This window comes from Paenibacillus sp. SC116, from assembly GCF_024733555.1.
Lineage (GTDB): Bacteria > Bacillota > Bacilli > Paenibacillales > Paenibacillaceae > Paenibacillus_B.
In genome coordinates this window covers 57,672-173,014 of the sequence record NZ_JANIOF010000002.1, presented here as the reverse complement: position 1 = coordinate 173,014, position 115,343 = coordinate 57,672, and the positions used below count along the sequence as shown (strand labels likewise).

Genomic DNA, 115,343 nt, shown 5'->3' with positions numbered 1-115,343 from the left:
CTCATTCAATACCACTTCAGGATTAAACGTTAGACCCTGTTGAACGATCTGTTCGATGAGTTTCTCACCTGTAGTAGGCACAAGCCCACCTACATCCCAAATCATTTTCTCCGGATACACATGTACTTTACCGCCTAAGCGCGGCTGGAATTCAATAAGCTTCGTCTTCAACTCACGCAATCCACTATAGAAGGCAGAAAATAACCCCGCTGGCCCACCACCTATAATCGTTACATCAAAAACATCCATCTCTTCCATCTCCACACGCTCCTAAATTGATATCCTCCGCAAGTTTGCCATACATGCGAAACGTGATTAAATCCGTTATATACTAACTACCATTATTTGTTTAATTGACAATCTACATAGATACTCTTATATTAATTACGTATTGTTAATGATAATCATTATCAGTATAAAAGGCAAGACGATTTCTCATTCTATTTGTATCGTTATTGTGAATCCATGCAAGTCTCAACTATATTCATCAAGAAACTACCTAAAAGGAGCTACATATTTTATGAAAAAACTATTCATTCCAATGCTTCTCTGTTTGCTTGTCCTTAGTGCATGCGGCAATCAAGCACCAACTAACAAGGAAGCTGAAGCTCCTAAAGAAGCAAAACCGAGCACGATTACGTACCAATCCGAGAACGGTCCTGTTCAGGTTCCTGCTGATCCGCAACGCGTCGTTGTTCTATCTTCGTTCGCAGGTAATGTAGCATCCTTGGGCGTTAACCTAGTTGGCGTAGATTCTTGGACGAAGAAGAACCCGAAGTTTGAGGAAAAAATGAAAGATGCTGCAGAAGTTTCCGATGAGAATTTGGAGAAAATTATTGAGCTTCAGCCAGATCTAATCATTGGTTTGTCTAATATTAAAAATGTTGAGAACCTAAATAAAATCGCACCGACTGTCACGTACACATACGGCAAAGTCGATTACTTAACACAGCATATCGAGATCGGTAAGCTGCTCAATAAAGAGCAAGAAGCACGCGCTTGGGTTGATGACTTCAAGAAGCGCGCGCAGGAAGCTGGAAAAGAAATCAAAGCTAAAATTGGTGAAAATGCTACGGTATCTGTCATTGAAAACTATGATAAGCAGCTGTACGTCTACGGCGACAACTGGGGTCGCGGCACAGAAATTTTGTACCAAGAAATGAAGCTTAACATGCCTGAGAAAGTTAAAGAAATGACGAAAGAAGGCTACTATGCCCTTTCCACAGAAGTTATGTCGCAATACGCGGGTGACTACGTCATTCTCAGCAAGAATAAGGAAGGCGACAACTCCTTCCAACAAACCCAAACCTATAAGAACATTCCTGCGGTGAAAAACAATCGCGTATTTGAAGTAGATATGATGGAGTTCTACTTCAATGATGCACTTACGCTTGAGCTGCAGTTAGACTTCTTTAAAAAGAGCTTCCTCGGCCAATAAGTAAGTAAAAAGAAGTACGTTCTTGTACGATCAGGATAACAAAGAACCTTTTCCTCCACGATCTCATGTGGTTTGGAAGGTTCTTTTGTCCTTTTATTCTATGACATATTCTATGACAGAAAAGATGAGCGACTTATGATAAATCAAAACCTAAATCGACGAACGATTCCTTATCCACTGAAGTTAGCTTTAGGCTTTATCACTTTGCTGGTAACCTTTGCAGCCTCGCTTGTACTGGGAGCAGCCGATACAACTTTATCAGATGTATGGCTTGCCCTGACTTCCCAAGCTACAGGCGAAGGAATTACGACGATACGCGAGTTACGCCTTCCGCGAGAACTCGGCGCGATGTTCGTCGGAGCTGCACTAGCAGTCTCAGGCGCCATCATGCAAGGCATAACACGCAACCCTTTGGCCGATCCGGGCCTACTTGGCTTAACCGCAGGGGCGAATGCGGCATTAGCGATTACGCTTGCCTTTATTCCGACTGCCAATTATTTTGGCATCACGATTGCGTGCTTTATCGGTGCAGCCGTCGGAGCATTGATGGTATTTGGTATCTCTTCCTTAAAGAAAGGCAATCTTTCGCCCCTCCGTCTCGTACTTGCTGGAGCAGCAATGACAGCATTTCTAAATGCGATTGCACAAGGAGTAGGCATTTATTTTAAAGTATCCAAAGACTTATCCATGTGGACGGCTGGTGGACTGATAGGAACAACTTGGGGACAGCTGCAAATCATTATTCCGTTTATTTGTATCGGGCTCATTTTGGCAATGATATTCTCAAAGCAGCTGACGATTTTAAGCCTAAGCGAGGAAGTTTCGATTGGACTAGGGCAGCATATTAAAATGATTAAAGCTTTGCTATTCGTGGTCACTACACTTCTTGCTGGAGTATCGGTTGCGCTTGTCGGTAATATCGCCTTCCTGGGGCTTATGATTCCTCATATCGTCCGCGGTATCGTGGGAACCGACTATCGCTATATTGTACCGATGTGCGCACTAGTGGGCGCTTCATTTATGATGTTTGCAGATACAATGGCACGCATTATTGGTGCTCCATATGAGACGCCTGTGGCCGCCCTTATTGCAGCACTAGGCTTGCCGTTCTTCTTGTATATCGTGCTTAAAGGAGGGAAAACACTGTCATGATACCTCCATCACTCATTCGCAAACAGCGAATACTGCTTCTTACCTTTCTAGCACTTATTTTAGTAACCATTGTCGTTAGCTTAGGTTTGGGCTACTCTTCCGTTTCGTATGACCGAATACTACCGACGCTGTTCGGAAACGCTACGTTCAAAGAAGAGTTCGTATTATTCACACTTCGCCTGCCTCGGATTGTCATTACAGTGCTTGCTGGTATGGCACTAGCACTGTCAGGCGCTATTTTACAAAGCATTACACGCAATGAGCTGGCGGAACCGGGCATTATCGGCATTAATGCAGGCGCTGGTGTAGCCATATCGGTATTCTATCTATTTGCACCGATTGATGTGGGTTCGTTCGCATACGCCCTGCCTGCCGTAGCATTTGTAGGTGCATTGCTTACAGCAGCTCTCATCTATGCATTCTCTTATAATAGGCACACAGGTTTGCAGCCTGTTCGGCTCGTTCTCGTTGGTATTGGGTTCTCCATGGCATTGTCAGGCCTGATGATCGTGCTTATTTCTGCCGCGGATCGTAATAAAGTCGATTTTATTTCGAAATGGATGTCAGGTAACATTTGGGGTGCAGATTGGCCTTTCGTATGGGCATTGCTTCCTTGGCTCCTCATCCTCATCCCATTTACGCTTTATAAAGCGAATCGGATGAATGTGCTTATGCTGAGCGAGCCTGTCGTTGTTGGCCTTGGCGTTTCTGTGCAAAAAGAGAGGATCGTACTGCTGCTAGCGGCTGTTGCCTTGGCGGCATCCGCGGTGTCCGTAACTGGAGGCATTGCCTTTATCGGCCTGATTGCACCTCATCTCGCAAAAGCCTTGATCGGCCCGCGGCATCAGCTGTTTATCCCGTTGGCCGTACTGCTCGGCGGCTGGCTGCTGCTAGTCGCTGATACGATTGGCCGCAATATAGCCGATCCCGATGGGATCGCAGCAGGCATTGTATTTGCGATTATTGGCGCGCCATACTTCATCTACCTGCTGTGGAAAAAGTAAAGACAGCAGCATACGCGGAAATGGGGATAACTGTTCCCAGATAAATTGCAGTAAAAAAGGGACCACCCTTTACGCTATGTTGTATATCGATACATAACGTAAGGATGGTCCCTTGTTCCATGATTTAAAAACACAAATTATTTATGATGATTAACGAATCATCGGTTCTTGCTCATCTTACATTAGGCACTTGGCCATGTATCAAGCTGAATGGTATTAATGGAGCAAATCCGATCACGCGTGAGGGCAAACGTAATCGCCTCCACCACATGCCGATTGGAAATGCTCTGATCGTTACGAGTATCACGAGGTTGAGACCACTCCGGATCAATCGGCGAGACATCATCGAAGTCAGGCGGGTATACCCCGATAACACGAATCCCTTCAGGCTTCAAGCGATGGCGCAGACGATCCGTGAATCCCGCTTGCGCGAACTTCGCAGCATGGAACGCTTCATGCGCCGACTCATGCTGGACGTTCAACAAACCGCATACGGATATCATATTAACGATATCGGCACCCTTGGAACGGCGCAGTAGGGGTAAGAAATGTCGTGTACTCAAGGTTGTGCCTACAGCAGCAGAATTGATCGTGTCGCTAATCTCTTCATCGCTCACGCTATCAAAATCTCCAGCCAGCCACATCGCACCATTGTTGATAAGGATATCTATCTCAGTGCTCTCGTTCTGCACCGCTTCAGCAAAGGATCGGATCTGCTCCGAATTACGTAAATCTACTGCGTATCTTAATGGCACCTGACCCGTTGTATCCTCTACTAGTCGGCATGTTTCGTTAAGGCTATCCGTTGTCCGTGCAGACAGAAACAACTGAGCTCCCATTTTAGCTAAACTGATTGCCAATGCCTGCCCTAATCCACGGCTCGCTCCTGTAATAACCACTTTCTTTCCTGCTAACTCCATCAGTCTCCCTCCTTAATTTGAAACATTTTACCACTCAAGCATAATAGACACGACAAACTTTGTAAACAAAAAGGTATAAAAAGTAGTCAGAAATGCCTCATTCTAAATGACGAATATATTCTCGTCTATAAATATAAAACAGCCCTAGTCCAGTAAAATACCGAACTAAGGCTGTTGTTAGCTTCCGCTTGCTCTATCTTATTGCGCTGTATATCCGCCATCTACAAGCAAGCTAGCTCCCACCATAAAGGAGGAATCATCGCTAGATAGGAACAAGATTGCTTTTGCAATTTCATCAGCACGGCCTAGACGACCGATTGGATGACCAGCAATCAACTTATTGCGCGTTTCTTCGCTAGCTTGGCTAATAAGGGGGGTATCAATATAGCCCGGGCATACTGCATTTACACGTATACCTTGTTTCGCATACGTCACACCCAAGGTTCTCGTTAAGTTAACAACGCCCGCCTTTGCCGCTGTATAAGCTGTTCCATTTACTTGACCAATATGCCCAAGCATAGAGGCCATATTTACGACAACACCGCCCGTATCTTGTTGTAACATTTGTTCAATCGCGTATTTATCGCTAAGGAACACACCTGTTAAGTTAATATCGATCATCTTCTGCCAACGATCAAGGCCCAGCTCATGGATAGGTGCGGAATCGCCGATCCCCGCATTGGCAACCATAATGTCGAGCTTTCCAAAATGACGAACCGTTTCAGTAACCAAGTGCTGAATATCTGCTTCTTTCGAAACATCCGTTTTTACAAAGAGTGCTTCTCCGCCCATATCTTTCAGCGCTTGAACGATTTGTGCACCCTCGTCAGAAAAATCAGCGACTACTACTTTGGCACCCTGCTCGATAAATAGTTTAGCAGTTGCTTCCCCAATTCCTTTTGCCCCACCTGTAACGATAGCCACTTTTCCTGTAAGTTTCATAAGACATCCTCCTTTTTATCCGTTATAACGTATAGTCAAATTATCGAGCGGAAGATCCTCCATCAACGACCATTTCCGTACCTGTAATAAAAGTAGACTCGTCAGAAGCTAGAAATACGATCAGGTGAGCGATATCATCAGGTGTACCCAATCGCTTCAGTGGGATACTACTTGCGATTTGTTCTGTCGTTGCTTTAACGCCGGTAGCCACAGCTTCCCCCATCGACGTTTGAATGACACCAGGATGGATTGAATTAACACGAATTTGGTACTGAGCTACTTCCAACGCAACATCCTTCGTCATAATGCGAACAGCGCCTTTGCTTGCACCGTATAGAGCATGATTCGCTGCGCCCTTCAAGCCAGCGATTGAAGAAGCGTTAATAATGGAACCGCTTTCTTGATTGCGCATAATAGGAATAACATGCTTCATACCAAGGAATACTCCTGTAACGTTGACTCCCATCAGTCGATTCCATTCTTCAACCGTGTAATCCTCAATCGGCTTGCTACTGAATATGCCTGCATTGTTAAACAATACATCAACGCGCCCATATTTATCGTTAGCCTCACTTACAACGTGAGCCCAATCTTCTTCGGATTGAACATCATGCTTAATAAACATTACGTTATCGCTAACCTTCTTAAGTTCATCGCATGTTTTGCGGCCATTCTCTTCATTTATATCTGTAAAAATAACGTTTGCGCCCTGCTCCAGAAATTTTTGAACCGTTGCTCTGCCAATTCCCGTCGCTCCACCCGTTATAATCGCTGTTTTTCCTTGTAGTCTCATCACATGTAACTCCTTTCGAGTAAGCTATGATTCTGATTACATATTAACACCTTGGTATGTTAAATTAAATTTTAGAAAACTTAATATAGGTTAAGCAAAATTAATATAAGCAAGGGGAGATAACATGAACCTTGATCAGATGCACTATATTGTTGAAGTAGCCAAGACGAAATCACTATTATCCGCTGCAAACAATCTGCACGTCACTCAATCTGCTATTAGCCAATCGATCACGAACCTGGAAGAAGAGCTGGGCATTAAAATATTCAATCGTTCCCGGATGGGAAGCATTCCTACTCCGGAAGGAAAGAGCATCATCAAGAAAGCATTAGAAGTGATTAGGACGATACAAGATATTAAGGATGAGGCAAAATATTTTACGGAAGTCTCAGTAAGCAAGCTGCGTATCGCAACCATTCCCGGCGTGATGTTTCCTCTAGTGCGAACCGTAGCAAGTTTGAAAAAAGAATATCCAAGCGTTCATTTTGGCATATCGGAAAGAGACCCCGAAGAGATTTTAGCTCAAATCAGAAAGGATGAAGTCGACTTAGGGCTAATAAGCATGTATCAGGATATGGCCTATAATGGACTGGCTGGCTTGCATTTTGAACCGATATGGAAGGGCAACATCGTCCTTGGCGTATGGAGAAACTCTCCCCTGGCTTCCAAAAAGCAAATTTCACCTGAGGAAATGGTACAGTATCCTTTTGCTTTGTTGGATATCGAATATACACATAAATTCATCAATGATTTGGATGAAACGGTGGGTCCCGTTAATGTGTTATTTTCAAGCAATAATGCTCAAGCGCTAACCTATGCCTTGAAGGAAGAACTGGCGATTACAGTTGGATATGACTTTTCCATTATTGATCACCCTCTTGTTAAGAGCGGAGATCTTGTGCTGCTTGAAATCACCGGCCTGGAGCAGAAGCCTCTGCTGCTTGGCTGGGTACGAGCCGAGAACAGTAAAACATCATTGATTTCGAAACAATTTATGAATCGTTTTGAACAGGAAATTGGACTAGGTTATTTGTGAATAAATAAAAAAGCACAGCAAATAGAGGATAGCCCTCACATAGCTGTGCTTTTCCTATTCTATTATTCCCGCTGTATCATTTAGTTCCATCCATCCTCAATCGTAGAAAGCATTTCGTAAGCCCCACCGGACCGATTGGAACATACCACAATGCTGAGCGCTCGATCTGGATAAAACACCGTTCTAAAATTAACGCCTGGATCGTATCCCATCAGCACATAATGCAGTGAGCCCTCAGCATTCTTCTGAAGCCACACCCCATAACCGTAAGAGAAATCCTTTTCTGCTTCTGTGTGCACACTTAGCAAAAGATCGGTTGTCTCTTTACTCAGTAATTGGTGATTCATAAGAGCTTCCCATAATCGTGCCATATCAGCGACTGTTACATACGCTCCACCATCCGAGCCGCCTTTAGCCGGTAACGCATATATATTCGTTCTCCAACCGCCATCTGGTAAATCGATATATCCCAACGCCGTTCGTCCTGGCAATCGATCTGATTCAAAGTAACCTGAGTCCATCATACCAGCTTTATCAAATATATTTTTCTGGACATAATCACTAAATGACATGCCACTTGCTTGCTCCACAATCAATCCTAATAAAATAAAGCCTGTATTATTGTAGTGGAAGCGGCTGCCTACCGGAAATTTCATTGGCTTATGCTGAAACAGCGGTAAGAAATCGTGCAGTCTCCTAACATGATACATCGGCGTAGTGATCCACAATTGCTCAAAGTCATCCATTTCTTCTTCATCAAAATAATCCGGTACACCTGAAGTATGTGTTAGCAAATGATGGACCGTAATGTTATCTTCGAAATAAGGAAACGATACTTGTAAACATTGTTTCAGTGTGGCGTCAAAAGATAACTTTCCTTGATCAACAAGTTGAGCTATAGCAATGGCAGTGAATATTTTACAGCCCGAAGCAATCCCCAAGCGAGTATTCACCTTATTTGGAATTTCATCCGAACGATTGGCATAGCCGTAGCTGCGATGAGCTAGGATAGAATCTCCCTGTTTTACAAATACGGCTCCAGAGAAATTCAATTTGGTTTGCGCTGCTTCTATACGTTCAAGTAGGTTATTCATACTCATATTCATGCACTCCCCCTCAATTATCTTTTTGCTCATAAGTGTGGAACTTAGCAAAAGAACCTTCTCTTCCGCATATACCGCGTGTAATTGAAGGTTCTGTCGCTTCTATATATTTAGGAGCCTGGTTAGCTGCTATCTGTCTCTTTATAAATTCATTTTCTAGCTATCAGGAAAAATCGATGTTCCATCGACTCCACATAGCCCTTCTCCTCCACTTGCTCTTGAAGATGGCAGAGCTTATCAAAGCAATTCTCAACCGTGAAATCAGGAAACTCCCATTCAATGATTTTCGCAAAATACACAAGTGCGCCTACATCGAAGAACTTCAACTTCGGGAAATATTCCCCCGAATCGATGATTGTAAACCCAGCCTTGGCAAGCTCTTCACTGCTGTTGGCAAGATTGAACGTCCGGTCCACAATCTCAGGTGTTCTTCCTAATAAAAAGGTGGAAAGCTCCTTGTTATTCTGTCCTCCTACCTGCTGCGTAACGAAGATGCCATTCGGCTTGAGAATACGGTGTACTTCTTCTACAGAGAACGCTTCGTGTCGGTTGATCACTAGATCAAAGAAGTTGTCTTCAAACGGCAGCTCATTGTCATCTACAACCCGCCTAACCTCAATCCCATGAGCAGGCAACGTGCGCTTGCACAATTCATAGTTCGGTAGGTAAGCTTCCGTCGCGTACGTACTGCCTTTCGGCGGTGACAGGGATAATAGAAATTCTCCTCCACCTGTGCCCATGTCCAGCAACGTCGTGGACGAATGTATATAAGATAAGGCTGTGGCTTTGTAATCCCAAGGTTCATCCTGAAACTCAGATCGCCCATCAATATAGGAGAAATCCCAGCCTGCAAATGTCTTTTCCTCTTCCGATTTCCATAGGTTCTTCCATTTATTTGTCTTCATCATAACTGTACCCCTCTCGCATCATTAATTATAATTGTTCATGTGCGGATGCGGTGCAGCTGACTGATAACAGTCCTTATAAAGCTCGGCGCAATCTGTTATCAGATTAGCTCAACTGCACCGAGCAGTTACCCATTTTCATCATAAAAATGACCTCTCTTGAACGTGACGTATACATATATTGTATTATAAATAGTTATTATATGTAAATATAAACATTTATAATTTATAATTAGTTAATGGTTTACATTTCCAGTTTAACACCATATACTTTTTCATAAGTAAGTACGCACTCTCTCGTTCGATACTTACCAGAAGGGAAGTGATCGTTATCAATACCTCTGGTTCCTCGTACAAATTCAACGGCAAGACCTATCAATGTCCCATTGAACTCTCCATTGCTTTATTCGCTGGAAGATGGAAACCTACAATTATTTATAAGCTGCTCGATGGCAAGAAACGATATGGCGAGCTTAAGAAGCTAATTGAAGGCATCAATCATAAAGTACTCGCTGAACAACTGCGCGATCTCGAAGCGAACGGCATTATTACTAGACGTGTCTTTCCCACCAACCCTCCAAAAGTAGAGTATGAGTTAACTCCCCTCGGCGAAGGTCTGCGACCTGCGATTGACCATTTGCAGCAATGGGGCTTGCAATTTCAAGCAGAACATTCGAAGACTGAACCCGCTACAAACGGGTGCCCTGAACTTGCTCAGGAACAAAAATAAGAACCGTCACAGCAACCTGCATCTGTATGTGCATAAGCGCTAGACGGTTTTTTGTTTTCTATTCACATAAGATGGGAGATGCATCCGTTGTTACATAGCTTACCTGGAGGTAAGTATCTTCCGAAAAAGTGCGTACTTATTTTTTGTACGCAGTTGATTTATGATGGGTACTATTAAGTCATACATTCAAATTGGAAAAGTAGGAGTGGTAATGATGAGCGTGTTAGTTATTGCGGTTCACCCGAATTTAGAAGATTCTACGATTAATAAAGCATGGCTGGAGGAACTGAAAAAGCATGATCAGGTTACAGTTCATTCCCTCTATGAAGCCTATCCTGACGAAGTCATCGACGTTGCTCGTGAGCAGCAGTTGCTCCAAGCGCATGATCGCATTATTTTTCAATTCCCACTTTATTGGTACAGCAGTCCACCGCTCTTGAAAAAATGGTTCGACTTGGTGCTGCAATTTGGCTGGGCCTTCGGGCCAGATGGGGATCACTTGAAAGACAAAGAAATAGGTGTAGCAACATCTACTCACGCTGCAGCAGAGGAATTTCTATCAACGGGTACGAACCGTTTTACAATCGAGGAACTCCTTAGGCCGATTGAGGCAACGATCCATTTTATTGGCGCTACTTACCTACCCCCTTATGCACTTCATGATGTAGGCAACTTAAGTGAAGAACAGCTGGAGCAAAGCAAGGCTGAGTATGTGAAGCGCATTACATCTACAAATCTCTCTCATACAGGATAAATGCGAATACGGCGGCAACTATAATCTTACACATAACATACGAAGACCCCCAACCATTAACGGATTGGGGGTCTTATTATTTCCTATTTTACGAGTGATCTTTACGATACAGCTCACGGCTCTTGTAGCCTGCTTGAAGAATCATTTTCATTTCATCGCGGCGTTTTGCTCTTGTTGCTTCTTGCTTCGCGCTGTACACATAACGCGCCCAGTCTTTACGATACCCAGGAGTAAGCTCCTGATAAATTACAAGTAGCTCAGGCGTCTCCTCCAAGTCCTGCTCCACATTTGGAATGAGCGCAATGTAGTCATCTACGCATTGACTAGATGCAGAGGATGTCTGACCTTTGCCCTTCGCGTCTTCTTTAAATCCGACGACGGTAAACACCTCATCGAGCCCGACCATACGCGCAAATTTAACCGTGCTTATTCCTACATAGCCCTGCTCGTCACTGCCTAGGCTAGACAGCAAGTCATCACGGTGAATGTATGTATCGTAAACTTTATTACCCTTTTTCGGATATGCGGCAAAGAGGTAGCCGTTTTTGTTAAGATGCTGCTTCTCGATAACGCGATTCACAAGCTCCTTCAAGGACTCCATATCTAGCGTGAAGGCGAAGATGAGATCATACGATGTACCTTCAGTTAGAGTTGTTTCATAACCTGACAGCTCTGTAAAATAATCAGACCCTTCAGGCTGATTCAAGATAGCCACTTGCTTATATTTTTGTAGATTCAGTTTCTCTACGATAGTTTTAGACATTAGTGCTTCATCTCCTGCCCTGCATTTGATCGAAAACGCTTTTGTAGATTAAGTATAGCCCACAGCATGGCTCAAAATAAAATATCGGATGGCTCTGGCTTAGAAAGCGATGTGTTCCGCCAACCAACTGGTACATCACTAAACTGTCCTTCGCTGGTTAGCAGCATGCGTTATAGAAGTAATTTGTCGTACAAATGCATGGATCGCTATGGTTGATTGCTAAATAAAAAACGCCCAGAAGGGCGTTTTTTACAAGAGCTATTTTCAATAATAATGGTTACGTTGTTGGAACAAGATCCTTGAGTACGAAATGCTCTACTGCTTTCGCTACCCCATCGTTCATATTTGTATCGGTCACATAGTCAGCAATCTGCTTGATTTCATCTGGCGCATTGCCCATTGCAACAGCAAGACCTGCAAACTCAAGCATCGCCACATCATTATAGCCATCGCCCATTGCAATAACCTCAGAGCGCTCAATGCCAAGCTGCTGGATCAGATGGTTCAAGCTTGTCCCTTTGTTCACACCGTCTTCCGTAAACTCTAGGAAAAATGGCTTCGAACGCATCACGTTCAATTGGCCTGCCATTTTCGCTTTTAGCTTCTCCTCAACAAGGACAAGCTTCTCAGGCTCTGCCACCATAAGTACCTTCACAACAGGCACTTGAACCGCTTCAGCGAAGCTCGGCACCTCAACTACTTTCATCCCTGTAATCTGAGATTCAATATGGGTATATTCCGTTGCAGCTTCCGTGATAATATCATCGCCCACATACGTCAAAGCGGATACGCCCTCTTCAAGGCTCATCCCATGAAGCGCGTGCGCCATCTCTGGCTTCAACGTACTGCTGAACGACTCTTCTTGTGTCTTCCAGTTAATAATTTTTGCACCGTTGAACGACAGAATGTAGCTGCCGTAACGCTCAAGATGCAGTTCATCCGCCAAAGCTCTCATTGCATATGTTGGGCGACCTGAAGCCAATACAACCTTAACGCCAGCTTCCTGCGCAGTCATAAGCGCCTGCTTATTGCCAGCCGAAATCGTTCCGTCATCACGCAGCAATGTATCATCAAGATCGAGTACAATCATTTTATATTTCATATGGCAACATCCCTTTATCTATGACCTAGTAAAAGTTAAGTAACTCATTCTACTATACCATTTCTCTGGATACTGAGGCTCACCAATATCTGTTGCGGATGCTGCTTAATGGGCATCTCCCCCTTAATGTACAACCTATAAATAAGTAGTTCTTCACAGAACCTCTTACTTGCTGAATGAAGAGGAAAAAGAGATAGGAATTATGAATGGAATCCCCTTAGTGGAATAACGTGGAAAAAACCTGCTATAATCAATATAATTTCTTTCCGAATTAGCAAAGGAGTGTGTTCTATAGATGTCTATTAAAGCTGTGCTTTTTGATTTTGATGGAACGCTTGCTGATACACTGCCGTTATCGTTCAATGCTTTTAAATCCGTATTCAAACAATACGATAATCGAGAGGTTACGAACGAGGAGCTCGTTGCGATGTTTGGCCCAACAGAAGAAGGCATCATTGATGCCAACTTCGCCAACAAGCCATCCGTGCAAGACGCCATTCAAGACTACTACTCCTACTATGAACAAAAGCATCATAACGAGTGCCAGTGTGAGGAAGAGATCATCCACATTCTTCATTTTTTAAAGGAGAACGGGGTAAAGATTGGCGTCGTTACAGGCAAAAGCAGACGCTCTTTTGACATTTCCACTACGGCATTGCAGCTCGACTCCTATTTTGATGTATCCATCACGGGTGATGATGTGGTCCAGCCTAAACCCCATCCAGAAGGCATTCATAAAGCGCTCCATACATTAGGAATTGATCCGGAAAATGCAATCTTTATAGGTGATAGCAACGCGGACATTCTCGCCGGAAAAGCTGCCGGATTACGTACATACGCTGTCCAATGGCTGTCTACTTGCCAAAGCTTGACCTATGATCTGGAACCAGATGGACTTTTCACGAATGTGGCGCACTTCCGCGAGCTTCTTGAGAAAGAGGTCGTTATCCATGGACCTAAGTGGCTGGAATGGGCGAAACAAATCCAAGCAATTGCACAAACAGGGCTCACCTATACACAAAATGAGTATGATATCGAGCGGTACGAGGCTTTAAGGGATCTTAGTGTCGATATTCTAGCTAACTATACGTTTACGGATAAAGAGAAAATTGCACTTACCTTCGCGAGCGATCTTGGCTACGCTACCCCAAAAGTAGATATTCGCGGCGTGGTGTTCAGAGACAACAAGATTCTTCTTATTCGTGAAAAAATAGATGGCGCATGGGCGCTGCCTGGCGGTTGGGCAGATATTGGCTTCTCACCCTCCGAAATCGCGGTGAAAGAAGTTAAAGAGGAATCGGGCTTCGACGTTGTGCCCGTCCGCTTGCTAGCGGTCATGGACAAAAAGTTTCATAACCATCCGCCTGAACCTTACCATGTCTATAAGCTGTTTATTCGCTGTGAAATTGTTGGCGGTGCAGCGGCAGCAGGCTTAGAGACAAGCGCAGTTGAGTTTTTTGATGCTGATCATTTGCCAGAGCTATCACTTGAGCGAAATACAGCCAAACAGATTAGGACGATGTTCGAATTTCTTGAACATCCTGATAAGCCTGTTATTTTGGATTAAAAAATGGATAGTAGAAAAAGAACCAATTGCTCGGATATGGGATAATCGCTACCCCGTGCTCCAAGTGATTGGTTCTTTTTGCTTCCTTACGATTAAGCAATGACAATAATGAGGTTAGTCGATCGTAATCCCTGCACTTGCTAATCCAGTAAGAACAGAACCAAAGTTAGCGCCTAAGATGTTAGGAATCACGATTAGGAGCAGCTTATCCCCCGCTACTACAGGGATGTTTTGTGGGCTCACACCACTCGCATTGTCCCCTGGACTTACCGTCGTGAAGTTGGGGGCTAATGCTAGCGGCGTTCCAACTGGATTAAAAATATTACTAGCAGCCGGCGCAAGGTAGAGCTGCATATTCACTTGCACTGGACCTGGTAAAGTGCCCTCGTTTAAGATAAAGAAGAAACCAGCTAAAGACGTAATAATCCCCGTCCGGGGGACACTAAAGCTAAAGTTTGGCACATTCGGTAAGCCTAGTGTTATGGGACCACCTGGAGTCACACTAATTTGCGAAGCAACGCCAAATGTAAACATCCCTCCATCTACAATCGGATCATCGACACCTGTAATTAGTGAAATGGTATCATCACCAGTACTATATGGAATGATGGCCCCAATTCCAACAGCTGTCGCCCCTGGAGGGCCCGTAACTCCGGTTGCCCCCGTTGCACCTGTAGCTCCTGGAACACCAGCGAGCCCTGCGGCTCCGGTTACACCCGTGGCGCCCGTAGCACCAACGGCTCCTGCAGATCCTGGTATGCCCGCAGCACCGGTAATTCCGATTCCCGCAGGGCCTGTGGGGCCAGTAACTCCAGTACCTCCCGCTAGACCTGTTGCTCCGGGAGCTCCTGCTATTCCTGCTGGGCCCTGGGGACCTTGGGAACCTGTAGGACCTCGCGGTCCAGGAGGTCCTGGAATTCGTTTTACTACTTTAATGATCACTTTTTTACATGCTTTATGCCTTTTAATTTTAACTTTGCGATGAGCACCTTTCTTTAAGGTGTTCCGGCGCTTTTTGTGATTAAACATCGTATCGTCCCCCCTTCTTCGTTTTCCTTACCAGCATTTTATTGGGTAAGGAGACAATTCGGTTGGACATCTGTACCTTTCGCTAAGATTTTTCTGTGTCACTTGTCCATGCTCATAGACAAAGGCCGCCCCCATCAGGGCGACCTCTTCTAGATGATTTCCTTAAATTATTGTTTTTTTACAACAGGAATCCACAGTTCATTTTTATTTTCTTCTGGCGGCAAATAACTCTCAATCGCAGGTAAGTTGGCAAAATCGTAGGAAGATACCGGCAGCCACTCCGTATATAATCGTTTCCAACTTTCTTGGATATTTTGTGGTGCCCCAGTCGATTCAAATTCAGCCCACGTTGCCGCTGGAATATCAATTTTAACTAACCCGTCAGGGAGCTCTTGATCAGATGCAATCGCCATATAATAGTCGAAACCGTCATTTTGACCCCAGTTCCCATTTGCACAAACACCTAGAATACCATTAATTTTGTTCGACTCATTTCGAATAGATAACAGCGTTTCAAATAGCCCTTTCCCTTGTGCCTCCACCCACAACTGCGGAATAACTTGATACGAATCTTTATGGCTCACATGCTCTTTCTGCCCAACAATGGTGAAGCTCCCCACTTCTTCAATGCGGTAATCCATAGCGACGACTCCTTTAATCGAAATTTGAAAGGACAAGCGTGGATAGGCTTTGAGCTGCGTTCCTACACTACGTGCTGCCGTTGGTGTAGTGCCATGTAATTGTTGAAAAGCTCGCGTAAACGCCTCTGGCGAGTCGTATCCGTACTTGAGCGCAAGATCAATCACCTTCTCCTGGCTATTTTGCAGCTCAAAAGCAGCCAGAGTCAAACGGCGGCGTCTTATATATTCCGATAAAGGAACTTCGGTAATAAACGAGAACATCCTTTGAAAATGATACGTAGAACAACATGCCACTTTCGCTACTTCTGAATAAGAAATGTCTTCCGTAATGTGTTCCTCGATATAATTGATGGCTTCATTCATTCTCGCAACCCAATCCATCCACATGACCTTCCTTTCGAAACTTACTATATCGTGCTTTAAAGCTTGCAGCCGTGCATTTGATGCACCAAAATGCAAGGATATGTTTTTTCAAAAATGGGTGAAACGCAACAACGAAAGCAAATAACTCGCAGCATCTGCGATTTAGTATGTATTTCGTTCACGACCGTAAAAAACCTTTATCCCCTTCACATTGCTGCGATGACGCAATAAGTTGAAAACGAATGAAGGAAAATGAGACAATAACAACAATAACGTGGACAAGCAAACGCAGCTTTTCCTACAAATCACAATCATGTAGGCATCCTTTGGACACATCATATGTATCACATCATTGACATCTTGGGATAAAGGGGAACATACGTATGACGGAAATGAACAACTGGAGAAATGGAGCCGCTGGGCGAAAGTTTATCGCTTCGTTCAGTGGAGGAAAAGATAGCGTCTTAGCGCTTTATAAGGCGATGAAAGTAGGAGAACCATTGGGACTCATCGTTATGCTTGAGGAGGAAGGTAAACGATCTCGTTCCCATGGAATGCCGCCAGAACTCATCCATGCACAAGCTGAATCCATTGGCTTACCAGCCTTTACAGCTGCCGCAAGTTGGGCAGATTATGAAGCTGTCTTTATCGATCTTCTCGAGCAGGCAAAGCAGCAAGGTGCCGAAGTGTTAGTAACTGGCGACTTGGACATGCCCGCTACTGGCTGTTGGCAGGATGGAATTACGCAACGGGTTGGATTAAAGCTTGGCATGCCTCTGTGGGAAATGGATCATCGTGAAGCCGTCGATGAATTTATCCATTTAGGGTTTGTTACAGTCGTCGTGACGGTGAATCTATCGTTGGGGATGACAGAAGACGATCTCGGGCGGACGCTAACGCACGAATACGTCAAAGAGCTTGAAGCACGTGGCATCGACCCTTGTGGAGAAGGCGGTGAGTTCCATACAACGGTCATCGACGGACCTATTTTTAAACATCCTATTCCCGTTCGTAAATGTGAGATTTTAAGGCATGAGAACTATGCCTTCTTGCCGTTGGAGCTGGATGACATCTGATGAGATAGCACACAAGCCATCCCTCATGGGATGGCTTAGTTGGCTTCCTATTGCTAACGATTGCATCTCTCATTTCTTGCCTATTTATCTTCTAATGGAAATTGGTATAGCCACTAACACTTAGGCAAGTAAAAATAAAATAGAACACCATCTTCTGTATTCTCAGCGCCATACCGTACATGGTGAAGCTCAAGAATATTTTTGGAGATCGCAAGTCCGAGTCCGGTGCCCCCGTGGGTGCGTTGACGAGACGTATCACCCCGATAGAAGCGGTCCCACACTTTGTCCAATTGAGAAGCTGGAATATGAACCCCTTTGTTCTCGATATTCACCTTTACAAACTCACCTTCTTCAACAGTGGAGATGTACAGTTCTTCTTCTTCAGGTGTATAACGAATCGCATTTGTCATAAAGTTGGTGATGACCTGCTCTATGCGTAGTTGATTTGCTTCGACGGTTACAGGAACAAGCTGCACATGGACACGTAACTGCTTCTTTTCCATTTCAGGTGAAAGCTGTTCGCAAATATAGGCTACAATCGTATCGAGCTGGAACACGTCCATCTCCATCTTGTAGGTGCCGGATTCAAACTTAGCCAACTCCAACATATCCACGATCATCAAGTCCATTTTATCGACTTCTTTCACCATCGCCTCGAAGTAATGTTCCCGTTTATGCTGGGCAACACCATCCCTCAGAATAGAGATACAGCTTTTCATAATGCTTAAAGGCGTCTTCAATTCATGCGATACGCCAGCAATAAATTCTTTCCTTGTATTCTCCAACCGCTTCTCCTTCTCAATATCTCGCTGCAACTGCTCAATATAAGAATGTAACGTCTGCGATAGCTGATTGATATTGGACGACAAGTCACCAATCTCGTCTTTGGATGTGATAGACAACTGTTCGGAGAAGTCTAAATTAGCAATTTTTTCGGTAGTACTATTGATTCGCAAGAGCGGTCTAGCTATCTTTTTCGAATAATAAAAGGAAACGAGAGATACCAGCAGTAGTGCAAACGCGATAACATATCCATAGTACTCCTCTAGCATCTGCACTGCTTCATCGACGGGCTGCAAGGATGCCATTGCGAATAAATAAACCATGGAGTCATCGCTGCTGCGAATCGGGTTAATAAAAAGTTTGTACTTCACATTGTTGTGCACCATATCCAGCATTTTCATGGAATCGATATGCTGACTATCCTCGTCCCGCATTAAGTTTGCTTGGAATTGTTTAATCTGCCCCATGAATAGGGTATCGTCATACATCAGGCTCGAAACGTTGTTCTCACTAGGAAGCCGGATCTCGATGATCGTTCCCCTCATGAATGTAATCGAACCATTTACTATGCCCGCTTTGAGAAAACTATCGCCCAAAGACTTCTCGGCTAGGGATTTCACAATCTGCTCATTACCCCAATAGTAATCACCCAGATCTTGCTTAACCTGAAATGGGACATACTTCTTATCCTTATTTACTGCCGTCATAGTAACCCCAGATCCTACCTTTATAAGTGACGAATCATCAGCTACCTCCTGTATGCTGATCAGATTGTACAAAGGAATACGAATATTCGAATCCGTGTGGACACTTTCATTAGAGGAATAACTCACCTTCATTTCTGCATAAAAGTCATCCACACTCCGCAAGTTACCGTGGCGATCGAGCGTCGTAATCCATGTATTATTGTCTCGATAGAACTCTTGCTCCAGCCTTTGTATGGCAGCCGTGTTCCCTTTGGCATTCCTATAATCACTCTCGAACAATTGTAGGTTGGCCTGAATGTCATCCAGTTTACGATTCTCATAATACTGCTTGAAGAAAAACGATTGCCCTACATAAACCGTTGCTAAAATAAGCATGCATAACGCTGTCGTTAATAAGAACAGCTTCCAGACTACGCCGATTCTCATACGCTAGCCTCGAACTTGTAACCAATTCGCACAACCGTCCTAATAAGCTTGCCCTTGCTGCCCAGCTTCCCCCGTATGTTTCGAATATGTGTATTTACCGTGCGATCATCGCCTGAGCTCTCGTACCCCCAGATCTTCGTAATCAATTGCTCCCTTGTAATCACAATTCCTTCGTTCACCATCAAATACGACAAAATCTCAAATTCAGTATAGGTGAAGCTAATGCTTGCACCGTCAATCATCACCATCCGTGAAGCATAATCGATACACACACCACCATGTATCAGCGTATCTGCTGTCGCTCCGGAAGTTCGAGCTCGACTGTCGAGCAGACGCTTAGCCCGAGCTAACAGCACAGGTGGACTATATGGCTTCGTCACATAATCGTCCGCACCTAGATCGAAGCCGAGCAGTGTATCATCTTCGTCTACCCGCGCAGTCAGCATAATGATCGGAACGTCCGATGTCTTGCGAATACGCCGGCATACAGACCAACCATCAAGTTCTGGCAGCATAATATCTAGCACGATCAAGTCCACCGGATGCTCCTGAAACAAAGCCAATCCTACCTTGCCATCGGCAGCTTCCAGCACGTCATAGCCTTCACTTATAAAATAATCTTTTGCAATTTCCCTCAAAATCGGTTCATCTTCAACGATTAGAATGGTCCTTGGCATCATGATAACTCCTAACCTAGGTTCTGATAGTTATATTATATCAGCACATAGAGGCTATCTCCCTGCCTGATCTTGATACAAGGATACTACTTCATCTGGATAGAATCGATTATCTTATTGGCTAGTACGCTCCATTCCTCTTTCTTCCCAATCGGACTAGAAATTTCAATTTCCAGCAGCCCGTTGTTTAAACTTGACCAGGATAGAAGGACATACTGATCCTTACTAGCAATCTCGCTCACCGCAATATGCTTACCGCCAACTTCCCTAACTTCCTCACTTATTACCTCAGCACCTTGGTAATTTTGCTTGAGAATAGCCGTCATCTTTTTCCCACTGTTCTCATCCTTAGCAGCCTGCTCATCCACCCTTTGCTCCGGATCATGTTTGATGTTGATCGTAACTTGAGCTGCCTTATCATGATACTTGATCTCCTGATCGTTGGTGGATTCCTCCTTAAATCCTTTCGGGATTAGAATCTCTAGTTGATTAGAGAGAATACGCTGTCTTTCTAATCGTTCATCTGTTTGAGAAGTGAGTACACTCTTCGTTTCTAATTCTTTATCTGTTGTATCAGCAGGGATAATTTTAATGACATTTTCGTTGGTAGACTCATCTATTGACTGTGAACCTTGCTCTACAATGGAATCTTTACTTGCACTCAAATTGGATGCAGCCTGAGTACAGCCCATGATTAGGCTCGTGAATACAATGAACATAAGAAGGACAGCTATATTTTTCATGTTCAATCTCCTCTCGTATTCTACCGTTTATTCATTAAGGTACGTGGTGACACGGTTCTGGATCAAATTTGCGACGTCTTCCGCCGACTTCTGACCGCTGAAGTAAGCTGTTGCTTCTTCATTTATAATAGAGTGAATCTTATCATCTTCCTTAACAAAGATATTCGCTTCCGCAATCATCTGCTTCAACATTTCCATATCCGCAGCGGTTACTGGAACGTCCACTCCCGTATGAGAGCCAACCTTCCCCTTCTCCAGCAATTGCTTCATCACTTTCTCATTGGCCGATTTATTCACTGCAAACCCTTGTTGATTAGGTTTAGATTGAAACTGATCTGACAAGAGAAAGGTAAGGAACTTCCATGCCTCAGGCTTGACCTTTGAATTGGCATTTATTGCGATGGGATTAGCCCCTTTAAAAGAAACACCGGAAAGCTGCTCACTCGTATGAGGCTTGCGATACACCTTTCCTTGTTTGAAGAAACCAACCGTTTCCGTAAAATAGTCACTCGGTGATAACAGTAAAAGGGGGTAGAAGTACGCCTCTCCTACACCTAGAGGGTCGGCCGTAATGACTTTATTGTCGTACATGGCCTTCACTTGGCCCAGCATATCAATAAAGAAGGGAGACTGGAACTTCGCGTTCGAAGTGGACGAATCGACCAGTTGCGAATAGTTATCCGTGACAAGATAGCTTAACATTTGTGCTGGAGGCGTATTGGCTATTGCATAACGACCACTCTTCTCATGCAGCTGCTTACCCGCCTGTGCAAATTGGCTCCATGTCCATTGCTTATCATCTATTTGGAGCTGTGCAGCTGTGATTGCTTCACTATCCCCGATTAATGTATCCAAGAAGAATCTTGTTGGCAGTACGTAGAGACCGCCATTCATTTTGGCATGTTCAAAAATATTCATATAGTAATGATCTTTATTAAACGATTTATCCTGCTCCATCAATTCCGTAAGATTGACGAGCGCATTCTTATTTACGTACTTTCCAACCTGAAGCCCGGCAACGTTTAGATCGATTAAGTCCGCACCCTTGCCAGAAAGGATTTGGGTATTGGTTGTTTGCACATACTTTTCGAAATCTGCCTCAGCGTTTCCCCCCTCGGATTTGTACTCCTTAATCTCGATGACTGTATTTGGATGCAATGCCTCAAACTCGGCCTTTGCTGACTTATAGTAATCACTCGCCGTATGTACGGAGAGAACTACTTTCTTAGGCCCGCCCTCTTTCTGCTGCTCATCCCCACTTGCACAACCTGTAAGGGAAATAGCTAGTATTCCAACCATCAACATCAACCATTTTTTCATAACAATTTGTCTCCTCTCCTAAATGAATGGTGAATCCTACATATCCGAATTCTATTGCGGCCTTACTCTGCTTCCTTCCACTAATGGCTCCGTACTCTCGACGACGATCTGTTCATTTATATAAGCACCCGAAAGAATAACGGTTTCGCTGTCATTGGCAGCTCCAACTTCAACCTTCGTCTTTCGGATGTGGTACGTATTGCCGAGAGGACCTTTGGCTTCCTCTACTACATGGACATAGTGGCTCGCACCTTCTTTATGAATCGCCTTATTCGAGAGGAGCATACCTCCCCCTTCCCCAGATATAACGGTCACGTTTACTCTGACCTGCTCACCTGTTCGAACGGTTTGATCCGATATTTTCACAACAAGGCGATTCCAAGCCACTGCATCCACAGGTTGCTGGATACCTGTTTCTACTTCACCTACTGATTGGGAGGGAGAGGAAGGCGCTCTAGCATCCACATGTTCTATGATTGTGATCGTTCCATTCAGCGGTCTGGTAGCCCCGCCACCATAGCTTTGCAAGTCCAACTTATCGCCTATCTTCAACTGCTCCGTAGCAGCTGCGGGAAGCGAAAGTTCCGCCTGATAGCCCAAGCTTACGTTCGATAGCCGCACATCGAAACCTTCATTGCCCGACGCTGCACCTTTGACCGCATTCAACTGTGTTACGACTCCATCGAACGGTGCCACAATAGTTGAATAGCGTCGCATGTTCTGCTGTGCATTTTGAATCTTTCGTTCTTGGGCATCTATTTGCAACTGGGCCAGCTTCATATCTCGTTTTGATGTGCGCATACTCGCCTCATCATCGTTTCTTACGGCTTCAACATAGCTTTCTTGAGGCACTTCCAACTGCAGTTTCACCTGTGCAAGCATGGCTTGCTCATCTCGCAGCTGATTGTCAGCATCCGGGTTCTCATATGTGACCAACGTCTGTCCTCCTTTCACTCGATCTCCTGCTTTTATTGCTACACTTTTTACAGTCCATCCAGCAGAGCTTGATAGTTCGATTTCACTTACTGGCCGCAGCGTTCCAATCGCACTAAACTCTTGTGCGAGCTGCCCTTGTCTCCCTACCTCTGCCCATACTTTAGGCAAATCCATCGTTCTCAGCGTATTGCTATACAAAGTAACAATTAACAGCGCTATCGTACTTCCAATGAGGAGGGACCGGAGCGTTTTTTTTCGTTTTTGAATGGAATGTTCCTCTGCGCTTGCACTTGCATCCATACGACAACCTCCTTACCCTTTAATACCTGACAACTGAACCCCTTGCACGAAGTAAGACTCTGCATATAGGAATAAGAGAACCATTGGCGACATATACAGCAACGAAGCGGCAAAGCTGACTCCTTTCGCTGCTTCCTGAATCCGAGATAAGTACAGCGACAACGGCTGTTTAAAGGCATCATCAAGGAAGATCAATGGTTGCTCGACCATATTCCAGTAATCGACGAACAACAAGACGACGAGTGCCGCAATACCAGGCTTCATGAGCGGAACGATAATCCTCCAGAAAACATACCAATGTCCTGCGCCGTCCATAACGGCTGCCTCCACATATGCGTACGGGATAGAAAGCATGAACTGCCGCATCATGAATACACCAAACGCTGAAAATATGCCGGGTAAAATGATGGCACTCGCACTATTCCCGATCCCTAACAGGTCGACGATAATGTAATTGGGCACCAAGGTTACTTGAAAGGGCATCAGCATCGCCATCAAGTACACAAAGAATAAAGCTTCCCTTCCTCGGAACTTCAGTTTTGAGAAAGCGTAAGCGGCCAAGGCCCCGACGATTGTCTGCCCGACGATAATCGGAACGACGAGAAACACGGAGTTCCAGAACATATTTAAAAAGATGGGTGTTTCCAGCAATACCTTTTCATACTGCTCGAAGGAAACCCAGTCCGGAATAATTTTCAGATTAACAAAAGCATCCGTTGCCCCAGACCCTGCATCTGGCATCTTGCCAAGCAGTTCATAATTACGGTTAATCTCCTTTTCCTTCATGAGTGAATTCGTTAGTGGTATGCCAAGTGGTAGGAGTGCAATCACCGCACATGCAGTGAGAAATAGAGACATAATGCATTTGTACAACACAGCTGACTTCTTCATCTTCATCCCTCCTTTATTCCATAGAGCGGTTGAATCGCCGCTCTAGTGCTAATAAGCTTGAGACGATGATCAGTATGCATACAACCATCATGACCGCGGCCGCCGTTAACTTCTGCACGTCTAACGAAGCAAACATGTTATTCATATAGTGCTGCAGCATGTAAATGCTATCGTGCGGGTAATCTCCAGCAATCAAGTACGTCGCTCGGAAAATATGGAACGAGTTAATGATGGAGATGAGAACAACGAAGAACATTGTAGGCGTCAAATATACGAGCGTAATATGGAACAACTTATGTATCGGGCTAGCACCCTCTATATCGGCCGTCTCGTAATAATCCTTCGGAACACTTTGCAGACCCGCAAGGAACAGAATCATGTTATAGCCTAGGTTCTTCCACACATATACAAGTGTCAGCACACCGATTGCCCAATCCGACTTCATCCAATCGATCCGTTCCCAACCGAGGTAGGCCATCCAAGCATTAAGCGACCCGTTCCAATCAAATACAATCTGCCATACCATAACAATCGAAGCGACCGGTACGACTAAGGGTAAGACAAATGCCGTTCGAAGCCAGCGCTTCACATAGACATTCCCATTCAATATGAGAGCTAGCAGCAGCGACAATAGGATGAGTATCGGTACGCTAACAGCTGTGAACTGCAACGTGTTCATGGCCGCTTTGCGAAACGAAGCGCTGGCCAGCACATTCTCATAATTCGTTGCCCCAACAAACTCGCCGCCGCTCGTCTGATCCATCACTGAATACAGGATGCCTACACCGAAAGGGATCACGTAGAACATCGCAAATCCAACTATGCTTGGCGCCAAAAATCCAATCGCTATGAAACCTTGTTTGCGAACCAATCGCCGCAGCATGGCAATGTACACCTCCTTCGTTCAGGTCGAAATGAGCTAGGCTTTGCATGCATCCGTTATGTGAATACCGAGCAAAATGGATGCATGAAGGCATTATCGTCATTTAACGTTTATGAAAATAATCGATCACACCATCAACAATTGCCTCCGATGCTTCCTGATGGAAGTACAATGATCTCATTCGAGTCTCGTCTTTTTCATTTGAAATGTAGCCAAGCTCAAGCAGCAGCGACGGAACCGTATTTTCACGAAGGACATAGTAATCCCCTGCTCTTACTCCACGATCTCTCGTATCAAAGTTCTTCTCAATCAAACGATCATGAACCGCTTGCGCGATCGGTTGATCATTACTATTTCTATGGTAAGTCGTCATCCCTTCCACATCGTTCGTTGTAAACGCATCGAAGTGAATGCTGAGGAAAAGATCAGCACTTTCTTTCTCAGCCATATCGATACGTTGCTGCAGGTCAACGGACTCGTCCTGCTCTCGTGTTAATAGGACTGTCGCTCCTGTTTTCTCCAGCAGCTCTTGCTCGATTTCTTTTGCCAGTTGCAGCGTCATATCTCGCTCGATCGTTCCTTGCTGACCGATAGAGCCCGGATCTTTTCCTCCGTGACCTGGATCAATAACGATCGTCTTTCCTTCCAACAGTTGCCCAGGAGCCCCCATCAGTGCCTGAACCTCTACATCTACACGAATATCATTGATGTTGTAGTAGAAGACTAGCCCTACTACGAGTAAACTCAACGCACCTAGCAGCGCTAGTTTGGGGGCTTTTTTCAATTTTTTTAATTTTTTTGATCTATAGGTTGGCTCATTGTTTGTCATATTCGTTCGTTTATTGTGTCGTCTCATCATTGCCCTTCTCCCCTGTCTCTCCATCAGATAACCTTAGTCTACTGACGCTATATGAAGATGAGATGAAGATGCTATGAAGATGAATCAAAATATACTTTTTAATTTGGTAGAATACTGAATCCAGAATGGAGAGTATAATAGAGGAGTATACGGAAGATGAACGGTGGAACTCTGTATGTATAGGTATAGTTCGAATAAAGTGTAGAAGAGGTTTAATATGAGTGAGAAGCAGTTTACAGATTATCCATTAAGTGAAGAGATCGTTAGAGCACTAAGCAGCTTGGGTTATGAAAAGCCAACAGAGGTTCAATCGAAAGTCATCCCTGTTGCGCTTGAGCAGAAAGATCTTGTTGTTAAATCGCAGACAGGCAGCGGCAAAACAGCTGCTTACGGTATTCCGCTCTGTGAGCTAGTGGAGTGGAACGAGAATAAGCCGCAGGCGCTAATTCTAACGCCAACTCGTGAACTTGCGTTGCAGGTCAACGAAGACATCATGAATATAGGCCGCTTTAAACGGATTAAGGCAACAGCTCTGTATGGGAGACATCCATTTTATGAGCAAAAGGCTGAATTGAAGCAGCGGACACATATCGCTGTAGGTACACCTGGCCGTGTGTTCGACCATATTCAGCGTGGTACCTTATCCTTAGACCGTATTGCCTATCTCGTTATTGATGAAGCAGACGAAATGTTGAATATGGGCTTTATTGAACAAGTTCAGGCAATCATTCAAGAGCTGCCTCGCAACCGAGTTACGATGTTGTTCTCCGCTACATTCCCTGAGGATGTAGCCAAACTATCGCGCAAATATATGGACAACCCTGTTGAGATCGAGATTAAAGCTAGCGGTGTTACGACAGCTACGATTGAACATGCTCTTATTCAGGTAAAAGAGGCAGATAAGCTGGATGTGATTCAAAATCTACTTATTGTTGAGAGCCCTGAAAGCTGTATTATTTTCTGCCGTACACAGGAACATGTGGATCGCCTGTTCAGAGAAATGGATGACCTCGATTATCCATGTGATCGCATTCACGGCGGAATGGAGCAAGAAGAGCGATTCGAGGTCATGAACGCGTTCCGTAAAGGGCAGTTCCGTTACTTGATTGCAACAGATGTAGCTGCGAGAGGGATCGATATCACGAACATCACCCATGTTATTAACTACGATATTCCGCTAGAGAAAGAAAGCTATGTGCATCGTGTGGGACGCACGGGACGTGCAGGTAACACAGGCAAAGCGATTACATTCGTTACGCCTAAAGATAGCCATCGCCTAGCTGATATCGAAGCGTACATTGGGTTCGAGATTCCGAAAGTAAAAGCTCCATCCGCAGAAGCGGTAGAGCTCCGTAGAGAACATTTCGAACAAAGCCTGCACGTCGGACAGGCTCCGAAGGTGGATAAGCGCGAGCAATTGAACAAGCAGATTATGAAGCTGAACTTCAATGGTGGCAAGAAGAAGAAATTTAGAGCCGTAGACTTTGTGGGTACCATTGCTAAGCTTGATGGAGTAACCGCAGACGATATCGGAATTATTACGATTTTTGATCATGTAACAGATGTAGAGATTCTGAACGGAAAAGGGCCTCTTGTGCTTGATATGATGCAGGACATTACGATAAAAGGGAAACTTTTAAAAGTACGCAAAGGCAAGAAGTAATCCAAATCGATCCGCAATGAACATGAAATAAGCTGCCTTCGATAAGCTATAAGCTATCGAGGCAGCCTTTTACTTTTTACCTAGGGATTATTTCGATGAGCAAAAAACAAGCTGAAGATTACCCTTACACTTATTGTTGAAACTCGCTGTACCACTTCGGCACCATGAGCTCAAAGTTGTTATGGTCATCCATGCATCTTTGAATTCTTCTCATCATATCATCAAGCTCATCAGCGTTTACTTTCAGTATCCATACAACCGATGAGATCAAGGTCATCGCAAGATACAAGGCATACAATCGCCAGAACTCTTCACTAGGTTCTTCACCGTCGCCATGATGATAGCCCTGAATTTGTCCTGCTGAAAATGGAATACTTACTTCCGTGCTGAACAAGCCGATTTTCACAAACTCATGTATCGGATCTCCCCAGTCATCTCGATCGAAATCAATGACGCCGGAGAACTTGCCGTCCTTAATGACCAGATTTCGAGGATGGAAGTCATCATGCTGGTACCTATTGGGTCGATCTTTCATCAAATGCAGATTGCTATCGATAAAGGATAATAACGCTGTATCGTTAGGGATGATGACACCGCATTCCGCATACTGAGTTCGATACCATTGGTGTTTTCTAGACATGAGCTCATGCCAAGGTTCCTTATGATCAGGTGCAGCAATCTGATTCATTTTCAACAGCTCTATGCCTGCTTCAAAACCAACATGAAACTGCTCCATTTCAGTTAACTGTGGCAATTCTTCTGAAGCTTCATTGCCCTCCATATATGTAAGGATGGTGTAACCTAGTTCTTGCTCAGAAAGTATACCAATCTCAATCGGTCTCGTGCATCGCACATCCTGTTGTTCCATCATCTGAAGATGTTTGAATTTGATTTGCTTGTTGTCATTTTCAGTAATGCTATAGGTTCTTAGTATGTACTGCGGGTGTTCATTACTGTCATAGACGATGTACTTCTTATCACTAGAGTATCCTTTATGGATTTGCTCCAGCCTCAAGCTGTTACGTAGGGATGGAATTGAATTGCGCAGCATTTCAAGTTGTCTCATGATGACACTTCTGGTTATCCTTTCAGCTGTTAATTTTGGTGAACCCAAATTATCGGGCTAATAAACATACCATATTCTTCATATGTAGAAAACACATTTTTAACACGCATAGTCATATAGGTTTCCGATTACCAAATGGAAAGGAGTCTAACCCGTATTTTAGGTAGACTCCTTTTTCTATACTCTCACAACTCACACTTCCGGGAATTACGTACTCACCCTTACTTATATTCATTGATCAATTTTATATATTTCTCATACCATATCTTCCACTCGTTCATACGTGATTCAATCGCCCTTCCATCTAACAATGCGTGGATAACATCCAGACATACATGCCAGCCAGCAAGGTCCTTTGGAGTGTGGTCTGTAATCGTACGAATGGTTTCAAATAAGACCAATCCACATCCATTGGTTGTTGGGTGCAGCTCGAAACGGACACGGTCTTCCCACCAAGTATATTCCAACACAGAATACGTCTTAAGATCAGTGATCGCAAGCTCCTCAAACGTTCCGTCTTGCATATTAAATTTAATAACTCCTCCTTTTCGGAGGTCTCCTACTTGTAACTCAGAGAACCATTGTGCTAATTTTTCATTCTCCGTCAACATAGACCATACTTCCTCAACGGAGTGCTGTAGATGACGCTCGAAACGAGCTAGATGCCCGCCTTCAACTTGTTGCAGAACAGCTAACATGGATATACCTCCTTATATAGCAAGTCTCTATACTGCACCTCCTTATTATGTACGATTTGTATATAAGAACACAGCATCGGAGATTTATGCAGCACGTTAGTCAACTAATCCTTATTTGTTTTTATACTTCCACTACTTGTAAAATGAAGTAAACTCAAACTTAGAAGCTCTAGACGCAGCCTATCACCATATTCGAGAGGAGAATTGTCGTGGCACAAATAAAAGTATACGGATTGCATGACTTTTTAACACCTATTCAAGCCCAGGTATCTGACATCATCCATTCTTGTATCGTTGATTCCCTACAACTGCCCCCTGATAAACGATTCCATCGCTTTTTCCGTCTGCAACCTGAAGATTTCATATATCCTTCTGATCGGACGGAAAAGTATACGATCATCGAAATTAGTATGTTTGAGGGGCGCTCGATTGAAGTAAAGAAAAACCTCATACGCCTGCTATTCGATAGAATCGGTACATTAGGCATAGAGTCAAATGATATTGAAATAACGATTTTTGAAACACCGAAGAGTAGTTGGGGAATAAGAGGATTGCCTGGTGATGAGTTGCAGCTTAACTATAAAGTGAATCTTTAGCCGTTTCGTTTAATCAGAGAGGGGTGTATCTAATGAACGAATATATCATTGAGAAACAAACAGGAATGGCCTTCCCACTTAAAAAAGGAGATCTCATTTCTATAATTGATATCAAAGGAAAGCAAGTTGCTGATTTTTTTGCCGTCAACGCCATCGATCATAGGGAGTACTTTTCAGCAGAAGTAACGATAGATTGCAAAGAGTCCCTCCTTATAACGAAGGATGATATTCTATACACCAACTTATATCGGCCGATGTTCACTTTAATCGAAGATGATGTAGGCATCCATGATGTCATGATTCCTTGCTGTAGGAAGGAAATGTACGATCATTTCTTCCATAATGGTGATGGGCATAGCAACTGCTTTGACAATATCAATCAAAATTTGAGTGAGTTCGGTGTCCCTCCTTTTACAACGATACGACCACTGAACGTGTTTATGAATACAAGCGTTACTTCAGACAAGAAGATTGTGATAGACCCTCCTCTATCAAAGCCCGGAGATCGAGTTATATTAAGAGCTGAAATGGATGCTGTCGTTTGTATATCGGCGTGCAGCGTTAGCGAAGGGCCATGCAATGATTGGAAATGCAAACCGATCAAAGTAATGATAGCAAGCGGTAAATAGAATGTCGACATACTGTCACATTGAACATGTGACTATTTGTCATGCCGTAAATGTGATTGTACCAAGCATCATGTCATCTATAAATAGAACGTTTTTGTCACTGTCTGACTTAACAATGTAAGAATTACAGTAAAGGGGTGATAAGCAGAAGAATAACAGGAGTGATGAAAATGAAACTTTCTAATATGAAAACAGGGTTAGCGCTTACTCTATCTACTACTTTATTAATGGGGGCGCTCGCACTCCCTGCTTTTGGTTCTAAGCAAACCCACCATACATCAACACGATATGCGATAGATACGGTGGCTGAATTTAAGAAACAGGGCCCACGGGACCAAGTCAAATCCTTTATCGATCAGTCCGTACAAAGTAAGTTTATTCCGGGAATAATCGCAGGCGGTATGGAGAATGGGAAACGTTGGTCCTATGCTGCAGGTTTAGCTAACTTAGAAGATTCCCTTCCGATGAAGCCCCATTTCACGTTCCGAATCGGCAGTATTACAAAGACATTTGTCGCAGCTGTTATCCTGCAGCTCGCCCAGGAAAATAAGCTAAGTTTGGATGACACAGTAGAAAAGTGGCTGCCAGGGGTCGTTCAGGGCAATGGGTATGACGGCAATAAGGTTAAAATCCGCCAGTTGTTAAACCATACAAGTGGAATTGCAAATTACACAGATAATGATATGCGAGACATTATTATTCCACAAAACCCTTATCGCTACTATACGACTAAAGAGCTTATAGATAGAGGGCTTGCAAAAGAACCTGTATCTGCACCAGGAACGAGTTTTCACTATTCAAATACAAATACCATACTAGCTGGTCTTATTATCGAGAAAGTCACTGGTGAGACTTACGCTGAACAAATAAAGAAACGGTTCATCAAGCCGCTCAAGCTGACAGGAACATCCGTACGTGGCAGTAATCCAAAAATCCCTGGGGAGCATGCCAGAAGTTATAACATGGATCGACTTATGAAGCTATATGACTTGACTGAGTTTAATCCTTCATGGGGAAATGCAGCTGGAGACATGGTTTCAACAGGAGAAGACCTGATCACCTTTATGAGTGCCTTACTAGGTGGGAAACTACTGAATGACGAGATGATGAAGCAGATGCTGACTACTTATGATTCGCCTTTTGGTAAATTTGGACTCGGCATTATTGAGAAGAAACTTTCAAACGGAAAAACGTATTGGATGGCTAGTGGAGGAACACTTGGGTCCACAACAACGGTGGGTGGTCCTCTAGGCGGGGATCATATTTTGGTACTGAACACCAATGCAGTAGGTCCTGAAGTTGATCCGAACCAAGCAACCATTTTTGATAAGGAATTTAGTAATTGATATAGATGGACATTCACACCTTGTTCGTGGGGCTACGACCATTTCTATGAGGAAAACTATATTTCTAACGTTGATCTGAAAGTTGCATTTGCTCTTACTTATTTGAGAAAGAAGAGTATAGCAAATGTAAAGAAGAGGACGGAATGAAAACCGTCCTCTTCTTTTATGTGTTCCCTATGAACATTGGGCTCTCTGAACCACATCCAATAAGGGCTTATTCGGAATATAGTGCAGCGATTTAATATGGCGGATCGTTCGCGTAGCGGCACGCATAACCATAGAGTGAGTCTCTACACGATTACCCGGTAAATAGCGGACTCCCTCTAGAAACTCCCCAGGTGTAATGCCCGTTGCCGCAAAGATAACATCCTCCGTGCCAACCATATCATCCATCGTCAGCACTTTCAGCGGATCATCCATGCCCATAAACTTGCAGCGCTCATAATCCACAGTAGTGGCCGGCATTAAGCGACCTTGAATCTGGCCGCCGAGACACTTGAGCGCAGCAGCTGCAAGTACACCTTCCGGTGCACCGCCTGATCCTACGTACATATCAATGCCTGTCTCAGGAAAGGCAGGCGCCATCGCACCCGCTACGTCTCCATCGCTCAACAGCTTAATACGAGCTCCCATATGGCGCAGCGTCTGAATCATCTCTGCATGTCGCTCACGATCAAGGATCATGACGGTTATTTCTGAAATAGGCTTATTCAAATGCTTTGACGCTTTTTGAAGCGTAACATCGATAGGATCGTCTAATTTTACTTTGTCTACGAGTGCAGGGCCGACAGCCAGCTTCTCCATATAAATATCAGGCGCATGCAGCAAGCAGCCTTTGTTCGCGATGGCGATGACAGATAACGCATTGTTTAGCCCTTTAGCAACGATCTCGGTGCCCTCCAAAGGATCGACAGCCACATCAACCTCTGGACCATCCATGCTTCCGACTCGCTCACCAATATAGAGCATCGGTGCTTCATCCATTTCCCCTTCACCGATAACGACGGTTCCTTGGATCGAGACCGAATCAAACATGGCTCGCATCGCTTGCGTCGCTGCATCATCCGCAGCGTTCTTGTTGCCTCGACCTGTCCATGGAGCGGAAGCCAATGCTGCCAACTCCGTTACTCGCACAATCTCCAAAGATAATTCGCGCTCCATATCGATGCCCCCATTTTAGTCACGATTCATAATCATGCCTGCGGTTTCTTCAATCGCTTTGCCTGTTACATCAATGACCCGACATTCCAGCTTGTTCATTAACTGCTGAGCATAATCTAGTTCTTCTTGGATTCGGTTCAACTGCGCATATTGCGCACCTTCAGGCAAGCCTAACCACTTCAGATGCTCACTGCGTACTCGCTGCAATATGCTCGCGTCCATCATTAGACCAACGATCCGATCGGATGGAATACGGAACAATTCCTCCGGAGGCTTTGCCTCAGGTGCGATAGGAAAATTGGCAACACGCAGCCCTTTATGGGCAAGAACCATACTCAGTGGTGTCTTGGACGTACGAGAAACACCAAGCAGTACGACATCTGCTTCCTCATAGCCTTTGACATACTTGCCATCGTCACAGCGGATAGCAAATTCAATCGCTTCGATTCGACGATAATATTCATCATCGATTTGATACATAAGTCCAGGTTGTCGATGAGGCGAATCATGAAACGTATCGACGAAGGCCTGCATCATAGGCCCAAGGATATCGACGGTTCGCACACCTGCACGAACCCCTTCCATCTTCATCGTTTCTCTTAATTCAGGCTGTACCAACGTGTATGCAATAAATCCACCGGCTTCAGCCGCTTCATCGGCAATACGCCGTATATCGTCTTCGTGCTTAATTTGACCGTATCGAACAATGTTAACTTTTCCATCACCAAACTGCCTTGCTGTCGCCTTCGTCACCGCTTCAGCCGTTTCCCCCGTTGCATCTGAGCAGATGTAGACGACTTGCTTTCGTTGCATTGTCATATGCGAACCCCCATAGTCGTCATATCATTCCGTCCCCGCCATTGACTCCAGCAGATCCGCAAAGATCATCGTCAAATGCTTCCTCGTTAATCTGCCTACCACTTCCGAACGAAGATCACCCTTGCTGTCTTTAACAGCCTTCACAACAGGAACTCCGTCAATATGGTGACGGTTCAACGTCCGCGATGCTTCCAACAAGCTAGCCTCTGGATCTAACGTAATGATGCTGGCTTGTCGCGTCATCGCTGTCACGATAGGCAGTTGGGCTGCCGTCGTTCCACCTGCAAGAAGTACCTTCAACAGATCTTTCCGCGACACAACGCCTGTAAGCAAATCCTCCTCGTCAAGCACGGCAAGACTACCAACATCCTGCATAAAGATCATGACCGCAGCATCTGAGACGGTAGCTGAGTTGCGCACAACTTGCGGCAAGCTCATCACATCTTTTACCCGCAAATCGAGCACTTTCGCGAATTGCGGCATTTCTCGCTGAAGCTTCTTACCAGGGAAGTAGCCGACTTTAGGCTTCGCTTCAACCAAACCCAGCATCGCCAATATCGCTAAGTCTGACCGCAAAGTCGGTCGCGATACACCTAGCATTTCAGCCAACATTTCCCCTGTAATCGGCGCATTGCGCTGGATTAGGGTCAACAACTCATTTTGTCTCGCTGTTAGTTCGATATAAGCTCCTCCTCCACTCTCTATTTTTCACAGCTAGTATCTATATAATCTACATAATTTCATAAATCGTGTCATACTTCAACGCTTCCTTGTTAAATACATCCATTTATATATCTACATGAGAGCCTGATACCATCCATGGTACATTGGTGTATCTCCTGCATGCTTGCTATCAGCCTACAGGAATAGCTTCCTTCTCAACAGCATGCGCAAAGCAAATAAAGTCGTACACACGTGAGGCGTAGGCCCATTCATTGTCATACCACGCCATTAGCTTCACTTGATCGCCCCTGCTCATTATGCTCAAGCCATCAACAATAGCGGACTTATCGTCGCCAATGTAATCGGATGACACCAAAGGAAGCTCCGTATAGCCAAGCACGCTCCCCATCTTCCCTCGCGATTTTATGCGGAAGCTGTCCCGTACCTCGTCAGTTGTCGCTTCTCGACCAAGTTGAACCGTCAGGTCAATCAACGAGACATTCGGTGTAGGAACACGTAACGACACGCCATCAATCGCGTGAGCGAGGTGTGGCAATACTTCTTTGAGAGCCTTACCTACGCCAGTAGAAGTAGGAATAATAGAACTGGTGCAGCTTCTAGCACGTCTTAAATCTTTATGGGGATTATCCAGATGATTCTGGTCGCTCGTATAAGCATGAACCGTCGTCATCCAGCCTTGTTTGACGCCATACTCCGTATCTAATACAGAAAGAACAGGTGCAAGACAATTGGTCGTACAGGAAGCGGTTGAAACAAATACATGCTGGTCTGGATCGTAGCTCTCCTCGTTGACGCCCATTACAATCGTAGCGTCTGCGCCTTTGCCCGGAGCAGTAACAAGTACTCGCTTTGCACCGGCGGCCATATGTTTCTCTGCACCGGCACGGTCGTTAAACTTTCCTGTCGCATCAACGACGAGATCAATATGGTAAGACGCCCAAGGAAGCTTCTCAGGATTACGCTCCGAGATAACGGGAATATAACGCCCATTTACGATCAAACCTAGTTCGTCAGCGTGAACTTCTGCTGCCCATTTGCCATGGACCGAATCATACTGCAGTAAATGCGAAAGAGTTGCTGGTGGAGTCGTCGAGTTGATAACTGCTACTTCTAAAGACTGTGAAGACATCAAAAGTGCTTTCCTGAGAAACAATCGTCCAATTCGGCCCGTACCGCTAACCGCTACACGCATCGCAGATCACTCTTTTCTGTATATTGTACGTATAATGTATAATATATCTTACCATTAATCAATATATAATCATCATAAATAATTATTTAATGTACAATATTTAAAATAAATCGCCTATTAAAGTAGTATAAAAGTCGTATCCATCTTGCATTATTGTTATTGTGATACACAAAAAGGACCCATATTAGCTGCAAACGAAGCTAATTGGACCTGTAATGTGTACTTACCTGCAATCTTTCTTGCGTAACCGTAACTTCTGCACTGTATATTGCCCTTATAACAATAAAAGTGAACGATTAATATTTTTTTCGTATTACAACATATATAATCCAATATTTCACCTATTAGTGATGGCTCGTTATAATCATATTGTTTCTCAAACTAACAGTAAGAAGCGGAGGGAGTAGATAAAAATGAATCATCGAAGAGTAGGTAACAGCGGATTATCCGTAAGCGAGATTGCTTTCGGAAATTGGATTACCCATGGTGCTCAAGTGGACAATGATACGGCTCATGCTTGTGTACGTGCTGCGCTAGATGCAGGCATTACTACATTTGATACCGCAGACGTGTATTCGGATACGAAAGCAGAAGTGGTGCTAAGCCAAGCGCTACAAGGAGTTCGTCGAGAAAGTATCGAGCTGTGTACGAAGGTATATCATCCAACAGGGACTGGTCACAACGATAGAGGACTCTCCCGCAAGCATATTATCGAAGCCTGCCATGCTTCACTAAATAGATTGCAGACCGATTATATCGATGTCTATTATGCTCATCGCTTTGATCCGACAGTGCCCCTTGAAGAAACGTTTTTGGCGTTCTCCGATCTCGTGCGACAAGGCAAAATTTTATATGTCGGAGTAAGCGAGTGGACGGCAGAACAAATATCACAGGGAGCTGCATTGGCACGTGAGTTGAAAGTTCCCCTCATAGCCAGTCAACCACAATATTCGATGTTATGGCGTGTTATTGATGCAGAGGTCGTTCCCGTCTGCGAACGAGAGGGAATCGGGCAAGTAGTCTGGTCACCGCTTGCACAAGGAATTCTATCCGGTAAATATGCACCGGACCAACCGGTACCACAAGGATCGCGTGCATCCACTTCGGCGGGAGCTCCATTTTTCGATCGATTGGTCGGCCAATGGATGCGAACTGAGGTATTACATGCTGTGTCGAGGCTCTCCTCCCTTGCACAGGAGGCTGGATTGACGCTACCGCAACTAGCGATAGCATGGGTACTTCAAAACCCACACGTATCATCCGCTATTATTGGAGCGTCCAAGCCTGAACAAGTCGAGGAAAACGTCAAGGCCGCAGGGGTTCGTCTTGACCCCGACATGTTGATACAAATCGATGATATATTAGATGGTCTAGTTGAACGCGATCCCACTAAAACGGGTTGATAAACGAGTTAATTACAGAGAATTACGTTCAGTACTACTATCGACATTACGATCGATTGCCCGAGAACATATAGCTTCCATGGTCTCAAGAAAGGCCGATAATACAATCTTATCCGTGTCCGTTCTCCAAGCTGCATAAAGCGGAACTGGCGGCGTAGTTTCTACAAACGGACGGAATACAACACCACTACGCTGGAATACGGAAACAGAAGAAGGAACGATGGAAACACCCAGGTTGGCTGCTACCAAGTTTACAATGGTATACATTTGTATAGCTTCTTGTACAACATTAGGGTACACCTCATGTTGTGCGCAAAAACGAATAATGAGATTATGCAGCGGAACCCCCAGATGACGTGGAGATAAGATAAATGGCTCACCTTCCAACGACTTAACGGATAGGTCACGCCGTCTGGCTAACGGATGCTGTTCGGGTAATACAGCAACAAGGGTTTCACTTGTAAACGTACGATATTCAATATTTCTGGCTGGCTCGATGGAACGGAGAAAGCCTACATGAATCGTTCCGTCGAGCAAGGCCTGCTCTTGATGGGCAGAAGTCATTTCTCGTAAAGTAAGCTGTATTTGTGGAAAACGCTCCCGAAAAGCTTTCAGAATATCAACCATTGAATCTCCAGCAGCTGAGTCTACAAACGCAATAATTAGATGTCCCATTATTCCTCTGCTAGCCTGTTGTGTCGCTTTAACCGACCACTCCAATTGCGATAATATCATTTTAGCCTCTTCTAAAAACACAGCTCCCGCAGGTGTAAGACGAACTTGCCTCTTGTTCCGTTCCAACAGCTTTACGCCAAGCTCTGCTTCCAAAGCTTGAATTTGTTGACTAAGAGGTGGCTGTGTCATATTCAATTTTACGGCGGCACGGTTGAAATGAAGTTCTTCTGCCACTGCGATAAAGTACTTTAGTTGTCGTATATCCATCCGCTTACTTCCTTTATCCATAGGATTGTTTCTCTCCCATAAGTATACGAATGCCCCAAGTGAAATGATAGTAAGTATAATAGGGTCTCACGTGCATTATAAAATAACACCAAAACGCGAGATTGCGTTTCGGTGTCAGCTCACACAGCTATCAACTATTTCATATACAATTGCGCCATTTCCACTAACTCTTCTTTCGTTGTCTTGCCTGAAACCGCACTAATCTCATACACATATTGATGTTCAGAATCAGAAGTATCATCAACCCATATAAGTGATGAACCGCTCTGTTCAAACTTGATGTAAAGAAGTTCTACTCCGTTTACCGTCAACACTTCCTGTTTCATTTTGATATCTTCATCCCAATAAGTTGCAGGGATTACATCATCATCTTTATTGTGTTCCCTGATCGTAACCTCTATGACTTTGTCTCTATGTGAGAATGTTGTGCGCATATGAAGTAACTGATCAGAGAACTTTAATGGCATCATGGCATAGTCTTTCTTTGCTAGCTCCGCTTGCTTAAGCAGCCTCTCCGCTATCTCAGCCTTTTCTTCCGGAGTAGGAGGATTCGACAATACTTCTGGCGCATAGAACACTTCCGCAATTCGAAATTTTAACGTTTCATTCAAACTATCTACAATCGGAATGGATTTGTCCTTCATACCAGCTCGAAGATCCGCTATATCGGTATAAGTAAACGGCGTGAACTTCAAATCCAACTCCTTATTCGGATTATGAGGAACGACATAGAAGTAGGCAGCTGAACCTTTCGGCAGTAGCTCCTGCTTTAGCCTCTCACTCGTCCCTGTGCGCATACTCTCTTCTTTACTAGGAATTTGAAAATCAGATTCACTCAATGGCTTAGTCTGATAGACGACTTCACCCTGCTTATTTTTAATAAAATTATATTGAACCATCGCGACAGCCGTTGATGCCGTCAGCAATAATGCTGCTACAATGACAAAGCTTATTCTGTACTTCACCATAAACCGTCGTTTGGGCTGCTGCTCTGCATAAATTCGCTTCATTACTTTTTCAGTCAAGTCGATATCAGGTAGCTGTGGGTTATGAAAAAGTCTTTTCAAGTCTTGATTGTTGTTCCGCGTCAACCGCTCCCACTCCCTTCACTTGCGCATAGTACTTTCGAAATTTTTCAGCCGTACGCTCATATTTTTTTCGAAGACTTGTACTATTCTGATTCAAAATAAAGCTTATCTCCTGATAGTTCTTATCCTCGACACAGCGCAAAATTAATAAGTTCCGCTCTTCCACAGACAATTTCATCATGGCCTTATGTACGAACTCATCAAAATAGTGGGCTTCAATCTGTTGATCCACAGGTTTGTTTTCCTTCTCATCACGATAGAAGAAGGGCAAATACTTCACTAGCTTCCGTTTGCGAATCGCATCAATGCATTGATGGTAAGCAATCTTGTAGATCCATGCACCGAATGGGATTTCCTCGTTGTATTTCTCCAACTTACGGAACGCCTTCAAAAATACCTCTTGTGCAATGTCTTCCGCTTCCGAGTAATTACCTAGCATATGATAACAATAGTGGAAAATCGACTTTTGATAGTGCTTCATAATGAGCTCGAAGTTTTCGATATCACCACTCCGCACATCTGCTATAGCCTGCCGTAACTCAGCATCATCCACGTGCTCATCCCCTTTCACCCTGTACAACGAACGATCCCTACCACAATGTGACATTCAAACGAGAAATTTATAATAAATTTTACGCGAGTAACAAAATAAAGGACATGATTTCAATATAGTTTGTAAATTGGTACTATTTATGTATAAGAGACGGGGGTGAAACGATGAAATTCGATATAGAGCAACTCTACTGGCTGCATAAACCCAATCGATTTACAATCGAAGAAGATAGAATTGAAATGATAACAGAGCCGTATATGCATGCAGCCCTGAGAACTCATCCTTTACTGCCGTCTTTACAGAAATGGAGCTTACGGATTGTAAATGGCTAGCACATAAATAAGTGAGGTGTGTCTTATGAAAGTTACGATTAACGGTACTGCATATGATTATGTTACGAACGTCAAAGACAATGAGCAAATGAGATTGAGCTTCTTTCAACTTGCTAAAGAAACATTCGACCTCAATTTTGAACCGTGGTACCAGAAGGGATATTGGGGAGATCGATACATTACATATGCACTGTTGTCTGGAAATACGGTTGTCTCCAACGTATCTGTTAACGTGATTGATACAACATGGCAAGGGCAGAAACGACGATATATCGGGATCGGAACCGTTATGACTGCGGCTGCCTATCGTCAGAAAGGCTTAAACGGTTGGATAATGAACGAAGTGTTAGATGAGTGGACAGACAAATGCGACGCCATTTTCTTACTGGCTAACGACAGTGTTGTTGATTTTTATCCGAAGTTCGGATTTGAAAGAGCTGATGAATACGAATACAAGATGATGAACATTCAGCCTTCCAGTACCACTGTAAGAAAGCTGGATATGGATTCTGCGCAGGATGTTGATTTGCTGCTTGATTGTTATAAATACGGCAATCCGTTTTCCGCACTGCCGATCGAAAACAACACAGAACTTCTTATGTTTTATTGTACGGAGCTGCTGAACAACAATATCTATTATGTAGATTCGTACGATGCCATTGTCATCGCGGGACAAGAGGACGAGCAGTTGATTTGCTACGATATTTTCTCTAAGGGAAATGAGAACATAGAAAATATAGTAAGCGCAGTTGCTGAGGAACATACGAAGCTAGCTGTCCTTAGATTTACGCCAAAGCAAACGGAGCAATGTACGATTGAACCTTTACATGAAGAAGATACAACCCTCTTTGTGTTAAGCAGCAAAGAAAACCCATTTGCTAGTAACAAACTAATGATTCCTATGCTAGCTCGTGCGTAATAGCGGCATACAAAAGGCCGATCAAGAAGCACCACGCTGCCTTGACCGGCCTTGCCTAATTGTTTATTCTGCTTCCGATACAACCGTGAAGCGTGCATTTTCATGCTGCGGCTGCTCGCTTTCATCTACGATCGCAATCGCATAGTCCGCGTAGCTGACGTAGCTATCGCCTTTTGCATTTACAAGCAAGTTGTCCTTACCTGCTTGGTAAGCGCCTGTACGCTTGCCGTCTGGATTAAAGAACGCCGATGGGCTTACAAATGTCCAACGAATACCGGAAGCATTCTTCAAGTCTTCTAAGTTCTTCGCTTGGTTAAACGCTGTTGCCTTATACTCTTCCGGGAAATTGGGCGTATCAACGACACGCAACGTCTTTGCTTCATCTACGTAAAGACTGCCCGCTCCACCGACCACGATTAAACGAGTATTTGGCGCCCCTTTCATTGCTGCGATTAGCACTTGTCCTGCTTCTACATGAAGATGCTCTTCTCCTGGAACAGCCCCAAATGCATTCACGACTACGTCAAACTGGCTAAGATCTTGTGCGGTTAATTCAAATATATCTCGCTCCAGCACAGCCAATTGTGTATCTACTACTTTGCTCGCATTGCGGACGATAGCCGTCACCTGATGTCCTCTAGATACAGCCTCTTTTGCAATAAATGCACCTGCTTTGCCGCTTGCTCCGATAATTGCTATTTTCATTTCTCTTACCTCCTGAGTAGAATAATTAAAATCCATAACCTATAAAAATCAGATCCATACGAAAGGGATGTTCGTGTTTCATTCGTTTTGTTGTAACTATAATAGTTACAACATGTTTGTAAAAAAAGCGCCATTACTCCACTGCGCTCTTTGTCTTGATTTCATTTGCCAGCACTTCGACGAGTTCTTTCATCGTTACAGCTGCCAAGACACCTTCCATTGCATCCTGTGCCTTTAGCAGCATAAGCTGCAGCACCGTCTGAATGTTAGCGCCAACGGGGCAGGATGGATTCGGTTGATCGTGTACATGAAATAGCTTTCCCTCTTCAACGACATCGACCGCTCGATATACATCCAGCAGTGTAATCTCATTTAGCTCTCGCGCCAGTGTAGCTCCGCCGCTGCCAGCACGAACGTTCACAAGTCCAGCTTTCTTCAAATAGCCGAGTATTCTGCGAATAATAACCGGATTCGTTCCGACGCTGCCAGCGATCCACTCCGACGTATGGTGCTCATTAGGATTAATAGCCAGCAAGGACAGGATGTGTACCCCGACTGAGAACCTGCTGCTAATTTGCATTGCGTAACACCCTTTCGTTGTAACCATTATAGTTACATCTTGATTCGTTTGTCAACTCTACTACGATCATCTTACCATATCCATCATTCAGCATACCGCTCTATGTATGAATTGTCGTCAAGACAACTAGCTTACCCACATGTATGAAAATAAAAAAGGAATGAACAAAGTACACTTCTTCATACTCCGTTCATTCCCTGTATTCGATATTACTCAGCTATATCTCACTTTCCCTACACTCTGCTTATATCGCTTATTTCTTCGTTAAACCCTCATAAATCGTCTTAATATTCCACTCCATCATCTTGATGTACGTGTCACCATCTTCACCTGGCTTGCCAAGTGAATCCGTAAATACTTTGCCGACGATTGGCACATCCGTTTCACGCGACACCATTTCCATACTGCGCGGATCGATGCTCGTCTCCACGAACAATGCCGGAATCTTTTGCTCTCTAATCAAGTCAACGATTGCACTTACTTGATCCGGTGTCCCTTGATTTTCCGAGTTAATTTCCCAGATGTAGCCTGCATGGAAATCGTAAGCTTCACTAAAGTATTTAAACGCGCCTTCACTTGTAACAAGTACACGTTTTTCTTTTGGAATTTGATTGTACTGCTTTACCGCATCCTCATGAAGCATGTTAAGCTTGTCAATATAATCTTTAGCGTTCTTCTCATACGCTGCCTTGTGAGCAGGATCAACCTTGATCAAAGCATCGCGAGCGTTCTCCGCATACTTGATGCCATTACGGACATCGAGCCATGCATGCGGATCTTCTTCGCTTTCTTTGCCTTTGGTCGTCAAATGCTTAGCCGCTACCCCTTCACTAAGGCGGAACACAGGAGCATTTTCACCTGACTTCCCAGCCGTTTGCAGTAAATTCTCGAACCAAGAGTTACCCGCTTCTAGATTAAGCCCGTTATAGAACACGGCATCAGCATCCGTTGTTTTTTGAACATCGGCAGGCAACGGATCATATTCATGCGGATTCGAACCGATAGGCGCAAGACTATGTATCTCTACACGTTCACCCCCGACTTGTTGAACGATGTCATACAAGATGGAGTACGTCGTGATGACTTGCAGCTTACCGTTATCCGGTTTTTCCCCAGATGTCTTATCGTTTGTATTACCACAGGCTGCCAGCATTACCATGGTAAGAAGAAGGACAAGTACTAAATTCCACTTTTTCATAACTAAACTCCTCTACTATGAAAGTTGAGCCCGCTTTTGACGCGCCCGTACTGATTTCCACACAATTCCGTGTTTGCGAGAGAACAGAAAAGCTAGTATAAAGAAAGCCGTTGCGACCATAACAATCGTAGCACCAGACGCCAAATTGTAAGTAAAGCTAAAGTAAAGACCTACAATGGAAGACATCATTCCGAAGAATCCAGCCAAGCACAGCATCATCCATAGCCGATCCGTGAGCAGATAAGCCGTTGCCGCAGGTGTAATGAGCATCGCCACAACGAGAATAATGCCTACCGTTTGCAAAGAAGCTACTGTAACCAGCGTCAACAGTGTCATAAGCAAATAATGAATGAGCTTATTCGGCAATCCATATGCCGCCGCGATCGTTGGATCGAATGACGTGAGCAACAGCTCTTTGAAAAAGGCATATACCGTAATGAGCACAACGACTCCAATGCCCACTGTTAACCACATGTCAGAAGGACGTACCGCTAGCACATTACCGAATAAAATGTGATACAAATCCGTGCTGCTCTTTAGCATCGTGACGAGAATGATACCAAGTGCAAAAGCAGACGTGAACAAAATGCCGATTGCCGTATCATTCTTGATTCGACTATTTTGACTAACAAATCCAATGCCCACCGCTGTAAGAACACCCGTAGCAACCGCACCGATAAAGAAGTGGATCCCGAACGCATAAGAGAGTGCGACCCCAGGCAGTACCGCGTGAGAAATGGCATCTCCCATGAGGGACATTCCCCGCAAAATAATAAAGCTACCGATTACGCCGCAAATAATGCCCACGACAACAGATGTAAACAATGCCTTTTGCAAAAACTCATATTGTTGAATCGCTTGTAGAAAATCAATCATAATGCCACCTCCGCTTCCTGCAAGAATCTGAGTTGATGCGCGTACGCTCTGGACATGACCTCTTGATTAAGAACCGACTCGACATCGCCGTACTTCACTAGCTCCTTGTTCAGCAAGAGCAGCTGATCAAAGTAATCTTTCGCCTTGCTCAAATCATGATGAACAACAACGATGGTCTTCCCTTGCTGCTGTAATTCCTTCAGGATATTTACAATCGTTTCTTCGCTGGCTACATCAATCCCGACAAAAGGCTCGTCTAGCAGCAACAATTCTGGCTGTTGAACTAACGCGCGCGCTAGAAATACACGTTGTTGCTGCCCACCTGATAACTCCCCAATTTGACGGTCCCGATAGTCCTCAAGTCCAACCTTCCTCAAGCATTCCAGTGCTAATGCTTTCTCCTTCTTCCGAGGAAACTTGAACAGTCCAAGGCTAGGGTAAGTTCCGATTAGAACGGTATCCATCACCGTAATCGGAAATGTCCAGTCTATATTGCTGCGCTGTGGAACATAAGCAATCTTCTTTCTTATTTCCTCTGGATCTTTGCCAAAAAATCGAACCGATCCCTTGTCTTTCGGAAGCAGCCCAAGTAAAGCTTTGACTAACGTGGATTTCCCCGCACCGTTCGGACCAATGATCCCCACCATACTGCCCTGCTCGATGGAGAACGATACATCTCGTACAGCTTCATTACCGTGGTAAGAGACATGAAGTTCTTTTACTGTGATAGCCTTTTCCATACCTGTTTCTCCTCTCGAAAATTTCTCGCTAACATCCGCTCTACACCATAAATCGAGTACCGTCATAACCTGTTTTGCAACGTTCTATATGAATGTGGTTAACAACAAAATAGTTTGTTCTAGTTAAATAATATGCATTGATTTAAAAATGTTTCCCTTGTACAACAAATTAAACGAAGAACCCCCTTCTGTCAATCCTATTTTTCCACTTCTTGCTTTCTCAAAGCTGACAATTCTCCCCTTAAACGCATTACATTCCTAGCTTTATAGGCTTTTTCGCATACAAAAAAGACACTTGAGCCATTCAGCCCTCGTGTCTTCATGAACCTAGTTTACAAGCACTTGTATTGATCGTACTATCAAATTAATAGGTAAGCATGTCTTTTAAAATTATGTAATCCCATTCTCGTGAAATGAGGTGCTAACTATGAGTGAACAGTTGCAGCAAGTGAATGGAATAACCATATGTACGGAAGGGTTCGGCGATCCGACTAATCCTGCCGTATTGCTCATTATGGGTTCGATGTGTTCGATGGTGTATTGGGACGAACAATTCTGCCAAGGCCTAGCGGATTCAGGCCGATTTGTTATTCGATACGATAATCGAGACGTGGGGCGATCCACTACCTATGAGCCTGGCACCTCCAATTATAGTTTGACCGATTTAGCCGATGATGCGATTGGCGTACTCGATGCTTATGGTATCAAGCAATCGCATATCGTTGGACTATCTATGGGGGGATTAATAGCACAGATCATTGCAGTAAGACATCCTCAAAGAGCATTGACGATAACCCCGATCGCATCTTGCACTATTTTTGAATCTAATGATACTAGCAAAGAATACCCTCCAATAGACGAGAACATTATTGCCTATCATGCTAATAGTGCAACCTTAGACTGGTCTGATGAACAAGCTGTTGCAGATTACTTAGTTGGGGGATCTGCGTTGCTCTGCGGTTCCAAGCATGTCTTTGAGAAGGAGCGTGCTTACAAGCAAGTTACTCAAGAAATTAAACGCGCCAACCATTTGCTCAGCATGTTTAACCATGCTTTGCTCGCTAGCAATTCCTATGAAGGAAGCTTAAGTGATATCCATATCCCTACTCTGGTTATCCACGGTGACGAGGATCAAGTGAACCATTATGATTATGCGTTAATGCTTGTTAATGAAATCCCAAATGCTGCATTACTGACATTGAAAGGCACCGGCCATGAGCTACATGCCGGCGATTGGGAAGAGGTCATTCATGCGATTGTAGAGCATACCTCAACCATAGAGGCATGATAATGGCATAACTACTCCAGCTGATATAAGGGTTACATTCGAACTTAGAGGCGGAACGTAACCCTTTTGATACAAAAGACTAACCATGAAGTAACAGCAATTATTGCGATTGCTACGTCTGCCGCTGCTTCGCCAGTTGCTGCTCTGCGAGACGAATCAATTCACGCACCATCGAGCCGCCAATCTTCCCACCAATTTGTCCGGCCGACTCAGTCGTTAATTCACCATTCGCACCTTGCTGCAACGGAATACCCAACTCTTTTGCCACTTCAAACTTCACATCATCCGGTCGATTCGGATCAACCGCATAACCTTCATTCCGCATCACTTCCGCTTTGAAGGTTTGTAACGCTTGTCCCACTCCTGGCACTGCATACTTTCGGTTCCGTCTTCTTGCCATTGTAGTCCACTCCTTCAACTTCAACATGCCTTTCAATAACTTGCCCGAGTACAACCTAATCATCCCTTGGCTACGCAGACAGATTCTGAAAATGAGCACTCCTAAAGGAATAACACGGAATTATAGCGAAGTTCTTTGTATGATAAAAAAACGGATAGAAAATAAAACCACCTATAAAAATATCGTCATCATTTTTATCTTTTTGGGCATTATGCTCGGTCTACGTTGGGTTTGGTCTGAACTTTTTTTCCCTGATACCGATCACCCTCGTCCTGTTAATGGAATACTGGATATGCGTGGCTTGGATTTAGAGAAATATGACACGATCCCTTTGGATGGAGAGTGGCAGTTCTACCCTGAAACCTTTATTTCTTATCAGGATATATCGAGGGTGAAAACAAAGCCCCATTCTATTCAAGTACCGGGAGATTGGAGCAGCCTACTTGCTAACGAGTCAGCGTCTTCGTTAGGGTACGGTACTTATCGGATGCGGATTTTAATCGATCCGTTGAAGGAGCCCATTTCTTTTTGGATGCAGGGCATACAAGCGTCATCTACTGCGGAGATAAATGGTGTAGTCGCCGCGCAAGTGGGACAACCATCCGCTCAGGCCAATGAATATATACCTGAAAGCACTTCCTATACAGCCACTTATGCGGTTAAAGGTGCGGATGAAATCGAACTGCTCATTCGCGTAGCCAATTATGATAATCCATATAAAGGCGGGATCGTACGCTCCATTCGATTTGGCTCTCTGGCAGCCATTGACCACGTCCGTTGGTATTCGATCGGATTCCAACTCGTGGCCTTTATCATCGTACTGCTACATAGTTTATATGCGGGCATTATCTATTTATTTAACCGTAAAGAGCGATTGCTGCTGAACTTCGGTTTGTTAACGTTAATGGTAGGGATAACGATTGTTGTGGATAGAGATAACCTGCTTATGTTATGGGTACCAATTATGAATTATACATGGGCGCTGAAGATTAAGCTGATTGCTTACTTATGGCTTTCCTTCTTTATTTTAGCTCTGTTCAATTCATTCTTTTTGATTTCACGAAAGATCATATGGCTGCGCATATATACAGCGGCTCTTATTGCATACTCTGGATTTATATTGATGGCCAACGCTCCACTCGTCCATAGTTCAGTAGAATGGGGTATTTATTATGCCTTCTATTTGTTACCGCTAGCTAGTTTTATTTATTTACTTATAGTCAAAGTTTTTCAAAAGAAAGATGACGACACGATCTTTTTATTGTTCTCTGCAGCAAGCATGCTGTCAGGAGCCATATGGTCGATGATTAATTCAAATGTCAACGTTACGGTCGTTTATTATCCAATCGATATGATTGCAGCACTCACCAGCTTCTCCGCTTACTGGTTTAAACAATATTTTCGTCATACCGAGGAAAATAAAAAGCTAACTGAGCAGCTAAAAGAAGCAGACAAACGTAAGGATGAGTTTCTGACCAATACATCGCATGAGCTGAGAACGCCCTTGCACGGCATTATGAATATCGCTCAGACCGTCGTAACCAAAGAAAAAGCCAAGATGAATGAGCGCAGCGTGAAAGATATGGAGCTGCTCATTACGATTAGCCGACGTATGTCCTATACGCTTAATGATCTTCTCGATGTCGCCCAACTTCAGGAACATCGTATTACACTTCATAGGGAATCATTACACATTCAGTCTATCATTCCTGGTGTTATCGGTATGTTATCCTACATGACCGAAGGTAAGCCTGTTCAATTGAAGATGGATATTGAGAATTCAATTCCACTCGTAATCGCTGATGAGAAAAGGCTGGTGCAAATTTTGTACAATCTCCTTCATAATGCGCTCAAATTTACAAGTGAAGGCACTGTCTCTGTCTCTGCTGAGGTTCAAGATGGGCATATCATGATCCATGTTTCCGATACCGGCATCGGCATGAACAATCATACACAAGCAAAGGTGTTTCAACGTTATGAACAAGGTGCTGATGGCATAAATGACGGGAGAGGAATCGGACTCGGATTAAACATTTGCAAGCAGCTGGTTGAATTGCATGGCAGTGCATTGACTGTTCGTTCTGAGCTTGGCAAAGGGTCTGTATTCAGCTTTGGTTTACCGATATCGGAAAGCGTTTCGAGTCAGCCATTTTCACAGGATAACCTTCGAAACATGGAAGCAATGGAACCAAACGTAGTAGAAGCAGAGACAACCGGGTTTATGCTGCCAAACGCTGCAATCGCGGAAATGGCTGCAAATACACTTGTACCACCGCTATTGAATGATGGAAAGCTCAATATTCTTGCCGTAGATGATGATCCAGTGAATTTAAGTGTACTTGTCGGCATCCTTTCCACAGAACCTTATCACATCACAACTGCGCACTCCGCACAAGAGGTAATGGAACAGCTGGGCACACAGCAATGGGATTTGTTGATAGCTGATGTGATGATGCCGAACATGTCTGGCTATGAATTAACGCAAAGAGTAAGGGAGCAATATTCAGTCTCAGAGCTTCCCGTTCTATTGTTGACTGCACGCAGCCAGCCTGCCGACATTTACACGGGGTTCTTGTCTGGTGCCAATGACTATGTAACTAAGCCTGTTGACGCTCTGGAACTGAAATACCGGATTCGAGCATTAACGATGCTGAAACAGTCCATCCATGATCGGTTACGGATGGAAGCCGCCTATCTTCAGGCGCAAATACATCCTCATTTTCTGTTCAATACACTGAACTCCATTATGGCACTCAGTGATATCGACACGGAGAAAATGCGCGATGTTGGCGAAGCATTCGCATCGTATTTACGCATTAGCTTTGATTTTTTAAATACAGGCAAGCTGGTTGACCTTACTCATGAATTAGAGCTTGTGGAAGCCTACCTATATATTGAAAAAGCGCGATTTGAAGATAGACTGTCCATCGTGTGGGAAGTTGAGCCGAACATCCATTTACGGCTCCCTCCGCTCTCGATCCAGCCGATCGTTGAAAATGCCGTTAAGCACGGCGTCCTTAGCCAAGTGAGAGGCGGAACGATTCATATTCGAATTGCACGTCAAAGCGGCTACACCCTTATTGAAATAAAGGATAATGGCAAAGGCATAGAACAGGAGAAAGTTGTAGCACTATTGAACCCAACAATGAAAGGAAAAGCTGGAATTGGCGTCTCTAATACGAATCGTCGGTTGATTCAAATGTATGGTCAGGGTCTATCTATTGTCAGCAAACTTGGTGAAGGAACAACGGTATCCTTCATTATTTCCGATAGTCATATGAAAAGGCCATCCCCCTAAAGGGATGGCCTTTCACTATGACTAACTATACTAACTTTAAGATCGTGATGGACGCGCTCGTTACCGGAGTTGCCACGGCGCCTCCACCAATATTGTTAAGAAGTGTCACCGTACCCGTAGTGTCAATCCGATTCAGCGTCAGAACCGTGCCCGCTGATAATGGAGTTACAACCTGACCTGTATATGGTTGATTGCCAGCTGATGAACCATAGTTACTGCAACCAACTCTAACGGCAGGCGCTGGCCCGCCTCCATCTGGATCAGCGAATAGTGCGAATGCCGAGTTTCCTGGGTTAGGGAATACTTCCCATGTTATTAGATATATTCCTCCTTGCACAATTGTGATATCTGATGGAGGTGTAAAGGTGACACCAGTAGTAATTGCATTGGCAAGTTCAAATTGAACGGCTCCTCCTTGAGCGCCAGGGGCAGGGGCTGCCGCGATGGTCTGTTCCAACGAACTGCAAAGGAAAGCGAAGGTCGCGATACCACCAGGAGGCCCGGGTACACCAGTTGCTCCTGGTGGACCTTGGATGCCTTGTGCGCCTGTTGCTCCTGGTGGCCCTTGAACACCTTGTGCTCCCGTTGCTCCAGAAGGCCCTTGAATACCTTGTGCTCCCGTTGCTCCAGGGGGTCCTTGAACACCTTGAACGCCTTGTGGGCCTGCTGGGCCCTGTGGCCCCGTTGCTCCAGGCGGGCCTGGAACTGCAGGAGCTACTACATTAACTTTAATTTTTGGCCGTGGGCATACTACACGCACATTTTTTTGATACATTTGCACTTTAATTTAGAACGAAAAATCTTCAACCTCTTTTTCTTAAGTCTTTTCCTTACGTCGAATATACTCATGAAAGTACACCTCCCAATTATCTGGTTCAGTATACGCATACGCATCTGTAACGAACTGGGTATGTACCACGATTTAGACTGGCCATCCACCTATTTTTACAACCCAAATGGGAAGATGCCTGTACGGGTACGAGCTGATAAGCCCCATTATGGAGGAGTTGACATTTTATCAATTGAGTAGTAAAGTGATATCAAGGTTAGCGAAGGAGATGAAAACGAAATGCGTAATAATACGATAGGATCACTAATTTGGTTACGTCTAATGCGTTTTACGAACCAGAGCAACCAAATGTCGAATGAATTTTTGAAACGATTTGATTTAACGACGGCTCAGTTTGATGTATTGATGCAAATCCGTACGTATCAGCCGTTGACGCAAATGGAGTTAGCGGAGAAAGTCATCGTCACACAAGGCGGTATTTCGCGTATGCTCGCTCGTCTTGAGAAAGAGGGCTACATTGTCCGCAAACAAGACTGGAAGACCAAAACGATTAGCCTAACTGAAAAAGCTGAAGCCATTTTAGAACATGTAATGCCTGAACAGCTTGCATTCCAAACGTCCTTCTTTGACGATGTATTAAGCGAAGAAGAACAGAAAACACTATATGCATTAATGACACGCGTTCATAAACATAGCGAAAAAAAAGAAATCCCTCCCGAGTAGAACGAATAGAACGGTTTTTTCACACCATCACTTGACTAGTCAAGTTAATATGAGGAGGAACTATTATGTATACGATTCCTGGACATCATCATGTATCGATGCTAACGAAAACGGCAACTGTAAATAATCATTTTTATCAACATGTACTTGGCTTACGCCGCGTGAAAAAGACGGTCAACCAAGATAATCCGACGATGTATCACCTCTTCTATGGCGACTTAACGGGTAGCGCTGGGACAGAGCTTTCGTTCTTCGAAATGCCGATTGTAGGCAGAACGGTTCGCGGCACAAATGCAATTACCCAAATTGGGCTGCTTGTTTCGTCCTATGAAAGCTTGGTTTATTGGAAAGCACGTTTGGATCAATTCAATGTCGAGAACAGCGGCATTACCACATATGCCGGCCGAGATACGATTCACTTCGAAGATCCAGACGGCTTGAGATTGATATTGCTAAATCATAATGGCGAAGAAATTCCTGAATTCTGGTCCGCATGGGGAGACTCTCCTGTTGAGGAACAGCATCGCGTCCTAGGGCTTGGTAGCGTTGAAATAACCGTGCGTTACTTGGACCGTTTGGCAAATTTGTTGAAAGACACGTTTGGATACGCTGAGGTTTCTCGCTCAGAGAATGAAGCAATTTATCAATCTGTAGCTGGCAAAGCCTACGGTGAAATTGTCATCAAGCGATTAGAAGGCCCTAATGAGCGGAACGGCAAAGGTAGCGTTCACCATTTAGCGATTCGCGTAAACAACGACGAGGAGCTGCGCTATTGGGACGAGGCTGTGAAGAAACGCGGATTCGAATCCACAGGAATCGTCGATCGTTTCTACTTCAAAAGCTTATATTTCCGTGAATCGAACGGCATTTTATTTGAAATCGCAACGGATGGACCTGGATTCACAGCGGATTCATCGGTTGAGGATCTCGGTAAACCGTTAGATTTGCCGCCTTTCCTAGAAGAAAGACGTGCTGAAATTGAAGCAAAACTAACACCAATTGACTGATTATAGATAATTAATTTTTTAATAAAAGGGAGAGAATTCACCATGAAACAACAATATCGTATTGATCAAACAAAAGGCGTTGAAATCGGACTTTATTCCATCGGTGAGCATTTGGCTAACCCACATACAGGTGAAAAAATTAGTAACCAACAGCGTATTCGCGAGCTAATCGAAGCAAGTAAACTAGCGGATGAAGCAGGACTTGACGTATTTGCTGTCGGAGAGAGCCATCAAGAACATTTTACAACACAGGCCCATACCGTCATTCTAGGTGCTATCGCGCAAGCAACGAAAAACATTAAAATCGCCAGCTCGGCAACTGTATTGAGCACATCCGATCCGGTTCGTGTGTACGAGGACTTTGCTACCCTTGACCTTATCTCGAATGGTCGTGCTGAAATCGTAGCTGGACGCGGTTCCCGTGTCGGAGCTTACAGCTTGCTTGGATTCGACGTACGTGATTATGAAGAATTGTTTGAGGAAAAAATGGACCTTCTGATGAAGCTGAACAATGAAGATACGGTGACATGGAAAGGGGAATTCCGAGCACCGTTGAATAATGCATCCATCCTGCCACAGCCTCTTCATGGACATTTGCCAATTTGGCGTGCTGTAGGCGGCCCGCCTGCCAGCGCAATCAAGGCTGGAACTGCAGGTGTGCCGATGATGCTGACGACGCTTGGCGGTCCAGCCATCAACTTTAAGCATTCCGTTGACGCATATCGTGATGCAGCGAAGCAAAGCGGCTTCAACCCAGCAACACTGCCAGTTGCAACAACAGGTCTGTTGTATACAGCAAAAGATTCTCAGGATGCGCTTCGTGAGTACTACCCTCATATCAATGCGGGTATGCTAGCTTTGAAAGGCGGCGGTTATCCGAAGCAGCAATTTGCTCAAGCAGTAGACCATCGTGATGCATTAATGATCGGCAGCCCGCAGCAAATTATTGAGAAAATGCTTTACCAACATGAGCTGTATGGTAACCAACGCTTCTTGGCGGAAATTGATTTTGGTGGCGTACCATTTGATAAGATTGCAAAAAATATCGAGCTGCTTGCAACAGAGATCGTACCTGCAGTGAAGAAGCATACAGCTAAGAAATAAAGATGAGTAATACGTGATTCCCAGGACTCGACCCGATTCTACACTAACGATTCAAGTGGTGCAGAAGGGACGAGTCCTTTTTGTATCTCTCCTATTACGTAGTCCAATTGCCTCATCGAATCATCGCCACTATTTGATTTTCCTAGATCATTCGTTGTATTTTATTAGTATGGACATGAAAATAATTCCATCAAATCGCGAGTAGAATTGGAGGAAGAAATGGAACAGGAAGAAAAGCAAGAAAAGGAACAACTAATCGATCAAGATCAAAATCAGAATCAAGCCCAAGAGCAGACACATACATCCGAAATCACAACCGATCTAAAACGATCCGTCCTGCCGACAAGGGTAAAAAAGAAAAAACGGAACTATTACCGGATATCGATATATATACTCATCGCTCTCCTTGTCCTGGGCGGTGTAGGCTTTGCTTTTAAAAAGCAAATTGGACTCTTTCTATTTGATACAATCGCAGCCGATGATATTAAAGACACCCTAGATAAATCATATGAAGCTATAGGTAACGAACCTGCCAAAACAGGACCTGAAGTACATACCGATCCATTTTCCGTGCTGCTGCTGGGGGTAGATGCACGTGGCGATGAACGCGGCCTCTCTGATTCAATCATTTATTCCGTTGTCCGACCAAAAGATAATAAAGTTTTGCTAATATCTATCCCAAGGGACTCTTATGTCGACATTATTGGAATGGATACTATCGGAATGAACGATCTGAAAACGAAAATTAACGCAGCCCATTCTTATGGTGGTCCCAAGATGAGTGTTGATACTGTCGAGAACTTGCTGCAGAACAAAGTTAACTATTACGCATCGGTTCGATTCAACGGATTGAAGGATTTTGTAGATGCCTTAGGTGGCGTTAAATTGCCAATAACGGAGGTTATCGAAAACAAGAATCCCGTTCATATGAAGCTCCGAATCGAGCCAAATAAGCCGATCTACAATGGTGAAGACGCGCTTAATTACGTTCGATACCGTGAAGATTCTGATATGAATCGGACGATGAGACAGCGCATTTTCCTCAACACGGTTATGGATGAGATGCTGACACTTACGAACATAACAAAAATACCGGAGTTCATCGATATTGCAGGTGCGAACTTTACGACCAATATGAGCTCTGATTTTATTGTATCCTTGGCAAAAGAATTCTTTTTGAAAGACACCCTACCGCCAATCAGTAACTATATGATGAAAGGAACAGGCGTCCGTCGTGACTCTTGGTATTATGAACTGATTCCAGAAGATATCGAGTATACAAAGCAATTGATCACGAACTGGATGGACCCGAATACTTCTGTGGAGCAATTAATCGATCCAGAGTTGAAAAAGGAAGAGTAGTTGGCTAGTTTATCATAATCGAGTAGCGCAATTGAACAAAAAAATAAGTGCGTATTCCTATGTTTCAAATGGTTCTAGCCGTAGTTTTCATTTATGCTTCCCATCTTTTTAGAATCTCGTAGTTAATTGATAAACACTTGATATTAGAGGAACTTGGAAATTAAAACATGAGACCGCTATAGAAAAAAGTCCATAGAGCAGTCATTTGACTGCTCTATGGACTTTATCTGTTTGGTATTAGTAAAACGTTATCCTAGTGTAACTCTTCCTCAGGAATCGGTGTCGGTTCTGGTTGCGGCTGCGGCTGTTCTGTACCCTCATTACCTGCTCCAGTTTCATAACCGTTTACTTCAAAGTTATAAATGCTATCGAACTTAATATACTCTTTACGCTTTTTAAATGGACCACGGTTATTGTCGTGCTTGTCAAATGCGAATGTCAATTTGCCTTTGCCTTCTGCACGCGCATCATACCATGTCAAAAATGCATTTACCTCTGTCATCGACAAGTCGTACTCTTTCTCCGTACCGTTATCCAATGTCAAAGTTAGGATTGCTCGATCCCCCATATCTTTACCTTGGTTCGGATCCGGATCTGGTGTTGGTTCTGGCTTCGGTTCTGGTTCTACAACACCAGCCTTAGGAGTAGCTATCGCTTCATTAGAGTTCGTACTTTCTCCTGCTTGACCCACTGCAGTAACGACATAATAATATGTTGTACCATTCGTCAAACCTTTGTCAATGTAGCTTGTCTTTGTTCCATCTACTGACGCTACCGTCGTGTAAGCACCACCTGCTGTTGTTGCACGCTTCACGTTATACTTCGTTGCACCTTTTACACTGTCCCAGTTCAATGTTACTTGTGCGTCTCCTGCTGTCGCAGTCAGGTTCATAGGTGCTTCTGTCGGTGGCAACTCACTCTTACCAAAGACGTTCCACTCTCTAACCCACATTCCTCTGATCATGACGGTATGAACATTTTTTACTGGAGACGGTAGGGTTTCAACTTTATCATTTAAGCTTACTTTATGTGTGTACAACAAGTTATCATTATTGTCATAGAATTCCATAACCATACCAGCGCTTCCGTTAAAGATCACTGATGAGATTTCTTTTGGAGAGTTAAAGTTATACCAACCCATACCTCCACCAAGATTGCCTTCAGACCCTATATTATTATCTGTAAATTTCTTATTTGTGGATTTGACCTCACCGTATTTCGTTCCTACTTTTATCGGAAGCATATCTAGCAATCCACCTGTATACTTCGTCGCAGTCGGTTTTATTGGCGCTTCTGGAGATTCAGTTCTGCCTGCTTCATTTTTTGCTACTACAACATAATAGTACATTGTATCATTGTTAACCGTGGTATCTATAAATGTTAAGCCCTTTACATCCGAGGCAACGAGTGTTGAGTAAGGGCCTCCAGAAGATGTACCACGTCTCACATCATACGATTTTGCACCAACATGAGTCCAATCCAAACTTACAGCCTTATCACCTGCTTGAATCCAATCAATTCTTGTCGCAGATGGTGCTGTTGATGGCTTGCCAAATACATTCCATTCCACTACATATGGTCCACTTCCCCTTAGTACGACCATCGATACATCTTTAACAGGTGTCTCTAATGACTGAACCCCAGTCTGACTGTTTATCTTCGTGTACGAAGATAGTAGATTTTGACTTGCATCATAGAATTCTACCGTTTGATTACTACTTCCATTTATGATTACTGCGGAAATCTCTTGAGGTGTCTCAAAGGTGTGCCACACTGCACCATTCCCTTTATTCTCTTCAGAAGACTCATCATTATCGGTCATTTTTTTACTCTTTCGTTGTGGCTCTCCTACATTCGAACCTATACTTAACGTTATTCCATCAAGTAAACCACCTGTATACTTCGTTGCAGTAGGCTTAATAAACCTTTCTGGAGAACTTGTTCCACCTGCTTCATTTTTCGCTACTACAATATAATAATATGTAGTACCATTACTAACCGTGTTATCTGTATATGTTGTGCCTGTTACATCAGATGCTATGATTGTTGAGTAAGGGCCTCCTGAGGATGTACTACGTTTTACATCATACGATTTTGCCCCAACATGAGTCCAATCCAAGCTCACGACTTTATCACCTGCTTGAATCCAATCAATTCTTGTCGCAGATGGTGCTGTTGATGGCTTGCCAAATACATTCCATTCCACTACATATGGTCCACTTCCCCTTAGTACGACCATCGATACATCTTTAACAGGTGTCTCTAATGACTGAACCCCAGTCTGACTGTTTATCTTCGTGTACGAAGATAGTAGATTTTGACTTGCATCATAGAATTCTACCGTTTGATTACTACTTCCATTTATGATTACTGCAGAAATTTCTTGAGGTGTTGCGAAACTATGCCACACTACACCATTTCCTTTATTCTCTTCTGTGGATTCATTATTGTCTGTCATCTTTGTAGAGGTTTTACCTAGAGTTCCTACCGCAGAACCTACATTTAATTGAACTCCATCTAGCAATCCTCCCGTATACTTGCTTTGCGCAGATACAGGAGCAACACTTAACAATGTCATTACCATAACCATTGTTAAGAATGATACAACCGACTTCTTCATAACAATTCCTCCATTATTAATTTATAATATATTCATATATTCATATATTTGTAACAGTATGATACTATATCACACCTGCACCTATGAAACAATATATAAAGTTACATATCTGCACTGAAAGTTCATTATTTTTGCAGTGTAGGATAAAGCTTTCCTACGCATAAGAAAAAGACACATAAGTTTTATGTGTCTTTAAAGCCTTATTTAAGCCTCCTCGATAAGTTCAAGCAATAATAGATGCAGAAGTAGACGCTTTTTTTCTCCATCAAGGTTAAACGAAACCACCATTCCGCTGCTTAAGAAATACCTCAAACTGTTCAATATCTTCAAAACGGTTTATACTTACTCCCTTCGCTCGAAGATGATCCTCTAACCTAACGCTTAAACGTTCTGCAGCCTCCCGTAATGGAGATAAATCATGCGAATGTAGAAGATCCACTAGATCTGGGAATCCCGCCTGCTTATAAAAATCCTGATAGCTCAAATCGATCACATAGTCGCTCGGCCACTGTCCGGTTTCGGCGTGAAATAGGAAGGCAGCAACCAAATCCTGTACATGGTTAGCAGCGAAAAAGGCTAAATCGTAATCGTTCATTTCACAGGCTGTAATGATCTTATCCATTAGCCCCTTAACCTCTTCGTAAAAACCTTTCAATCTATCAGGATAGGATGGTGAACCATAGTACTTTTCTCGTTCTGCCACAATCAAGGCAAGCGTATCTGCTGTAAGTTGATCACAAGCTTCAACGATTTCAGCATGTACGTTGCTGTGCATAATCGTTTCCATATATGCTGCCAAACGAGCTGGTTGTATCGGTAACTGCAAAATTTGATCTTTGTTCTTGCCAAAGCCCTTCGTATAATACTTTCCATTTAAGAGGGCAAAGCTTTGTAATATCTTCGTTAACACGCCATACGCTTCTGTGCGATAGAAGGTTATCGTTTCGGAATCACTAGCACGGTTCAGTTTGTACAAATGGGTGTAAACATTGCGAATCTCCGACTCCGCTTTCTCTACCAGCCTTTGTTTATTTTCTGAACTTTGCATGGAAGAAATCATGTCGCGCAGTTTCATAAATCTCTCACGATCTTCATCGGAGCGAGCGTACAACAACTTGCAATCCGCGATAATAGACGTTTGTGATTCCTCGAAGGAGGCCATTCTCTCCGCTCTTTCCCAACTGATCGGCCAAAAATCAAAGCTTATACCATCTATAATAAATTGAACGCTTGCCTCGTAACCTTTCGAGGAAGCAGGAATGAAAAAGAAGTCCAAGTCAGAGCGCTTTGTCGCAGTGCCTTGCGCATATGAACCATAATAGGCAATAATCGCAATGTCTTGAGCGTACACCTTTTCAACTTGATCTACGAGAGTCTTTGCCACTTCAAAAACGTTCAACAATGTCGTTCCCCCTAGATGTAATCGTTAGTCTTCACCGTAATAAAAAATGGCTACCATACGGGACGGTAGCCATTCTATTCAATTCCTATTTATTCAAATTCAACTTCTCATACTCACTCTTCGTTAAACCATATACAAACTCGTCAACGTGCTGCCCTTTGGTATAAATCATATTCCGAAGCCTGCCCTCTTGCACGAACCCAAGACGTTCCTGCAAAGCAATAGAACTTTCATTGAAGGCATAAACATGCGCATTTACCTTTTGATAACGCAGCTCTTCAAAATAATAGCGCAGCAGAATCATGACTGCTTCCGAAGCATAGCCTTTGCGCCAATGCTCTCGAAATACGGCTACCCCATACTTAAAGGTTCCGTGGCGCGGATCACAGCTATGCGTGCTAATACTGCCAACGAGTTCCCCATCCAGCGTTTCGATAGCGAGCATCATATTATCCCCGTTCGGACCTTGAGACGCTTGATGCTCCGCCCAAGACTTCGTACCTTCTTCAGACCTTGGAAAATAGATGACATCGCTCAGTCTAGCACTTTCAGAATCAAAATCATTGTTGTGGAACTTCTCCCAATCTGTAGGAAGAACGGAACGCAATCTAACTTTGTTACCTGACCATATATTGTGATTCATATAGATCCTCCAAATGTTTGTTATATGCTCTTATCCCTCTGCAAAAACTGCTGGTGGGGATCTTGCACGAGAATCTATATTCCTAATTGCGACTACATATTTCTCATTCCTTTCTTTTCACCATATTATACCATGAAATATGAATGACTCTACATATAAAAAAGACTCACACAAGATCGTGTGAGCCTTCTATATGAAACGATAGTTTTGCTTTTCCTGTTAAACTACACCTATGCCTACGCCTTCACCTTAACCGCAAATGCCTCGTACGGCTTCAGTGTTAGCTGTTTCACATCTAGCTCATTACGATTATAGTTGCTCATAATGATCTCAGAAACCTCCTTATCAACCGTGAATGCATGTTCCTGCTCAGACATATTTGCAGCTACGAGCCATTTTTCGCCTTCGTACAAGCGGTAGTAAGCAAATACATCTTCATGCGTGCTCTCGATCAGTTCGAAGTCACCCCATACAACGATTGGATTCTCTTGGCGAATCTGAATCAAGCGTTGGTACGTGTAGAAAATAGAATTTGGGTTATCAAGACTCTGCTGCACATTGATCGTCTTGTGATTTTTGTTCACATGCAGCCAAGGCGTACCTGTCGTAAAGCCTCCATTTGCACTATCATCCCATTGCATAGGCGTACGCGCATTATCACGTCCTTTTGCGTTGATGGATGTGATAATATCCTCAACTGGATATCCTTTAGCCAAACGATCATGATACATATTTACCGCTTCAATATCTTCTACTTCATCAATGCTTGAAACTGGGCAGTTCGTCATACCGATCTCTTCACCTTGATAAATGTAAGGCGTACCTTTCATCATGTGCAGAAGAATCGCGAACATTTTCGCACTTTGCTCATGGTACTCTTTATCGTTACCCCATCTGGACACGATACGCGGCAGGTCATGGTTGTTCCAGAACAAGCTGTTCCATCCTTCGTTACCCAACGAAACTTGCCACTTCACAAGTACGTCCTTCAACTCCGCAATACTCAAAGGCTTAAGATCCCATTTGTCCTTGCCTTCCTGCTGATCAAGACCGATATGTTCAAATTGGAACACCATCGACAGCTCATTGCGTGCCGGATCGGAATACAGCTTTGCGATTTCTGGAGTCGCGCCCCATGTTTCGCCTACCGTCATAACATCATACTTGCCGAATGTTTGTTGGTTCATTTCCTGCAAATACTCATGAAGCTTCGGACCGTTTCCTGTAATCTCCTGATCCGGAATCTTTCCAATGAGATCGATAACGTCCATACGGAAGCCGCCCACACCTTTATCGAGCCAGAAGTTCATCATATCGTTTACTTCTTTGCGAACTTTTGGATTCTCCCAGTTCAAGTCTGGCTGGCGCTTGCTGAATAGATGCAAGAAATACTGGCCGCTTGCTTCGTCCAACTCCCAAGCAGAACCGCTAAAGATCGAACCTAGACCATTCGGAACATCCCCGTTCACAGGATCACGCCAAATGTAGTAGTCACGGTACTCATTGTCTTTGCCCTTCTTTGCTTCAATAAACCATTTGTGCTCATCGGATGTATGGTTCACGACTAGGTCCATAATGATGCGAATGCCTGCCGCGTTCGCCTTTGCAAGCATTTCGTCCATATCCGCCATGGTACCGAACTCATCCATAATGTCTTGGTAATCGCTAATGTCATAGCCGTTGTCGTCGTTCGGGGACTTATAAACGGGTGACAACCAGATTGCCGTAATCCCTAGCAGCTTCAAATAATCGATTCGATTAATGATACCTCTTAGATCGCCAATTCCGTCTCCATCACTATCTTGGAAGCTGCGTGGGTAAATTTGATAAATAACTGCTGTCTGCCACCATTTCACTTCTTTTTCTTTTGTAACTGTGTTTGTGATTGTTTCTGTCATTAGATTCCTATCCTTTCGGCTTGGATTTCAAAGTTATATGTGTAACGTAAACGTTTACGTAATACTCAAAAAGGATTCCGCCTTCCTCATATGTTCAAAAAGCGGATTTTTTAGAAAAAACGGCCTCATCCCTGCGTGCTCAGACGAGGCATTTTTAGACAACGTATTTTAAGATAACTTTTTAACAGACTTTCGTACAACTAGCTCATGCGGAATCACTTTGGATTCAATCTTGCATTTATTTTGAATAGCGGCTATTACTTCTAGGCAGCCTTCTCTTCCCATCTCGTATAACGGCTGTGCCACCGTTGTCAGAGGAGGAATCGACATATGGGAAACCTTCGAATTATCGTAGCCAACTACAGAAATATCGTTTGGTACGTTGATCTCATTTTCATAACAAGCTGACATAATACCTAATGCCACTTCATCACTGGCGCAAAAAACAGCCGTAATCGCTGCATCATCTTCAATAAATGCCTGCATCGCAGTCTTACCGGATTCGAAGTTAAAGCCGCCAGGTTTAATTAGATTCAAGTCTACTTTTATGCCCTGGTCCAACAGCGCTTGTGTATAGCCGTGAATCCTTGGGGACCCTGCAATAGGATCGTCTGGATTGGCTCCTGCCATACCAATGGTACGATGGTTGTTATCAATTAGGTACTTCACTGCAGTATATGCAGCACGATAGTCATCGACCTTAATATAGGGTGTATCTTCTCGATCCGTTTTTGTAGAAAGTAAAATAAATGGAATACCGAGCGAAGATAAAGATTCTATCGCTGCTCCATGCAATTCAACAGACACGATAATGAGCCCATCTACTCGGCGTTCGCCCATTAGATTCATACTCTCATGAATGCGGGAACCATGACTGCCAGCATGCGTTAAAATAACGCTGTATCCATGTTCATAGGACGTATCTTCAATCCCTTTAATGATGTCGCCGTAAAAAGCTGTCGTGACATCAGGCATAATTACACCTATCGTGTTCGTTGACTTCTGCACCAAGCTGCGGGCATTTTCGTTCTTACGATATCCCAGCGCTTTGGCGACAGCCATTACTTTCTTCTCGGTTTCTTCATTGTATCCACCAAGATTGTTAATGACTCTTGAAACAGTCGCGGTTGAGACACCAGCAACCCTTGCTATATCTTTAATTGTGGCTGCCATGCCATCAAACCACCCTTCATTAGGTAAACGTTTACTTCTCAACAAAAGCTAATATAATGAACATATTATCGATACTAGTTAAACGTTTACGTAATTAATTTTAGTATTCTATATTTATTCTGTCAATCCTTATAAAGGACTCGCTTTCTCACAAAAAAAGTCGAGAGACACTGTAGTGTATCACCGACTTTCTAATCCCTACTGTTTACTTTTAAATACCATTCCCAACTACAGTGAATACTATCATAGATCAAGTCTAGATCACATTTTCGTATACTCTCTTTATTTTTTCATCAAGCAGATCCAAATGTACAATCCGCGCTTCACGGACATATTCTTTCCCCTCAACAAACAGCAGCAGAACAGGCACCGTGAAAACAGAGAAACTGCCAGCAATCTCTGTTACTTCTTGTGCGTTCACCGTTCCCAGACGGATCTCAGGATAATGGATCATTAATCTCTGAATCTGCGGGTACAAGGCATGACAGACACTGCAATCTGTACTAGAAATATAGAGAAACGCTAATGGATGCCGTTGAATAAAGGCATTCACTTCCTCCAAACTCGTTAACGATTCCATTTCTCTCATAAGGTCCTCCGTCATGTAAGTTCACCAATCTGATCGTTCTTGTTCCAATTGTAACAGATGCGTCTTCATCTCCAACCCACCTCTATAACCTGTAAGGGAACCATTTTTCCCAATAACTCGATGGCATGGCACTGTGATTAACAAAGGATTGGCACCAATAGCAGCTCCAACAGCACGCACTGCCTTCGGCTTTTTGATATGATCTGCAATATGAGAATACGTCCGAGATTGCCCATAAGGAACCTCGCATAGTGCTTCCCATACAGCAAGCTGAAATGGTGTGCCTTGAAGATCAAAAGGCATAGTAAAACGATCGCGAGTGCCTCGGAGATACTCGATTAGTTCAGTCGTATATAATTGCAGGCTTTCATCATCACGCTCTAACATACTGCCTGGAAATCGAGCCTGCACCCACGTAGATAGCTCCTCAAACGGTTGAGCGTGTGAACCTACATAACACAACCCATTCGACGTAGCTGCCACATACATATGCCATCCCGCTTCATTCAACAATGTCCAATAAACCGTCCGTTTCGTTTGCGCCTTCACATTCGTGCACCTCCCTCGTCTGTTTGATTCTATTTATTTGGCGATAGTCTGCTGGTGTATATCCTGTTTTTGCTTTGAACATCGTTATAAAATAGGAGGTATTAGAAATTCCTACTTTCATGGCGATTTCAGAAATGGCTTTATCCGTATTGTTCAAGTAGTGCATGGCTTTGGCGACCCGCGTCTGTTGAATATATTCAACGGGCGCTATCCCTCTCACTCGCTTAAATACGCGTTGTAAATGATAAGGACTGCCATGGCACATATCGGCCAGTTTCTCTAACGTTAATGTTTCACTATAATGGAGCTCAATGCACTCCACAATCTGATCGACCCACTCCTGATCAGGCAGCCGCTGTCCTGTCGGTTTACACCTTTTACAAGGACGGAAATGTTCAGAAAGAGCCTGTTCTGCATTTGGAAATACACGCACATTATCCTTGTTAGGAATTCTGGATTTACAAGATGGCCTGCAAAAAATCCCCGTCGTCTTCACAGCATAGAAAAACGTACCGTCATAGGATGCATCGTTGCTTATGATGGCCAGCCATTTCTCATCTGCAATAGGTTCCTGCTCGTTTCTATTCATCATGTTCGCTCATCTCCACCTCTAGTATATCTCCGACAACAAGCTTCTGTACGCATTTCAAAATAGGACCGCAAGATATCGAAACTGTCGATTATGATTTTATGATACAACTACAGGAGCAGTGATCTTGAATCCATTGGAGGTTCTGTATGACAAATCGTTGGGAAAATAAGAAGCAAGTGATTACACTGCCTATACCGAAGGAATTTAGCTACTCAGAAAATATGAAATACCTCTCCAATGCCCCAAATGAATGCTTGATCCGGATTAAAGAAGGACTGGTTTACAAGGCGATATCGATTGAACAAGAAACGCTTATTGTCGAAGTCAGCGAGAATCAAGAGCACAAGCACGGCATGTCTGTGCGGTTATTAGGAAATGACGCGGCACCCTTACATGAATCGGTACAGGATGCAGCTGTGCATTATGTCCGCGACTGGTTCGACTTAGACACAGATTTGCTGCCGTTTTATCATCTAGCTAAGACAGATGTATTGCTAGAAAGAGCGGTGCAATCCTTTTACGGGCTTCGGAATATGGGCATTCCTGATTTATTTGAAGCGCTATGCTGGGGCATTATTGGTCAGCAAATTAACCTTGCCTTTGCCTATACGCTAAAAAAGCGCTTTGTCAAAGCATTTGGTCGGTATGTGGAGCATGACGGCGAGCAATATTGGCTCTTTCCTACTCCTGTCGATATCGCGTCTTTGCAACTAGAAGACATCACGAAGCTGCAAATGAGTACGAAGAAAAGTGAGTATTTAATTGGCGTTGCTCAGCTTATGGTAGAAGGAAAACTGTCTAAACAACATCTATTGGACATTGGCGATCATAAAAAAATAGAAAAGACGCTTGTCCAAATTCGCGGCATTGGACCATGGACCGCTAATTATGTGCTCATGCGCTGCTTACGTATCCCTTCCGCCTTTCCGATTGATGATGTAGGACTCCATAACGCTATCAAATATGTGACCGGTGCTGAAACAAAACCGACGAAAGCAGAGATTGTACAGCTAGCTGCGGGGTGGAAAAACTGGGAGTCCTACGCCACCTTCTATTTATGGAGATTCCTTTACTAATTGATTTCCTTACCGATTGGTTATCCAGCAGCAAAGAACCGGACCTCTTATTTCACAAGGGAGTCCGGTTTTCTACTTCCAACTACTCTTTCTTCGTCATCCACCCGCTTATCTACAGATGGGAGCCTCCGCTTGCATCAATTAGCTGCCCGGTTACCCAACGGCTGTCCGATGAAGTAAGAAAAGCAGCAATATCCGCGACATCATCAGGCTCTCCCCATCGATTGAAGGCAGAAAGGCCAGCAGCATATTTCTGCCCCTCCGAATGTTGCAGAGTTCCCGCATTCATCTCGGTATTAATAATGCCTGGCTGGATCGCGTTTACCGTAATATGACGGCTCCCCAACTCCTTGGCCAACGCGAGCGTAAAGATATCTATCGCGCCCTTGGACATGCTGTAAGTAAACACACCAGGGGAAGCAACTCGCGTAACAAAGGAAGAGATGTTAATGATTCGTCCTTCGTCCCTTAAACGGGGCAGAGCTAATTGAGTAACAAACAGCGGCGCTTTCACATTGATGTTCATCACCTCATCGAACGATTGCTCTGTCGCTTCCTCTAGCTTTAAAATTTGCCCAATGCCAGCGTTATTCACTAGAATATCAAAGCGATTATCACCTGTATGTTCCTGAAGCCCTTCATCCAACGCTGAAAATAAATCATGAATCCCATCGAGAGAACTTAGATCTGCTCCAATCGCGCACGCTCTCCCTCCAGCTTCCTTAATCTGATGGACAACGGCCTCTGCTTCATTTCGTCTTCGTCCATAATGTAAGGCCACAAATGCTCCTTCTTCTGCTAGACGTATCGCAATAGCGCGCCCGATTCCTCGGCTTGCACCCGTTACAAGAGCGACTTTCCCTTTCAACTTCCCCATATCCTCATCTCCTTGATTGAAAAGTTCCGAATTCATGTTTAGTTGTATCACAGGGGTCGATTTGAAATGTTGCGCTCTCATTCCGCATGTTTTGCCTCGGCAATCAACAAGTTCAATGAGATAAAACGAAAAAAACAGGCCAACGGATCATCCCGTCAGCCTGCATGTATGGTACGAGTTGCCCACATTACTAGCAGCTTACTCGCGATTTTTTCTAATTTCCTTCTGGATCGCACGAAGAGCTTTCCTCGATCCACGCTCGATATCATGCTGCATTTTTCTCGTCTTATAATCGACGAATAACGTCTCTAGGTCATACCCTTCTGGATATAACTCCTTCGCTGGTATCTCCAACGTTATTCGTCTCACATTTACTTTTAGGAACTCATTGTTGTAGAAAACGACCACATTAGAGTACTGATCTCTCTCCTCATAAATAAGCCCCACATCATCGTAATCCAATAGCTTCACACGGTCGCCTTTTGCAAATTCGATCTGCTTGCCTTCTTTCTCTACGGCAACTATTTTTGTCTTCCTTACTTTGCTTTCATGCACTCGTTCCATTTGGTATTCCTTATTCTCCATATATGCCTGCGCTCTTTGCAGCACCCGCTCGCGAATATCCATCTTGCGTGAAATCCACAAGGCGTTGCTCTCCCCTGACTTGCCTATAAGAAGCTTATACATCGGCTCCAACGTTTCGTGATTGAACTGCATCGCTGCATTCATAAAGTCAGTGTGCATTTCGGAATAGCGTTTTATTTCACCATAGTGAGTAGTCGCAACGGTAATACAGCCCATGTGGTAGAACTCCTCCAAGATGGAAATCGCGAGCGCCGCTCCTTCATTAGGTTCCGTCCCGCTGCCGATTTCATCAAAGATTAACAGCGTGTTGTTATTCGCCAATCTCATAATTTCCGAAAGGTTCTTCATATGAGAAGAGAATGTGCTTAATGCATTTTCAATACTTTGATTGTCCCCAATATCGATAAAAATGTTATCAAATACAGCAATCTCTGTGTCCTTATCCGCTTGGATATGGAAACCTGACATTGTCGCTAATGTTGTTAGGCCGATTGTTTTGAGGACGATTGTTTTCCCACCGGCATTCGGTCCTGTAATGATCAAACTGCGATATTGCTCTCCAATCTCAAAGTTCAATGGAACAACTTTTCCTGTTAGAAGAGGATGCTTGCAATTAACAAGCTTCACATATCCAATATCGTTCAACTTAGGCTCCACGCCGTCGATATGCCTGCTGTATTTCGCTTTTGCAAATACCATGTCATATTGGCTGATCAGGTCCATATTGATTTTAATTTCGTGCAGATTTTCCGTAACTAGGCCTGATAATGCTGCTAAAATTTGATACTCCTCGACGGCCTCTTCCGCTCTCAAACCTGATAGTTCGCCGCTTAACTTGGCAACACTATGCGGTTCTATAAATACGGTAGATCCTTTTGAAGAAACCTCGACGATCGTACCTGGGACATGGTTTTTATAAGACGCGATAATTGGAATCGTGTATCGATCATTTTTCTGGCTAATAAAAAATTCCTGAATGTACTTCTTATATTCGCTATTCTTAAGGAACTTTTGCAGACGGTCCTTAATCTTCTCCTCTGTTGCTTCTATACTATTGCGAATGCGCTTCAGTTCTTTGCTGGCAGCGGAATCAACCTTGCTTCCCTTAATCGAGTAATTAATCTCTTCTTCGATGCTTGGGAATTCTGTCATCGAGTTCGCATAAGAGGATAGCACTGGAGCATAGAACTCTTTAGTCAGCATAAACTGCTTAATCTTCCGGCATCCTCGCAAGAAATCCGAGATACTAACCAACTCGCTCGGTGTTAACAACAGACCTTTTTCAAGTTTTTCAATACTAAGTTCAATGTTGGTTACTCCCAAGAATGGGATGTGAGCGCCCGAATCTAAAAGGGCTCGTGCTTCTGTCGTTTCATTAAGACGCTTTTTAACGACCGTGATATTAGAATTGGGCTTCAATGCATCTAGCAATTGCTTGCCTAACCCACTCACACAGAAGGTTTTTACGTGTTCTTTCAGTTCGTTATATTGCAATTTTTCAAGTGTATGTTGATTCAATGTCGATTCTCCTCACGATGATTGGTTGTGATCATACAAGGAAGATACCTACGATTAGATTTCAATGAACGTAGGTAAAGAATGTGCCAGAACACAAAAAAGCTGCGGGGATACCCGCAGCTCTGCTTGTATTTATAAGGCATGTGCATCATGAATAGGCAGAAATAAACTATCCCACATGGATAGGTACTCCCCACATCATGCACGCATTATAAAGTGTCGTAGGTATCTTCATAGGTCGAAATAAATCCATGACAAAGTTAGGGGTGCTACATATAGACGAATCCCCTGACGCCATCGAATTTATTTCATTCAATTATCCTATTTAGAACCTACCGCACTCACAAAATGCACCTCTTTATAGTTATCAAAATGATTCATTGAAATCTAAAATTGCTGACATCATCTTACTATGAGGGTATTGAAAAGTAAAGTGCTGCTAAAAAAGATGGGCCATCGTGGATTTTTCATCCCAAGCGTTGCCTATTACACCATTGCCCATAAACTAATGTGAGCAATGAAATAAAACCTACTTACACAGCTAACTAGGAGGAGACAGATGAAGAACAAACCGAAACTGAAATCAGTTCAATCACGTTCTAATAAAGCGACATCTCGCAGCTATAAAAGTACAGGGTATGCAAGTCCCCCTATATCTTCAAAATCAAAAGCAAAGTCTAAATCTGCAAAAGGGTCCATTAGAACCGTTCCCGGCTCGCTGCTCTTTTACAATGGTATGAATGGTACAGGAGCAACCGCATTATTGGATGCCGCAGGAAAGTACACCTTCGTCAGCTTGCTCTCCGGGTTCTCAAGATGGACCCATATTGTCGGAGCACCTAGCGGTGGACTACTCTTCTACGATGCTACAACTGGTAATGGTGCAACTGCTACACTCGATTCCGCTGGCAAATATACCTTCGTAGGCGCTCTCACTGGATTCGGAAGCTGGACGCATATCGTATCCGCCAATGAAAATGGCCTCCTCTTCTACAATGCTAACACAGGCGCTGGGGCTACCGCCCTGCTTGATGCCAACGGTAATTACACCTTCGTCAGCTCGCTCTCCGGGTTCTCAAGATGGACCCATATCGTTGGAACTCCTAGTGGAGGACTCCTCTTTTATGACGCTACAACTGGCAATGGCGCAACCGCCAAGCTTGATGCTGCTGGCAAATACACCTTTGTAGGCCCACTTACCGGACTCAGTACTTGGACGCATATAACCTCAGCCAACAGGGATGGTCTTCTCTTCTACAATGCAAATACAGGTGCTGGGGCAACCGCACTGCTTGATGCTAACGGGAAGTACACCTTCGTCAGCTCACTCTCCGGATTCAGTAGTTGGACCCATATCGTTGGAACTCCTAATGGTGCCTTACTCTTCTACAATGCACCGATGGGAACTGGTGCAACCGCGCTGCTCAATGGTTCAGGCAATTACTCTTTCGTCAGCTCTCTTTCCGGGTTTAGTACGTGGACTCATATTGTAGGGGTATAAGTGTACAATAGAAAGCCCGTTAGCTTCTGCTAACGGGTTACTTCACTTGTTTATTCGTTTCTTCTCATTTTATAGCTCGTTCGTTATGTTAAAATGGTTGAGAATTTTCTGGAGGCTTCATTTAGAGGTCCCCCTCAAGAAATTTAATGAGATACCCTTCGGGCTGTTCCAAGAATGCAGCGAAGCTGCACAAATCTGCATATTCTCCATGCTCCACGTCATAACAGCCTATTAGACCTTTTTTCTTCGGATTCCAAACCAGCTGCAGACTGCCGTAATTATCGATATCAGCGGATAGACGCAGCAGTTTTTGACGACCAACTTTCAACTCAATCGTGTCAGTCAACGTGAAAAAGTCGATATATTTGATTTCATATTCATTTTGATCTAGCTCAAGGCGCAGCTTGTCCCCCGTAAGAAAGCGAACCAATTCGTTGGGCAGCTTATAAGCTTTCAGCGCATACTTTTTGTTCTCTAGTTCATGCAGCTCTGCTGGCTCCAGCGACTTTAAATATTCAGCCAAGGCCGTATTTTTATTGCTGACCGCGATGGTGTATGGGCGCTCGCCATCTTTTTCCGCTAAAGTAACATTTGCCCCGCGTTCAATCAAATATTTTGCCATCGCTATATTGCCGATGCGCACTGCAACCGTTAATGGGGTCGCTCGATAAGGATAGACCATATTCGGTTCATTATAATTAATGTCCACCCCATGATCGAGCAAATACGATACGGTCTTTAGGTCATGATCAGACACAGCTTGGCGCAATACAGAGCCACCATGCTTCTTAATATCCAATCCAAGCTCCTGAATGAGCGGAATATTTTTCTTTTTTCCATAGTAGGCCTGTGAGTAAGCGCCTGACCCAACCTGATTGAGCATATCCAGCTTGGCACCTTGCTCTACAACATAACGAATGATATCTTGGCTGCAATAGCGAACTGCTCGTAAAAAGGCTGGATTTAAATCGACACTTAAGTTGACACCGTGCTCAACCAACAGCTTTACAACGTTCAGTCTTTCCGATATTAGCGCCAAATCCAATGGACTTAGCGTAGTATACTCGCTAAGTTCGATACCTTCTTCGATATCCCAACCTGCTGAAATAGCAGCCTGCAATTCCGGAATATTGCCTTTGCAGATGTGCTCAGCCATTTCTGGCAGCTCCTCGAACGTCCCGATATCTTTCAGCTTAATCATCCAATACCCACTCCTGCTCTATGAAGTATTAGGAAAAGTATAGAAAACTGCGTATCAAAAAGCACGAGGCTTAGGGCCTACAAGGTGAACAAGCTGTCCAACATCCTTACAGCCAGCTCTAGACTCGGTTTACCGTTTCATTCCATTTTCCAAAAGGTTAAGATCTGATAGAGGAGGATTGCTTTCATAGGCGTTGAATACTGCATAAAAGTTCAATACAAAAGGGAGAGGTTTCAGCATGAGTGGTTATGATGTACATATCGGTAAGCTAATCAGTGGGAGACGAGACTTGGAGGGCTTCGGAAAATATATGCGCTGCACTCCCGATCAAACTATCGTTGAAATCGACTCAAGCATTGCCAGTGAAGGCATTGTAGTTAGCGCTAAAGAAATAGAAGACGCTTTATACGAATACTGTACATCTGCGTTGGAAGATTACATTACAGAGGGAAACAATAAGGACATCTATACCTTTTCCATTTATACGGATACGTATCATGGCGGCTACGTCATATACATCAATAATCTAGAAAGTCTGAACCAAAGTGTGGAGCAGACCTTTAACCAGTCCCTTCAGCAGCAAAATGGTCGGAAGAAGCCAACTCGCGAACAGCTCTATTATGAGTTTAAATATGCAGAAGCTGACTACTCTTTTATGTATGAAAACATGCCTGAGCGTCTTGAAAAGTGGATGAGTATGTTCTGGTGCATCAGCGTAGAGGAACCCAAGCATCTTGAAATTAGCCAACCTTATCTGTTCGAGAAGACTCTCTTTGACTCTCAACTTTTTTTGATTGCCATTGAGGTCATCCAACGTTTGCAGCAAGATTTTGAACGGTTGTTGCATCGAACGGATGACTTCATCGCCTACGTATCCGCAGCAGATGGGGTCGGAGGCGACTACCTGACAACTAGTCAGCTCATTCGAAAATGCGTCAGCGAGGAACAGCTGTATAAGGCAATGCCTGATGTAAAAGAAATGGATGATGCATTCCAAGAAGCTGTGCGCGCAGTGCAGCAGAAGCCTATCCCTGAACAGGTTCAACATTGGGTTGCTGTCATTGAAGAAGGGGAATTTGGAAAGGGCAGCCCCTACAACTTCTGTAAAACTGACTACGAAGTGTATGAGCAGTTGATTGGTCTCGGTAAAGCAGCGATTCCATACATTCAGGGACAGTTAAATGGTAAACTTAAGGAAGGAACTAGCTGGATTCTTGAGACTGTGCTGCAAGATCTGCCTAAGGGGTAAGCAGTCCCTATCAAAGTAAGGGAGGTACTCATGGATATATGTACTGCTAGATTGCCATGGATACCTCTCCTTCATATTAGCTAGGCAAGTTCTAATTTAAGTTGTACATATGCAGGGGTAATCGGAATTAATATGTATGCTCTGTATATTTGTCGCACCCTTGGGACAACAACCACTGCTCCATAGCAGTAAGCATCTGCTGTGCATCCTGATCATAAAAAAGTGCCACCTCTTGCCCATAGGCATAATTAAACCGTACGTAGCCACCCATCTGCTGGTAGAACAGGAGGCAAGTATATTCGTTTTCCTCAAATTGATCAGGGGGGAATTCCACTCTGCACATACTAGATAGTACCTGCAACGAAAGCGGATTCTGCTCTTGCGGCAACCGTAAAAAGAAATGCTTCCGAGAGGAGGACCATGGTTCATAATAAATAGCCCCCTCTTTGTCACTCCCATAAGCCTGACGATAGATTTCATCCAGAGCGACAGCGTAAACCCCTTCGCCTTTTAACTCCCGCTCATGCAATACAATCTTCTTTATTCGCTCATCATGGCGAGGCAGCCAAAGTAACTGCGCCGATTCTGGATGTACAGCCAAAAAATCACCATCCACCGTTGTACCGATAGCGATGCACTGTGCAATCTGCTGCTGCGTAATTGGGCTGTCTTCATCATGTTCCCAAAGATCGTACTCAGCAAAAGGCTTCAGCACCTCCGTATCAGGTAAATGAACATTCATCCACCCTCTGTAAGTCCCTTCCCCAAGCTGTCGCAAAGCTTGGAGGTAGCTCGACGGAAAGGTAACGCTCCTTTCATTTACGAGCATTTGAATCTTTTCATCATCTAAAGGCTTAGGTCGCGATACTATATACATAATTACTCCCCCCCTTATTCTTAAACAAGCATGTTCCTCTTCATATTGAGTCGTAGGCTACTAGTTACTATGCATCCAGTTTACTAAATATTTCAATGGACCAGCATCATACTACGGTATGAAGAATATCTCTTTATGAAAATGAGAATAATGCAACTAAGTACCCTATGAAATCTGAGAAACTATAAAAATCAGTGAATTTTTGCATGTAAACTTTAATAAAATCAAAAAAATTATTTTCGCACACCTTTAAAATATAAACTGTCTTCATCCTATCGAAATGGAGTGTTTGATATGGACCAATACAAGTTTATTGCTGAACGCAATAAAATGATTGTTAATGATATTTGAAGATGAGTTCGCTCTTGATATAAAAGATATTTCCTATATTACGAATCCAGATGATTATTTGGATTTGAAAAAGAAATGGAAAACCTCGCTGCAAGTATTGGGATATCGAGCAGCTCATCTTGGAATGATAAGCCCAAAAGATCACCGGAATTTCTACGCGGCCTTACACCGAAAAGATTATTTGAAAATGGAGCCGCTCGATGATGTTATTCCGATACAGAAGCCAATGAAAATCAAAACCATTATTGATTTCATTTCAAAAAAGGGGCTTGTGGACATAGGTGATATGATTGAAAGCGACTGGAAGGCGGAGGTATCCTTCTTTCACCATATGACAGGAATTGATCCTGACTTTTTTACTAAGTATATGACAAGGGCCTTGGACTTTGGCATCGATAATGTCACTAAAATTCCAGAGCGTATACCTAGTGATAATATGTAAGTGCTACTTATCAGTCGGTTTAACGTGAGTTTCGTTATTATACTGGCAACTTTAAATATGTAAAAAGAGGTCAACTTTCTTAAGAAAGTGACCTCTTTCTGTTATTTACAGACAAAACATACGAAAGCTAATTATTTTCAAACTTTTGCAGCAATTCAATCGCCTCTTCATTATCAGGCTCAAGCTCTACTAACTTACGTGTGTATTCCAACGCATCTTCCTCCAGCCCTAACTCGAAACAACAAATGGCTAGACAATAATATACGGTTGATACGATTTCCTCTTCGTCTGCATCCACCGATAATTCTAGGAAGCCCTTGGATTCTTCGTATAGTCCCATTTCGAACAAGATTAATCCCGCATCAAGTGCTAAATCATAACGCTGTTCCATCACATAGTACGAAGACCACATCAGCTGAATGCCTCTTAACAAATCCTGCATTTCTTCATCGTTTGCATCCGACAGCAGACTAGAAATCTGCCTTGCGCTCTGAATGAAAAATTCCGCATCATATCCACCCAGACGCCAGAAGCTTAATATAGGCTGTAGTTCCATACTAGCTATATTGCGATCGACCCATTCTTTCATACTAAAGAAATCATCTGGGCCAAAGCGCTCAATAAATCTACGGTATGCTAACCGAGTATTAGTATAGCCCGTCGGTGTATTCACATGGAAAATACAACCTACATTTATGTTTCTATAATGATGTGGTGGAAATAACGACAAGGCTCCTTGCTGTTCAAAAAAATACTGCAGCGCATGGTAATTTGTTGTTAAAGAAAAACTCCCGTGAAAAATCAACTCTGGTGGATCTGAGAATTTCCAATTATCCAGTAAATGGTCGCCTTTATCTGCCGTTATTAATACAAATCCCGCTTGAGACAACTGATTCAAACGATCCAAACAAGTCAATCCAGCTACAGGAAATAAAATATGCGAATCCTCTAATTGTTCCTGATAAATGGCGATGACATCACGATAAGGATACGTTTCTTGTTCATACTCCGGTGCACGTCGATGCTCATACTTTAAAGACATTTGATTAAATACTTCGGATGGCTTAAGTGAATCCTTATGTTCAGGCCAGTCAATAATCACATCGGCCTCGTAGATGTGACCCTCACTAATATAAAGTAACTCTTGTGGAATACCATCGAAAAAGTAGTTGGCAACGATAAGTAAAGGTTGTTGTAATTCACCCGTACGAATCGTTCTGTCAGATACAACAAGATTTAACTCAGTATCATGAAGAGCATCAAATCGTGCAACATCGAGCAATCCTTCGGCAATAAAAGATTGAAGAGCAGGATGCTCCTTCCAAGCTAGTACATTATTCATCGCCAAATCCGTCATAATATACTGGAACGGTGGTAATGTAATTCCCGCATAATCCCTCAACTGACACAACTGATCCAGCACATGGTAAGCAAGACGTCCCGCTCCTGCTCCAAGCTCCACAATCAGTACAGGCTCTGAATCGTATCCTTTACTAGCCCGATCTTGAAGAAACCCAAAAATCATTTCTGCATAAGAAGTACCGATCATCGGATTACTCGTTATATATTGAGGAACTTGGTCATTATTCCAAGCCTTCATTCCTAGTTCTTCATAATATGTTCGCTGTAGATCCCAAATAGGTGCTTCGCTGTAACGGTAACGTTGTTGTTTATTATTTGTCATGTAATCCATTCCTACTCTATCGTTATGTAATGTGCTTCTAGTCAGTATAACACTTCATGCTTATAAGGATACAAAATGACGTCATATCGTTTAACCTTTATAATGGAACCCAGTAGGGAAACATATCCATTTAACTACTTACCAAGAAGCGTCCTACAACCATATTAGGAATAGGGGGATTTTTTATGGCTTCATTGGTTTATCATGTTTCCGTTTCAATCGATCATTTCATTGCCGATCAGCCAATGGTAGATAGTCAGCTTGATCGTACACTGTTTTTATTTGATGGTGAGCATGTTCCAGATTTCTTATCGGACATTCAACATTACGATGCGGTGTTAATGGGCGGGAAAACTTATGAGTTCGGTTTCCAATTCGGGAAAAAGCCCGGTGAGCCCGGTTATGATGGAATGAAACATTATATTTTTTCCAATAGCATGCAGTTCGAATCTAACTCTGAAGTAGAACTGGTCAAAGGAGATGCAGGTGATTACGTCGAGAAGCTTAAACAAGAATCACCCGGGAAATTGTGGCTTTGTGGTGGTGGACAATTGGCAGGTACACTCATCAAGCGAAAGCTGATTGACCAACTCGTGTTGAAAGTAAATCCGATTCTTGTTGGATCGGGCGTGCCACTATTCGGTGATGTAAAACCTCAACTTAAACTAGAACTTATCGATATGAAGCGTTACGAGAACGGAGTCATTAAACCAACCTACAATGTCATATATCCATAATTTACGATTGGCTCAATTGCATGGAGGATATGAGGATATCCGCCTACACTTTCAGTTATTTTTTGCTTATTTCAGTGAAATTGGCACCTTAAAGCAGTACTTTGTATGGTGATGGCAGTCTCCCTTCGGCTACATTGAGCTCATGAAGTTCAATTCCAATGAGGAGAGTGCTTAAAATGACACAACAACAAAACCAAGCAAGACAACTGATAGGAGAATCATGGATTAGAAAAGTTTTAATGGTGAATGGTGTTTCTTCCGGGGGGACTGCTCTACTGCTCCTTTTATTTCCCGGGTTCGTGGGCAAACTGACCGGTCTAGATAATCAGGCGGCTCTCATGGGGGCTGGCGCTTACCTACTTCTTGTCGTAGCTTTTACATTTATAATAGCGAGCAGAAAAACCGTTTCTCCTAAAGCCGTGCTTACTTTATCCGTAATCGATTTCCTTTGGCTCTTCAAAAGCATCATCTTACTAGGGCTAAGCAGTTCCTTCCTAACAGCCATCGGCACAGCCGCAGTCATTTTTGTTGCTCTGGTCGTCGGCGTATTCGCGGTGTTTGAGGCGGTTTATTATAACCACAATCGTTCTTATGACAATGCGAGGTAGCAATATTTGTAAAGGAAAATTTGAATTCTAATGGAGTTCATACTTGGCACTGCCAGTAAGATCATTAATACGGCTGCTTACCCTAAGCAGCCGTATTTCCGTTAAAGTATGAACAACAGGCTTACTGTGACAGTCTATCGGTTGGCACCCAGTTCCTGCAGTCATCTGCCAACAGCTGCATCTCATTGAACAAAATGCCCGCATGATAGCCGTCACACACAGCATGATGAAGCTGCACCGACAGAGGTAACAGTACCTTTTCGTCTTGCTTATCATATTTACCCATCGTAAATATAGGCTGAAGATAACTGCCATCTGTATAAATGTTTAGGTTAAAGCCCGTAAAGTGAACCCATGGAATGCTCGAAATGGGGAACGCATTGGGCGGCTCATCAGGCTTAGCAGCTAACCCCTTATGACTTCCGTACTTTTTTACATCATCCAGATAACCTTGATAGAACTCACCGAAGTCTTCACTCCAGGCAGTCCAAATCGTTGAAAAAGTCTTGTCATCATCATGAAAAATCGTAAAGCTTGGAGACAAGCTATCCCAATATCCTAATTGACCTTCGACATCAAAACAGGTACGAAATTCACGATGGCTGTTTACTGCAGTCGTTATCATATAGATTAATGCTGGGTACAGCTTAATCCCTTTATTTTTAACTTCTGCATACAAGCCGCTAATATCAAGGTTGGCTGTCACACTAAACGTACATCTGACATTGTGAAAATAGTGTTCAAAATAGGGCTTTCGGCTCCACTCATCCATGTTCAACGGTTTAAATATCATTTTTATATCCTCCTAAAATCAATATGCTTTCTGATTTAGGAGGCTTGATCCACCGCTTTAACCATATCCTCATCACATTCCCGATATTATTTTTAATGCCCTATAATTACATTATGTCTAACCAATACTTATACAGCACTTTCGGCAGATTGAGTTGCATTAACGGTTGTCACAGAGGCTATCCGCTTACAAATGCTCAATTTGAAACGTAAAGGATGCCAGAGAGCTTATTTGCTAGATAAGGCTATGAAATTTGCGGTTTTTGTTACATTAAGCGCTCCTAGGACCGTTAACCTATTATTATGCGATGTTTTGTTGAAATAACGTTAGTGGCAACCGTTAGAGCTAAACATCATTTACAGAATAAATTAATAAACCGTACCAAGACGTAAACCATAATAAATTGAAACAACTACGATCAACATTAGGCTTATTATGAACTTATTACAAGTAGGACGCTCCATAAATATAATTAGGTTATTTTAAAAAACAAGGATGATATATATGTACACGATCAGCAGATTTTCGCAGCTTTGCAAAATGAGTGCACGCATGTTGCGCCACTATGACAAGGAAGATCTCTTAAAACCCGTTCACGTAGATACAACCAATGGGTACAGATATTATGAAAAAGATCAACTGGAGACAGCATTACGTATCAAGAAATTAAAAGAATATAAGTTCTCCCTGCCAGAGATCAAATCGATTCTTCAGACCTCAGACAAGACCTTCTTCCCTGAATTGATGGTAGCTAAAGTGAATGAACTATCCGACGAAATGAATCGCTATCGACAGATCATTTCAGAAATGCAAGAAATGATGGAAACAAACACGGATATTATTCGAGGGGAAAGAAGACCTTATGATATATGGCTCGGTATGAGAAACGAGATAATTGTCTTGAGCCAAAGACTGCAGGCAAACATAAAGGACATGGACAAGTATGTAGATGCTTTATACGAAAAAGCGGAAAAGGAACATATTCAGTTGCTTAGTGCTCCGTCCGCCATCTTTTTTGATGAAGAGTTTATTCCTGATCATAGTGATGTTGAATTAATTATCCCGGTCGCACATGTCAAAGACAATGACGGTTCCTTATTGAAAGATTGGACATTAAAAAAATGGCCTGAAGCGTACGTTGCTACTACGCTGCATATCGGAAGTTATGACAATATCGGATACGCCCATATCGCACTTGAAGAATGGACAGAGGGCAACGGTTACCACTTGGTTAGTCCGCCTTATGAAACTTATTTGAAAGGACCTGAATGTGACTGTCCTGTAGAAGAGTATGTAACACAAGTCTTTTTCCCCGTCGCTAAAGCAGCAAAGAAATAATCGCTTGACCTTAACACAATGTCAAAGCTTATTCTACATCCAAGAGAACGATATCCGCCTACAAAGGAGATTATGAGATGAATAAGGTAATGGTATTGTGTTCAGGAATATTAGTAACGGCAGGAGTTCTAGTTGGGTGCTTTCACAGTTCACCTGCTGAGAGTCACAGCGCCAAGGCACAAAGTGTAGGCAAATACACGATGCCTGATGAAAGTAGCAAGCACGAAGGGACATGGTTACAATGGCCCCATAACTACACCTATGGCAAAGGCCATAAAGAGAATCTTGAGGATATTTGGGTCGAAATGACCCATGCACTAAGTGAAGGGGAAAATGTTCATATTATCGCCTATGACAAATACGAAAAAGAATATATTTATGATCTTCTGTATGATGAGGGCGTAAATATGGACAAAATCGACTTCTATATTGTGCCTACCGACGATGTATGGGCTAGAGATACTGCACCTATTTTTGTGTACGATAAAGATAACAACCTGAAAATGATGGACTGGGGATTTAATGGTTGGGGTAAGAAAACACCGTATAAAAAAGATGCAGCCATCGCTAAAAAGCTTAGCAAGCAGACGGGCATAGAGAACATTGATCTCAATGAAATTGTACTCGAAGGTGGAGCATTCGAATTAGATGGTAATGGCACCTTTTTATCAACACGCAGTGCAGTTACGAATAAAAATCGAAATGCAAAATTTTCAGAGGCGGAAATAGAGGAATATATCACTGAATATCTTGGCGCTACTAATTTTGTGTGGTTAGATGGTGTGCCAGGTCTGGATATTACAGACTTCCATATCGATGGATTCGCTAAATTCCATGACAAGTCCACCATTGTAACGATGAACGGGGACGATTTAGAAGAATGGGGTGTCTCCAAAAAAGATATTAAGACCCTAATGAATGCTAAAAACGTATCCAATAAGCCGTATCAGTACGTGCAATTACCACTTACTAAGAAAAATGTCGTTCTAGACAGTGGGAAGAAGCTTGGGTACAAAGGTTCCTATATTAATTATTATATTGGGAATAACGTTGTAATTGTTCCGAATTATAATGATCCTAATGACAAGGTAGCAAACGATATGATTCAAAAATTGTACCCTGACCGTGAAGTAGTTGGCATTGATGTACGCGAGCTTTATAAAGACGGTGGCATGATTCATTGTGTTACACAACAGCAGCCCATCGATTTAAAGTAAATCGTGTTACTGTACGTATGGAATTAAGCCTGGTGATGGCATGTACGTAGCTCCAAAGGATCGCATTTCGATCTGGTAACATAAAAGCCGCTAGAGATCGTTCCAATAGTCCTTATTTTACATCCGTACATCCATATATAAAGGCATAACCGCATCCATCAAAAATGTACCCTATAGGGTAGGCGTGCTAAAAAGTCTACCTATAGGGTATTTGTTATCACGCCAGTTTATTTGCCGTATATTTAGAACACTTCCTAGATCAAATCACCGAATCATTATCTTGGCTGTATGATCTTTACTCTAAAGTAAACAGAGGGTACCACTTGTGGTGATTTTCCCCTACCGAAATTAGTTAACCATCAACGCCATTTGGCAGACTAAATTGCATTAACGGGTGCCACAGAGGCTATTTAGCTTATATTTGCTTATTTTAAGATGTAACGGTTGTCAGGGAGCCTATTTGAACGTATAAGCAATAAATTTCACCATAATGGCTAAAATAAGCGCTCTGGCAAACGTTAAAAGTTAAATATGGACGATTGCGTAAAAATAACGTCCGTGGCAAACGTTAGAGCACCACCGAAGCTACTTACAACATTTTCAATTTGGACAATATCAGCTATAATCGAAGGAGATAAATGGGAAAAATTCCTGTTTATACACCATTATTTATACATAAATTACACCCTGAAGGAGCCCAACGATGAAAAAGAAGTTAGTATCCTTACTCATGGCCATGACCATGGCCCTCTCATTTAGTGTATCTGTGTATGCAGCTGACAAGCCGAAGCCAGCGACAAGAGGAGAGATCGTTACTACTTTGTCGGCAGCAGCTGACGCTTACCAATCAGGAAGTAATAACAAAGCCGTTATTCATGGCAATGGAGACGGAAATTTAAGAGAAAATGAGCCGGTTAAGAAGGTAGAAGCTCTCGTTATGTTAAGCAGAGCATTCGGCGAATTGCCGAAACCTGTAGGAAATGATCTGCGTATAGGGACATTTGGCGCTAAGTTTACAGATGTGCCAGCTTGGGCTAAGAAAGATATCGATAAACTTGCAGAAGCAGGCGTACTAACAGGCAAGCCTGATGGCACATTAGGCGTAAACGACACGATTACACTCGCAGAGTTCCAAACGATTATCAACAGAGTGTGGGCACTTGAAGGATCACATGTAAATGATGATTTCTATGAAGCAATCAATAAGCAGTGGTTAAATAAATCAACCATCCCAGCAGGAGAAATTATGGGTGGTGGATTCTCCGAACTGCAGAAACAAAACGATGATAAAATAACAAAAATAATAGATGATCTATCAGGTAAGCCATTCACAAAAGGAACAAAAGAACAGAAGCTTGCCGATTTCTACGCGACTGCGTTAGATACCGAAAATAGAAATAAACAAGGAATCGAACCCATTCAAAAATATGTAAAGGCTATCGATGAGGCAAAATCGCTCGACGAGCTTGTCCAAGCCGATCTTACCTTGGAGAAAGAATTAGGTATAAGCACGTTATTCCAATTTGGAATTATGAGCGATGCCAAGAACAGCAGTGAAAACGCTTTGTACTTCACTGGACTAAGCACTGGTCTGGACAAAAACAGCTTTGTAAACGAAGATGCGAAAGTGAAAAAGGCTCATATTCAACATATGACCAAAATGCTCATGCTGACGGGCGAGAAAGAAGCTGCTGCGCAAGCCCGTGCCGAGAAGGTTTATGAGATGGAGAAGAGCTTAGCTTCTGTGTCACTTAATCCTCATGAGAAAGGCGACGTCAATAAATACTACAATCCATATACCATCGAGAAATTCGATGATATGCATAAAGAAGTCGATATCAAGCAAGCTCTGAAATCAATGAAGGTCGACAGTGCTGATAAAGTAATCGTATTTGACGTGAAGCTTGCTCAAAAAGGTGCAGAGTTATTAACAGAAGCGAATCTTGAAGCGCTAAAGGCTTACTCCAAAGTACATTTGCTCTCGGCAACAGGCAGTTTGTTGTCCGATGGGTTCAGGGACGCTGCAAATGAATTTGCAACAATATATGGCGTTACGGGAGAAAAAACAGACAAGGAAATCGCAGTCGCAATTACTACATCCACGATGAGCGGATACTTGGAGCAAATGTTTATCGAGAAGCATTTTTCACCGGAAGCTAAAAAAGATGTTGAACAAATGGTTGATCAATTAATCGCTACGTATGAGAAACGAATCAAAGCACTTGACTGGATGTCCGAAACGACAAAAACAAAAGCAATTAAAAAGCTCGATACGATGATGGTGAAGATCGGATATCCAGACAAGTGGGATAACACCTTAGACAAAGTAACGATCAAGACATACGGTGAAGGCGGTTCTTTGTTCTCTAATTCCTTCGCAGTAACCAAAGCATACAGCGATGATCAGAAGGCACTGCTGGGTAAACCAGTTGATAGAGCGAAATGGTTAACTAGCGTGTACACCGTAAATGCATTCTACAATCCGCTAAATAACGAAATTACGTTCCCTACTGGTATTCTTCAAGCGCCTTTCTACGACACGAAGGCGAAGCCTGAAGCAAACCTTGGAGCCATCGGTATGGTCATCGGTCATGAAATTAGCCATGCATTCGATAACAAGGGATCAGCCTACGACGAAATGGGAAATGCAAAGAATTGGTGGACAGACGAGGACTTTAAGAAATTCAAACAGAAAAACCAGGAACTAATCGAGTTCTATAACGGAATTGAGATTGTTCCAGGTGTACTGAACGACGGTCTGCTTACACTAAGCGAAAATGTCGCTGATTTGGGCGGTATGGCCGCTGCCCTGCAAGTAGTATCCGAAATGAGCAAGCCGGATTATAAAGCGTTCTTCGAAAGCAACGCGAAGTTGTGGAAATCCACCACGACAAAAGAATTCGCAGCGCTGCTAAGTAAAAATGATACCCATTCAGCCAATAAAGTTCGGGTGAACCGCACGGTTGTTAACTTCCAGGAGTTTTACGATACGTATGGAATTAAGCCTGATGATGGCATGTATGTGGCTCCAAAGGATCGCGTTTCGATCTGGTAGCATACAACGGGTGAAGATCATTCCAATAGCTGTTACATCTGTATATGCAGGCAAAAGCCACTCCAATTACGGAGTGGCTTTTTTATTTCCTTGGTTCTTTATCTAATTGACAAATTGCTGAATCTCCACTATGATTTAATCGATTAATCAACTTTTTAAATAAATGATCAGTTTTATGATTGAGTGGAGGAGATTAGCGTGTCCGTTTCATTAAGCAAAAGTACAACCGAAGGTAAAAAGCGTGCCGTTTCATTGGATCTAGCACGCGGTACGATGCTGCTGTTAATTGCTCTCGCACATGCACCGCTCTATTTGTACGCCTCTGATCCTGGGATCATGCACAGGGTAGAAGGTATTACGTTCTTAGATCAGGCAGTTAACTTTTTTGGCCAGTTCATCATTGATAATCGAGCAAGAGCCATGTTTGCCGTCTTATTCGGGTATGGTTTAGTTCTTGCATTTAAAAGCCAACTCTCTAAAGGAACTAGTGAGAAAGAAGCCGTAAAGACGATACGGCGCCGATCGTGGTATTTGATACTATTTGGGATTATTTTAATCGCAGTAATCGGGGGCCAAGATATTCTTATCGCTTACGGTATCACCGGGCTGCTAGTTAGTTGGGTCTTAACACGTACAAATAAAACACTAATACGAACTTTTGTACTGATCACTGTATTGTACGTCATTCTTACCCCTCTAGTGTGGAGTTTTTTGATGCAAGCCACTGGTAGCTATGGTCTCGCTCCAGGAGTTTCTGCCACAGATACTTACCTGAATACTATTTTAATCAAATTGATTTCCGTTCCTATCATCCCTATTTTCATTCATGTTTTATTCCCGGTTCTTCCTTCCGTACTAATCGGCATTTGGATCGCCAGATATCAGCTATTATCTAAACCCGAGCCACGTTTAAAAAGCATGTATCTCATAACGATTACCGGATTGATAGTCTCTTTGCTAGGAGCAATTCCATTATCTTTGATAGGAAACGTGTGGAACCCTAGTTATTTTACAGCCGGACTCACTAATGGAATACACATCATTACAGGAATCGCTGGAGGATTAGCGTACGCGACGCTATTTGGCATTATTGGCGCAAAAATAAAAGAGCCTGGACGCATTACTTCTTCTTTAATGGCTTTAGGCAAACGCTCCTTAACCTTTTATGTTTTGAACGAGGCATTGCTTGTGCTCTTCTTATCGCCAGTGGCGCTTAATTTAGGAGGACAGGTGGGCAACGGTATAGCTGCGATTATTGCAGTAGGGATTTGGGTTCTCTCTGTTGTGTTAGCCACAATACTGGAAAAGAGGAATAGGACTGGACCATTGGAAGTACTAATGAGGAGATTGGTATATAAAAAGAAATAAGATAAAGGGCGACCGAGTACTCCCATTTGTACTCGGTCGCCCTAAATGATATTAGAATCCATTCGCTATTTTATTTATCCTTCATCAGCGCCTTAAAGGTTTGCAGTTTACGTTGAGCTCGTCGATACATGAGATAATCAAATAGATTCGCAATACATATAACACCTAGCACTATCCATAGTATCCAAATCGACTCTTTTGCTTTTCCCATGCTCATATTTGTAATCATCATGGAACATATCATTATCAATGTAGTGACTACTAAGGCAATCAAGTTATTTATAAAGAAGTAGGTTCGAGCTTTTGCCATACTTATAGGTAGTATAGAAGTTAGCCATTCTGTTAGTAAGCCAACGATAAAGCCAATGCTTCCACTCGCTAAAACAACCAATATGGCATTCGATAAGGATACATCTGATTGCCCGGTAAACTGCAATATAACACCGATAAACAGACCAAGAAAAAATGACTTCACCACATTTATTAAGTGGATATTCTCCATAAACTGAGCTCCTATAATTTGAGTGTGTTTCTAAGCTTTTTTGAGAACATCTTTGACACTTCTAGTTCCTTGCCATTATCCATTCTTAGTACGTATCTAGAGTTGAACCAAGGGATAATTTCTTTTACATGCAGCAAGTTAACAAGTTGTGACTTATTTATTCGTATAAATCCTTTTACTCCCCACATGTTCTCATAATATTGCAACGTTTCTTTAATACTGTACCTATTAGACTTGGTATAGGCCATAATCCCATCAGGACCCGCTTCTACATATATAACATTCCGTGGTTCAATCACTGCAAATTTATTTTCACTCAAACCTGTAAGCCTATGCATCATATGCATCTCTTCTCGAACACCAGAGACCAATAGCTTAACCACATCCATATACTCAATAGCATCAAATACAATACAAATCTTTTCACTTGGCAGCTCAAATCCTTTTTCAACAAGGACCAAGTCACTATCTTGCTTGACTTCAATTTGATATTTGGATAGTTCTTGTTTCAATTTTTCACAAACTTTACTGGAACACAATAATTGAACCATTGTATGTCTCCTAATGACAACTTACGAATTATTTATTCAACTATCATCCTATCATAGATCATCCTTATTTTTACCAGCTCTTCTATTCCTTTTTCCGTATAATCATCTGATCCAAAGTTAGCAATAAAGAAAGTTTCCTTTTCCTTATCAACTAATACATATGTCCCTGTAACGCCCACACCACCATAAACATCGGACAAGGAGCCTAGCAAAAATGATAGTTCACTAAAATCAAAGTACATCATGCCCATTCCATAATAAATGCCTTTATCATAGTGGTGAACGAAATCTGTCATTTGCTTATAAACTTCATCAGATACCAGCGTGCCATCCTCTAGAGCTATCATGAACGTTAATAGGTCATCCATAGTAGTAACAACACCGCCACCTGCCCAATCAACGGATAATGCCTGTTTATCAATAATATCAACACCATTTATATAAAGTCCCAGTATGTCAGCTGGCTTATTCTGATAGAACATCAAATAACTATGTTCCATGCCCAAGGGCTTAAATATTTTCTCTTCCAAAATAGCAGCATACGGTTGTTTCTCGATTTGTTCCAACATAAGTCCAAGTAATATATAACCCGTATCCGAATAATAAAATTGTTGTCCCGGCTTGCCAACAGCTTCCTGATTATCTCTGGTGAATGCAATTAATGTTTCTGGAGTAAATGAAAGTTCAGGGTTAGATGAAATTTGTTGTAGTAAAGGCTGTCCGCTATTTACAGGGCCTTCAAAATAATCGCCCACCCCTGACGTATGACTGAGTAATTGTCTTATCGTAACTTGGTCAGCATAGTCTATTCCGTCTACAACAAATAAGCCATTAAGGACACTGTCATCCAGCCAAGAGGCAACTTTATCGTCATAGCTTATTTTTCCTTCCTCAACTAGCATGCCAAAAATGACAGCACACATCGTTTTACCAATGCTCGCAGCGTGATATTGACTATCGACGTGAGCTGGTTCATCGGAGGAATGATTTTTAGTACCAACCGCAAATTGTTCAAAATAGCCTGTTTGTTTAGAATAAATGGTCAGTAACGCACTGGATAAAGAATCATTTTTTTCTACAATACCGGATAAATGATTTTCAATTTTTTTAGTAACCTCTTCTTTCGGTATTGGCCTATTCAACATAATCAGCACGCTGCATCCAGCTGCAACAATAACAATGAAACCGATCAGCACATAAATTGCTATTTTCATATGGACCACCTTTCCATTCGTGTATTTTCATACCTTACTGTACTCGGTGGTCTATATTGTAGAAACACTTTCGATCTAAGCGGTCAAAATTAAGGATTAAGATGACTTTCTAGTGGTCTAACAGCTGCTGTTTCTCAACCTTAAGCAGTTTATTTCGAGTTGCGAAAACAAGACCTACTGCCACTACAAAATAAAATAAAGCCGTAACGAGTAAAATTTGTAGTCGATCTCCCGTTTGAACTGCCATAAAATAATTAAAAAGTTGATGAACCAAAATAGGAATTACAAGATTATGATTTAAGTTATAAAATACGGTCATTATAATTTGTATCGAGATGATAGCAATCATAAAGAAAACCATATATAGCACCAACTGCATGCCTGAATATTCTGACATCAACCATAACGGTGCATGCCAAAATCCCCAAGTTACGCCAACGATTATCGCAGATTTTAAAGGGCAGAAGCTTTTTTGCAGCTCATTTAATACATATCCGCTCCACCCCAGCTCTTCTCCTAGTGGCCCAAGAATAAGGTTATAACCAAATAGGATTAGCAGTGTTGTCCATGAGGTAGCTAATTGTTCGTGTATGGGCACATTCCATACTGCCTGAATAGCGAGAAGACTTCCTACTAAAATAAAGATTTGTAGCAGAATGATACACACTATCGTGGACAGGTTTATCCTTGTGCGAAATTGACTCTTTATAAATTCCCTCAAGTCACCTTGAGGATATATATTACGAAACATTACAATGAAAACAAAGGTAGCTGTCCATGCTGAGAGTACTTTCAATACCTCCGCTGCTGGTTGAGACTTTAATACAAACATGCTCATTCCTATTAGAAGAAGAAAAGCATAGAATATGCCGTAGGTCCATAAAATATATTTTTTTACCATTCGATTCAATGAGATCGCCACCTATGAGTTGTTTTTTAAAATGAAAAACCAACGGAATCATGTGCGCATGCTCCATTGGCTTTAAAATATAAACTATGGTGTAACCCCCAGGTCAACACATCTATGAAAGTATTCTATGCTTCCTCAACTGGAATATATATTTCTAAAAATACGCGCTCCTTATTATCAAAGTAAGTAATAAGGCGCGTATTAGCATAAGCAACCCCTTTCGGTGTAAGCCCCCGCTCCCTCCCCCATCCTAACGTATTTTCAAACACTTTATTCCTAATATCCTCATCTCCATTTTGAGACCTTCCATCCTCAACAATCGAGTATATACATGTAGAATGCTCTAAGTAGTATCTATCTTGTTCTTTTTGCTGCGTTTCAAGCTTTTCAACAATATACATCTTCGTATCCAAAAACCCAGTTTCATCAAAAGTAAATGTTCTCATGATTTTACTTAAAATATCTTCCTTCATCGAATCCATATGTTCTAAAATAACCGGGTACTCCCGAAAGGCATCAAAATCAGAAATCTCCCCAATTACTTCGTACGTAGGAAGGGCCCTGATGGAGTATTGATTTAGATGATTTTTTACTTCCTTGCAAAATTGTATCGTTTCATTTATTTTTTGAAGCATATATTGCTGCATCCGTATCGTTTCTTCTAGTTGGTAAGCCTTATTCTCTAACAATACTTTCAGCTCATCTATTTCGCTTCCTACCTGTAGACTTTTGATCTCCTTCACAGACAAATTTCTCTTCTTATAAAAGTCCGCCACCATCAGCGTATAGATGTCATAGTAATCATACTGCCTATAAAGATTTGCTTCATTTTGTTTCGGATTTACGATTCCTTGTTCCTCATAATACCTCAGGGCATCTCTAGAAACTCCAAGAATCTCTGATAATTGGCTTGTCCTGTATGTATAGTTTTTTCCCATTTTAAGTTGGCCTCCCGATATAGTATGTAAAGGAAAGGACCGTCTCCCTTCTCCGTATGGAACCGTAACAGCCTATAAGTAAGATCATTTTCACTACGCTTTTTATAAGACAACACTAATGAACTCGAATCTTATCTCCCTCCTGCAATGGATCGCTGCTCTCGAGTATAATTTGTTGCTGACTGAAGATGCCCTCAGTTACAGCTGATTGCGTTTCATTCGAATCAATGATCGTGATGTATTGTTTGCGAACGTAAAAAGCGTTGCCAAGAGGACCGGTTCTTTCCTCCATGCCAAATATGTACGTTTTGTCTCCCTCATTGTGAATGGCTTTATTGTCTACCAAAATGACATCTTTCGTCGTTTTAGTTAGCTCGACATCAGCCCGCTCTCCTCCCTGCAAAGCAGCGTCCTGAACGACAACGATCAGACGCTTCATTGCCGTGTACTTCATTTGAATGGCACCTTCGCCTGGTTGGGTGAGGGGCTCTGCATCCTGAATTTCCTCAATACGGCCCTCAATTTGCCTAGCATTGCTACCGCTCAATTGAACATCTAGCTTAGCTCCTTTTTCTAGAAGGCCAATAGCATCAGCAGGTACAAGAAACTCGAAATCAAAGCCCAGACTCTGGTTCGCAATGACGATTTCAGGTGCTTCTCCAGTTGAATCAACTCCCTCCACTGCTCCCACTTTTGTTACGATTCCACTAAAAGGCGCTGTCAGTGTACCATTTACCGACAAATCCTCCTGTAGTTTTTGAATTTTACGCTGCAGAACATCCTTATCAATTGAGCTGACCGCTAAATCGTTTCTAGCACCTTCAATGCTCATCTCGTCTCCATTACGATAAGCCTCAATATAACGATTCTCCAGTTCTTTAGTAGAAATAGTTAACTTATCAAGGGCGGCCTTCTCATCCAGTATCTGATTTTCAATATCCTTCGTATCGTATACGACCAGCGCCTGTCCTTTCTTGACAAGGTCCCCTACTTTGACGTTGACCTGTTTGACTTTCCCTCCCGCAGCGCCCGATAAGGCCGATTCCATACGCCATTTCACAGTTCCCCCGCCTTTAAAGGTGTGAACAAGCTCTCCCTGCTCCACTGTTATTAATGCCACTTTGGGTAAAGTTAATGATTTCAGCGTATTACTGAACAGGGTAAATCCGATCAACAGTCCGATAAACAAACCAAAAAGGATCCGAATTGTCCGTTTGCGACTGATTAACGCTTGTTCGGCAGGTTGAATCTCCATTAATATTCCCCCCGTAATTGACTATCCTTTAATTCCCGATAATTGAATACCTTCAACAAAATAGGATTCCGCATATAAAAACAACAGCACCATCGGAGTCATATACAAAGCGGACGCAGCAAAAGCAACGCCCCTTGCCCCTTCGATAATGCTCGACAAATACAAAGATAATGGCTGCTTGAATGCATCCTCCAGAAATATAAGCGGCTGTTCGACCATATTCCAATTATCAACAAATAGTAATACGATAAGCGCTGCAACTCCCGGTTGAACAAGCGGGATTACAATTTGGAGAAAAATTCTCAGTTGTCCGGCCCCATCTATTTTGGCCGCTTCAATATATGAGTTCGGAATATGCAGCATGAACTGTCTGAGCATAAAGACGCCAAAGGCGCTGAATATCCCAGGTAGTATGATGGCGGAAGTTGTGTTCATAAGCCCCAGCTTATCTACGATAATATAATTGGGCACCAATGTAACTTGAAACGGCATAAGCATGGTCATTACATAAAGGAAAAATAGTTTGTCCCGCCCCCAAAATCGAAGCTTGGCAAACGCATATGCAGCCAAAGACGCGACCAGCACTTGCCCTACAATAATCGGTACGACCATAAACACAGAATTCCAAAACATTTGGAGAAATACAGGCTTATGAAACAGTACCTCCATATATCTACTGAATGACACCCAGTCGGGAATCAGCTTCAAATTGATAAAGCGCTCCTTCACCCCTGCAGTGACATCGACCATTTGGCCAATGAGATGATAGTTATAGTTAATCTCAGCTTCCGTCATAAAGGAGTTGGTAAATATGAATACTACGGGGAATAGCATCACCCCAGCTAGCCCTCCCATAATCAGTGTCAGTGCAAGCTTACGGAATACAGCCAATTTCCTCACCGTCCTTACCTTATTCCATGAAATTCCGAAAGCGACGTTCGATAGCAAGCATGGTGGTCACAAAAATAAGAATACAGCCTACCATTAAGACTGCAGCTGCTGTCAGCTTCTGAACATCGAGCGCCATAAACATATTGTTCATGTAATGCTGCAGCATATAAATACGATCATGCGGGTATTCGCCAGCGATCATATACGTTTCACGGAACACTTTGAACGAATTAATAATAGATATCAGGATGACAAAAAACATCGTCGGAGTTAAATAAACAAGCGTAATATGAAACCATTTGCGAAACTTACCCGCCCCTTCGATATCTGCCGTTTCATAGTAGTCCTTCGGAATACTTTGTAGACCGGCCAAAAATAAAATAATATTGTAGCCGATGTTTTTCCATATATACATCATGGTTATCACAACAATTGACCACTCTGATTTCATCCAATCGATCCGCTCCACATTGAAATTCTGGAGCCATACATTTAATGTACCATTCCAATCAAATAAGATTTGCCACAACATCACAACGGAAGCTACGGGTACTACAAGTGGCAATACAAAAGCGGTCTGCAGCCAATTCCGAATAAACAACTTTTGATTCAGCACCTGCGCAAATAGCAAAGACAAAGCTATAATGAGAGGAACGCTCACACTGGTAAACAGTAAGGTATTAGATGCCGCCTTATGAAAAGAATCGCTAGCCTGCACTGCCATGTAATTGTCCAGCCCGACAAATGAGCCGTCTACCGTATGATCCTGGAACGAATAAAGAACTCCCATGGCAAACGGAATAAGATAAAACAAAGCAAAGCCAATCAGGCTTGGTGCTAGAAAGAGGGCTGCCACAGCCCATTCCTTTCGCAGCAGCCTGATCAGCTTATCCCCATAACGCTTGTCGGTCATGTTCATACCACTCCTACTCATTCAACACAGTCGTCACTCTATTCTGAATCAGCTTAGCTACTGCTTCAGGTGATTTCTGTCCAGTAAAATAGGCTTTGGATTCTTCCAATAGAATCTCTTCGATTTTCGAGGGCTTGAACTGAACTGGATATTTCAAGCGGGTAATAAACTTCTCCAGATCGTCGATATCCTTTTGAGTAACTTTGAACTCCTTGCCTTTTAAAGGCCCAACAGGTTGATCGGACATTACGGTTCCCTTTTTTAATACATCTTGAGCAACCTTTTTGTATGAGGCTTTATGTAAGGAGATACCTGAGCTGCCTGCATGATCCTGCATCTCATCAGATAGCATAAATTTTATGAAGTCCCATGCTTCGCCTTTTACAGCAGACCGCTCATTGATGCCAATCGTTCGGTATGTTCTGAAAAATCCACCTTCCTGCTGCCCGCTTGCATTCGGTTTGGAGTACAGCTTTGACTTCTTCTTGTAAGGGTCACTGAAATATTCACTGCTCCTTACTTCACGAATATAATATTCGGGTGAGTTAATAACAGCATTATAAAAAATTCCGCCTTCATAATCTTCACGTATCATCTTCTCATCAAACATGAACTTTACTTCCTTAAGTAGTTCGATAAAGACAGCAGAATCAAAATTTGCTTTCCTGCTCTCCAAATCTACAAACGTCGCATACTGATCAGTAACTAGGTTTCCTATCATATGTTCAGGCGCCATTCCTCCTAATGCAAAATGGTTGCCGCCTGCTTTGTTGGCGATTTCCTTGGCTTTTTCGGTAAACTGTTTCCAAGTCCAGTGGCTATCATCGATCTTTACTCCGCTTTTCTCAATTACGGTTTCATTCCCTATAAGACCATAAATAAAAAAGCCCATCGGCATCCCGTAAATGCCTCCGTTTACCTTAATCCCATCCAGTACGTTACTGAAATATTGCTCTTTCTTAAAAGTAGGGTCCTTATCGATCATATCCCCTATGTTGGCCAGCAGATTTTTTTTAACATAATCGCCTGATGGCAATTGGTCCATCTGAATGAGATCGGGCCCCTTACCGGACAACATGGCCGCGTTTGTTTTCTTTTCAAACTTTTCATAATCAGCCTCTGTAAGCTCGTTATCCTTTTTGTCGATATATTGAAGTTCGATGGTGATGTTAGGATGCTTGGCTTCATATCTTTTCTTAGCTTCTGAAAAGAAATCACTATAAAAATAGGTCGAAAATACAATGGTTTTCTTCTCCTTGCTGTTTTTCGCTCCAGACGTTTCTCCCTTAGATGTAGTACCTGTCCCGTTCTTCACCTGCTCGTTGTTTATTTTCAGCCCTTCGTTTGATGTCTGTGCTCTCCCCGCATTGCTGCAAGCAGAAACGATGACCATCATAAACGCAAACAGAATTAACATAGTATTTCTCATTGTTTTTCCTCCCATAATCTTTCTCTCCGCGATTATCCCGTAGCGATACACCATCAGTATAATGTGGAGATATATGAGGAATTAGATAGAGTTGTATTGAAGTTGTAAAAATCAAAAAAAAACGCCAGGGATGTATGGGCCCCTGACGGTACTTGATTGCGCGGTTATTGGAACTGTAGTTGTAGCCTTGCAGCACTGGTTCGGTTGGGTGGGAAAATCCGGCTTATAGCCTAGAGTAGTAACTAAGCAGCGCCATGACGTCCTTACTGAACCCGACAACTTCATTTCGTCTCAAATTGACCGTGACAGCGTATTTTAACTTATCGCCGTCCTTGCTCATGTAATACAATTCCACAACACTGCCCCAACGTATCATGCCTTCATTGAGCGATAGATCGGACAACGGATAACTCCCTTTATCCTGAATAAACTTTGTTACAAGAGCGATAACTTTTTCCTTGTCTTCTTCACTAGTGCTGGCAAAATTCTGTACCTCCCCTGCCTTGGCAACTTTAACGACATCGCCGTCCCTCGCATTCAATACGATATCATAGACTTCATCAGGGTCGGTCAACTTGGTCAGAGTCGTATAATACAAGCCACCAGAATACGAAGCCAATTCCGCTTGATCGTTCAGCTTTCGTTCTGGAACCTCTGCTGGTTTCACTTCCGAAGCTGGAGCTGGTTTCACTTTTGGGACGAGTCCATATTCCGCCTCACTTAGCAAAACTTTAAACTTGTTTTGATCAATAACCATCAACTCGAATTGAAACTCGTCCATCGTCAAATCCATGTCGAAGTACTTATTTACCGCATTTAGACTGAGTGTCTTCGCCGCATCTTGGGACAGAACGCCCTCGTAATTTACCTCATTGTTCTCGTTCGCTCTATTGATTTGTTTTACCATGACTGTCTCTTTCGGTATCGTATTGAACAGCCCTTGGCACCCCGTCCCTAGAATCAGAAACGACGTGCATATGATAACTAAAATAAGCTTGTTCATTCCTTTATCCTGCCTTTCAGATGGGTAAGTGCGAATACGACTTCTACCTTCGTACCCTGGTTTTCATTACTGATCACCCTGATGACGGCATTATGGACACGCGCTACATTTTTACATATCGCAAGACCGAGACCTGCCCCTTTACCGTTCCTCGTCCTTGATTTATCCACCATGTAAAAAGGTTCAAAAATTTTATCCCGATGTTCCTTAGAGATCCCAATGCCCTGATCTATCACTTCAAGCATGCAATGCCCGTCGCGCCATACAATACGCAGCGTAATGGTCTGCTGTTCTTCCGAAGCCTTTAACGCATTGTCCACCAAGTTGAAGATAAGCACTTTGATCAAATCCTTCTCCATTCTCAGCTCACCCGGTTCGCACTCCGTAACAATAGTCACCTGCTTTTCTTTGGCCATCATGACCAGTGCAGGCTTAATTTCAGCTATAACCGTCCCCACATCGTGAAGCTCCATCTCGAATTCATCCTCTTGCAACACAATCAAGTTCATCAGCTTCAATGACAACATCTCTAATCGTTTGCCTTCTGAATAAATGACATCTAGACCATCTTGAAACGTTTCCTCATTGTATTTGGTTGTCCTCATGAAATTGGCATAGGCGATAATGGAGGTCAGTGGTGTTTTTAATTCATGTGTAAAGTTATTAATAAACCGCTGTTTTTCTTGATTGATCCGCTCAAGTTCGGTAATGGTATCCTCCACAACAGCGGCCATATTGTTAAAATTATGGGCCAGCACGCCGATCTCGTCCTTTGATTTCAACAGGACTCGTTCAGAGAAATTGCCCTGTGCAATGACTTGAGTTGTTCGACCCAGTTGATCAATCGATCTTGTCAGTCCTCTGCTTACAAAAAACATGATTAACATATAGAGGAAGCAGGCCGCCACATCCACTTGTACAAAGAACTCATATTGATCCACACGTTCCTGATACAAAGAGGTGACATCTACCATATAGGTAAATAGATAGCTGGTATGATTAATATTCGCAATGTTCGAGGTAAACAGAATCGTTCGCTCGTCGATATCCCGAAAAATATAATTGATTTCATCCTCGCCCAGCTTATCCAGCTCTTTACGCTGTGCCGGCATCTGGAAATCGACATTACTGAAGACCGCCTGATTGGTCTCATCCCTAATATCCAAATAAACACGCTGTTCCTTATTTGTGCCCACAAACTCATTAGCGATTCTCGTTAATACCGATTTCTCGTAATCGATGGAATCGTAGATACGAAGAATTGGCACAATCGCATTGACACTGGAATGAATACTCATGTTCTGGCTTAGCGCGCTGTTTATTTCCTGTTCAAGCATTCTGTTGTGGCTGCGCTCGATAACCATAATAGAGGCTGCGTTAAAGATAATGACGAAGACCAGAATCGAGAAGACATAGATCTTTTGCCAAAATTTCATCCTCTCAATCCTCCAGCCGGTAGCCGAGTTTATAAACAGTCTTGATATGATCCTGCAGCTCTAGCTTTTTGCGCAATGATTTAATATGCATATCGACTGTTCTTGTTTCGCCATAATAGTCGGGGCCCCATACTTTATCGATGAACTGCTCTCTTGATAAGGCTATGTTCTTGTTTTTAAGTAGAACGACGATCAAATCATATTCTTTTGGAGTTAGCTCGACAACGTTCCCTTGCTTGGTTACTTCACGTTTATCCAGATCAATGAGAAGGGTTTGGAATCCCATCACCCGTTCTTCTTTGCCGTATCTCCGCAGCACCGTTTCTATACGGGCCAGCAGCTCAATCGCCTCAAAAGGCTTGACCATATAATCGTCGGCCCCCAACTTCAGCCCGTCTACTTTATCATAGACCGAGTTTTTCGCCGTCAAAAAAATAACGGGAATACGATAAGGTCTGATTCGTTCCATCAGCTCAAAACCGTCCAATTTCGGAATCATGACATCCAGCAATATAAGGTCAAACTTCTCCCGCTGCAGCAGCTCAAACGCCGCCAAGCCGTCATAGACCTCGGTCGTCTCGTAGTTCACGATGTTGAGATTCATTTTAATAATTTTGGAAATATGAATATCATCTTCGACTATCAAAATCTTTTTGTTCATCCCCTGAATCTCCTAATACGAATAATGGGTATAAATGTCTTGGTGGTTAGATACTCCATTTATACTAGCACGATGCAAGGGATAATTGCATAGATCTGACATCCGTATATAAAGAGATTTTGTTATTTATCTAAAATGGGCTTCATCTAGCCTGTAGCCACGCCAAAAAGCGGTTCGTCATTCCTAACGACAACCGCTCATTCATACGTGCAAGAAACGCTATATCAACCTCTTAGCGACTGTTCCATTCCTGATAACCCATCTTAGACAATGATTGTTGGATTTCTTGGTCAACTTTATTTTTGGTAGTCACAAAATCCACAGCAGCTAAGGAACCTGGAAGCCCCTGAAGGATAAAGGAATCGAAGTCTATTCCCGTTTTTAGGAGACGAAGCTTGCTTAGTGAAGGCAATTGCTCCAATCCCGTCAAACGAACCAAGCTTTTGCAGTTCCTAAAGGATAGCTCCTCCAGTACCTTCATCTGTCGTTCAAAGTTGACTTCATGCAGTTGGATTTGATCTTCAATGACAAGTCTCGTTAGTGCTCGGAAGTTTGTAATATTGGATAGATCGTGAAAACCACGGACTCTGGAGATTTCCAGATCATCGATTTCATTCTCTTCAATTTCCTGAATATGTTCTCGACCACCAAGCAAGATGCGAAGATGCTTCAACTTCCTCAGTCGGTTTATAAAGTGCAGCGGATGTTTGCTGATTGAATGCAGCGCAAGATAATTTAAGTCTTGTAGCTCACCTACAGCATCAAGGTTTTTCACCTTGCCCCCTACATGCAAGTGTTCCAGACGCGTGAACGCTTTAAAATATTGTAGATTGAGCATCTTTTTCTCTGAAATAATGGTTAACTCTCTTAGCGACCGCAGTGAATCTATTCCCAAAATATCTGAATTCTCCAGCTCATATATGCCTAGGTGTAAACTGTGCAAGTGTTCCAGCTTGGCCAATGCTTCGGTATTATGCGCATGGGTAAGACTATTGAGATGCAGATTTTTAACATGGGGAATCCGCAAAAGAGTATGTCCATCGAACGAAAGAGAATAGTGTCCGTAAAAACGTACTACAAAATTTTCATCCAAACGCGCGCAAAGATCATCCACTTCCTCCAAGATGGAGCCATAGCTATCCGAATGTGAGAACTGAACAATTACTTGATTGCCGTTGTGCAAATCCTGCTCGATCTGGCTCCGGTCCAGCTCAACAGGATCGTTAATCAGCGTCCTACTTTTCCAAATCTTCCGTATCTGTGACACCTCCTATCCAACAGATATCCTTCATCCTTCAGCTGCGTTGGTCGATCAGCTGCTCTAGAAACTCCGCAAATGTCGTGGCATACGTATCGATCAAATCGTTCATCAAGTCATAACACATAATCGGAAATTCACCCTGTTCATCTCTGGAAGACGTATCGAAATAGTAAAGTTCATCACTATCCGGTACAAACAAATCTAGTCGATTTGGAAACCTCTCTACCAACCAATCTTCCGCTTGATTCAATCTATGTATATAAAGAATGTCGGTATCATCATATTCTCTGTGCTCCGGAGAGCAGATCGTAAAAATATTTCCGTCTCCCAATCGAGCATTACCATAATGAATCAGCCACCAGCGATAAGACGGAGGCAGACGGAATCCTAGTTCCCCCTCCACTTCCACGATCCAGCTCTCTTCCGCCCCATGGCCAGGAAACCATTTGATAGCGGAAGTCGTCTTCAATTTATCAGCTAAACGTTCATACATGATTTCATCCCCTCTCTATTTCTCCAAATAGCTCCTTGGTCACGTCCCAGTTAATTTTAAGTCCGCCATTCCAACCCGCCCACGGCATCTCCATATCTGAGCGGCCTTTTGTGTTCGGAAGCTTCTCCTCTTGACTCACCATATATTCGAATTCCGTCCATTTGTTGAAATCAGTCTGGACGAATGCATTTGGAATAACGCCTATCACAGCAAGCGAATTCAAAATGCCGCGCCGCACGTATTTGTTTTTCGGCATAATTTTTTCTGCCGTCAGCCGCTTCTCGAATCCACCCGGCGTTTCGTCTGGCTCAGAACGATCCAAGCTCACCAACAAATTTCGAAAAACTTTGATATCCTCCTTCGTCGGTTTGACCGGATGCTGCTCTGCCAATTCCTTTAGGTCCAGAAGCGCCCCCCATGGATTTGAGCCATATGTGTTCCCTAAATAGAGGACATAGTGAAGGTAGGAAGCATTTTCCCAAAATCCGTCTTTCCTAGCTTTCGAAAAGGAGCAGATTCTGCATGCTGAATAGCGATCTGCCTCCACAAACTCGTGTTCCGGAATGTTCTTCATTGTATAGTAGCTGAGCAATGGTGACAGCCCTCGAGGATAGCTTCCGCCAACTCCCGCAATAAATCCATTTAGGATACGTTCTCGATATAAGCGCCCATCTTGTCTTAGATGAACTAACTCTTTAACGCTTGAGTCATGTTTAATCAACTCAAGACGATTGACCATCCAGTTCATTTCTTTCAGCAGTTCCCTTTCCTGACTTGTTAATGAAGCCGCGTTATACAAACTCACTCCATATTCACGATCGAATACTGAATTGGTTGGATGATACAGTTTCTTTAGCAGGCTCATTTTCTTTTTGTCCATACCGTTTCCTCCTCTATATCGTAGATATTTCCATGCGGATAGTTATTGAGTTAGAGAATAACCTAACTGGTCTATCGATAAAATAACAAAAGGAGCTGCTGCGGCATGCTCCTTCGTTGATGTGCTTATGGAGTAGGCGCGCTTCTTACCTCGCGATTAAATGAAATAGTCCTCAAATAGTTCATTCATCATAGACCATGTTTCGATGATATTTGGAACAGACAAAAAAGAGTTAAATCCTAAAAAAGGTTCTTCCTCTTGTTGCCCATTCATTACGGACAAATAATTGCGAAAATCACTTGGCAGTTTTACGTTAAATGTGCTTTCTAAAAGATTTATTTCTTCTTCTGTTGCAGGAGGGTTAACGGTAGAATAAATCGGCTGTGATATTGTTCGGATATGTTTCAAAATATCGTCCCATACGTCCTGAGCCATTTCTCATTCACCACCACTCTTCATAATCTCCTTTACTAGTGAGGACCATTGCTATACAGCTCAATTATTTTCTATATCAAATTCATAGGTTTCAAATCGATTTCTGAGCTCTTCCTCATGTAGTATCCACTCTGAATCACACCATATTGACATGCTTATGAGCTCCGACAACTTATCTGCGGCTTTATACGGACTCGTAATCTCTATGAGGTCATCAAAATTCTCCGTACAGATATCCAACACTTCTCGCAGGTGGTTATCATGAAGGCATTCTTCGTTGAGCCCGTATTCATCTCTCGTCCATGGTTCACAAAAGATTTTTTCGGCTTGAATGTCCCCCTGCTTGAAAACCGACAACTCAAATATTTCCTCATTGATATATCCAGCCGTCAACACTGGTTCCTCGGTAAGCTGGGATAACGTTTTACCGACCTTCTTCACTGTACCCCATACAAAATAATCGTGGAGCACGCTGATCCAATTGTCGTTGCTCTTGCTTACGTACATGACCGTTTTGATCGATGGATCTCCACTTTTTAGTCCTAATACTTCTGGATGCCTTTCACACATTTCCTTTAAAGCTTGGATGGTCTTTTCAAGATGTATAGACTTGATATGTAAATTTGCGAATGATCTTCCCATGGGATAACCTCCTCAACTCACTATTTCTACTAAGGGCAAACTCATGTCTATATCCAATTAGATTCACTCTGTGTATGTCGGTTATTTCCATTATAGCGAACATACGTCCTGAGTCTTCCTACTTTTCACCTGAATTTTAGTAGTATTTTTGCAGGGGTGGAGATTTAGATTTGGCTGTTCAACACGGTTTCCAGTCCCTTCCCTTTGCACTCTCCCCCTAATTTAAAAAAAGCCCCCTAGGATGGACTTTAATTAACAAGAGGATGACCTTTTTAATTTTTCTAAGCCTTTCTAAGAAAAGCCGCGTGGATTATTGATATAAGAGGACAAACTTCTAAATTACGAATTCTACTCATAACTTTTATTGATTACAAGGAGGTGAAAGTAATGAGAAGAGTAGTCCCGCTCTTGCTTGTCGTTCTACTCTTATTCTCATTCGCGACAGCAGTCTCCGCAAACCCTACTCCCAGAACCGATAACTTGTATTTTAGTCCTGTAACTCAAGCTGGAAATCACACGTTACACCTCGATGTTTGGAGCTACTATAATTCCAGTATGTCTGTAAAAGTGTACAAAGAAGGCCCTGTAGGACAGTGGACGGAAGTGTACTGGTTCGGCCAAAACCTAAATGCATCGACCTACACGTCATACGATCTCAACCTTGGTTACCTGACTCCAGGAAACTATAAGGCGGTAGTCGACTTTAGCAATTGGGCATATGTAGAGAATTATAGTTTCTGGCGTCCATAATGTAATCTGCCTGCCATTATGCCTGTCTAATGCGAGACATGCACAACCGCAGGCTTTTTCGTTAATACCGACCTAAGAAATTAGAGCAGCTATGGCATGCTCCGACGTTGGTATTCTTTTTACTTGTTTATAATTTCATATGGCTAGAACGAGAAGTAAGCTTGTGAATAATCAAATAAAACAGCCCTATCCAACCGATTTTTTTTGCATTCCTGTCGCATGACCGGATTACGCATCTCGGATGCCAAATCCATTAAAGATGCCTTAGCAAGATTTGTTCTAGCTGGTCCCCAACATTTATTTTCCTTTTCCACAATCTCCAAAGCCACAGGGATGGTACGACCCTTTAATTCCATAAATACTTTTGCCCACTGAATGATATCAAAACGACGATTCTCCGTAGGAATAAAGTATTCTGCAGAACCTGATACGTTTCGGCTAGAAATGATCAATAGTCCACAAGTACGGTTACCGATGATATCAGTAATTCCACTTGCGATTTTTTTGGTATCGAACTGATAGGCTTCAATATGATCGATTGTACATTCAGCTAAATCTTGTTCTATGTTTATTTCCGGTAAAGGGTCACTTACTTTCTGCAAGATTAACTCCTCCTCCATACCTGTTTCCTGGTAGGATGACTTCGGTTGGTTCCCCCGTTTCCCCGTTCAGGGAATTCAGTGTTTTGTAAAACCAATTTATACCAATGTTGTTATAATGAATTGTACGATCACACGAGCCAATATGTAAAATTCCATTTAGAACAACATATCCTTTAATTTGACTTCATTTGGTAATAAAATCGGATTCATTTTGTACAATCTTTTATTTTCTATATGATTGCTCCGATAAGCTGTAAGTATCTTCATTTATCTGATATTGGATTGGCTATCTACCACTCCCTGACATACTAGGATAGACATCTTCCGTCTGGCTCGCCTACTTCAGTCCAGAGAAACACAAAAGGAGCATGCCGCAGCAGCCCCTTAATTGTTTATAGAACTTATATTGAACTACTAAGCACACTTTAGCTTAGCTCCAGTCGTTTCGGTATTTTGTCGTTAACTCTCTGGTACAGCATTCATGACCGTTTTATACATTTTTTCTGCTTCAATAGGACTTTCTTTGGCTGTCACATGCTGCGGAATGACTCGGCAAACTTGAACCGGTCCTCCAAATACAGCCGACCTATACTTATCTACATGCTGCTTTGATAAGGGGCGGTTATAATAGCCCGGTACATATTTATTGATCAATTCCTGAAGTACCTGAGTGGCTTCATCCACATCTGTTAGTGGCTCTGCTCTCCCAAATATCATGACGCTCATATAAGCCGTATCCGTCTTAGCAGGCACTGGATCCGTGATGGTTCCGTATTCCTCACATACCGTAAAACACACCTGTGGATTTTCATTCATGACATGATTACGTCTTCCATCTCCAGCCCCGTGAAAATAGAGCTTCCCCTCCATCCATACATAATTAAGCGGTACAACATAAGGGAGATTTCCATCAGCTAAACCAAGATACCCAATCCTCGATTGTTGAAGGAATCTTTCAATTTTCTCTTGTTCCTGGCATTCCCTACTCTTGTAACGAACCGAATGAATCGAATCCATTTAAAATCTCTCCTCTCACTTATAAATACTCATCCCACTCTAAATGCCTAAACCCCAATAGTCTTTTAATCTGCGGCAAAGATCCGATTGCAAATACCAACGTTGTTACGGTAGTATACCAATTATTGGAGTGTACTAAAATATCCAAAATATACGATTATGAGCAATCCATAATTCATATTTGACGATTGAAATCGATTTGGAGGTGTGCACGATGATGAAAGTAATTCGTAATGATAAGAGACCCATCTGGCAGCAATTGCTGGATCAAGCGATTCATCATATTACTAGCGGTGTCTGGGCGCCAGGGGAATTGTTGATTCCATCCCGTGAGCTTGCTCATATGCTTGGTGTCTCTCGCTCAACGATACAGATCGTCTATGAGGAGCTGCTAAGCCGGGGTTATACGGTTACATCCCGCCGCGGGGGGACTCGAGTTAGTGACTGGAATCAAGTCACTTCGTTAACGAAGGAAATCGTAACAGATGGCCCATCTCCTCCTTCACTTCCCTTGTTGGATTCGGCTGTCGGTCATTTACATGACTGGTTGAGGGGCAAAGAACAGCAAGAAGTGGAGATTGATTTTACTCCCCATGAACCCTATTTGGATGAGCAATTTCAAAAGAACTGGCGGCGATCGCTTATCCATGCATCCACCGAAATGGATGTATCAAACTGGGCCTATGGCAATCCCTATGGTTTCACACCATTACGTGAGCAAATTCAGCGTTATTTATCACTTGAACGGGGTATCCATGTTCAGACCAATCAGATTCTTTTGACCTCAGGAGCTCAGCATAGTATTGATTTAATTGCACAATCTCTTTTAGCTGATGGGGACACTGTCTCTGTAGAAGATCCCGGCTTTCCTGCTGCTTGGATTGCGATGAAATATCGGCGTATGAATGTGGTTCCCGTCCCCGTTGACGAGTATGGTCTAATGGTTGAGCATATTCACCCACAATCCAAACTGATCTTTGCGACCCCTTCGCACCAGTGCGCGGTCGGAGTCGTTATGTCAGAGCCACGCAGGCAGCAGTTGCTGCATAAAGCTGCTCAAGAACGCTTTTGGATCATCGAGGACGATTATGATAGTGAATTTCGATATCGTGGGGAGCCGCTTCCAACGCTGTTTAGTCAGGCACCTCATCATACGTTGTACCTCATGAGTTTCTCTAAAATGATTGCCCCAGGCATTCGTATTTCAGCAATCGTCGGATCCGTCGAGGCAATCGCTCAACTAGCTAGGATACAGGAGCTTACTTACCGCCAGCTTCCGATTATGGACCAGCTAACACTAACCCACTTCATTAAGCAGGGGCACTTTATGCGACATATGAGAAGAGTTAGAAATGTGTACCGACGAAGACACGAAGCCATAACGAAGGCTATTATGGCTAGCGGCTTAGGGGAGCGCTTTACACTAAGCGGAGTAGAAACGGGATTGCATGTGTTACTTGAAGCTGAAGAATCATACGACGAAGAAACCGTGACTAAGTTGGCTCTACAGCAGGGAATACGTGTATACCCTCTTGGACCCTATTGTTTGGAAAGCAAAAGAAAGGGATGGGTGTTGGGATTTGCAAAAGTAGATGAAGCATTGATAGAGCAAGGGATTCATCGTTTTGCGGAGTTGGTCTAATCGCTTTTATTATCTTCATACGCTGGTCTCACTCACAAATAATATAAGAAAAAATGGAGAACCCTTAAGAATAAAGGGGTGAGCTAGATGGTGGAAAAAGTACGTCGAAAATACGGTACTGAAATTATTGTTAAAGACAATCCAGTATCACGCTATCTATTTACCAGCACCAGTTCTGCATGGTTATGGCTAATCATTCGTATATATGTCGGCTATCAATGGCTAGAGGCTGGCTGGGGAAAAGTGAACTCAGAAGTTTGGACAGGTGCAAAGGCGGGGACCGCCGTGCAAGGGTTTATTAATGGGGCGATCGCCAAATCCAACGTAGCAACGGGACATGCAGACGTTACCGGCTGGTACGCGAGTTATCTAGAGCATACGGTACTGCCAAATGCGAAAGTTTTTTCGTACGCCGTAGCTTACGGTGAAGTACTCGTCGGATTGGGGCTGATTCTCGGTCTGTTAACTGGAATTGCCGCTTTTTTCGGCGGGCTCATGAATGTGAGCTACCTGCTCGCCGGCACGCTCAGCACAAACCCGCTCCTCTTTGTCCTCTCGACTTGGCTCGTTTTGGCGTGGAAGGTGGCTGGTTGGTACGGTCTCGACCGATGGGCACTTCCCATGCTTGGCACCCCTTGGGAGGTTAGGCAAAAAGGATACCGGGATTAATTTAAGCGCCTCCTATCTAATGATAAAAGGCAGCCAAGAGCGGCTGCCTAAAAATATTATACCTTGCTACTAACAGGTCCAGTTGGGTTCACTGCACCCATATTGGGGAACAAACAGCGTTGCCCTAGAGCTTCTTCCTATCTAATCTTCTTCAGCGCTAGCACCTTCCTCTAATTCACGGGATATAAACTTCATGAACTTCGTGAAGTAGCGTTCGGACACCTCCCAGCGTTTAGAGTCTAAATAAGAAATGCTTTTTCGCCCGTACTCGTTAGGAGGCTGATAATGCCGGGAAACATACTTTTCATTGTCTAATGTATAGAAATAGAAGGCTCCATCGGAAGTCTGAATTTCAATACGGGCATCCAGATAGTCTCCGTCCTCGTCCGTATGCGCCTGACGAAAACGATAGTACTTGGAGCCATCCCAGAACCCATCGTTCTCCTCCCCCGCCGGATCCAACGCTTGAATCCTAGGTTGCTGCAAAACTTCCTTCAAACTAAGCCTATCAATGGCCGGCAAATATAGTTCGGTCACATTGATGCAGGTCAGCAGCATCGTCCAGTAATAGCTAATATCCGATAGCTGCTCCTGTGACTCATCGGTAATGTCCTCCCATACTGCTCCTTCATCCATAGATTTTCTTTGCAGACTAACGGTTTGCTCTTCTTCTAAATAAATAAAATAGTGGTTATGAGCATCCAACATGTAAATGCCAGGGTTCAGTGTATCTCCCTCTGCATCAACATATTCCCGATTAACCTTGAAGTAGGTACCTTGCTCCTCAAAATCAAAATAATGCTTGTCATCCGGCATGAGAACACACCGGGTCAATTTCATTATATTTTCTTCATTGAGTGTGCTATCGGTAAAGTATAGCTCAACGGTTCTTTTTCTCTGTAGCGCCTCGCTCAGATCTTTCAATGCCGAGTGGCCTTTTTTAAGAGTGCTAACAAGCATGCCAAACAAGAAATCGATCTCTTCATCATCTATATCCAAAACATCTTCGACAAGCACTTCACCAATGTCTACAGGAAGCTCCTGACACACGCCGTCCCGCTCCCAAACGTTTACCGTACATGCAACATACTGTTGTCCATCTGTCTTGAATCGGTATTCGTCATCTTCGATTAACACTGCTGCATTTAGATTTCCTTTAACAATGGTTTCTCCATGATTGTAGGAGCCGCATAAAATTTCTTCGACCAACAAATTACCCTCAATGTAGATTTCCTGACCGCCCACAGCTATATTTTTAGCAGTCAGGTTCCCCATCACCATTAGTCCTATAGCGCCATCCGTATTTTCATTGTAGAGGTTGTCCACCGTAAGATTTCCATCAATAAAAATAAGTATCGTCTCCTGCTGCTGTGGAAACGGCTGCTCCCAATCTAGATCAAGGGAAGGTAATATTAAATCCCCGTTATAATAAGCCGCAATATGATCGTCGGTAAAATCCTGATAGTTTTGCGCCCACCAGGAGCCCTCGGGAAACTTTTCTTTTAGTTGACTAAGGGGTACAAACTGAAATGAGTTGCTCATCGTTTCTCTCCTCTGCCTTATAAAATATCCTGCTAGTTATTCATAACAAGCTTACACTTCTTAAAAATCCAAGAGTTAACATGCCATTCATCGCATCTGTGCATATGCGAACAGGCGGTTTTTGCTCTTGCAAGGCATCTGCTGACAGGATCTTCACAAGTACTCCTGAATGCCTTCCTTCAGCTATTTTACCTTCTGTTTCCCTACTGTAAGATTCGTACCTTGTAACCCAACCTACAAAAAAGGCGTGTAGATCTGTACCTAACCCGTACACGCTCTACACGCTTCATTCACTTCGCCTACAATCGCAAATTAACTCTTGTTTATTCTAGCCTTACACTTTAAATCTCTGTACCACATCATTTAGAGATTGTGCTACATGAGCCTGATCTTGTGCGGTTTGCGCAATATGTCTCATGCCATCATTCGTATCGGATATACTGCTCTGTATTTCCTCTGTATTTTCCGAGGTTCTTTGCGCGATATCAGCCATATTTTCAACAGCTGCTGTAATTTCTTTAATTGTATGTGAAACATTGTCGGACATATTTGCGATATCATCGGACATGAGTCTTATAAAATCAGCATCCTTATTGTATTTACTGCCCGTATCATGTAAAAGTTCGTAATCTGCCATGACTTGCTTATTAATGAATTCCAATATTCCGTTCGCGTCATGAGTTAGATCGTCAAAAGCTTTTTGCGTTTTTTCAATTGTTCCATGAATTTGTAAAGCTGTACGCTCAGATTGCTCAGCTAATTTCCGCACTTCTTGGGCAACTACAGCAAATCCTCTTCCACTGTCTCCAGCTCTCGCCGCCTCAATTGCTGCATTTAAGGAGAGCAGACTGGTTTGGCTAGCAATAGTTGCAATGGCGTCCGCCATTATCTTTACTTCGCTAACAACCTTTCCATTTTCAATGGCTGTAAGGATCGCTTTTTCTTTCGCTTCATATAGTCTTTTTGTATGCTCAATAGACTGTCCTGCTGTATTGCTAATGTGAAGAGCTCTCTCTTTGATTTTGATCGCTTCTTGATTGCTATTTTGTGCGGTCTTAGCCAGTACCTCTACATGAGCAGCCACTTCTTCGATAGAAGCACTTATCTCCTCACTACTAGCACTTGTATCTTGTGAACCCAGCGCAATTTCTCCAGAAGAGGAAGTAATGAGTTCCACCTGACCTGTAATTTCCTCAAAGGTCGCGCTTAACTCCTGGCTAGTAACACTAACTTGTTCCGCATCTCTAGCGATATCTTGTACGACTCCTCTTAATGTCTCAGACATTTTGTTGAAGGCATGTCCGATCTTACTTAACTCATCATTTCCTGATACTTGTATGACACCAGTAAAATCTCCCTCGCCCATTACCCGGCTCAACTCTTCCAGTCGCTTTAATCGCTTTGTTAGTCGACTTGTGTACATAAAAATAGTTGAACCAACAACAAGTATAGCGATAACCCCTATAATGGACAGCGTTATTACTAATTCCTTTGAGGAAGCATTGATTTCATCATTGGAAATAAAGAACGCTAGCTTCCAGCCTGCTGCTGTAACCGTATCATAGTATACTTTAGCATCGCCAAATTCACCCTCGCCCTTAATAAAGGATTGGCCGCTTTCCGTTTGCAGCATTTCTCCCCCGAGTGTTTTAAGCGCCCCCCTAGAACTATCTTTAATATTATTTTTCATAATATTTTCTGGGACTATGTCATACAATATCAATCCCTGTTTGCTCAAGAGCAAAGGCAAGCCTGTTTCGCCAACTTTAATGCCGGAGACCATGTCCATAATCTCATCAAGACTCAGGTCTGCTGTAACCGTACCGACAAATTCATTCTCATAATAGAGAGGGGAAATCGTTGTAACCATCGACACACCCGAATTTGAATCGATGTAAGGTTCTGTCCATGTCAACTCTCCCTCTTTTAACGCTTTTGCATCGGTGTAATAATACTCTTTCGTGTAATCGATTTCATTATATGAATCGTCAACAGACATAACGCCAGCTTTTTGACTAACATAGTAAGCTTGTCTTCCAACCTGCGGATCCAACTTATTTGGCGCAAAAAACACACCTAATCCAAAGGTTTCATCATTCGTAGACAGGACTTTCTTCATTTTTGTCAGATATTCTTCTTTTGTCAGTTTAGGATTATCGTTAACGCTCATTAAAAAGGTTTGCAGCGTCTTTTCATGAGCTAGAAACGATACATTAATGGACTCTATCCCACTGGTTAAATTGGCTTGCATCGTCTGATCAAGCTGTGCTGTTACCATTGAATTACTTTTGAAGTAGGACACCCCTGACATGACCAATACCGTTACGATTATGACGGGTAATAATAGACGTAGCATTTGACCTTTGATTGAATTCATAGCTGTCTCCACACCTTTTCTGACTGAAAATAGTAGCCGTTTCATACCATTTCATTATCATTGGGCTTTCTTCATTACTTATTTTAAAAAAAGTAACATCATCCGATATATTTATAATCGGTTTATTGTTTAGTAACTTTAATAGGTAAATGTGGATGATATAACTAAATTAGATTCATACATGATGAACCGTAATTACCTGAAAGAATACAATTTATCAGAGAAGCTTAAAGCTACTTGGTCATCTGTTGATTAGTATGCGATACAGCCTATTACTATTTACGACTACTACCACCCCCTTTACCACTATTTATGGTGTGATTCTCCGCGCAGTCTGTAAACAGCGAATGAGCCCCGACGATCCGGGGCTCATTCGAATTAATCCATAATTTTATACAAGTGTTCTTCTCTTTCAGTGAATTCATTCATTTCTTACGTTTATCCCATTACTCGTGTACCTGTACCCCGGCAAAAGGAACAACTGCTCTGCGATATTTCATAAGACCTACACAAATATCACGCACAAGGCAGTTTTTATACTCACCGTGATCCGGATAACGGATCATATTATCACCATTGTGTACGAATACTTTTCCGCCACTGCCATCTATGGTCGGATATTGCCAGATATAATCGGATGCGTATTTAGCATGCTCCGCTCCTATGGATGTGAGACCTAGAGCATGCTCAGGTAATGGTGAGAATCCTCTAGCATACTGCCCTATAATCCCACTCCATCCATCAAAGTCCTCCGGCATATTCCTGAAAAATTCAAATGGATCATTTTGTACCCGTACTTTGAGATTCGTATATGGCACAGGTGGTACCGTGTGAAATGGCTTTAAAAATGGCAGCCAGCATACAGCGACCTCAATATTTAATATGAGTTGGCCATTATTATTAATATATTCCATCATTCGATCCGAATACTGCTGCATCCAGATCTGATCGCAAATACTAGGGATATAGATAATGTCAGCGTTCCACACTTCGTCTGGAATCGGACGAACACCGAAGTATTGTAGGTTACCACCTGTCCCTTCAAAGGTCTCCGCTAAAAATGGCGGCGTATCCTCGGTGTTGATCCCTGTTGTTTGTAGATACGCTACCGTAAACGGTTCGAGCTTATTCCGATCAATGCCAAGTTCATGATTAAGCCATGGATAAAAACCTTGCAGCAGCTTAGTTGTTACTGGCATAAATCGCTGTCCATTATGACTGTGAGGATCAAGCGTTGTGATAAAAACTCTACCACCACCTTCTAGATCCTTAAAATCAATAATAATGGACTCGTCCGTATCCTCAACCGCAAGCAGCGTCGTGCCGTTATGATTTCCCTTGAATGCGCCATGCCAATGCCAATGTAAATGCTTCGGCTGTACATATTCAAAGAAAGAATGTTCGATATGATCCGGAACGTATAATTCTATTTTGCCTCCTGGCTTGGTCCACCATAGCCAATCCTTTACTTTTGAATCCACCCACTCTACTTGTACAACGTCTAATAGCTGATCAGCTTGTTCAAGCGCAAACAGTAAAAGAAATCCACCATTTCTGACGTAATCGTTAAGCTGCTGTTTATGCGGGAGAATGCGGTCAATATGACACCCGCAGGAAAGAATGACTGCATCAAATTCATTTAAATCCAGCGTAGGCAAATCATCTGCATAAATCAATTGATCCATATAGTGAGCATAATCCCAATAGCTTATTAATTGCGAGCTCTTTCCAGTTGTCACGTAAGCAATTTTTTTCATTGGTTGACCTCTTAGCTATTTTGTATATCGATCGGCAGTATCGCCGAGTAGTTCTTCTCAGCTCGTTCATAAGATAAAATCTCAGAGTTAATACCAAAATAATGTCTCATATTCGTTGTGGTAACCACATCTTCCGTCTTATCAAAGATATACCCGTCATACCCCAACAATAGCGTTGATTTGGCGATTCGAAAGGCGTGTTGAGGGAAATGAGTATTGATTATAATGGAATATTCCCCTCTGCTATTTAACTCTTCGATCATATTCAATATTTTTAGCTGATTTCTCAAATCAAGATGTGATTCAGGCTCATCCATAATGAGAATCTTAGGATTCTTAATTAAGGATCGTGCAATCAGCACCATTTGCAGCTCGCCGCCACTCATTTTATTACAATTCCGATCAGCTAGATGCTCAATCCCAAGCTTTTTTAGTTGCTCATATGCTTGCTCATAATCCTCTTTTGTAGGTGTTCTGCCCATCTTCACATACGGGGATAGTCCCATTACCGTCATCTCAAGACCAGTAAATCCAAAAGCCGCTTTTTTCGATTGTGGTACATAAGATACTAGCTTCCAGTATTTACTCGCATCCATTTTTTTGACGGATTCATCTTCAATGAAGATATCCCCGGACTTATACGCTAGAAATCCCAATAAACATTTCACAAAGGTCGTCTTTCCAATCCCATTCGTGCCTAGAATCGCTAACGCCTCACCCTTCGGTACGTGGAAGGTCAAATCTTTGAATATCTGTCTGTCTGAGTTAGGGTATTGAAAGTTAAGATGCTCAACTCTAATCATCCCATATTCCCCCTGTTCTTCTAAGAAGATAGATGAAGAACGGTACACCGAGAAGCGAGCTTAAAATGGATAGTGGAATTTCTGAACCGGTTACGGACCTTGCAAGTGTATCCGTAATGAGCAGAAATATAGCACCCATCAGCATTGACGCTGGCACTAAATGCTTATTGTCTGTTCCAACGATCATCCGCGTAAAATGTGGTACAACCAGTCCAACAAAGCTGATCACACCAGCAATAGATACTGCTGCGGCGATAATCACCGTTGTAAAAAAGATGATGATAACGCGCATTTTTCTCACATTAATGCCTAATGAGATCGCTTCATGTTCATCTAAAGAAAGTAGATTGAGCTGCCATCTGTACTTATAGATAAAGATTAGGGCAATCAAAATACTAGGTATTGTTCTCATAATCGTGTCCGTAGAGGCGCTAGCAAGTGAGCCCATCAGCCAAAAGGTGATCGCAGGAAGCTCATTTTGCGAATCTGCAAAATACTTTAACAGGGATACACCCGACCCAAATACCGAGCTTGTTATAATACCTGCCAGAACGAGCATCAGCACGGTAACACGTCCCTGCCTCCTTGCAATGATATACGTCAGATACATCGCTAGAAATCCAAAAACGATAGCCAGTGCTTGCGTACCAAGTGTGCTGCTGATTGTAATAATGCCAAGCGCCGCACCAAAGCTTGCCCCGGACGATACCCCTAAAATTTCCCCGCTCACCAGTGGATTACCGAATATGGCCTGAAGAGCAGCCCCAGATACCGCAATACCTGCTCCGACAACTACAGCTAATACTACGCGAGGAAGTCTCACCTCTTGTACAACTACTGGAATCGTCGGATCCGTTACAGCATCTGGGTTAACTAGTGCATAAAAAACATCAAGTGGTGCGATTGTGTATCTTCCGATACAAATCGCAGCCACCATCAAGACAAACAATGTAATAGAGGATATTATATAAAACTGCCGTTGAGTTTTGCCTCTGTCTTTGATCATCAGTCTATCTCCTTACTGCATGAACAATTCGAAGGATTTACTATTTTTATTTTCTGCGACATTCAAAATCTGATCGATATCTTCTTCGGTTACATCGATGTTGTAGAGCATTTTATAATCTTCACGAACCTGCTTACGCATATCGAATCCCTCAAACTTATCGGGATGTGACAATACCGCATAGAAGTACCAGCTAATTCCCGGATTATCTAGTAAAGAAGAGGTTGGACTCTTATATACTCGCTTTTCCTTAACCGCCGTTAAATTTTTGAGGACGGGATGGTTATAAAAATAGTCTGGCGTGATCTCTTTAGCCCATTCTCCGATTACGATCATGTCAGGGTCCCATTGAAGCAGCGTTTCCGCATTAATATCGGCGTCTTTATTCGTTATTTTCCCTTCGGTAAAGGCGGCGTTCTCCACCTTATGTACAGGAGTGTGAGGAAGCTCTGTTCCCCATACATTCATTTGATTTTCATTTACGTGGCTTACAAACACATGATTTTTCCGTTCTGCTTCTGTCAATTTTTCAGTGACGCTTAGAACTGCTTTCTTGGCTTTTTCATGGTGCGCTAACACCGCCTCTACCCGATCCTGCATCCCTAGAGCCTGGCCGTACAAGGTGTATCTTTCGACATCATCCTTGTAAGTACCCCAGTTCAAGGCAACGACATCAATACCTACATCTTCAAGCGGCTTGATCTTAGCCTCTGCCGAACTCCATTGAAACACAACATCAGGGTTCAGCTTCAAAATTTCCTCTACATTGGGTGCGTCCCCTTCAGCATCAATAATATTGGAGTTTACCTCTAAAATTTCAGGATAATATTTCGCTACTACGCCACCTGCAATATTCGAATCCTGATCACTTTTTCGCATACCTAGGAAGGGCTCAACAGATTGAGTTATCGAAAACATTTCTGTCCCCTCGTTAGGAAATAGTACGAAATTTTTTGCATATCCATCCTCAAGAACAACTTCTTTACCCCTACCGTCAACGATAGTTACAGCTTTACTGCTAATATTTTTTACTTCCTTATTCTTTTGGCTATCATCCGTACTTTGGCATCCTGCTAACGTTAATGCCGCAATACCTATAAAACTAATCAACAAAGATTTCTTCATGTCTTACCTCCTAGTTGTGTATGCCTCTGATACCTATGCTGTATTTCTTCGAAGGTATGTAGGAATGCTCTCGAACGCAGGCCAACGGAAAATGTTAATCTAAACCCTCATAAATGTATCCGTATCCATTGTTTGTTTAGATTTCCCAATGAATACCCCTTACATTTCTTAGGAACAGACATACTCATTCTCTTTTCTCTTTAAACTATAAAGCATCTTAGCAGTATTGATAATGATAGTCAATATCAATTACTAGGGCAACTAACTCTCGTTCGGGACATAAAACCTATAGTTATCACCCATGCTGGGCGCACTAAAAAAGGGAAGAACCCATGTTGTTTAGGCTCTTCCCTTTTTAGCAGAAAAGTTTGTGTCTTTCCGATTGCCACAGGCAGACTTGTACTTATACAATAAGAAAATGACAAGAGCTGAAGTCCAATCGACAGGAGGATATTAGATGCCACAATTAATTTTTAGAGGAATTCCAGCCGAGGGCATACGTGCGATTAGCATACCGCTCGTAGAGGAGATGGCTGCCATATGCCAATGCGGAACGGATAATTTCACCTTAGAGTGCTTGCACGTCACCGCTATATTCGACGGGAAATATACCGATTCGTATCCTTTCATCGACGTATGGTGGTTTGAGCGGGGGGACGAAGTCCGTGATAAGATGGCCGAGGCGATCGATAGGCATGTCCGATCACTCGGGATACCTGATCTGGAGATTTCCTTCCGGGTTGGACGCGAGGATAATTTTTATATGAACGGACGCCGTTATACTTCCTAGCTGAAGAAATAATAATGTCGTAAAAAGACGCCGGCAGAGGGACTTTTGCTTTCCACAAGCAAAAGTCCCTCTGCACGTCAATTCATTCTCAATAAATATTGTTCAAGCTGATCAAAGGTTCCTCCGAAGCCCTGCTTCATGGATTCGAACATCCCCTCAAAGAAGCTCCGCTCTTCTTCCGTAGCATTGATCGCTCGGCTGCAAAGGGTTAGTTGGGTTGTACCATTATTATCGCTCAATGTTACCTCATTGCGGATTTCGAGCGGAATTAAATTACTAAACGGAGACCTGACAATGTTTCCTGCCTCATCCGAAAAGCAATTGTTCCATATCATTTTCACAGGAGCCTTGATCTCCTGGTACACAAATTTACCCCACATTTGACTGCCATCAGGAGCTTGCATGCTGTAGTGAAAAGATCCCCCTGCACGAAAATCCAGATGCTTTACACTTATTTCAATCCCTTTTGGTCCCCACCAGTGCTTTAGGTGCTCTGCTTCGGACCATGCTTGGAACACAATTTCGCGTTGTGCATGAATCTCACGCGTTATAATTAACTCTTTGCTATCCGAGTCGGGCATCATATCAATTCCTCCATAAATCAGTATTAACTTTCCATTTACATATATTTAAAACGTACTTGCACTAGATGCCTTGCCCTATCGCGATTACCGACATTGCAAATATTATCTAACAAAGTTATTGCCTTTAAACATATCGCCTTGTTAATCATTTCAATCTAAAAATGTGCAGACCACAGCAAGAGCTATCAAGAAATCAATGCAGTAAAAAAACACTGAGATTCTATTCATCAGTGTCTTTTTTATTGAACCTTTTTCTTGTTATCATTTCAATCAGAGGGTTATCATTTAAAGCAACT

The 115,343-nt window shown here is 43.0% G+C and carries 108 protein-coding genes and 3 pseudogenes (2 of these 111 cut by a window edge); 36 read left to right on the top strand and 75 right to left on the bottom strand.

The features are described 5' to 3' along the window. Positions 1-258, bottom strand: partial view of an NAD(P)/FAD-dependent oxidoreductase gene (locus tag NQ117_RS12565; protein WP_258278378.1) — the 5' end (the start) only. The gene continues 792 nt to the left of window position 1, outside the view; only the first 258 of its 1,050 coding nucleotides appear in the window; the start codon lies at positions 256-258; the stop codon falls past the left edge of the window. A gap of 262 nt (positions 259-520) precedes the next feature. On the opposite strand from NQ117_RS12565, the gene NQ117_RS12560 reads away from it, so the two are divergent. The 3 genes from NQ117_RS12560 to NQ117_RS12550 all read left to right on the top strand — a co-directional run bounded on the left by NQ117_RS12560 (position 521) and on the right by NQ117_RS12550 (position 3,594). After that, complete coding sequence (locus tag NQ117_RS12560; protein ID WP_258278377.1) at positions 521-1,438, top strand: iron-hydroxamate ABC transporter substrate-binding protein; 918 nt, start codon at positions 521-523, stop codon at positions 1,436-1,438. Positions 1,439-1,573: 135 nt separating this feature from the next. Continuing rightward, positions 1,574-2,590, top strand: a complete 1,017-nt coding sequence (locus NQ117_RS12555; protein ID WP_258278376.1) for a FecCD family ABC transporter permease — start codon at positions 1,574-1,576, stop codon at positions 2,588-2,590. Then, positions 2,587-3,594, top strand: coding sequence for a FecCD family ABC transporter permease (locus NQ117_RS12550; RefSeq protein WP_258278375.1), 1,008 nt, complete (start codon positions 2,587-2,589; stop codon positions 3,592-3,594). The genes NQ117_RS12555 and NQ117_RS12550 overlap by 4 nt, the downstream gene beginning before the upstream one ends. Before the next feature lie 182 nt (positions 3,595-3,776). On the opposite strand, the gene NQ117_RS12545 is transcribed toward NQ117_RS12550, so the two are convergent. The 3 genes from NQ117_RS12545 to NQ117_RS12535 form a co-directional block, all read right to left on the bottom strand. Beyond that, positions 3,777-4,514, bottom strand: a complete 738-nt coding sequence (locus tag NQ117_RS12545; protein ID WP_258278374.1) for an SDR family NAD(P)-dependent oxidoreductase — start codon at positions 4,512-4,514, stop codon at positions 3,777-3,779. A 198-nt stretch (positions 4,515-4,712) separates the two neighbouring features. After that, the gene (locus NQ117_RS12540) at positions 4,713-5,456 is read right to left on the bottom strand and encodes an SDR family NAD(P)-dependent oxidoreductase (RefSeq protein ID WP_258278373.1); all 744 of its coding nucleotides are present in this window, start codon (positions 5,454-5,456) and stop codon (positions 4,713-4,715) included. Between the two features lie 40 nt (positions 5,457-5,496). After that, on the bottom strand, positions 5,497-6,249 hold the full coding sequence (locus tag NQ117_RS12535) for an SDR family NAD(P)-dependent oxidoreductase (protein WP_258278372.1): 753 nt from the start codon (positions 6,247-6,249) through the stop codon (positions 5,497-5,499). A 124-nt stretch (positions 6,250-6,373) separates the two neighbouring features. Between NQ117_RS12535 and NQ117_RS12530 the strand changes: the two genes are divergently transcribed. Continuing rightward, positions 6,374-7,285, top strand: a complete 912-nt coding sequence (locus tag NQ117_RS12530; RefSeq protein ID WP_258278371.1) for a LysR family transcriptional regulator — start codon at positions 6,374-6,376, stop codon at positions 7,283-7,285. Positions 7,286-7,365: 80 nt separating this feature from the next. Here NQ117_RS12530 and NQ117_RS12525 read toward each other — a convergent pair whose 3' ends face one another. After that, complete coding sequence (locus NQ117_RS12525) at positions 7,366-8,391, bottom strand: serine hydrolase domain-containing protein (protein WP_258278370.1); 1,026 nt, start codon at positions 8,389-8,391, stop codon at positions 7,366-7,368. A gap of 146 nt (positions 8,392-8,537) precedes the next feature. Beyond that, positions 8,538-9,296: a class I SAM-dependent methyltransferase gene (locus NQ117_RS12520; protein WP_258278369.1), complete on the bottom strand. Its 759-nt coding sequence runs from the start codon at positions 9,294-9,296 to the stop codon at positions 8,538-8,540. A gap of 319 nt (positions 9,297-9,615) precedes the next feature. Here NQ117_RS12520 and NQ117_RS12515 point away from each other — a divergent pair, with 319 nt between their 5' ends. After that, positions 9,616-10,023 (top strand): winged helix-turn-helix transcriptional regulator, encoded by a 408-nt coding sequence (locus tag NQ117_RS12515; protein ID WP_258278368.1) that lies wholly within the window; start codon positions 9,616-9,618, stop codon positions 10,021-10,023. 214 nt (positions 10,024-10,237) lie between these two features. Continuing rightward, positions 10,238-10,777: an NAD(P)H-dependent oxidoreductase gene (locus NQ117_RS12510; protein ID WP_258278699.1), complete on the top strand. Its 540-nt coding sequence runs from the start codon at positions 10,238-10,240 to the stop codon at positions 10,775-10,777. 88 nt (positions 10,778-10,865) lie between these two features. Here the strand turns inward: NQ117_RS12510 and NQ117_RS12505 are convergent, their stop codons facing one another. Next, on the bottom strand, positions 10,866-11,540 hold the full coding sequence (locus NQ117_RS12505) for a YdeI/OmpD-associated family protein (protein ID WP_258278367.1): 675 nt from the start codon (positions 11,538-11,540) through the stop codon (positions 10,866-10,868). Between the two features lie 277 nt (positions 11,541-11,817). Next, positions 11,818-12,642, bottom strand: a complete 825-nt coding sequence (locus NQ117_RS12500) for a Cof-type HAD-IIB family hydrolase (RefSeq protein WP_258278366.1) — start codon at positions 12,640-12,642, stop codon at positions 11,818-11,820. A gap of 295 nt (positions 12,643-12,937) precedes the next feature. Between NQ117_RS12500 and NQ117_RS24180 the strand changes: the two are divergent. Both NQ117_RS24180 and NQ117_RS24175 read left to right on the top strand, forming a co-directional pair. After that, positions 12,938-13,477 (top strand): annotated as a pseudogene (locus NQ117_RS24180) (HAD family hydrolase); the annotation flags it as partial. A 111-nt stretch (positions 13,478-13,588) separates the two neighbouring features. After that, positions 13,589-14,209 (top strand): NUDIX hydrolase, encoded by a 621-nt coding sequence (locus tag NQ117_RS24175; RefSeq protein ID WP_258278698.1) that lies wholly within the window; start codon positions 13,589-13,591, stop codon positions 14,207-14,209. Positions 14,210-14,323: 114 nt separating this feature from the next. Here NQ117_RS24175 and NQ117_RS24055 read toward each other — a convergent pair whose 3' ends face one another. Together NQ117_RS24055 and NQ117_RS12480 are read right to left on the bottom strand one after the other, a co-directional pair. Then, positions 14,324-15,238 (bottom strand): exosporium glycoprotein BclB-related protein, encoded by a 915-nt coding sequence (locus NQ117_RS24055; protein WP_309137874.1) that lies wholly within the window; start codon positions 15,236-15,238, stop codon positions 14,324-14,326. 167 nt (positions 15,239-15,405) lie between these two features. Continuing rightward, complete coding sequence (locus NQ117_RS12480) at positions 15,406-16,260, bottom strand: AraC family transcriptional regulator (RefSeq protein WP_258278365.1); 855 nt, start codon at positions 16,258-16,260, stop codon at positions 15,406-15,408. A 365-nt stretch (positions 16,261-16,625) separates the two neighbouring features. Between NQ117_RS12480 and NQ117_RS12475 the strand changes: the two genes are divergently transcribed. Beyond that, a complete protein-coding gene (locus tag NQ117_RS12475; RefSeq protein ID WP_258278364.1) occupies positions 16,626-17,318 on the top strand; it encodes a Dph6-related ATP pyrophosphatase in 693 nt (230 codons plus the stop codon). 113 nt (positions 17,319-17,431) lie between these two features. Here NQ117_RS12475 and NQ117_RS12470 read toward each other — a convergent pair whose 3' ends face one another. From NQ117_RS12470 to NQ117_RS12435, 8 genes are all read right to left on the bottom strand, one after another. Continuing rightward, positions 17,432-19,234 carry a sensor histidine kinase gene (locus NQ117_RS12470; RefSeq protein ID WP_258278363.1) on the bottom strand — a complete coding sequence of 601 codons (1,803 nt, stop codon included), beginning with the start codon at positions 19,232-19,234 and terminating at the stop codon, positions 17,432-17,434. Beyond that, the gene (locus NQ117_RS12465) at positions 19,231-19,911 is read right to left on the bottom strand and encodes a response regulator transcription factor (RefSeq protein ID WP_258278696.1); all 681 of its coding nucleotides are present in this window, start codon (positions 19,909-19,911) and stop codon (positions 19,231-19,233) included. The genes NQ117_RS12470 and NQ117_RS12465 overlap by 4 nt, the downstream gene beginning before the upstream one ends. 86 nt (positions 19,912-19,997) lie before the next feature. Beyond that, positions 19,998-20,654 carry a hypothetical protein gene (locus NQ117_RS12460; protein WP_258278362.1) on the bottom strand — a complete coding sequence of 219 codons (657 nt, stop codon included), beginning with the start codon at positions 20,652-20,654 and terminating at the stop codon, positions 19,998-20,000. A 27-nt stretch (positions 20,655-20,681) separates the two neighbouring features. Continuing rightward, complete coding sequence (locus tag NQ117_RS12455; protein WP_258278361.1) at positions 20,682-21,974, bottom strand: ABC transporter substrate-binding protein; 1,293 nt, start codon at positions 21,972-21,974, stop codon at positions 20,682-20,684. A gap of 51 nt (positions 21,975-22,025) precedes the next feature. Beyond that, positions 22,026-23,210 carry an efflux RND transporter periplasmic adaptor subunit gene (locus NQ117_RS12450; protein WP_258278360.1) on the bottom strand — a complete coding sequence of 395 codons (1,185 nt, stop codon included), beginning with the start codon at positions 23,208-23,210 and terminating at the stop codon, positions 22,026-22,028. Positions 23,211-23,222: 12 nt separating this feature from the next. Beyond that, positions 23,223-24,068 carry a carbohydrate ABC transporter permease gene (locus NQ117_RS12445; RefSeq protein ID WP_375163073.1) on the bottom strand — a complete coding sequence of 282 codons (846 nt, stop codon included), beginning with the start codon at positions 24,066-24,068 and terminating at the stop codon, positions 23,223-23,225. A gap of 46 nt (positions 24,069-24,114) precedes the next feature. Beyond that, entirely contained in the window at positions 24,115-24,984 is an 870-nt protein-coding gene (locus tag NQ117_RS12440) for a carbohydrate ABC transporter permease (protein WP_258278358.1), read from the bottom strand. Between the two features lie 103 nt (positions 24,985-25,087). Further along, the gene (locus NQ117_RS12435; protein WP_258278357.1) at positions 25,088-25,843 is read right to left on the bottom strand and encodes an N-acetylmuramoyl-L-alanine amidase family protein; all 756 of its coding nucleotides are present in this window, start codon (positions 25,841-25,843) and stop codon (positions 25,088-25,090) included. 217 nt (positions 25,844-26,060) lie between these two features. On the opposite strand from NQ117_RS12435, the gene NQ117_RS12430 reads away from it, so the two are divergent. Further along, positions 26,061-27,506 carry a DEAD/DEAH box helicase gene (locus NQ117_RS12430; RefSeq protein ID WP_258278356.1) on the top strand — a complete coding sequence of 482 codons (1,446 nt, stop codon included), beginning with the start codon at positions 26,061-26,063 and terminating at the stop codon, positions 27,504-27,506. Between the two features lie 130 nt (positions 27,507-27,636). Here NQ117_RS12430 and NQ117_RS12425 read toward each other — a convergent pair whose 3' ends face one another. Together NQ117_RS12425 and NQ117_RS12420 are read right to left on the bottom strand one after the other, a co-directional pair. After that, positions 27,637-28,572, bottom strand: a complete 936-nt coding sequence (locus NQ117_RS12425; RefSeq protein WP_258278355.1) for an aminoglycoside phosphotransferase family protein — start codon at positions 28,570-28,572, stop codon at positions 27,637-27,639. A 221-nt stretch (positions 28,573-28,793) separates the two neighbouring features. Further along, on the bottom strand, positions 28,794-29,270 hold the full coding sequence (locus NQ117_RS12420; RefSeq protein WP_258278354.1) for an SRPBCC family protein: 477 nt from the start codon (positions 29,268-29,270) through the stop codon (positions 28,794-28,796). 209 nt (positions 29,271-29,479) lie between these two features. On the opposite strand from NQ117_RS12420, the gene NQ117_RS12415 reads away from it, so the two are divergent. The 3 genes and pseudogenes from NQ117_RS12415 to NQ117_RS12405 all read left to right on the top strand — a co-directional run. Continuing rightward, complete coding sequence (locus NQ117_RS12415) at positions 29,480-29,866, top strand: tautomerase family protein (RefSeq protein ID WP_258278353.1); 387 nt, start codon at positions 29,480-29,482, stop codon at positions 29,864-29,866. Between the two features lie 32 nt (positions 29,867-29,898). Continuing rightward, a complete protein-coding gene (locus NQ117_RS12410) occupies positions 29,899-30,495 on the top strand; it encodes an urea carboxylase-associated family protein (RefSeq protein WP_258278352.1) in 597 nt (198 codons plus the stop codon). Positions 30,496-30,809: 314 nt separating this feature from the next. After that, positions 30,810-31,841, top strand: a pseudogene (locus NQ117_RS12405) (serine hydrolase domain-containing protein); the annotation flags it as partial. 174 nt (positions 31,842-32,015) lie between these two features. On the opposite strand, the gene glpX reads toward NQ117_RS12405, so the two are convergent. The 4 genes from glpX to gap form a co-directional block, all read right to left on the bottom strand. Further along, positions 32,016-33,002 (bottom strand): class II fructose-bisphosphatase, encoded by a 987-nt coding sequence (gene glpX, locus NQ117_RS12400; protein ID WP_258278351.1) that lies wholly within the window; start codon positions 33,000-33,002, stop codon positions 32,016-32,018. A gap of 15 nt (positions 33,003-33,017) precedes the next feature. Next, on the bottom strand, positions 33,018-33,821 hold the full coding sequence (locus NQ117_RS12395; protein ID WP_258278350.1) for a pyruvate, water dikinase regulatory protein: 804 nt from the start codon (positions 33,819-33,821) through the stop codon (positions 33,018-33,020). Positions 33,822-33,845: 24 nt separating this feature from the next. Beyond that, the gene (locus NQ117_RS12390; RefSeq protein ID WP_309137880.1) at positions 33,846-34,502 is read right to left on the bottom strand and encodes a CBS domain-containing protein; all 657 of its coding nucleotides are present in this window, start codon (positions 34,500-34,502) and stop codon (positions 33,846-33,848) included. A 172-nt stretch (positions 34,503-34,674) separates the two neighbouring features. Further along, positions 34,675-35,697 carry a type I glyceraldehyde-3-phosphate dehydrogenase gene (gap, locus tag NQ117_RS12385; protein WP_258278349.1) on the bottom strand — a complete coding sequence of 341 codons (1,023 nt, stop codon included), beginning with the start codon at positions 35,695-35,697 and terminating at the stop codon, positions 34,675-34,677. Positions 35,698-36,110: 413 nt separating this feature from the next. Between gap and NQ117_RS12380 the strand changes: the two genes are divergently transcribed. Next, complete coding sequence (locus NQ117_RS12380) at positions 36,111-37,100, top strand: aldo/keto reductase family protein (protein WP_258278348.1); 990 nt, start codon at positions 36,111-36,113, stop codon at positions 37,098-37,100. A 12-nt stretch (positions 37,101-37,112) separates the two neighbouring features. Here the strand turns inward: NQ117_RS12380 and NQ117_RS12375 are convergent, their stop codons facing one another. The 3 genes from NQ117_RS12375 to NQ117_RS12365 form a co-directional block, all read right to left on the bottom strand. Further along, complete coding sequence (locus NQ117_RS12375) at positions 37,113-38,042, bottom strand: LysR substrate-binding domain-containing protein (RefSeq protein WP_258278347.1); 930 nt, start codon at positions 38,040-38,042, stop codon at positions 37,113-37,115. 155 nt (positions 38,043-38,197) lie between these two features. After that, positions 38,198-39,154 (bottom strand): hypothetical protein, encoded by a 957-nt coding sequence (locus NQ117_RS12370; protein ID WP_258278346.1) that lies wholly within the window; start codon positions 39,152-39,154, stop codon positions 38,198-38,200. After that, entirely contained in the window at positions 39,111-39,704 is a 594-nt protein-coding gene (locus NQ117_RS12365) for an RNA polymerase sigma factor (RefSeq protein ID WP_258278345.1), read from the bottom strand. Before NQ117_RS12365 ends, NQ117_RS12370 begins: the two co-directional genes overlap by 44 nt. A 164-nt stretch (positions 39,705-39,868) precedes the next feature. Between NQ117_RS12365 and NQ117_RS12360 the strand changes: the two genes are divergently transcribed. After that, the gene (locus NQ117_RS12360; protein WP_258278344.1) at positions 39,869-40,036 is read left to right on the top strand and encodes a hypothetical protein; all 168 of its coding nucleotides are present in this window, start codon (positions 39,869-39,871) and stop codon (positions 40,034-40,036) included. Between the two features lie 25 nt (positions 40,037-40,061). Beyond that, positions 40,062-40,955 carry a GNAT family N-acetyltransferase gene (locus tag NQ117_RS12355; RefSeq protein ID WP_258278343.1) on the top strand — a complete coding sequence of 298 codons (894 nt, stop codon included), beginning with the start codon at positions 40,062-40,064 and terminating at the stop codon, positions 40,953-40,955. A gap of 63 nt (positions 40,956-41,018) precedes the next feature. Here the strand turns inward: NQ117_RS12355 and NQ117_RS12350 are convergent, their stop codons facing one another. The 5 genes from NQ117_RS12350 to NQ117_RS12330 form a co-directional block, all read right to left on the bottom strand. Further along, the gene (locus NQ117_RS12350) at positions 41,019-41,660 is read right to left on the bottom strand and encodes an NAD(P)-dependent oxidoreductase (RefSeq protein ID WP_258278342.1); all 642 of its coding nucleotides are present in this window, start codon (positions 41,658-41,660) and stop codon (positions 41,019-41,021) included. A 133-nt stretch (positions 41,661-41,793) separates the two neighbouring features. Next, positions 41,794-42,240 (bottom strand): Rrf2 family transcriptional regulator, encoded by a 447-nt coding sequence (locus tag NQ117_RS12345; RefSeq protein WP_258278341.1) that lies wholly within the window; start codon positions 42,238-42,240, stop codon positions 41,794-41,796. Positions 42,241-42,493: 253 nt separating this feature from the next. Next, entirely contained in the window at positions 42,494-43,438 is a 945-nt protein-coding gene (locus NQ117_RS12340) for a metal ABC transporter substrate-binding protein (RefSeq protein ID WP_258278340.1), read from the bottom strand. Positions 43,439-43,453: 15 nt separating this feature from the next. Continuing rightward, the gene (locus NQ117_RS12335) at positions 43,454-44,311 is read right to left on the bottom strand and encodes a metal ABC transporter permease (RefSeq protein WP_258278694.1); all 858 of its coding nucleotides are present in this window, start codon (positions 44,309-44,311) and stop codon (positions 43,454-43,456) included. Beyond that, complete coding sequence (locus NQ117_RS12330; protein WP_258278339.1) at positions 44,311-45,054, bottom strand: metal ABC transporter ATP-binding protein; 744 nt, start codon at positions 45,052-45,054, stop codon at positions 44,311-44,313. Before NQ117_RS12330 ends, NQ117_RS12335 begins: the two co-directional genes overlap by 1 nt. 427 nt (positions 45,055-45,481) lie before the next feature. Between NQ117_RS12330 and mle the strand changes: the two genes are divergently transcribed. Next, a complete protein-coding gene (mle, locus tag NQ117_RS12325) occupies positions 45,482-46,342 on the top strand; it encodes an alpha/beta fold macrolide esterase (protein WP_258278338.1) in 861 nt (286 codons plus the stop codon). Between the two features lie 112 nt (positions 46,343-46,454). Here the strand turns inward: mle and NQ117_RS12320 are convergent, their stop codons facing one another. Beyond that, positions 46,455-46,742, bottom strand: a complete 288-nt coding sequence (locus NQ117_RS12320) for an alpha/beta-type small acid-soluble spore protein (protein ID WP_258278337.1) — start codon at positions 46,740-46,742, stop codon at positions 46,455-46,457. A 139-nt stretch (positions 46,743-46,881) separates the two neighbouring features. On the opposite strand from NQ117_RS12320, the gene NQ117_RS12315 reads away from it, so the two are divergent. Continuing rightward, entirely contained in the window at positions 46,882-50,040 is a 3,159-nt protein-coding gene (locus NQ117_RS12315; RefSeq protein ID WP_258278336.1) for a hybrid sensor histidine kinase/response regulator, read from the top strand. 25 nt (positions 50,041-50,065) lie between these two features. Here the strand turns inward: NQ117_RS12315 and NQ117_RS24050 are convergent, their stop codons facing one another. Next, positions 50,066-50,815 (bottom strand): collagen-like protein, encoded by a 750-nt coding sequence (locus NQ117_RS24050; RefSeq protein WP_309137873.1) that lies wholly within the window; start codon positions 50,813-50,815, stop codon positions 50,066-50,068. A 294-nt stretch (positions 50,816-51,109) separates the two neighbouring features. Between NQ117_RS24050 and NQ117_RS12305 the strand changes: the two genes are divergently transcribed. The 4 genes from NQ117_RS12305 to NQ117_RS12290 all read left to right on the top strand — a co-directional run bounded on the left by NQ117_RS12305 (position 51,110) and on the right by NQ117_RS12290 (position 55,026). Continuing rightward, the gene (locus NQ117_RS12305) at positions 51,110-51,553 is read left to right on the top strand and encodes a MarR family winged helix-turn-helix transcriptional regulator (protein ID WP_258278335.1); all 444 of its coding nucleotides are present in this window, start codon (positions 51,110-51,112) and stop codon (positions 51,551-51,553) included. Positions 51,554-51,618: 65 nt separating this feature from the next. Beyond that, the gene (locus tag NQ117_RS12300) at positions 51,619-52,560 is read left to right on the top strand and encodes a ring-cleaving dioxygenase (protein WP_258278334.1); all 942 of its coding nucleotides are present in this window, start codon (positions 51,619-51,621) and stop codon (positions 52,558-52,560) included. Positions 52,561-52,602: 42 nt separating this feature from the next. Further along, entirely contained in the window at positions 52,603-53,664 is a 1,062-nt protein-coding gene (locus NQ117_RS12295) for an LLM class flavin-dependent oxidoreductase (RefSeq protein WP_258278333.1), read from the top strand. Between the two features lie 219 nt (positions 53,665-53,883). After that, complete coding sequence (locus NQ117_RS12290) at positions 53,884-55,026, top strand: LCP family protein (RefSeq protein WP_258278332.1); 1,143 nt, start codon at positions 53,884-53,886, stop codon at positions 55,024-55,026. Between the two features lie 253 nt (positions 55,027-55,279). Here NQ117_RS12290 and NQ117_RS12285 read toward each other — a convergent pair whose 3' ends face one another. The 8 genes from NQ117_RS12285 to NQ117_RS12250 all read right to left on the bottom strand — a co-directional run bounded on the left by NQ117_RS12285 (position 55,280) and on the right by NQ117_RS12250 (position 64,492). After that, positions 55,280-57,646: a fibronectin type III domain-containing protein gene (locus NQ117_RS12285; RefSeq protein WP_258278331.1), complete on the bottom strand. Its 2,367-nt coding sequence runs from the start codon at positions 57,644-57,646 to the stop codon at positions 55,280-55,282. Positions 57,647-57,917: 271 nt separating this feature from the next. After that, positions 57,918-59,048: a nucleotidyltransferase domain-containing protein gene (locus tag NQ117_RS12280; protein WP_258278330.1), complete on the bottom strand. Its 1,131-nt coding sequence runs from the start codon at positions 59,046-59,048 to the stop codon at positions 57,918-57,920. Positions 59,049-59,133: 85 nt separating this feature from the next. Beyond that, a complete protein-coding gene (locus NQ117_RS12275) occupies positions 59,134-59,691 on the bottom strand; it encodes a GNAT family N-acetyltransferase (protein ID WP_258278329.1) in 558 nt (185 codons plus the stop codon). Positions 59,692-59,927: 236 nt separating this feature from the next. Next, positions 59,928-61,589, bottom strand: a complete 1,662-nt coding sequence (locus NQ117_RS12270; protein ID WP_258278328.1) for a glycoside hydrolase family 13 protein — start codon at positions 61,587-61,589, stop codon at positions 59,928-59,930. Positions 61,590-61,757: 168 nt separating this feature from the next. Continuing rightward, a complete protein-coding gene (locus NQ117_RS12265; RefSeq protein ID WP_258278327.1) occupies positions 61,758-62,762 on the bottom strand; it encodes a LacI family DNA-binding transcriptional regulator in 1,005 nt (334 codons plus the stop codon). A 256-nt stretch (positions 62,763-63,018) separates the two neighbouring features. Next, positions 63,019-63,351 carry a thioredoxin family protein gene (locus NQ117_RS12260; protein ID WP_258278326.1) on the bottom strand — a complete coding sequence of 111 codons (333 nt, stop codon included), beginning with the start codon at positions 63,349-63,351 and terminating at the stop codon, positions 63,019-63,021. A gap of 21 nt (positions 63,352-63,372) precedes the next feature. Then, a complete protein-coding gene (locus NQ117_RS12255; RefSeq protein WP_309137872.1) occupies positions 63,373-63,900 on the bottom strand; it encodes a methylated-DNA--[protein]-cysteine S-methyltransferase in 528 nt (175 codons plus the stop codon). Beyond that, a complete protein-coding gene (locus NQ117_RS12250; protein WP_258278325.1) occupies positions 63,854-64,492 on the bottom strand; it encodes a bifunctional transcriptional activator/DNA repair enzyme AdaA in 639 nt (212 codons plus the stop codon). The genes NQ117_RS12255 and NQ117_RS12250 overlap by 47 nt, the downstream gene beginning before the upstream one ends. 146 nt (positions 64,493-64,638) lie before the next feature. Here NQ117_RS12250 and NQ117_RS12245 point away from each other — a divergent pair, with 146 nt between their 5' ends. Then, positions 64,639-65,568 carry a DNA-3-methyladenine glycosylase family protein gene (locus tag NQ117_RS12245; protein WP_258278324.1) on the top strand — a complete coding sequence of 310 codons (930 nt, stop codon included), beginning with the start codon at positions 64,639-64,641 and terminating at the stop codon, positions 65,566-65,568. 112 nt (positions 65,569-65,680) lie between these two features. Here the strand turns inward: NQ117_RS12245 and NQ117_RS12240 are convergent, their stop codons facing one another. Continuing rightward, positions 65,681-66,445, bottom strand: a complete 765-nt coding sequence (locus NQ117_RS12240; protein ID WP_258278323.1) for an SDR family oxidoreductase — start codon at positions 66,443-66,445, stop codon at positions 65,681-65,683. A gap of 198 nt (positions 66,446-66,643) precedes the next feature. Then, complete coding sequence (locus NQ117_RS12235; RefSeq protein ID WP_258278322.1) at positions 66,644-68,548, bottom strand: endonuclease MutS2; 1,905 nt, start codon at positions 68,546-68,548, stop codon at positions 66,644-66,646. 559 nt (positions 68,549-69,107) lie between these two features. Between NQ117_RS12235 and NQ117_RS12230 the strand changes: the two genes are divergently transcribed. Beyond that, on the top strand, positions 69,108-70,049 hold the full coding sequence (locus NQ117_RS12230) for a hypothetical protein (RefSeq protein WP_258278321.1): 942 nt from the start codon (positions 69,108-69,110) through the stop codon (positions 70,047-70,049). Positions 70,050-70,170: 121 nt separating this feature from the next. Here NQ117_RS12230 and NQ117_RS12225 read toward each other — a convergent pair whose 3' ends face one another. Then, positions 70,171-71,250, bottom strand: a complete 1,080-nt coding sequence (locus tag NQ117_RS12225) for an ankyrin repeat domain-containing protein (RefSeq protein WP_258278320.1) — start codon at positions 71,248-71,250, stop codon at positions 70,171-70,173. A gap of 238 nt (positions 71,251-71,488) precedes the next feature. Here NQ117_RS12225 and NQ117_RS12220 point away from each other — a divergent pair, with 238 nt between their 5' ends. Beyond that, entirely contained in the window at positions 71,489-72,499 is a 1,011-nt protein-coding gene (locus NQ117_RS12220; protein ID WP_258278319.1) for a hypothetical protein, read from the top strand. A 127-nt stretch (positions 72,500-72,626) separates the two neighbouring features. Here the strand turns inward: NQ117_RS12220 and NQ117_RS12215 are convergent, their stop codons facing one another. Continuing rightward, the gene (locus tag NQ117_RS12215; RefSeq protein WP_258278318.1) at positions 72,627-73,376 is read right to left on the bottom strand and encodes a hypothetical protein; all 750 of its coding nucleotides are present in this window, start codon (positions 73,374-73,376) and stop codon (positions 72,627-72,629) included. Positions 73,377-73,725: 349 nt separating this feature from the next. Between NQ117_RS12215 and NQ117_RS12210 the strand changes: the two are divergent. Further along, positions 73,726-74,169: pseudogene (locus tag NQ117_RS12210) on the top strand (spr1629 family repressor/antitoxin); the annotation flags it as partial. 127 nt (positions 74,170-74,296) lie between these two features. On the opposite strand, the gene NQ117_RS12205 reads toward NQ117_RS12210, so the two are convergent. Then, the gene (locus tag NQ117_RS12205; RefSeq protein WP_258278317.1) at positions 74,297-75,853 is read right to left on the bottom strand and encodes an SAM-dependent methyltransferase; all 1,557 of its coding nucleotides are present in this window, start codon (positions 75,851-75,853) and stop codon (positions 74,297-74,299) included. 185 nt (positions 75,854-76,038) lie between these two features. Here NQ117_RS12205 and NQ117_RS12200 point away from each other — a divergent pair, with 185 nt between their 5' ends. After that, positions 76,039-76,590 (top strand): dihydrofolate reductase family protein, encoded by a 552-nt coding sequence (locus NQ117_RS12200; protein WP_258278316.1) that lies wholly within the window; start codon positions 76,039-76,041, stop codon positions 76,588-76,590. 176 nt (positions 76,591-76,766) lie between these two features. Beyond that, the gene (locus tag NQ117_RS12195; RefSeq protein ID WP_258278315.1) at positions 76,767-77,198 is read left to right on the top strand and encodes a hypothetical protein; all 432 of its coding nucleotides are present in this window, start codon (positions 76,767-76,769) and stop codon (positions 77,196-77,198) included. 121 nt (positions 77,199-77,319) lie between these two features. Here NQ117_RS12195 and catA read toward each other — a convergent pair whose 3' ends face one another. Then, positions 77,320-77,991, bottom strand: a complete 672-nt coding sequence (catA, locus tag NQ117_RS12190) for a type A chloramphenicol O-acetyltransferase (protein ID WP_258278314.1) — start codon at positions 77,989-77,991, stop codon at positions 77,320-77,322. Between the two features lie 504 nt (positions 77,992-78,495). Here catA and NQ117_RS12185 point away from each other — a divergent pair. From NQ117_RS12185 to NQ117_RS12170, 4 genes are all read left to right on the top strand, one after another. Beyond that, entirely contained in the window at positions 78,496-79,329 is an 834-nt protein-coding gene (locus tag NQ117_RS12185) for a MerR family transcriptional regulator (RefSeq protein WP_258278313.1), read from the top strand. A 200-nt stretch (positions 79,330-79,529) separates the two neighbouring features. Continuing rightward, on the top strand, positions 79,530-80,546 hold the full coding sequence (locus tag NQ117_RS12180) for an agmatine deiminase family protein (protein ID WP_258278692.1): 1,017 nt from the start codon (positions 79,530-79,532) through the stop codon (positions 80,544-80,546). 703 nt (positions 80,547-81,249) lie between these two features. Continuing rightward, positions 81,250-83,601, top strand: a complete 2,352-nt coding sequence (locus NQ117_RS12175; RefSeq protein ID WP_258278312.1) for a M13-type metalloendopeptidase — start codon at positions 81,250-81,252, stop codon at positions 83,599-83,601. 198 nt (positions 83,602-83,799) lie between these two features. Then, positions 83,800-84,969, top strand: coding sequence for a DUF418 domain-containing protein (locus NQ117_RS12170; protein ID WP_258278311.1), 1,170 nt, complete (start codon positions 83,800-83,802; stop codon positions 84,967-84,969). 70 nt (positions 84,970-85,039) lie between these two features. Here NQ117_RS12170 and NQ117_RS12165 read toward each other — a convergent pair whose 3' ends face one another. The 17 genes from NQ117_RS12165 to NQ117_RS12085 all read right to left on the bottom strand — a co-directional run bounded on the left by NQ117_RS12165 (position 85,040) and on the right by NQ117_RS12085 (position 100,383). Continuing rightward, positions 85,040-85,471 (bottom strand): hypothetical protein, encoded by a 432-nt coding sequence (locus tag NQ117_RS12165; protein WP_258278310.1) that lies wholly within the window; start codon positions 85,469-85,471, stop codon positions 85,040-85,042. An 11-nt stretch (positions 85,472-85,482) separates the two neighbouring features. Then, positions 85,483-86,022, bottom strand: coding sequence for a LytTR family DNA-binding domain-containing protein (locus NQ117_RS12160; protein ID WP_258278309.1), 540 nt, complete (start codon positions 86,020-86,022; stop codon positions 85,483-85,485). A gap of 32 nt (positions 86,023-86,054) precedes the next feature. Further along, positions 86,055-87,236 (bottom strand): serine hydrolase domain-containing protein, encoded by a 1,182-nt coding sequence (locus tag NQ117_RS12155; protein ID WP_258278308.1) that lies wholly within the window; start codon positions 87,234-87,236, stop codon positions 86,055-86,057. Between the two features lie 109 nt (positions 87,237-87,345). Next, positions 87,346-88,137: a CPBP family intramembrane glutamic endopeptidase gene (locus NQ117_RS12150; protein ID WP_258278691.1), complete on the bottom strand. Its 792-nt coding sequence runs from the start codon at positions 88,135-88,137 to the stop codon at positions 87,346-87,348. A 134-nt stretch (positions 88,138-88,271) separates the two neighbouring features. Next, entirely contained in the window at positions 88,272-89,084 is an 813-nt protein-coding gene (locus NQ117_RS12145; RefSeq protein WP_258278307.1) for a MerR family transcriptional regulator, read from the bottom strand. 115 nt (positions 89,085-89,199) lie between these two features. Further along, on the bottom strand, positions 89,200-90,339 hold the full coding sequence (locus NQ117_RS12140) for an efflux RND transporter periplasmic adaptor subunit (protein ID WP_258278306.1): 1,140 nt from the start codon (positions 90,337-90,339) through the stop codon (positions 89,200-89,202). 21 nt (positions 90,340-90,360) lie between these two features. Beyond that, positions 90,361-91,194 (bottom strand): carbohydrate ABC transporter permease, encoded by an 834-nt coding sequence (locus NQ117_RS12135; protein WP_258278690.1) that lies wholly within the window; start codon positions 91,192-91,194, stop codon positions 90,361-90,363. A 55-nt stretch (positions 91,195-91,249) separates the two neighbouring features. Beyond that, the gene (locus tag NQ117_RS12130) at positions 91,250-92,143 is read right to left on the bottom strand and encodes a carbohydrate ABC transporter permease (RefSeq protein ID WP_258278305.1); all 894 of its coding nucleotides are present in this window, start codon (positions 92,141-92,143) and stop codon (positions 91,250-91,252) included. 13 nt (positions 92,144-92,156) lie between these two features. Continuing rightward, positions 92,157-93,572, bottom strand: a complete 1,416-nt coding sequence (locus NQ117_RS12125) for an ABC transporter substrate-binding protein (RefSeq protein WP_258278304.1) — start codon at positions 93,570-93,572, stop codon at positions 92,157-92,159. A 223-nt stretch (positions 93,573-93,795) separates the two neighbouring features. Beyond that, positions 93,796-94,575, bottom strand: coding sequence for a hypothetical protein (locus tag NQ117_RS12120; protein WP_258278303.1), 780 nt, complete (start codon positions 94,573-94,575; stop codon positions 93,796-93,798). Continuing rightward, complete coding sequence (locus NQ117_RS12115; protein ID WP_258278302.1) at positions 94,572-96,011, bottom strand: sensor histidine kinase; 1,440 nt, start codon at positions 96,009-96,011, stop codon at positions 94,572-94,574. The genes NQ117_RS12120 and NQ117_RS12115 overlap by 4 nt, the downstream gene beginning before the upstream one ends. A gap of 4 nt (positions 96,012-96,015) precedes the next feature. Then, a complete protein-coding gene (locus tag NQ117_RS12110) occupies positions 96,016-96,672 on the bottom strand; it encodes a response regulator transcription factor (protein WP_258278301.1) in 657 nt (218 codons plus the stop codon). 232 nt (positions 96,673-96,904) lie between these two features. After that, positions 96,905-97,939, bottom strand: a complete 1,035-nt coding sequence (locus tag NQ117_RS12105) for a hypothetical protein (RefSeq protein ID WP_258278300.1) — start codon at positions 97,937-97,939, stop codon at positions 96,905-96,907. A gap of 28 nt (positions 97,940-97,967) precedes the next feature. After that, positions 97,968-98,426, bottom strand: a complete 459-nt coding sequence (locus NQ117_RS12100) for an SMI1/KNR4 family protein (protein ID WP_258278299.1) — start codon at positions 98,424-98,426, stop codon at positions 97,968-97,970. A 4-nt stretch (positions 98,427-98,430) separates the two neighbouring features. Next, positions 98,431-99,306, bottom strand: a complete 876-nt coding sequence (locus NQ117_RS12095) for a hypothetical protein (RefSeq protein WP_258278298.1) — start codon at positions 99,304-99,306, stop codon at positions 98,431-98,433. A 156-nt stretch (positions 99,307-99,462) separates the two neighbouring features. Next, positions 99,463-99,741: an SMI1/KNR4 family protein gene (locus NQ117_RS12090; protein ID WP_258278297.1), complete on the bottom strand. Its 279-nt coding sequence runs from the start codon at positions 99,739-99,741 to the stop codon at positions 99,463-99,465. Positions 99,742-99,801: 60 nt separating this feature from the next. Further along, positions 99,802-100,383, bottom strand: coding sequence for a hypothetical protein (locus tag NQ117_RS12085; RefSeq protein ID WP_258278296.1), 582 nt, complete (start codon positions 100,381-100,383; stop codon positions 99,802-99,804). A 387-nt stretch (positions 100,384-100,770) separates the two neighbouring features. On the opposite strand from NQ117_RS12085, the gene NQ117_RS12080 reads away from it, so the two are divergent. Further along, the gene (locus tag NQ117_RS12080) at positions 100,771-101,133 is read left to right on the top strand and encodes a hypothetical protein (RefSeq protein WP_258278295.1); all 363 of its coding nucleotides are present in this window, start codon (positions 100,771-100,773) and stop codon (positions 101,131-101,133) included. A gap of 143 nt (positions 101,134-101,276) precedes the next feature. Here NQ117_RS12080 and NQ117_RS12075 read toward each other — a convergent pair whose 3' ends face one another. Together NQ117_RS12075 and NQ117_RS12070 are read right to left on the bottom strand one after the other, a co-directional pair. After that, positions 101,277-101,735, bottom strand: coding sequence for a hypothetical protein (locus NQ117_RS12075; protein ID WP_258278294.1), 459 nt, complete (start codon positions 101,733-101,735; stop codon positions 101,277-101,279). 459 nt (positions 101,736-102,194) lie between these two features. Continuing rightward, positions 102,195-102,743: a pyridoxamine 5'-phosphate oxidase family protein gene (locus NQ117_RS12070; RefSeq protein ID WP_258278689.1), complete on the bottom strand. Its 549-nt coding sequence runs from the start codon at positions 102,741-102,743 to the stop codon at positions 102,195-102,197. Between the two features lie 223 nt (positions 102,744-102,966). On the opposite strand from NQ117_RS12070, the gene pdxR reads away from it, so the two are divergent. Both pdxR and NQ117_RS12060 read left to right on the top strand, forming a co-directional pair. Then, positions 102,967-104,394 (top strand): MocR-like pyridoxine biosynthesis transcription factor PdxR, encoded by a 1,428-nt coding sequence (pdxR, locus tag NQ117_RS12065; RefSeq protein ID WP_258278293.1) that lies wholly within the window; start codon positions 102,967-102,969, stop codon positions 104,392-104,394. An 87-nt stretch (positions 104,395-104,481) separates the two neighbouring features. Continuing rightward, positions 104,482-105,063, top strand: a complete 582-nt coding sequence (locus NQ117_RS12060) for a DoxX family membrane protein (protein ID WP_258278292.1) — start codon at positions 104,482-104,484, stop codon at positions 105,061-105,063. Positions 105,064-105,204: 141 nt separating this feature from the next. On the opposite strand, the gene NQ117_RS12055 is transcribed toward NQ117_RS12060, so the two are convergent. The 6 genes from NQ117_RS12055 to NQ117_RS12030 all read right to left on the bottom strand — a co-directional run bounded on the left by NQ117_RS12055 (position 105,205) and on the right by NQ117_RS12030 (position 113,673). Further along, positions 105,205-106,605 (bottom strand): hypothetical protein, encoded by a 1,401-nt coding sequence (locus NQ117_RS12055; protein ID WP_258278291.1) that lies wholly within the window; start codon positions 106,603-106,605, stop codon positions 105,205-105,207. 334 nt (positions 106,606-106,939) lie between these two features. Further along, the gene (locus NQ117_RS12050) at positions 106,940-108,982 is read right to left on the bottom strand and encodes a methyl-accepting chemotaxis protein (RefSeq protein WP_258278290.1); all 2,043 of its coding nucleotides are present in this window, start codon (positions 108,980-108,982) and stop codon (positions 106,940-106,942) included. Between the two features lie 446 nt (positions 108,983-109,428). Beyond that, positions 109,429-110,739, bottom strand: a complete 1,311-nt coding sequence (locus NQ117_RS12045; protein WP_258278289.1) for a hypothetical protein — start codon at positions 110,737-110,739, stop codon at positions 109,429-109,431. An 11-nt stretch (positions 110,740-110,750) separates the two neighbouring features. Next, entirely contained in the window at positions 110,751-111,542 is a 792-nt protein-coding gene (locus NQ117_RS12040; RefSeq protein WP_258278288.1) for an ABC transporter ATP-binding protein, read from the bottom strand. Then, entirely contained in the window at positions 111,535-112,548 is a 1,014-nt protein-coding gene (locus tag NQ117_RS12035) for a FecCD family ABC transporter permease (protein WP_258278287.1), read from the bottom strand. The genes NQ117_RS12040 and NQ117_RS12035 overlap by 8 nt, the downstream gene beginning before the upstream one ends. A gap of 12 nt (positions 112,549-112,560) precedes the next feature. After that, positions 112,561-113,673: an ABC transporter substrate-binding protein gene (locus tag NQ117_RS12030; protein ID WP_258278286.1), complete on the bottom strand. Its 1,113-nt coding sequence runs from the start codon at positions 113,671-113,673 to the stop codon at positions 112,561-112,563. 457 nt (positions 113,674-114,130) lie between these two features. Here NQ117_RS12030 and NQ117_RS12025 point away from each other — a divergent pair, with 457 nt between their 5' ends. Continuing rightward, on the top strand, positions 114,131-114,463 hold the full coding sequence (locus tag NQ117_RS12025; RefSeq protein WP_144992592.1) for a DUF1904 family protein: 333 nt from the start codon (positions 114,131-114,133) through the stop codon (positions 114,461-114,463). 77 nt (positions 114,464-114,540) lie between these two features. Here the strand turns inward: NQ117_RS12025 and NQ117_RS12020 are convergent, their stop codons facing one another. Then, positions 114,541-115,047 carry an SRPBCC family protein gene (locus NQ117_RS12020; protein ID WP_258278285.1) on the bottom strand — a complete coding sequence of 169 codons (507 nt, stop codon included), beginning with the start codon at positions 115,045-115,047 and terminating at the stop codon, positions 114,541-114,543. A gap of 285 nt (positions 115,048-115,332) precedes the next feature. Continuing rightward, positions 115,333-115,343, bottom strand: the 3' end of a protein-coding gene (locus NQ117_RS12015; protein WP_258278284.1) for an ABC-F family ATP-binding cassette domain-containing protein. The gene runs 1,729 nt beyond the window's last position; 11 of the gene's 1,740 nt are visible here — the last part of the coding sequence; its start codon lies beyond the right edge, outside the window; its stop codon occupies positions 115,333-115,335.

Coding starts and splice junctions, on each gene's coding strand:
- NQ117_RS12560 (WP_258278377.1), top strand. CDS start 521: ATGAAAAAACTATTCATTCCAATGCTTCTCTGTTTGCTTGTCCTTAGT.
- NQ117_RS12555 (WP_258278376.1), top strand. CDS start 1,574: ATGATAAATCAAAACCTAAATCGACGAACGATTCCTTATCCACTGAAG.
- NQ117_RS12550 (WP_258278375.1), top strand. CDS start 2,587: ATGATACCTCCATCACTCATTCGCAAACAGCGAATACTGCTTCTTACC.
- NQ117_RS12545 (WP_258278374.1), bottom strand. CDS start 4,514: ATGGAGTTAGCAGGAAAGAAAGTGGTTATTACAGGAGCGAGCCGTGGA.
- NQ117_RS12540 (WP_258278373.1), bottom strand. CDS start 5,456: ATGAAACTTACAGGAAAAGTGGCTATCGTTACAGGTGGGGCAAAAGGA.
- NQ117_RS12535 (WP_258278372.1), bottom strand. CDS start 6,249: ATGAGACTACAAGGAAAAACAGCGATTATAACGGGTGGAGCGACGGGA.
- NQ117_RS12530 (WP_258278371.1), top strand. CDS start 6,374: ATGAACCTTGATCAGATGCACTATATTGTTGAAGTAGCCAAGACGAAA.
- NQ117_RS12525 (WP_258278370.1), bottom strand. CDS start 8,391: ATGAATATGAGTATGAATAACCTACTTGAACGTATAGAAGCAGCGCAA.
- NQ117_RS12520 (WP_258278369.1), bottom strand. CDS start 9,296: ATGATGAAGACAAATAAATGGAAGAACCTATGGAAATCGGAAGAGGAA.
- NQ117_RS12510 (WP_258278699.1), top strand. CDS start 10,238: ATGAGCGTGTTAGTTATTGCGGTTCACCCGAATTTAGAAGATTCTACG.
- NQ117_RS12505 (WP_258278367.1), bottom strand. CDS start 11,540: ATGTCTAAAACTATCGTAGAGAAACTGAATCTACAAAAATATAAGCAA.
- NQ117_RS12500 (WP_258278366.1), bottom strand. CDS start 12,642: ATGAAATATAAAATGATTGTACTCGATCTTGATGATACATTGCTGCGT.
- NQ117_RS24055 (WP_309137874.1), bottom strand. CDS start 15,238: ATGTTTAATCACAAAAAGCGCCGGAACACCTTAAAGAAAGGTGCTCAT.
- NQ117_RS12480 (WP_258278365.1), bottom strand. CDS start 16,260: ATGGATTGGGTTGCGAGAATGAATGAAGCCATCAATTATATCGAGGAA.
- NQ117_RS12475 (WP_258278364.1), top strand. CDS start 16,626: ATGACGGAAATGAACAACTGGAGAAATGGAGCCGCTGGGCGAAAGTTT.
- NQ117_RS12470 (WP_258278363.1), bottom strand. CDS start 19,234: ATGAGAATCGGCGTAGTCTGGAAGCTGTTCTTATTAACGACAGCGTTA.
- NQ117_RS12465 (WP_258278696.1), bottom strand. CDS start 19,911: ATGCCAAGGACCATTCTAATCGTTGAAGATGAACCGATTTTGAGGGAA.
- NQ117_RS12460 (WP_258278362.1), bottom strand. CDS start 20,654: ATGAAAAATATAGCTGTCCTTCTTATGTTCATTGTATTCACGAGCCTA.
- NQ117_RS12455 (WP_258278361.1), bottom strand. CDS start 21,974: ATGAAAAAATGGTTGATGTTGATGGTTGGAATACTAGCTATTTCCCTT.
- NQ117_RS12450 (WP_258278360.1), bottom strand. CDS start 23,210: ATGGATGCAAGTGCAAGCGCAGAGGAACATTCCATTCAAAAACGAAAA.
- NQ117_RS12445 (WP_375163073.1), bottom strand. CDS start 24,068: ATGTCTCTATTTCTCACTGCATGTGCGGTGATTGCACTCCTACCACTT.
- NQ117_RS12440 (WP_258278358.1), bottom strand. CDS start 24,984: ATGCTGCGGCGATTGGTTCGCAAACAAGGTTTCATAGCGATTGGATTT.
- NQ117_RS12435 (WP_258278357.1), bottom strand. CDS start 25,843: ATGATGAGACGACACAATAAACGAACGAATATGACAAACAATGAGCCA.
- NQ117_RS12430 (WP_258278356.1), top strand. CDS start 26,061: ATGAGTGAGAAGCAGTTTACAGATTATCCATTAAGTGAAGAGATCGTT.
- NQ117_RS12425 (WP_258278355.1), bottom strand. CDS start 28,572: ATGAGACAACTTGAAATGCTGCGCAATTCAATTCCATCCCTACGTAAC.
- NQ117_RS12420 (WP_258278354.1), bottom strand. CDS start 29,270: ATGTTAGCTGTTCTGCAACAAGTTGAAGGCGGGCATCTAGCTCGTTTC.
- NQ117_RS12410 (WP_258278352.1), top strand. CDS start 29,899: ATGAACGAATATATCATTGAGAAACAAACAGGAATGGCCTTCCCACTT.
- glpX (WP_258278351.1), bottom strand. CDS start 33,002: ATGGAGCGCGAATTATCTTTGGAGATTGTGCGAGTAACGGAGTTGGCA.
- NQ117_RS12395 (WP_258278350.1), bottom strand. CDS start 33,821: ATGACAATGCAACGAAAGCAAGTCGTCTACATCTGCTCAGATGCAACG.
- gap (WP_258278349.1), bottom strand. CDS start 35,697: ATGCGTGTAGCGGTTAGCGGTACGGGCCGAATTGGACGATTGTTTCTC.
- NQ117_RS12380 (WP_258278348.1), top strand. CDS start 36,111: ATGAATCATCGAAGAGTAGGTAACAGCGGATTATCCGTAAGCGAGATT.
- NQ117_RS12375 (WP_258278347.1), bottom strand. CDS start 38,042: ATGGATATACGACAACTAAAGTACTTTATCGCAGTGGCAGAAGAACTT.
- NQ117_RS12360 (WP_258278344.1), top strand. CDS start 39,869: ATGAAATTCGATATAGAGCAACTCTACTGGCTGCATAAACCCAATCGA.
- NQ117_RS12355 (WP_258278343.1), top strand. CDS start 40,062: ATGAAAGTTACGATTAACGGTACTGCATATGATTATGTTACGAACGTC.
- NQ117_RS12350 (WP_258278342.1), bottom strand. CDS start 41,660: ATGAAAATAGCAATTATCGGAGCAAGCGGCAAAGCAGGTGCATTTATT.
- NQ117_RS12345 (WP_258278341.1), bottom strand. CDS start 42,240: ATGCAAATTAGCAGCAGGTTCTCAGTCGGGGTACACATCCTGTCCTTG.
- NQ117_RS12340 (WP_258278340.1), bottom strand. CDS start 43,438: ATGAAAAAGTGGAATTTAGTACTTGTCCTTCTTCTTACCATGGTAATG.
- NQ117_RS12330 (WP_258278339.1), bottom strand. CDS start 45,054: ATGGAAAAGGCTATCACAGTAAAAGAACTTCATGTCTCTTACCACGGT.
- mle (WP_258278338.1), top strand. CDS start 45,482: ATGAGTGAACAGTTGCAGCAAGTGAATGGAATAACCATATGTACGGAA.
- NQ117_RS12320 (WP_258278337.1), bottom strand. CDS start 46,742: ATGGCAAGAAGACGGAACCGAAAGTATGCAGTGCCAGGAGTGGGACAA.
- NQ117_RS12315 (WP_258278336.1), top strand. CDS start 46,882: ATGATAAAAAAACGGATAGAAAATAAAACCACCTATAAAAATATCGTC.
- NQ117_RS24050 (WP_309137873.1), bottom strand. CDS start 50,815: ATGTATCAAAAAAATGTGCGTGTAGTATGCCCACGGCCAAAAATTAAA.
- NQ117_RS12305 (WP_258278335.1), top strand. CDS start 51,110: ATGCGTAATAATACGATAGGATCACTAATTTGGTTACGTCTAATGCGT.
- NQ117_RS12300 (WP_258278334.1), top strand. CDS start 51,619: ATGTATACGATTCCTGGACATCATCATGTATCGATGCTAACGAAAACG.
- NQ117_RS12295 (WP_258278333.1), top strand. CDS start 52,603: ATGAAACAACAATATCGTATTGATCAAACAAAAGGCGTTGAAATCGGA.
- NQ117_RS12290 (WP_258278332.1), top strand. CDS start 53,884: ATGGAACAGGAAGAAAAGCAAGAAAAGGAACAACTAATCGATCAAGAT.
- NQ117_RS12285 (WP_258278331.1), bottom strand. CDS start 57,646: ATGAAGAAGTCGGTTGTATCATTCTTAACAATGGTTATGGTAATGACA.
- NQ117_RS12275 (WP_258278329.1), bottom strand. CDS start 59,691: ATGAATCACAATATATGGTCAGGTAACAAAGTTAGATTGCGTTCCGTT.
- NQ117_RS12270 (WP_258278328.1), bottom strand. CDS start 61,589: ATGACAGAAACAATCACAAACACAGTTACAAAAGAAAAAGAAGTGAAA.
- NQ117_RS12265 (WP_258278327.1), bottom strand. CDS start 62,762: ATGGCAGCCACAATTAAAGATATAGCAAGGGTTGCTGGTGTCTCAACC.
- NQ117_RS12260 (WP_258278326.1), bottom strand. CDS start 63,351: ATGAGAGAAATGGAATCGTTAACGAGTTTGGAGGAAGTGAATGCCTTT.
- NQ117_RS12250 (WP_258278325.1), bottom strand. CDS start 64,492: ATGATGAATAGAAACGAGCAGGAACCTATTGCAGATGAGAAATGGCTG.
- NQ117_RS12245 (WP_258278324.1), top strand. CDS start 64,639: ATGACAAATCGTTGGGAAAATAAGAAGCAAGTGATTACACTGCCTATA.
- NQ117_RS12240 (WP_258278323.1), bottom strand. CDS start 66,445: ATGGGGAAGTTGAAAGGGAAAGTCGCTCTTGTAACGGGTGCAAGCCGA.
- NQ117_RS12230 (WP_258278321.1), top strand. CDS start 69,108: ATGAAGAACAAACCGAAACTGAAATCAGTTCAATCACGTTCTAATAAA.
- NQ117_RS12225 (WP_258278320.1), bottom strand. CDS start 71,250: ATGATTAAGCTGAAAGATATCGGGACGTTCGAGGAGCTGCCAGAAATG.
- NQ117_RS12220 (WP_258278319.1), top strand. CDS start 71,489: ATGAGTGGTTATGATGTACATATCGGTAAGCTAATCAGTGGGAGACGA.
- NQ117_RS12215 (WP_258278318.1), bottom strand. CDS start 73,376: ATGTATATAGTATCGCGACCTAAGCCTTTAGATGATGAAAAGATTCAA.
- NQ117_RS12205 (WP_258278317.1), bottom strand. CDS start 75,853: ATGACAAATAATAAACAACAACGTTACCGTTACAGCGAAGCACCTATT.
- NQ117_RS12200 (WP_258278316.1), top strand. CDS start 76,039: ATGGCTTCATTGGTTTATCATGTTTCCGTTTCAATCGATCATTTCATT.
- NQ117_RS12195 (WP_258278315.1), top strand. CDS start 76,767: ATGACACAACAACAAAACCAAGCAAGACAACTGATAGGAGAATCATGG.
- catA (WP_258278314.1), bottom strand. CDS start 77,991: ATGATATTTAAACCGTTGAACATGGATGAGTGGAGCCGAAAGCCCTAT.
- NQ117_RS12185 (WP_258278313.1), top strand. CDS start 78,496: ATGTACACGATCAGCAGATTTTCGCAGCTTTGCAAAATGAGTGCACGC.
- NQ117_RS12180 (WP_258278692.1), top strand. CDS start 79,530: ATGCCTGATGAAAGTAGCAAGCACGAAGGGACATGGTTACAATGGCCC.
- NQ117_RS12175 (WP_258278312.1), top strand. CDS start 81,250: ATGAAAAAGAAGTTAGTATCCTTACTCATGGCCATGACCATGGCCCTC.
- NQ117_RS12165 (WP_258278310.1), bottom strand. CDS start 85,471: ATGGAGAATATCCACTTAATAAATGTGGTGAAGTCATTTTTTCTTGGT.
- NQ117_RS12160 (WP_258278309.1), bottom strand. CDS start 86,022: ATGGTTCAATTATTGTGTTCCAGTAAAGTTTGTGAAAAATTGAAACAA.
- NQ117_RS12155 (WP_258278308.1), bottom strand. CDS start 87,236: ATGAAAATAGCAATTTATGTGCTGATCGGTTTCATTGTTATTGTTGCA.
- NQ117_RS12150 (WP_258278691.1), bottom strand. CDS start 88,137: ATGGTAAAAAAATATATTTTATGGACCTACGGCATATTCTATGCTTTT.
- NQ117_RS12145 (WP_258278307.1), bottom strand. CDS start 89,084: ATGGGAAAAAACTATACATACAGGACAAGCCAATTATCAGAGATTCTT.
- NQ117_RS12140 (WP_258278306.1), bottom strand. CDS start 90,339: ATGGAGATTCAACCTGCCGAACAAGCGTTAATCAGTCGCAAACGGACA.
- NQ117_RS12135 (WP_258278690.1), bottom strand. CDS start 91,194: ATGGGAGGGCTAGCTGGGGTGATGCTATTCCCCGTAGTATTCATATTT.
- NQ117_RS12130 (WP_258278305.1), bottom strand. CDS start 92,143: ATGACCGACAAGCGTTATGGGGATAAGCTGATCAGGCTGCTGCGAAAG.
- NQ117_RS12125 (WP_258278304.1), bottom strand. CDS start 93,572: ATGAGAAATACTATGTTAATTCTGTTTGCGTTTATGATGGTCATCGTT.
- NQ117_RS12120 (WP_258278303.1), bottom strand. CDS start 94,575: ATGAACAAGCTTATTTTAGTTATCATATGCACGTCGTTTCTGATTCTA.
- NQ117_RS12115 (WP_258278302.1), bottom strand. CDS start 96,011: ATGAAATTTTGGCAAAAGATCTATGTCTTCTCGATTCTGGTCTTCGTC.
- NQ117_RS12110 (WP_258278301.1), bottom strand. CDS start 96,672: ATGAACAAAAAGATTTTGATAGTCGAAGATGATATTCATATTTCCAAA.
- NQ117_RS12100 (WP_258278299.1), bottom strand. CDS start 98,426: ATGTATGAACGTTTAGCTGATAAATTGAAGACGACTTCCGCTATCAAA.
- NQ117_RS12095 (WP_258278298.1), bottom strand. CDS start 99,306: ATGGACAAAAAGAAAATGAGCCTGCTAAAGAAACTGTATCATCCAACC.
- NQ117_RS12090 (WP_258278297.1), bottom strand. CDS start 99,741: ATGGCTCAGGACGTATGGGACGATATTTTGAAACATATCCGAACAATA.
- NQ117_RS12085 (WP_258278296.1), bottom strand. CDS start 100,383: ATGGGAAGATCATTCGCAAATTTACATATCAAGTCTATACATCTTGAA.
- NQ117_RS12080 (WP_258278295.1), top strand. CDS start 100,771: ATGAGAAGAGTAGTCCCGCTCTTGCTTGTCGTTCTACTCTTATTCTCA.
- pdxR (WP_258278293.1), top strand. CDS start 102,967: ATGATGAAAGTAATTCGTAATGATAAGAGACCCATCTGGCAGCAATTG.
- NQ117_RS12060 (WP_258278292.1), top strand. CDS start 104,482: ATGGTGGAAAAAGTACGTCGAAAATACGGTACTGAAATTATTGTTAAA.
- NQ117_RS12055 (WP_258278291.1), bottom strand. CDS start 106,605: ATGAGCAACTCATTTCAGTTTGTACCCCTTAGTCAACTAAAAGAAAAG.
- NQ117_RS12050 (WP_258278290.1), bottom strand. CDS start 108,982: ATGAATTCAATCAAAGGTCAAATGCTACGTCTATTATTACCCGTCATA.
- NQ117_RS12045 (WP_258278289.1), bottom strand. CDS start 110,739: ATGAAAAAAATTGCTTACGTGACAACTGGAAAGAGCTCGCAATTAATA.
- NQ117_RS12040 (WP_258278288.1), bottom strand. CDS start 111,542: ATGATTAGAGTTGAGCATCTTAACTTTCAATACCCTAACTCAGACAGA.
- NQ117_RS12035 (WP_258278287.1), bottom strand. CDS start 112,548: ATGATCAAAGACAGAGGCAAAACTCAACGGCAGTTTTATATAATATCC.
- NQ117_RS12030 (WP_258278286.1), bottom strand. CDS start 113,673: ATGAAGAAATCTTTGTTGATTAGTTTTATAGGTATTGCGGCATTAACG.
- NQ117_RS12025 (WP_144992592.1), top strand. CDS start 114,131: ATGCCACAATTAATTTTTAGAGGAATTCCAGCCGAGGGCATACGTGCG.
- NQ117_RS12020 (WP_258278285.1), bottom strand. CDS start 115,047: ATGATGCCCGACTCGGATAGCAAAGAGTTAATTATAACGCGTGAGATT.